At 52.2% G+C, this 115,343-nt stretch carries 98 protein-coding genes and 1 tRNA gene (1 of these 99 only partly in view); 19 read left to right on the top strand and 80 right to left on the bottom strand.

Features of this window, described 5'->3' with window-relative positions; all coding sequences use genetic code 11:
- Positions 1-76 precede the first annotated feature (76 nt).
- On the top strand, positions 77-553 hold the full coding sequence (locus tag DDY07_RS04615; protein WP_171694980.1) for a hypothetical protein: 477 nt from the start codon (positions 77-79) through the stop codon (positions 551-553).
- Positions 554-607: 54 nt separating this feature from the next.
- On the opposite strand, the gene DDY07_RS04610 is transcribed toward DDY07_RS04615, so the two are convergent.
- The 10 genes from DDY07_RS04610 to DDY07_RS04565 all read right to left on the bottom strand — a co-directional run bounded on the left by DDY07_RS04610 (position 608) and on the right by DDY07_RS04565 (position 13,299).
- On the bottom strand, positions 608-973 hold the full coding sequence (locus DDY07_RS04610) for a hypothetical protein (RefSeq protein WP_171694979.1): 366 nt from the start codon (positions 971-973) through the stop codon (positions 608-610).
- A gap of 33 nt (positions 974-1,006) precedes the next feature.
- Positions 1,007-3,514, bottom strand: a complete 2,508-nt coding sequence (locus tag DDY07_RS04605; protein ID WP_171694978.1) for a PEP/pyruvate-binding domain-containing protein — start codon at positions 3,512-3,514, stop codon at positions 1,007-1,009.
- Positions 3,498-4,367, bottom strand: coding sequence for a phosphatase PAP2 family protein (locus tag DDY07_RS04600; RefSeq protein WP_171694977.1), 870 nt, complete (start codon positions 4,365-4,367; stop codon positions 3,498-3,500). Before DDY07_RS04600 ends, DDY07_RS04605 begins: the two co-directional genes overlap by 17 nt.
- Positions 4,360-5,556, bottom strand: a complete 1,197-nt coding sequence (locus DDY07_RS04595; RefSeq protein ID WP_171694976.1) for a 1-acyl-sn-glycerol-3-phosphate acyltransferase — start codon at positions 5,554-5,556, stop codon at positions 4,360-4,362. The genes DDY07_RS04600 and DDY07_RS04595 overlap by 8 nt, the downstream gene beginning before the upstream one ends.
- A gap of 232 nt (positions 5,557-5,788) precedes the next feature.
- Positions 5,789-6,601: a formylglycine-generating enzyme family protein gene (locus DDY07_RS04590; RefSeq protein WP_171694975.1), complete on the bottom strand. Its 813-nt coding sequence runs from the start codon at positions 6,599-6,601 to the stop codon at positions 5,789-5,791.
- Positions 6,602-6,615: 14 nt separating this feature from the next.
- Positions 6,616-9,570, bottom strand: a complete 2,955-nt coding sequence (locus tag DDY07_RS04585; RefSeq protein WP_171694974.1) for a formylglycine-generating enzyme family protein — start codon at positions 9,568-9,570, stop codon at positions 6,616-6,618.
- Entirely contained in the window at positions 9,570-10,556 is a 987-nt protein-coding gene (locus tag DDY07_RS04580) for a MoxR family ATPase (RefSeq protein WP_171694973.1), read from the bottom strand. The genes DDY07_RS04585 and DDY07_RS04580 overlap by 1 nt, the downstream gene beginning before the upstream one ends.
- Entirely contained in the window at positions 10,553-12,004 is a 1,452-nt protein-coding gene (locus tag DDY07_RS04575) for a serine protease (RefSeq protein ID WP_171694972.1), read from the bottom strand. Before DDY07_RS04575 ends, DDY07_RS04580 begins: the two co-directional genes overlap by 4 nt.
- A gap of 25 nt (positions 12,005-12,029) precedes the next feature.
- Complete coding sequence (locus tag DDY07_RS04570) at positions 12,030-12,365, bottom strand: trypco2 family protein (protein WP_171694971.1); 336 nt, start codon at positions 12,363-12,365, stop codon at positions 12,030-12,032.
- Between the two features lie 175 nt (positions 12,366-12,540).
- Positions 12,541-13,299 carry a class I SAM-dependent methyltransferase gene (locus tag DDY07_RS04565; protein ID WP_171694970.1) on the bottom strand — a complete coding sequence of 253 codons (759 nt, stop codon included), beginning with the start codon at positions 13,297-13,299 and terminating at the stop codon, positions 12,541-12,543.
- Positions 13,300-13,896: 597 nt separating this feature from the next.
- Here DDY07_RS04565 and DDY07_RS04560 point away from each other — a divergent pair.
- Positions 13,897-14,718 carry a hypothetical protein gene (locus DDY07_RS04560; RefSeq protein ID WP_171694969.1) on the top strand — a complete coding sequence of 274 codons (822 nt, stop codon included), beginning with the start codon at positions 13,897-13,899 and terminating at the stop codon, positions 14,716-14,718.
- A gap of 7 nt (positions 14,719-14,725) precedes the next feature.
- On the opposite strand, the gene DDY07_RS04555 is transcribed toward DDY07_RS04560, so the two are convergent.
- A complete protein-coding gene (locus DDY07_RS04555; protein ID WP_171694968.1) occupies positions 14,726-14,965 on the bottom strand; it encodes a hypothetical protein in 240 nt (79 codons plus the stop codon).
- Between the two features lie 202 nt (positions 14,966-15,167).
- On the opposite strand from DDY07_RS04555, the gene DDY07_RS04550 reads away from it, so the two are divergent.
- Positions 15,168-16,715: an alpha-isopropylmalate synthase regulatory domain-containing protein gene (locus DDY07_RS04550; RefSeq protein ID WP_171694967.1), complete on the top strand. Its 1,548-nt coding sequence runs from the start codon at positions 15,168-15,170 to the stop codon at positions 16,713-16,715.
- Positions 16,716-16,999: 284 nt separating this feature from the next.
- Here DDY07_RS04550 and DDY07_RS04545 read toward each other — a convergent pair whose 3' ends face one another.
- Complete coding sequence (locus tag DDY07_RS04545) at positions 17,000-17,578, bottom strand: DUF1629 domain-containing protein (RefSeq protein WP_171694966.1); 579 nt, start codon at positions 17,576-17,578, stop codon at positions 17,000-17,002.
- Between the two features lie 388 nt (positions 17,579-17,966).
- On the opposite strand from DDY07_RS04545, the gene leuB reads away from it, so the two are divergent.
- A complete protein-coding gene (gene leuB, locus DDY07_RS04540; RefSeq protein WP_171694965.1) occupies positions 17,967-19,073 on the top strand; it encodes a 3-isopropylmalate dehydrogenase in 1,107 nt (368 codons plus the stop codon).
- A 141-nt stretch (positions 19,074-19,214) separates the two neighbouring features.
- Here leuB and DDY07_RS04535 read toward each other — a convergent pair whose 3' ends face one another.
- Positions 19,215-21,290 carry a carbon starvation CstA family protein gene (locus DDY07_RS04535; protein WP_171694964.1) on the bottom strand — a complete coding sequence of 692 codons (2,076 nt, stop codon included), beginning with the start codon at positions 21,288-21,290 and terminating at the stop codon, positions 19,215-19,217.
- Between the two features lie 241 nt (positions 21,291-21,531).
- Between DDY07_RS04535 and DDY07_RS04530 the strand changes: the two genes are divergently transcribed.
- Positions 21,532-22,023, top strand: a complete 492-nt coding sequence (locus DDY07_RS04530; RefSeq protein WP_171694963.1) for a cytochrome P460 family protein — start codon at positions 21,532-21,534, stop codon at positions 22,021-22,023.
- 8 nt (positions 22,024-22,031) lie between these two features.
- Here DDY07_RS04530 and DDY07_RS04525 read toward each other — a convergent pair whose 3' ends face one another.
- The 5 genes from DDY07_RS04525 to DDY07_RS04505 form a co-directional block, all read right to left on the bottom strand.
- A complete protein-coding gene (locus tag DDY07_RS04525; RefSeq protein ID WP_171694962.1) occupies positions 22,032-23,000 on the bottom strand; it encodes a histone deacetylase family protein in 969 nt (322 codons plus the stop codon).
- Between the two features lie 313 nt (positions 23,001-23,313).
- Positions 23,314-24,888, bottom strand: a complete 1,575-nt coding sequence (locus DDY07_RS04520) for a peptide chain release factor 3 (protein ID WP_171697705.1) — start codon at positions 24,886-24,888, stop codon at positions 23,314-23,316.
- A 351-nt stretch (positions 24,889-25,239) separates the two neighbouring features.
- On the bottom strand, positions 25,240-26,049 hold the full coding sequence (locus DDY07_RS04515; RefSeq protein ID WP_171694961.1) for an ABC transporter permease: 810 nt from the start codon (positions 26,047-26,049) through the stop codon (positions 25,240-25,242).
- Positions 26,046-26,783 (bottom strand): ABC transporter ATP-binding protein, encoded by a 738-nt coding sequence (locus DDY07_RS04510; protein WP_171694960.1) that lies wholly within the window; start codon positions 26,781-26,783, stop codon positions 26,046-26,048. The genes DDY07_RS04515 and DDY07_RS04510 overlap by 4 nt, the downstream gene beginning before the upstream one ends.
- A complete protein-coding gene (locus tag DDY07_RS04505) occupies positions 26,780-27,742 on the bottom strand; it encodes a PQQ-dependent catabolism-associated beta-propeller protein (RefSeq protein ID WP_171694959.1) in 963 nt (320 codons plus the stop codon). The genes DDY07_RS04510 and DDY07_RS04505 overlap by 4 nt, the downstream gene beginning before the upstream one ends.
- Before the next feature lie 430 nt (positions 27,743-28,172).
- Here DDY07_RS04505 and DDY07_RS04500 point away from each other — a divergent pair, with 430 nt between their 5' ends.
- Complete coding sequence (locus DDY07_RS04500) at positions 28,173-28,379, top strand: hypothetical protein (RefSeq protein ID WP_033158060.1); 207 nt, start codon at positions 28,173-28,175, stop codon at positions 28,377-28,379.
- Between the two features lie 249 nt (positions 28,380-28,628).
- Here the strand turns inward: DDY07_RS04500 and DDY07_RS04495 are convergent, their stop codons facing one another.
- The gene (locus tag DDY07_RS04495; protein ID WP_033158061.1) at positions 28,629-30,290 is read right to left on the bottom strand and encodes an ATP-binding protein; all 1,662 of its coding nucleotides are present in this window, start codon (positions 30,288-30,290) and stop codon (positions 28,629-28,631) included.
- A 263-nt stretch (positions 30,291-30,553) separates the two neighbouring features.
- Between DDY07_RS04495 and ald the strand changes: the two genes are divergently transcribed.
- Complete coding sequence (ald, locus tag DDY07_RS04490; protein WP_171694958.1) at positions 30,554-31,669, top strand: alanine dehydrogenase; 1,116 nt, start codon at positions 30,554-30,556, stop codon at positions 31,667-31,669.
- A 300-nt stretch (positions 31,670-31,969) separates the two neighbouring features.
- Here ald and hemN read toward each other — a convergent pair whose 3' ends face one another.
- The 10 genes from hemN to ccmA are packed head-to-tail and all read right to left on the bottom strand — an operon-like array spanning position 31,970 to position 40,129.
- A complete protein-coding gene (hemN, locus tag DDY07_RS04485; RefSeq protein WP_171694957.1) occupies positions 31,970-33,349 on the bottom strand; it encodes an oxygen-independent coproporphyrinogen III oxidase in 1,380 nt (459 codons plus the stop codon).
- Positions 33,349-34,557, bottom strand: coding sequence for a c-type cytochrome biogenesis protein CcmI (gene ccmI, locus DDY07_RS24400; protein ID WP_171694956.1), 1,209 nt, complete (start codon positions 34,555-34,557; stop codon positions 33,349-33,351). Before ccmI ends, hemN begins: the two co-directional genes overlap by 1 nt.
- Positions 34,554-35,009 carry a cytochrome c-type biogenesis protein gene (locus tag DDY07_RS04475; RefSeq protein ID WP_171694955.1) on the bottom strand — a complete coding sequence of 152 codons (456 nt, stop codon included), beginning with the start codon at positions 35,007-35,009 and terminating at the stop codon, positions 34,554-34,556. Before DDY07_RS04475 ends, ccmI begins: the two co-directional genes overlap by 4 nt.
- Positions 35,006-35,536 carry a DsbE family thiol:disulfide interchange protein gene (locus DDY07_RS04470; RefSeq protein WP_171694954.1) on the bottom strand — a complete coding sequence of 177 codons (531 nt, stop codon included), beginning with the start codon at positions 35,534-35,536 and terminating at the stop codon, positions 35,006-35,008. The genes DDY07_RS04475 and DDY07_RS04470 overlap by 4 nt, the downstream gene beginning before the upstream one ends.
- Positions 35,536-37,479, bottom strand: a complete 1,944-nt coding sequence (locus tag DDY07_RS04465) for a heme lyase CcmF/NrfE family subunit (protein WP_171694953.1) — start codon at positions 37,477-37,479, stop codon at positions 35,536-35,538. The genes DDY07_RS04470 and DDY07_RS04465 overlap by 1 nt, the downstream gene beginning before the upstream one ends.
- Positions 37,476-37,910, bottom strand: coding sequence for a cytochrome c maturation protein CcmE (ccmE, locus tag DDY07_RS04460; RefSeq protein ID WP_171694952.1), 435 nt, complete (start codon positions 37,908-37,910; stop codon positions 37,476-37,478). Before ccmE ends, DDY07_RS04465 begins: the two co-directional genes overlap by 4 nt.
- Positions 37,907-38,074, bottom strand: a complete 168-nt coding sequence (gene ccmD, locus DDY07_RS04455) for a heme exporter protein CcmD (protein WP_171694951.1) — start codon at positions 38,072-38,074, stop codon at positions 37,907-37,909. Before ccmD ends, ccmE begins: the two co-directional genes overlap by 4 nt.
- Entirely contained in the window at positions 38,071-38,832 is a 762-nt protein-coding gene (locus tag DDY07_RS04450; protein WP_171694950.1) for a heme ABC transporter permease, read from the bottom strand. Before DDY07_RS04450 ends, ccmD begins: the two co-directional genes overlap by 4 nt.
- Complete coding sequence (ccmB, locus tag DDY07_RS04445; RefSeq protein ID WP_171694949.1) at positions 38,832-39,506, bottom strand: heme exporter protein CcmB; 675 nt, start codon at positions 39,504-39,506, stop codon at positions 38,832-38,834. The genes DDY07_RS04450 and ccmB overlap by 1 nt, the downstream gene beginning before the upstream one ends.
- The gene (gene ccmA, locus DDY07_RS04440; RefSeq protein WP_171694948.1) at positions 39,497-40,129 is read right to left on the bottom strand and encodes a cytochrome c biogenesis heme-transporting ATPase CcmA; all 633 of its coding nucleotides are present in this window, start codon (positions 40,127-40,129) and stop codon (positions 39,497-39,499) included. The genes ccmB and ccmA overlap by 10 nt, the downstream gene beginning before the upstream one ends.
- Positions 40,130-40,274: 145 nt before the next feature.
- Here ccmA and purE point away from each other — a divergent pair, with 145 nt between their 5' ends.
- From purE to ftsH, 3 genes are all read left to right on the top strand, one after another.
- On the top strand, positions 40,275-40,772 hold the full coding sequence (gene purE / locus DDY07_RS04435; protein WP_171694947.1) for a 5-(carboxyamino)imidazole ribonucleotide mutase: 498 nt from the start codon (positions 40,275-40,277) through the stop codon (positions 40,770-40,772).
- A complete protein-coding gene (locus tag DDY07_RS04430) occupies positions 40,769-41,863 on the top strand; it encodes a 5-(carboxyamino)imidazole ribonucleotide synthase (RefSeq protein WP_171694946.1) in 1,095 nt (364 codons plus the stop codon). The genes purE and DDY07_RS04430 overlap by 4 nt, the downstream gene beginning before the upstream one ends.
- 72 nt (positions 41,864-41,935) lie before the next feature.
- A complete protein-coding gene (ftsH, locus tag DDY07_RS04425) occupies positions 41,936-43,780 on the top strand; it encodes an ATP-dependent zinc metalloprotease FtsH (RefSeq protein ID WP_171694945.1) in 1,845 nt (614 codons plus the stop codon).
- A gap of 34 nt (positions 43,781-43,814) precedes the next feature.
- On the opposite strand, the gene DDY07_RS04420 is transcribed toward ftsH, so the two are convergent.
- The 13 genes from DDY07_RS04420 to DDY07_RS04360 form a co-directional block, all read right to left on the bottom strand.
- Positions 43,815-44,543: an esterase family protein gene (locus DDY07_RS04420; RefSeq protein ID WP_171694944.1), complete on the bottom strand. Its 729-nt coding sequence runs from the start codon at positions 44,541-44,543 to the stop codon at positions 43,815-43,817.
- 3 nt (positions 44,544-44,546) lie between these two features.
- Positions 44,547-45,506: an acetylxylan esterase gene (locus tag DDY07_RS04415; RefSeq protein ID WP_171694943.1), complete on the bottom strand. Its 960-nt coding sequence runs from the start codon at positions 45,504-45,506 to the stop codon at positions 44,547-44,549.
- 167 nt (positions 45,507-45,673) lie between these two features.
- On the bottom strand, positions 45,674-45,979 hold the full coding sequence (locus DDY07_RS04410; RefSeq protein WP_084153381.1) for an integration host factor subunit beta: 306 nt from the start codon (positions 45,977-45,979) through the stop codon (positions 45,674-45,676).
- Between the two features lie 66 nt (positions 45,980-46,045).
- Positions 46,046-47,707, bottom strand: a complete 1,662-nt coding sequence (gene rpsA / locus DDY07_RS04405) for a 30S ribosomal protein S1 (RefSeq protein ID WP_033158077.1) — start codon at positions 47,705-47,707, stop codon at positions 46,046-46,048.
- 90 nt (positions 47,708-47,797) lie between these two features.
- Positions 47,798-48,460: a (d)CMP kinase gene (gene cmk / locus DDY07_RS04400; RefSeq protein ID WP_171694942.1), complete on the bottom strand. Its 663-nt coding sequence runs from the start codon at positions 48,458-48,460 to the stop codon at positions 47,798-47,800.
- 1 nt (position 48,461) lies between these two features.
- Entirely contained in the window at positions 48,462-49,778 is a 1,317-nt protein-coding gene (gene aroA / locus DDY07_RS04395; RefSeq protein WP_171694941.1) for a 3-phosphoshikimate 1-carboxyvinyltransferase, read from the bottom strand.
- A 10-nt stretch (positions 49,779-49,788) separates the two neighbouring features.
- Positions 49,789-50,664 (bottom strand): prephenate dehydrogenase/arogenate dehydrogenase family protein, encoded by an 876-nt coding sequence (locus DDY07_RS04390; protein WP_033158080.1) that lies wholly within the window; start codon positions 50,662-50,664, stop codon positions 49,789-49,791.
- Positions 50,657-51,760, bottom strand: a complete 1,104-nt coding sequence (hisC, locus tag DDY07_RS04385; protein ID WP_033158081.1) for a histidinol-phosphate transaminase — start codon at positions 51,758-51,760, stop codon at positions 50,657-50,659. The genes DDY07_RS04390 and hisC overlap by 8 nt, the downstream gene beginning before the upstream one ends.
- Before the next feature lie 11 nt (positions 51,761-51,771).
- Positions 51,772-52,857 (bottom strand): prephenate dehydratase, encoded by a 1,086-nt coding sequence (gene pheA / locus DDY07_RS04380; RefSeq protein WP_033158082.1) that lies wholly within the window; start codon positions 52,855-52,857, stop codon positions 51,772-51,774.
- Between the two features lie 10 nt (positions 52,858-52,867).
- Positions 52,868-53,947 (bottom strand): 3-phosphoserine/phosphohydroxythreonine transaminase, encoded by a 1,080-nt coding sequence (gene serC, locus DDY07_RS04375; RefSeq protein WP_101055519.1) that lies wholly within the window; start codon positions 53,945-53,947, stop codon positions 52,868-52,870.
- Between the two features lie 2 nt (positions 53,948-53,949).
- The gene (gyrA, locus tag DDY07_RS04370; RefSeq protein ID WP_171694940.1) at positions 53,950-56,565 is read right to left on the bottom strand and encodes a DNA gyrase subunit A; all 2,616 of its coding nucleotides are present in this window, start codon (positions 56,563-56,565) and stop codon (positions 53,950-53,952) included.
- A gap of 126 nt (positions 56,566-56,691) precedes the next feature.
- Positions 56,692-57,411 (bottom strand): dienelactone hydrolase family protein, encoded by a 720-nt coding sequence (locus DDY07_RS04365; RefSeq protein ID WP_033158085.1) that lies wholly within the window; start codon positions 57,409-57,411, stop codon positions 56,692-56,694.
- A gap of 22 nt (positions 57,412-57,433) precedes the next feature.
- On the bottom strand, positions 57,434-57,916 hold the full coding sequence (locus DDY07_RS04360; RefSeq protein WP_165786444.1) for a low molecular weight protein-tyrosine-phosphatase: 483 nt from the start codon (positions 57,914-57,916) through the stop codon (positions 57,434-57,436).
- 125 nt (positions 57,917-58,041) lie between these two features.
- Between DDY07_RS04360 and DDY07_RS04355 the strand changes: the two genes are divergently transcribed.
- Together DDY07_RS04355 and DDY07_RS04350 are read left to right on the top strand one after the other, a co-directional pair.
- On the top strand, positions 58,042-59,793 hold the full coding sequence (locus DDY07_RS04355) for a methyl-accepting chemotaxis protein (RefSeq protein ID WP_033158087.1): 1,752 nt from the start codon (positions 58,042-58,044) through the stop codon (positions 59,791-59,793).
- Between the two features lie 145 nt (positions 59,794-59,938).
- The gene (locus DDY07_RS04350) at positions 59,939-60,769 is read left to right on the top strand and encodes an HDOD domain-containing protein (protein WP_101055516.1); all 831 of its coding nucleotides are present in this window, start codon (positions 59,939-59,941) and stop codon (positions 60,767-60,769) included.
- Between the two features lie 115 nt (positions 60,770-60,884).
- On the opposite strand, the gene DDY07_RS04345 is transcribed toward DDY07_RS04350, so the two are convergent.
- The 15 genes from DDY07_RS04345 to DDY07_RS04275 form a co-directional block, all read right to left on the bottom strand.
- The gene (locus DDY07_RS04345; RefSeq protein ID WP_033158089.1) at positions 60,885-61,529 is read right to left on the bottom strand and encodes a response regulator transcription factor; all 645 of its coding nucleotides are present in this window, start codon (positions 61,527-61,529) and stop codon (positions 60,885-60,887) included.
- The gene (locus DDY07_RS04340; RefSeq protein WP_171694939.1) at positions 61,526-62,839 is read right to left on the bottom strand and encodes a histidine kinase; all 1,314 of its coding nucleotides are present in this window, start codon (positions 62,837-62,839) and stop codon (positions 61,526-61,528) included. The genes DDY07_RS04345 and DDY07_RS04340 overlap by 4 nt, the downstream gene beginning before the upstream one ends.
- 184 nt (positions 62,840-63,023) lie before the next feature.
- The gene (gene purL / locus DDY07_RS04335) at positions 63,024-66,917 is read right to left on the bottom strand and encodes a phosphoribosylformylglycinamidine synthase (protein WP_101055514.1); all 3,894 of its coding nucleotides are present in this window, start codon (positions 66,915-66,917) and stop codon (positions 63,024-63,026) included.
- Positions 66,918-67,015: 98 nt separating this feature from the next.
- Positions 67,016-67,762 (bottom strand): outer membrane protein assembly factor BamC, encoded by a 747-nt coding sequence (bamC, locus tag DDY07_RS04330; RefSeq protein WP_101055512.1) that lies wholly within the window; start codon positions 67,760-67,762, stop codon positions 67,016-67,018.
- 2 nt (positions 67,763-67,764) lie between these two features.
- Complete coding sequence (gene dapA, locus DDY07_RS04325; RefSeq protein WP_101055510.1) at positions 67,765-68,640, bottom strand: 4-hydroxy-tetrahydrodipicolinate synthase; 876 nt, start codon at positions 68,638-68,640, stop codon at positions 67,765-67,767.
- Positions 68,641-68,709: 69 nt separating this feature from the next.
- Positions 68,710-69,171, bottom strand: coding sequence for a YaiI/YqxD family protein (locus DDY07_RS04320; protein ID WP_216614707.1), 462 nt, complete (start codon positions 69,169-69,171; stop codon positions 68,710-68,712).
- Complete coding sequence (locus DDY07_RS04315; protein ID WP_171694938.1) at positions 69,168-69,863, bottom strand: phosphatase PAP2 family protein; 696 nt, start codon at positions 69,861-69,863, stop codon at positions 69,168-69,170. Before DDY07_RS04315 ends, DDY07_RS04320 begins: the two co-directional genes overlap by 4 nt.
- Positions 69,844-71,385: a glycosyltransferase family 39 protein gene (locus DDY07_RS04310; protein ID WP_216614706.1), complete on the bottom strand. Its 1,542-nt coding sequence runs from the start codon at positions 71,383-71,385 to the stop codon at positions 69,844-69,846. The genes DDY07_RS04315 and DDY07_RS04310 overlap by 20 nt, the downstream gene beginning before the upstream one ends.
- A gap of 6 nt (positions 71,386-71,391) precedes the next feature.
- Entirely contained in the window at positions 71,392-73,137 is a 1,746-nt protein-coding gene (gene recJ, locus DDY07_RS04305) for a single-stranded-DNA-specific exonuclease RecJ (protein WP_171694937.1), read from the bottom strand.
- A 54-nt stretch (positions 73,138-73,191) separates the two neighbouring features.
- Positions 73,192-74,286, bottom strand: coding sequence for a threonine synthase (gene thrC, locus DDY07_RS04300; protein WP_171694936.1), 1,095 nt, complete (start codon positions 74,284-74,286; stop codon positions 73,192-73,194).
- A gap of 3 nt (positions 74,287-74,289) precedes the next feature.
- Positions 74,290-75,600 carry a homoserine dehydrogenase gene (locus tag DDY07_RS04295; protein ID WP_171694935.1) on the bottom strand — a complete coding sequence of 437 codons (1,311 nt, stop codon included), beginning with the start codon at positions 75,598-75,600 and terminating at the stop codon, positions 74,290-74,292.
- A gap of 37 nt (positions 75,601-75,637) precedes the next feature.
- Entirely contained in the window at positions 75,638-76,822 is a 1,185-nt protein-coding gene (gene alaC, locus DDY07_RS04290; protein WP_171694934.1) for an alanine transaminase, read from the bottom strand.
- A 124-nt stretch (positions 76,823-76,946) separates the two neighbouring features.
- Complete coding sequence (locus DDY07_RS04285) at positions 76,947-77,102, bottom strand: hypothetical protein (protein WP_171694933.1); 156 nt, start codon at positions 77,100-77,102, stop codon at positions 76,947-76,949.
- Positions 77,103-77,177: 75 nt separating this feature from the next.
- A complete protein-coding gene (locus DDY07_RS04280) occupies positions 77,178-78,299 on the bottom strand; it encodes a GNAT family N-acetyltransferase/peptidase C39 family protein (RefSeq protein ID WP_216614705.1) in 1,122 nt (373 codons plus the stop codon).
- Positions 78,296-79,393 carry a DUF2817 domain-containing protein gene (locus DDY07_RS04275; protein ID WP_367650850.1) on the bottom strand — a complete coding sequence of 366 codons (1,098 nt, stop codon included), beginning with the start codon at positions 79,391-79,393 and terminating at the stop codon, positions 78,296-78,298. The genes DDY07_RS04280 and DDY07_RS04275 overlap by 4 nt, the downstream gene beginning before the upstream one ends.
- 162 nt (positions 79,394-79,555) lie before the next feature.
- Here DDY07_RS04275 and DDY07_RS04270 point away from each other — a divergent pair, with 162 nt between their 5' ends.
- The 4 genes from DDY07_RS04270 (at position 79,556) to DDY07_RS04255 (ending at position 86,543) form a co-directional block, all read left to right on the top strand.
- Positions 79,556-81,034: a RimK family protein gene (locus tag DDY07_RS04270; protein ID WP_171694932.1), complete on the top strand. Its 1,479-nt coding sequence runs from the start codon at positions 79,556-79,558 to the stop codon at positions 81,032-81,034.
- Positions 81,031-81,939, top strand: coding sequence for a carbohydrate kinase family protein (locus DDY07_RS04265; RefSeq protein WP_171694931.1), 909 nt, complete (start codon positions 81,031-81,033; stop codon positions 81,937-81,939). Before DDY07_RS04270 ends, DDY07_RS04265 begins: the two co-directional genes overlap by 4 nt.
- 288 nt (positions 81,940-82,227) lie before the next feature.
- Positions 82,228-85,896: an SIR2 family protein gene (locus tag DDY07_RS04260; protein ID WP_171694930.1), complete on the top strand. Its 3,669-nt coding sequence runs from the start codon at positions 82,228-82,230 to the stop codon at positions 85,894-85,896.
- Between the two features lie 362 nt (positions 85,897-86,258).
- Positions 86,259-86,543 carry a hypothetical protein gene (locus DDY07_RS04255; protein WP_171694929.1) on the top strand — a complete coding sequence of 95 codons (285 nt, stop codon included), beginning with the start codon at positions 86,259-86,261 and terminating at the stop codon, positions 86,541-86,543.
- A 265-nt stretch (positions 86,544-86,808) separates the two neighbouring features.
- On the opposite strand, the gene DDY07_RS04250 is transcribed toward DDY07_RS04255, so the two are convergent.
- The gene (locus DDY07_RS04250; RefSeq protein ID WP_171694928.1) at positions 86,809-87,693 is read right to left on the bottom strand and encodes a LysR family transcriptional regulator; all 885 of its coding nucleotides are present in this window, start codon (positions 87,691-87,693) and stop codon (positions 86,809-86,811) included.
- Between the two features lie 155 nt (positions 87,694-87,848).
- Here DDY07_RS04250 and DDY07_RS04245 point away from each other — a divergent pair, with 155 nt between their 5' ends.
- A complete protein-coding gene (locus DDY07_RS04245; protein ID WP_171694927.1) occupies positions 87,849-88,427 on the top strand; it encodes a carbonic anhydrase in 579 nt (192 codons plus the stop codon).
- Between the two features lie 385 nt (positions 88,428-88,812).
- Here the strand turns inward: DDY07_RS04245 and DDY07_RS04240 are convergent, their stop codons facing one another.
- From DDY07_RS04240 to DDY07_RS04210, 7 genes are all read right to left on the bottom strand, one after another.
- Positions 88,813-89,346, bottom strand: coding sequence for a hypothetical protein (locus tag DDY07_RS04240; RefSeq protein WP_171694926.1), 534 nt, complete (start codon positions 89,344-89,346; stop codon positions 88,813-88,815).
- 321 nt (positions 89,347-89,667) lie between these two features.
- Complete coding sequence (locus tag DDY07_RS04235) at positions 89,668-90,675, bottom strand: cytochrome-c peroxidase (RefSeq protein WP_171694925.1); 1,008 nt, start codon at positions 90,673-90,675, stop codon at positions 89,668-89,670.
- Between the two features lie 122 nt (positions 90,676-90,797).
- On the bottom strand, positions 90,798-94,301 hold the full coding sequence (locus DDY07_RS04230) for a response regulator (protein ID WP_171694924.1): 3,504 nt from the start codon (positions 94,299-94,301) through the stop codon (positions 90,798-90,800).
- A gap of 16 nt (positions 94,302-94,317) precedes the next feature.
- Complete coding sequence (locus DDY07_RS04225; protein WP_171694923.1) at positions 94,318-94,827, bottom strand: YfiR family protein; 510 nt, start codon at positions 94,825-94,827, stop codon at positions 94,318-94,320.
- Positions 94,827-97,823 carry a TonB-dependent receptor gene (locus DDY07_RS04220; RefSeq protein ID WP_171694922.1) on the bottom strand — a complete coding sequence of 999 codons (2,997 nt, stop codon included), beginning with the start codon at positions 97,821-97,823 and terminating at the stop codon, positions 94,827-94,829. The genes DDY07_RS04225 and DDY07_RS04220 overlap by 1 nt, the downstream gene beginning before the upstream one ends.
- Positions 97,824-97,903: 80 nt before the next feature.
- Entirely contained in the window at positions 97,904-99,925 is a 2,022-nt protein-coding gene (locus DDY07_RS04215) for an EAL domain-containing protein (protein ID WP_171694921.1), read from the bottom strand.
- Between the two features lie 43 nt (positions 99,926-99,968).
- On the bottom strand, positions 99,969-100,391 hold the full coding sequence (locus tag DDY07_RS04210) for a two-component system response regulator (RefSeq protein ID WP_033158109.1): 423 nt from the start codon (positions 100,389-100,391) through the stop codon (positions 99,969-99,971).
- A gap of 392 nt (positions 100,392-100,783) precedes the next feature.
- Here DDY07_RS04210 and DDY07_RS04205 point away from each other — a divergent pair.
- Positions 100,784-100,871 (top strand) — tRNA-Ser (locus DDY07_RS04205).
- A gap of 315 nt (positions 100,872-101,186) precedes the next feature.
- Here the strand turns inward: DDY07_RS04205 and DDY07_RS04200 are convergent.
- The 5 genes from DDY07_RS04200 to DDY07_RS04180 all read right to left on the bottom strand — a co-directional run bounded on the left by DDY07_RS04200 (position 101,187) and on the right by DDY07_RS04180 (position 107,198).
- Complete coding sequence (locus tag DDY07_RS04200) at positions 101,187-102,500, bottom strand: YihY/virulence factor BrkB family protein (RefSeq protein ID WP_171694920.1); 1,314 nt, start codon at positions 102,498-102,500, stop codon at positions 101,187-101,189.
- 137 nt (positions 102,501-102,637) lie between these two features.
- Positions 102,638-104,437 carry an ABC transporter transmembrane domain-containing protein gene (locus DDY07_RS04195; protein WP_171694919.1) on the bottom strand — a complete coding sequence of 600 codons (1,800 nt, stop codon included), beginning with the start codon at positions 104,435-104,437 and terminating at the stop codon, positions 102,638-102,640.
- A gap of 825 nt (positions 104,438-105,262) precedes the next feature.
- Positions 105,263-105,523 (bottom strand): hypothetical protein, encoded by a 261-nt coding sequence (locus DDY07_RS04190; RefSeq protein ID WP_171694918.1) that lies wholly within the window; start codon positions 105,521-105,523, stop codon positions 105,263-105,265.
- Positions 105,507-106,676, bottom strand: a complete 1,170-nt coding sequence (locus tag DDY07_RS04185; RefSeq protein ID WP_171694917.1) for a tyrosine-type recombinase/integrase — start codon at positions 106,674-106,676, stop codon at positions 105,507-105,509. The genes DDY07_RS04190 and DDY07_RS04185 overlap by 17 nt, the downstream gene beginning before the upstream one ends.
- A 312-nt stretch (positions 106,677-106,988) precedes the next feature.
- Positions 106,989-107,198 (bottom strand): cold-shock protein, encoded by a 210-nt coding sequence (locus DDY07_RS04180; RefSeq protein WP_064010690.1) that lies wholly within the window; start codon positions 107,196-107,198, stop codon positions 106,989-106,991.
- 75 nt (positions 107,199-107,273) lie between these two features.
- Here DDY07_RS04180 and DDY07_RS04175 point away from each other — a divergent pair, with 75 nt between their 5' ends.
- Entirely contained in the window at positions 107,274-107,564 is a 291-nt protein-coding gene (locus DDY07_RS04175; RefSeq protein ID WP_171694916.1) for a helix-turn-helix domain-containing protein, read from the top strand.
- A gap of 44 nt (positions 107,565-107,608) precedes the next feature.
- Here DDY07_RS04175 and DDY07_RS04170 read toward each other — a convergent pair whose 3' ends face one another.
- From DDY07_RS04170 to DDY07_RS04125, 10 genes are all read right to left on the bottom strand, one after another.
- Positions 107,609-107,815, bottom strand: a complete 207-nt coding sequence (locus tag DDY07_RS04170) for a DUF4224 domain-containing protein (protein ID WP_171694915.1) — start codon at positions 107,813-107,815, stop codon at positions 107,609-107,611.
- A gap of 33 nt (positions 107,816-107,848) precedes the next feature.
- Positions 107,849-108,373 carry a DNA repair protein RadC gene (radC, locus tag DDY07_RS04165; RefSeq protein ID WP_253734401.1) on the bottom strand — a complete coding sequence of 175 codons (525 nt, stop codon included), beginning with the start codon at positions 108,371-108,373 and terminating at the stop codon, positions 107,849-107,851.
- Complete coding sequence (locus DDY07_RS04160; protein WP_171694913.1) at positions 108,370-108,594, bottom strand: hypothetical protein; 225 nt, start codon at positions 108,592-108,594, stop codon at positions 108,370-108,372. Before DDY07_RS04160 ends, radC begins: the two co-directional genes overlap by 4 nt.
- A gap of 1,078 nt (positions 108,595-109,672) precedes the next feature.
- Positions 109,673-110,272 (bottom strand): tail assembly protein, encoded by a 600-nt coding sequence (locus DDY07_RS04155; RefSeq protein ID WP_171694912.1) that lies wholly within the window; start codon positions 110,270-110,272, stop codon positions 109,673-109,675.
- Positions 110,273-110,361: 89 nt separating this feature from the next.
- Positions 110,362-112,362: a cell wall-binding protein gene (locus DDY07_RS04150; RefSeq protein WP_171694911.1), complete on the bottom strand. Its 2,001-nt coding sequence runs from the start codon at positions 112,360-112,362 to the stop codon at positions 110,362-110,364.
- Entirely contained in the window at positions 112,352-113,290 is a 939-nt protein-coding gene (locus DDY07_RS04145; RefSeq protein ID WP_171694910.1) for a toprim domain-containing protein, read from the bottom strand. Before DDY07_RS04145 ends, DDY07_RS04150 begins: the two co-directional genes overlap by 11 nt.
- A complete protein-coding gene (locus DDY07_RS04140; protein WP_171694909.1) occupies positions 113,287-113,553 on the bottom strand; it encodes a hypothetical protein in 267 nt (88 codons plus the stop codon). Before DDY07_RS04140 ends, DDY07_RS04145 begins: the two co-directional genes overlap by 4 nt.
- Positions 113,553-113,822, bottom strand: a complete 270-nt coding sequence (locus DDY07_RS04135) for an AlpA family transcriptional regulator (RefSeq protein WP_171694908.1) — start codon at positions 113,820-113,822, stop codon at positions 113,553-113,555. The genes DDY07_RS04140 and DDY07_RS04135 overlap by 1 nt, the downstream gene beginning before the upstream one ends.
- A 158-nt stretch (positions 113,823-113,980) precedes the next feature.
- The gene (locus DDY07_RS04130; RefSeq protein ID WP_171694907.1) at positions 113,981-114,811 is read right to left on the bottom strand and encodes a hypothetical protein; all 831 of its coding nucleotides are present in this window, start codon (positions 114,809-114,811) and stop codon (positions 113,981-113,983) included.
- Positions 114,812-114,903: 92 nt separating this feature from the next.
- Positions 114,904-115,343, bottom strand: the 3' portion of a protein-coding gene (locus DDY07_RS04125) for an integrase arm-type DNA-binding domain-containing protein (RefSeq protein WP_171694906.1). Its footprint extends 814 nt past the window's final position; 440 of the gene's 1,254 nt are visible here — the last part of the coding sequence; its start codon lies off the right edge, out of view; it ends in the stop codon at positions 114,904-114,906.

The following is a 115,343-nucleotide window of genomic DNA, read 5'->3' as shown; positions in this document are numbered from 1 at the left end:
AAAAATAGCCTACGCTTTTCATCTGCGGACCACACCCCATCCTCCGCAGTATCACAAACGCCAAAAGGAGATAAACATGAGTCAACATCTGATTTCTTTAAGCCTTTCCGACAATGATCTGACCGACATAGACGCCGCCCTGAAGACATTGGAAGACCGCTTCGCCGGCTTCCTGGTCTTATCACCCGAAGAGCGCCGTACCATCCTGAAGATGGGCGATAAAACCGAAGCGTTCTGCCGCCAGACGCTGACGGTGGCCACCCAAAACACGCAAGCCATTCCGCCCGGTCTCGATGTCGTCGAAGCGCAAGCGGATCTGCTAACGCTCGATAAACTCCGCCCTCGCCTGCACCGCCTGCGCGATTTAATGAGTAGAGGCGAAGACACCGACATGGCACTGGGCAGTGATATTTATAGTTTTAGCCTGGATGCATACGCCTCATTGAAAATCGCCGGCAAGGGCGCGGGCTTGGAAACGCTGCGGCAGGCCATGTCTGTTCGGTTTAATCGCGGCGCCAAGGCCAAAACCCAGGCCACCCAACCTGCCGGCTAAGCAAGATAAGCATAATGACTGCCCGGCAAGGCATTCCGGCTTACCGCCTAAGCTTTATCCCTTGGCGGAATAGCTGAAAGTATAGCGCGCAAGCCTTTCCGCTAAAGCCGCAAGCTTATTAGAGCCACTCGCCACTTTCAAAGCCTTGCCCGCAAGGTAAATCGCTTCGCGGGCAAGGCAATTTGCAATAAACGCAAACCGAAATGGCTTAAGCGCAAGGCCTTGAGGCCAAACCGCCACCTTATTTGGTTCGCACGCTAGCTTCAATGGTTTGCGCACAAGGAAAAAAGCCTTGCCCGCCAGGCAAATAAGCTTGCGCGAATCCGGAAAAGCCTTGCGCACAGCTCTAATTGGCTTGCGCGCAAAGCTCTGAAACTTGCGCTTATGACAAAAACCGGTGGTGTCCCGAATTTTTGCCAAGTGGACCGACCGACCTGCTTACGAAGATTTGCGTCAATCTAGCCTTACTCGGCCCGCAATACCATCGACTGTCACTTTGTCGCCGTTCGTCAATGCATCCAGCACACCTCTGACGCTCATTACCGCAGGTAAACCCACTTCCCTTGCAGTCACTGCACCATGCGACAAAGGTCCGCCGCTTTCGGTGATCACGGCCGCCGCCTTATAAAATAAAGGCGTCCAGGCCGGGTTGGTGGTACGCGCTACCAGTACCGCGTTGGCGGGAAAATCGGCGAAATCGTCCTGCGACAACACCTTAAAAACCACGCCGCTGGCAACGCCGGGGCTACCGGGTAAACCAACAAAATCCCCGTCTTTAGCGGAATAGGCTTGTGACTTACCCAACTCCCATTCCGGTGAATGCTGCCTATGGTTTTGATAAGCCTGTTTTTCCCTTTCTATGCTATCCGCCAAACAACGCCACGACTCGGCGTCGTTAAGGCGGATTGTTTCCGAGAGCTGTTCGGCTCTGGCAAAGAATACATCCATCGCTTCCGTAACTATGTCTCTGGCCTGCAAGGCTACACCCAAGGCCAGTAAACCCTTGCGGAACGGCAATGTCAGCCGTGTAGTCTGGTAATGTTCGATGTCGTCCAATGCGGTATAAACCCGCGCCAAGCGCAATAGCTCCTGAACAGGAAACCGCAAATCCTCCGGCAACCCGCCGATCAATTGCCGTTCGGTTTCCAACATCCGGATTTTCAGAGTACGTTCTTTTTCGGCAGGGTCTTCCAGGGTCGAGTCCAACATCATTTTCAGATTTTCAATCACCAGCCATGGCGCTTCCAACCAGGTCGGATGATAGGGATCAAACTCCACTTCCCGATGCCCATGATCCTGTAAAAAACGCTGGAAAGCGGCTGCAATATCTGCTTCCTGTATGAATCCGCCGGAAGCCAGAAATTGCTGACCAGTTTGGGTGCGCAACGCCTGCACGAGTTTGGGGCATTCGGCTATCCGCCTTGCCAGCCGGTAAAGTTCCTTGTTGACGAAACCCGTTTTGGTTTCGCAGTACGCCAGCAAGCTATCAAAGGTCGTCGGCGCATCCGCTTCGCCAACCGCCGCCCCAACGATGCTGTACACCAGCTTGTAAAGGGTGCGCTGCGTAATGGAAATGGCAATATTCGGCAGAAAATATTCCGCACCTAGCTGCTTCACCCGCAGTACAAAATTCCACAACTCGGGAATAGAGCGTCCTGTCAGCGGCTCGGCCATTAATTCGCCGAGGCCGAGTAAATAGCGATCCAAATCGCGCGACCACGCCATCGGTAATTCCTGCACCCAGGCATAGCGTTTGCGCAGTGTCGGTAAAGCAGACAGCAGTTCGGCAACTGAACGCACGTTTAAGGAATTTGCGGTGCCTTCGGCATAAACCTCGACGGCATTCTGATTGCCGTATACATAATTATCGAACAAGGCGAACCACTTGCCGTGAAACGGCGGCAAGCCCATCAATTCGAAAGAATGCGACAGCGATTGGTGAAAACCCTCCTCCACCAAGTCCCAAGCCAGCGGCGTAATCACCGAGGGAAATCGCTCGGCGGATTCGTCACGGGTCCAGCGCGGCGGGATGCGGGTAATCGGTCGCGCTTGCAACAGCCACAACTGTTCACCCTCAAAACCCCATTCTATGTCCTGCGGATAACCGTAAAACTTTTCGACACGCCGCATCAAATCGGATAACTCAACCAACTCAGGTTCGCTGAGACAAGGTAAATTAGCTTGATCATCTGACAAGTTCTCGCTGCGCGTACCGGTGCGGTCGGCGACGATGCATGAGGATTTATGGGCTAAAACCGCATCCAACACTCGCCCGGACGACTTATCCAGCAACCAATGATCAACCTGATGTTCACCGCCCACCACCGATTCACCCAAACCATAATTGGCATCGACCGACTGTTGTGCAGGATCGCCGGTAACCGGATTGATGCAAAACCCCACGCCGGCGACCCGATTGAAGGCCATTTTTTGCACCACCACCGCCATCGCAGTGTTCGACAAGCCGATGCCGGCCTGCAAGCGGTAAGCAATGGCGCGGGCACTCCACAGCGATACCCAACAATCCCGGATGCGCGAAACAATGTCGTCGATGCCGATGCAATTCAGATACGTTTCGTGCTGCCCGGCGAATGCGGCGCCGCCCAAGTCCTCGGCAGTGGCGGAGCTACGCACGGAGAATGCCGTGTCGCCCGGAAACTCAGCCAACATCTCCGCAATTGCCTGCTTCAAGCTTTCTGGCACCGGTAGCTGGGTCAACTGCTCGCATATACGTGTGCACGCCTGTTCCAAGGCCAGGGGTTCGTCTATAGGCAAATTCCGAAGCAAATCCGGCAATGCATCGTATTGCTCAATGAACGAGTAATAACCCTCCGGCGGCAACACAAAGCCTGACGGAACGGCAAACCCAGCCTGCGTCAAGCGGGCAAGGTTGGCGCCCTTACCGCCGGATAGGGCCGAATCCAGAGCAGACGGATGATGAAAATCAAACAGCGTTGGCATAGGTATCCTTCTTGTTGGGGTTGATGGCGGGGTGAGCGGCATGACGGCGAGCTTCGTATAAACCAAAGCCTGCCAACGCCAAGCCGCTGAGGACATCGACAAAATAGTGATAACGCAAATAAAAAGTAGCGATCCATAAACCCAATATCGGCAACAACAAAACCCAGAACTCAAGGCGATGATGCCGTCCGGCAAATCCCAAGATATAGAGCGTCACGGCCACGTGCAGACTCGGCCAGACATCCACTTTATTGCTGCCTTGCTCAACCATCGCTTGATTAAATGCCGTGACCGCGCCGCCGTTCAATTTGACGTTGAACAACTCCGGATAGGCCAGCCAAGGCCCGGCAGCCGGCACCAGCAGATAACCGAGGAAGCCCAAGCCGTAAACCGCGAATAGACCGGTGTAAAATTCCCCGAGCAATTCCCGGCGCCGGAAAAAATAACGCAGCAGGCTGACCAGCAATAATGGCATCAATAACAAGTAGCAAGCGCTCATTAGTTCGGTGAGCGGTGGGCTAATCCATCGTTCCAACCATACCGACGGCGTTTCCCCTATCAATAGCCGATCCAATGCCAATAGCTGGGCATCGAAGCGTACGCTCCGGACAGCGGGGATAGCCCCGGCCATGGCTTGATACGACACATTCATACCCACGGCCAAGCTGACGCAAATGGCCGCCAATAGCCCCCAACTGCGTTGCCTGGAATACTTGCGCGCCAATCCGGCCATGCCGGCCAGCATCGGACAAAACAATAGACTCCAAACCGTCAGATGCGCGATTTCCATGGTTGAAACGGCGCCCAGATAGATACTGAAATAGCGTAAGGGCGGGTCGAGAAGTTTATTCATGCGCTTTGCGCTCCGCCAAATTCCGATAGGCTGTTACCAATACCGCCCTCGCCTCAGGATGAAAAACCGCGTTACCGAGTGCTACCGTCAATTTACGGAATCGGTACCACGCCAATAGGCCAACGGTACTGATCGCGCCGTAAAGAACACACCAACTTGGCCCGGCACATAAAAACAAACCCACGCAGACGGTCACGAACCAAAATAATCCTACCGGCACACCGACGACCATGCGCCAAAAGGCAATAACATTCGGCTCGTCCGGCAGAAGTTGACTAGCGATATGCCCAGCGGCCAGTACCGGAAAATTCAATATGCTGAAACAAGCGATGACAGGCGCCAGCAGTAACCACTTGACTAAATCCCGCTGCCACAAGCGGAGCGGCATTAAAGGTAGGCCTTGATGAAGAAAAAGACCTTTATCCTTGGCAACTGTCTCCAACTGCCTTAGCGACTCGGATAAAGCAGGCGCAATCTGGCCCTCAAATATTTTTAAGTTTTCAGCGTAAGAAAGATCGGTACTTAAAATGCGGGCATAAGCCAATTTTTCTGCCGTTTGCTGAGCTTCGGTATCAACAAAATTAGCCCCAACGGCCTCCAGACCATCGGTAATCGACTGGTGTATCGCTATCTCGTCGGCGTTTTGCGGAATTATGGGTTCACCTATTAATACCTCAACACGGCTTTGCCAGTGAGTAGGGTCTTCGTAATGAACAGCCAAAGGCTGGATAATGGGCCTGACTCCAGCAGCCATGGCTTGGGCTACGATACGCGCGGCACCACGATTAAACGGTAAATGTCGGCAACCGAGCGAACTGGTGCCTTCCGGCATGATGAAGAGTTGTCCACCCACTTTCAGTAACTCTATGCATTCTGCCAAGGCTTTGCCGTTATCGGCCTTAATGCCGCGAGCCTTATCCTTGGCACGGGCTACCGCAATACCACGAAACAAAAATCTGCCCAACGGTAAACGCTGCAGCTGCGCCGATACCATCGGCATGACCAAAGGAACGGCAAGCGAATACGGTGCGGCATCGAGTGCGCCATTGCGGTGAGTGGCTACAAACACGACAGGGCCGACTAACGTTAGCCGCTCTTTGCCGATGACTCTTATTCGACTGAATGCCAGATAGCCAATGCAGCGCCATACGCCGTGGTGAAGCAATCCCGCAATATTTAGACTCGTCATACTAACGCCCTTCCTTGTCAGGCAATATTCGTAGCACGAAATATAGCTGGAGAATCCGGTTAAGGTATTTCGCTTATCTGACGCATTGAGTTAAGCCGGGTCATCCTAACCAAACAGCGAGATCCGCCAATCGCTACTGTCGCTTGCTTGCAGTACCGCTTTATTTCCAAGCAAAGCATTGATCTTTGGAATATCTCAGGTAAATCCCTGCCCGGAAACCCCGGAATTGAAGCTAGCCATCAACCAGCAAACGAAATCCAAAGAACTCACTGCGTTGGGATTTATCGAAGTGGTATCGGTAGGCGGAACGGGCGAAGGTCGCATCGGCATCCCAGGAGCCGCCGCGGGCGATTCTTTCATTTGGAGAGTCCCAAGACAATGGCATATCAACTGAGCTTCCAGCACTGAAACCCTCTCGCCAAGCATCCTGACACCACTCCCAAACATTGCCGTGCATCTCGTAAAGCCCCCAGGCATTCGCCGGCAAACTCTTTACCGGCACGGGTTTACCGCGAAATTCACACTTCGGCGCGTTTGCGTAGGGGTAGTTACCGTTGAAATTCACCAGATTGGCATCAATACTGTCGCCGAAACTAAACGCCGTGTCGGTGCCTGCCCGGCATGCGTATTCCCACTCCAGTTCTTTGGGTAATCGAGCATTAAAGCCGGGAACCCTCTGGTTCAACTCGGCAATAAAGGCCTGGGCGTCATCCCAACTGACACCGTGTACCGGGTACACCAAATTATCATGGTGGCGGCTAGGACTCTCGCCGGTACGAATTTCCACCCATAGTGCCTGAGTGACCGCAGTGTCGGCCAACCAATAACCCGATTCAACCTCTTCCGTTCGGCGAACTTCGTAGTCGTAGCGGCCCAATTCACTATCCGGCGAACCCATCATGAAAGTGCTCGGTTCGATCCAGCGAAACACCTGCCGCACGCCGCGGTAGTTTAACGTTTGCCACAAACCCTGAGTATCCTCACCCCATTCAGAGGCCCAGGGACAGGGAAAAACTAGCGGAGACAATAGGTTACTGTAATTCATAAGCTTTCATCTGGTTACTCCGCAACGCCGCTGCCCGGCTTCGATGAATCACCGCCATTGGCAGATTTTACCTCGCCGTTTACCGGCCCTGGCTTTAACTCAGCATGACCTATAGCAAGCCGGAAACCGACGTCTAAGTCACGATCACCGGGTCGACCTCCAGCACGGGCGGCAGAGCGTCCATGGCTATCGGGGTCACACCAAGAGCCGCCGCGCTGCACACGGCGACCGTCTGAATCCTGATTCGACTCTACCAGGGGATCAACCGTATTAACCGAGCCAAGGTCATACTGCCAAACGTCCTCACACCATTCCCATAGATTGCCGTGCATTTCGTAGAGGCCCCAAGGATTTGCAGGTAGGGATTTCACCGGGACGGTTTTGCCTCGATATAGCCCCTCTTCACCCCCAACATACTGGGAGCGTCCATCGTAGTTGACCTGGCTTGGCGTGATGTAGTCGCCAAAAGCAAACTGCGCCGTAGTGCCGGCTCGACAGGCCAGTTCCCATTCCGCTTCGCTGGGCAAACGCGCCCCCAGACTGGGTTGTAAAGCGTTTAGGCTGGCAATAAAACTTTGCGCATCGTCCCAACTCACCTGTTCAACTGGGTTGTTTTGGTTGTCTTGAAAGTAACTGGGATTGGCGCCCCCCATCACCGCAAGCCAAAAGGCTTGCGTAACAGCGGAATCAGCCAACCAAAAACCCTTTGTCAAGGTCACGGCGTGCGCGGCTTCGCTGGCGTAATTTATAGAACCGCGCCCAGAACCCATCATAAAACTGCCCGGCTCTATCCAGCGGAAGCGCTGGGTGACCTGGTTGACGGTGAGGTCGGCGTAGAGACCGTATTGGTCTACCCCAACAGGCCAGGATCTAGGCTTTTCCGGTTCCCATCTCACTTGCGTAAGCAGCATCCTTCTATCTTCCTGATTTAACAGGCTGGTATTGACAAATTGCTCGCCCCATTTTTCCGACAAGGGTTCGGCCTCAGAAAACCGTTGTAACTCGATGTAAGGGTTGAAACCCTCCCCTGCTTGTAACCCAAAGCGATAATCTTTGCCTGCAAAGCGTAAATTAGCCGAGAGTCCTTCTGAATTACGGACGATACTGTCAGCCCAACTGGGCTTTGTAAATGCTGCAAACGTCAGGCTCGCCAATCCGGTATCAAAATCCAGGATCTGCCCATCCAACTGACCGACGATGCACGACTCGCCATGGTCCGGCAAGCGAAGCAATTTCTTATCCACTCGAATCCGGCCATTTTCTACCCAACTTTTGAACAGCATGATACTGTCGTGGATTGCGTCTAATTCGGCCAGTTTCGCGCCACCTATCGCTACGGGCCTGGTGTCGGCATAAGCGATACTCAAGGCTTCACCAACTTGCCAGATGCCATAGCGATTTAATTCAGTGCGTTCACGAGTCAGCTCGTGGACGATGGCGGCATCATATTCCGCAGGCAACGGAGCGCCAGCCCGCAGTTGCTCGCGATACGCTAAACCGTAAAGCGCACTGGTATAGCGGTGATTATTCAAACGAATCGCCTCACCGCTTAACCGGTTTAAATGCCGCCGGGCAAATTGCGTCATGCCGCTGTCGGACTGGGCACCCTGCAGGGTTTTGGCGAAACGTTGCATAAAAGCCTCCGCCTGTTGGACATCGGCCAGTTGTTCGAGCGGGAACGACACCAGCGGCAGGGCGTTGATGATTTCCTCCGCCCAAATCGCCGGAAACTGGCCGATATGCTGGCGTTTGAGCAAACTCAAGACTTGATACTGCAAGCCAGCGTCCAGCTGTTTAAATTCGGCCTGATACTCGGCCCGTTTTTCCGGGCGCATGCTGATGGCGGTATAACCCCATTGCATATCGGCATGCTGATACACCGCCGCTTCGATGCCGCTATCGGCTTGTTCAGCGGGTAAACAGCGCAACAAGGCGCGCAGCAATTCAGGTTCGACGTGTACGGCGACGGATAACAATGCCAAGACTTTGCGGACATGCTCAGCGTGGGCCTTGATATCCGGATCGATCTTTTCCGGTTTGAGCTTGCCGTGTTTGTGCCACAACACTTGGCGGATGGTTTTTAGGCGCTCGGGCTGTTGCTGGACGGCCGATACTGGTGCTAGCACGACCGGTGCGGTGTTTTTACGGCTTAGTTGCCGGAAAAAACTGTCCCACCGCGAGCGTATCGGGCTGTGTTGTTCAGCCAATTGCCCCAGGTCGCTGACGATGAACACCACACTTTGCGCTGTGAGCGCTTGCCACTGCTTAAGCCGTTGCTGTTGATCAAACCAATCCCAATATTCGCCTTGTGGGTCGTCGTCAATCACGCGAATTTCCAGGCCGTTCAACCCATACTGACGGACGATACTTTCACACAAGCGATGGGCGTCCAACCAGAACGGCAGCAAGCGTTTGTTTAGGTCGAGGACGACATAAACCCTCCCGGCCGGCACGACTCGTGGCTTGCGCGGCAGATGATACAAGGTTTGCAGGCGGGCGATACGTTTGACCAACTGCGGTATATCCAGTCGCTGCCCCAAGCTATGGCTTATGGATTGCCGCAAAAAATCGCGCATGCGGGCTTCCGGGACGATGGCTTGGTGCGGCAGCGGTTCTCCGCTGGCAAAGGGCTGCAAATCGGCATCGGAGAGCGGCTCAACGCCTTGAAGCACGGGCGGCAGGCTGTCGCCGAGCTGTTGCGGATCGGCATAATGCTCCTGAGATGCAAGGGCGTAGAACAATGCTTGCGGGCGTTTCAGCGCTAATTTAGCCGGCGTAGGAGCAGGATTTGGATCGATTTTGGGAGGCTCCGGACGGGGCACTTTATAATCAATTTCATGGCCTATCGTGACTGGCGCACACCATTCGTAACCCAATATCGTAGCGCTCAGGCATTTTTCGTCATGGGTTTGACAGCGCTGCAGCCAGCGCAGTAAGTCGCCGCGACTGGTCTGAGTATGAATCGACATTACAACGCTTTGCGCAACACAAAGTGCTGGATCTCAGCCAGCAAACATTGCTGATAGGCATCCCGTTCTTGGCCTTGCAGCGAGGAATCGGTCATTTCATCCAGCGCCGCCAATAAATCCAGATACTCCGCCAAACCGGCCTTGATGGTGCCGTGGCGCTCAGCCTCCTGCCGGTCGGCGATTAGTTGTTGTAGCGCCAGGCGTTTGATGGCTTCGCTGCACTGGTTATCATTGAAATGCACCTTGGCGCGCTCCAAGAACCAGGTTTCAAGGTTTTTATCATCCACCGCCAAATGCAGCACCAGACAGCGCCGAATAAACGCCGCCGGCAATTCACGCTCGTCGTTGCTGGTGATGATCACTAGCGGCGGCGCAGCTTGTTTGTCTGCCGTCTGCAGTGTCTTGCCGATGGTTTCTCCCAACAGCGGTACGTCAAAGCCGCCGTTACCCAGCACTTCTAATAGTGCGTTGGGCAAAGAAGGCTCGGCTTTGTCGATTTCGTCGATTAGCAAAACAATGCCGTTGTCCAGTTCCCCGTCGTCGGAAATCTGCGGACGATAGACTTTATGACGGCACACATCGTTGTAATGCCGGGCCGCACTATCCCAGCCAAAGGCCCACCACAACACACCGGGATTGAGATAATGCTTGGGGTTGAGTTTGTCATCATCTTTGATGCCGGCGTGAGCGTCGTTTAGGCGTGCGACCGGATCGTAACGCCAGAGCAAATCCTGACCTTCGGTGTTGATGTTGACGACTTCGGCGATGAATTTGCGCTTGAGCTTGGCAGCAGCTGCCCGCGCCAGATAGCTCTTGCCCAACCCTGGATCACCTTTTACCAACAGAGGGCGGCGGGTCGCCAAGGCCATTTCCAGGGCATAAGCGCTGGCTTTATCCAAAAAGTAACGGCCTTGCCGCCAGGAACCACAGTCCGCGTAATCGATAACACTATCGGCTTGAAAATGTTTGAGGGTGGTTGCTGTCATGTGCTTGATTGGCTGGTTTCGAGTATGTTGAAGAGCTCTGTGATTTTGGCACTCAGCTTGGCTTCTTTTTCCGCTGCGGCTTCGCCATAGTGCACGATGGGTAAATCAGGGAGGCAGTCTGCAGCATTTAAAGCCTGACAATTGGCTTCATCAAGCAAAGGGTTGTTAGTCAAATTGGCATCCCGCCGATTTAATTCCAGGCGATGCAATTGGTTTAACGAGCGGTTTTGCCGCTGTTTAATCGTGGAATTCAACGCCTCAAGCTCAAAGGCGTCCAGCGGCTCGGGCGGCGGCGCTTTGTGAATAACCTTGTAAATGGTTTCGGTGGCGTCTTTTATGAACTCTGTCTGGCCCCAACCGGTTTCGCGGGTAAACACGTCCGCATTGATCGTATGCCTGCCATGCACTTTGCCGTCATTTCTCACGAACTCGGGATTGGTATCGTAAAGCGCCGCCAGCGACAATTCAGCAGCCATCGCGGTGCGCACCGGCAAGTTAATCAATGCCTGCCTGATTGCTTGGCATTCCGGGGCCATCAAGCCCGCAAACAAACAAAATAGCTGTCTGAGATTCCGGCGTATCGACTCGCCGGAATCTTGTTTGAACGCATCGGCACCGGCGCGCAGCAACAGATCTAAAACCGCTAAATCATCCTGCTTAAAGGCTTCCAGCAATTTGTCTGTTAATTTTTGATTGGTAATATTCGCGACATTCAAATTTAATTGACCGGCAATTTGCTTGAACAGAGCGTCCTGCGTGGTCATTTTTGACAATACCTCGCTAATTTGTCGTTTCTGCTCGGCAACGAATTTTTGATGTTTTTGAATCTGGCCTTGTATACCGGTTATTTCTTGGAATTCTTGGTCATTTCGAATTAACCAGGGTATGGAAATAGCAGTGAAACATTCATCACGCTTTTGGGGCGTCGCAGTGATAATCGCAAATAGTTGCGGCCCGTGAAATACCGGCGCCCCCGATAATCCGCACCAACCGGCTTTCTCCAAAGCATCACTTTTGCAGGAAATGGTGAGTTTAGGCGTGGCGACATTCGGTGGAAAGAACTCCCCCATCACCGGTATTTTTTCGCGCAATCCCGATTCAGCTTCCTTGCCGATAGCCGGATAGCCATAACCACTCCACTGTTCATGGCTTTTTGGATCGCGTGACGCCAATAGGCCTGAGGAAAGCGACATGTTTGGCGGGGTTTGACACCTGAGAATGGCCATGTCGTGTTCATCGCTGACCCAAACAAATTCGGTGACATTCGTATCCGAATGCTTTGAATCCGGCCATTCAATCACAATAGGCACCGCCTTATCACGCTCATCAAAAACAACGACGTGGCGTGCTGTCAATACCAAACCCTCAGCGATGGGATAACCTGTGCCAATAGCGCGCTTGCCATCCTTTTTCGTCGGCAGAATCTTTGCAATCAGCTTGGTATCCACAGTTAATCCCCGCTAAGTGCCTCGGTTATTCATCACCGGACAACAATAGTTTACTCGGCTCACCCGTCTGCGGGTCCGGGTTCTTCACATCCACCGGTTGTAAATTAAATTTGATCTTGTGTGTTGCTGAATTTTTGTAAGTGGCTGACGCCTCGGCGCCAACGTCACCCAGCACCCAGAAATTGAATTTCCCCTTACCCGTTAAACTTCCTGTCTTTTCGACCACCATTTGCAATTCCACTTCTACGCTATTGACGTTAAAGCGAATGGTTTCCGCTTCGCCATGAGCGGAAGCAGTCACCAAACTTTGTCTCAGCTCTTGAATCACTTCCGCCAAATTCAGCTTGTCGTTCTCGTTCATAGCCGCTCCCTTCGTCATTTATTTAAAGTGTTGGGCGTAACCGACTGTGTTTTACCAATTCGTTATCGGGCGCCTTTCTGAGCGCTCTGAATTGTCTTTGAACTCAATCTCCCCAACAGTTATCTTTCCCGTGCTCCAGCGACACGCAGCGCCGGAACGATGACCGATAAAAAAATTAAGCCAATTTCGGCTTTATCGCGGTCATCAACATGTCCACGCCTTCACGATAAGGCGAATGCACATCGCTGAATCCCAGAGATTGCAGGGTGGATATGACGGCTGGCACATGCATGATGTGGTCCGGTGATTCGTCGCTCAACAAATGTACCACCCAGTCTTCCAAAAGATCGTAACGCTGCAGTTCCCCAAAGGTCTTGAACCAATGGCGAATGTCGGCTTGCGTGGAAGCCAAATGCCGCGCGGGATCATCGATAGCGAAGCGGTCGCCGTTTGCGAACAATCCACCCGGTTTAAGCACGCGCCAGATTTCGGCAAAGACTTGATCCCGATAGTCATTCAGAAAATTGTGAATGGCATAATTCGAGGCTACAACCTCAACGCTGGCGTCTGGTTGCTGCTGTAAAAAAGCTAGTGCATCGCTCTCGATGAATTCGACACGACCGTTGTCGACATACTCCGCCAAATTCGCGCGCGCCTGCGTAAGCATTGCCGCTGAGGCATCGAAAGCGCGCAGATGCAGGTCCTCGCGCTGAGTAAGCAAGGACAGCGTGCTCAATCCTGTGCCGCAGCCGATCTCCAGCCCCTGTAGACTATTGCCGGGATGCCATGCGGCGACTGTCTCACCGAGCTTTTGCGTCAGCACCACGACATTGGGACACATCATACCGAGAAAATCGTACTCTTCACCGATACGGCCGGTAAACGGATTCTGTGCGGTTAAAGAAGGCATCACGGCATTTTCATTCAAATTCATAAATAGCGTCCCGGTTTGTTTAATAAATACGCGCTGGTGCTTGATTACAGCGGGCAGAAAGGAGGGTGTGGATTTCGTATTTTTGCTCTGAAATTATAATCAGATAAACGAGCTACGGATACCGAGCCACCCACTTCCCTAAATGCTGGCATCCTTCGCGTTATCTTCTAGCCGTTAACCTCGATAAATCGCAGTCAACACTCCAAGTTTCAGGATACACGCCTTGTTTCGCATAACGATGAAAACGCGAATGGGGCCAATCTTTAAGCGTTCTAACCCAGCCATGCGTGACCGGATTTCGATGAATGTGGCGGACATGCTGCCGCTAATTCGATACAGCGTTATTGTCATATAAACCCGACAATATTTTGTTATGATCTGACCCGTGTAGTCTGCTTTCTGCCTAGAATACTGGCTTGGCCCTTAAATTCCCGGCATTCTTCGTTGCCGCCTGCCGCGGCGCTAATCTACTTGAACCGCTGGACTGACTGCTGCATGAGAGCGACGATATTGACGGGTTGAATTGGTCATCAAACTAAAGGTTTAGACCTCTTGGGAAAATGATTTTCAAGCGCTTTTAAATTGGAGAAATACGTTATGTCTAAATTACGATTTGTTGTTTCCGCATTGGCGTTGGCTTGGCTACCCAATGCTCAGGCGGCCTACAGCGGTAGTCTGTCGTTTGTTCAACCCACGGGCACTGTCGTTGCGACCGATAACATTCCGATTTGGTTGAAACTAAGTTTGGACGCCACATCGGATCCCTTGGTTTTTTCCAGCACAGGTGGCGGTAACCCGCCGTTTGGCATCAATCCGGCCAACTACCCAAGCAGCTTTACTTACTATGATTCAAACACTAGCCAAAGCAGATACATAGACAATGGCGTACTTATCACCGTGGATAGTATTTCTTTGAGTACTTCTATTGGTTGTGCCGGTACATTTCTGGCCGATAGCTGCTCTTCCGGACCTTACGAATTCAATTTCGACTCCAGCCCGAACAGTATCCTAAGTAAGCAGAATATAGCCTTAAACCCTGGTGATAGCGTTGAGTATTTGCTTGGCGAATTTACCCCGAAAAATGGCGCAGCCGCAGTCGGCGAATACGAGTTTTATACGGCGGGATTGAGTCTATATTTTTACGGTACGGTTAGGGCTCCGAAATTAGATGAAAACGGTGCACCGGTTCTGGATGGGAACGGAGATCCGATTTTGGAGGATTTTGTTAACGCCGACGGTAGCCTGGAAATCGCCAGCACCGCATGTGCAGCGCAACCCGATCCAACTTGCTCAGAGAAATTTGCGCGGACAGTCGTCGCAGCTCCCGTGCCTGTGCCCGCCGCATTTTGGTTATTTGGTTCAAGCCTGCTCGGTTTTGTCGGCTACCGCCGGCGCGAAATCTTTACGCGGTCTGTCTGAGTCTTAGTTAAAGCACGTCTGTCTTCGCAAATACTCCAAGCCGCCAGCCCTTAAATATGCTGGCGGTTTTGAGGTTTGCAGCCAAATAGTTCAGGTTGCGCGCCAGCGTTACCTGACTCTTCCGCCAGTCGAAATGATCAAGCAGCACGACAGTGCATGCGTTTAAATCAGCGGAGATTATGCAAGCCAATTTCCTCCCGGTTTCGCTTCTCACGACCCCATAACTTGCCGCAAATTGCCAATTCATTCTGTTTTAGGCGAAAATGGCACGTTACGCATAGCTCAGTCTCTTTCGGAATAAGCAATCAGATTGCTCATAAGCCGCGCGACCAGCTTATGCACAAAGGTCATTTTTTAAAGACGCACGGGGTGTCGCTATCGCTCTACCCTGTCTACGAAGTTAGCTTGGTCAGATACCGCTACAGGACGCATCGAGAACAACAAAAATCATGTCTACCCATTCAAGACACATCCAGTTAATGGATACCACGCTGCGTGACGGCGAACAAACCCAAGGCGTGGCGTTTACGCCGATGGAAAAAGTCAGCATAGCCAAAGCTTTGTTGCAGTTTTTGCGCGTTGACCGCATAGAAGTCGCTTCGGCGCGGGTTTCGGAAGGCGAAAAAGAAGCCGTCAGCCTGATCAATCAATGGGCACGACACGAAGGTTTTGCCGAGCGCGTTGAAGTCTTGGGCTTTGTCGATCATACCCGCAGCGTCGATTGGATCAAATCGACCGGCGGTAGCGTCATCAACCTACTAGCCAAGGGCAGCGAGAAACATTGCCGCGAACAGCTCGGCAAAACCCTGGAGCAACACAGCGCCGATGTGCTGCAAACCATCACCTATGCCCACGAACAAGGTTTGAAGATCAATGTTTATCTGGAAGATTGGTCCAACGGCTACAAAGACAGCCGGGGTTATGTTTACGGCTTGATGGAACGCTTGCAACAAGCCCCGATCAGCCATTTCATGCTGCCCGATACCTTGGGCGTGATGGCGCCTGACGAAGTTTTCGCCAGCTTCAGCGATATGTGCCAGCGCTACCCGACGCTGCAATTCGATTTCCATCCGCACAATGATTACGGTTTGGCGACCGCCAATGTTATGGCGGCGGTGCGGGCCGGCGTCAGCGCGGTGCATTGCACCGTCAACTGTCTGGGCGAACGGGCCGGCAACGCCTCCATCGCCGAAGTAGCGGTGGTACTGCGCGATAAAATGGCGATGGAACTGTCCGTGGACGAGAGCCATTTGGTGCGCATCAGCGAAATGGTGGAAAACTTCTCCGGCAAGCGCGTCGCCGCCAATGCGCCCATCGTCGGTGCCGACGTGTTCACCCAAACTGCGGGTATCCATGCCGATGGCGACCAGAAAGGCGGTTTGTATAAAACCAAGCTCGGCCCTGAACGCTTTTCCCGTATCCGCAGCTACGCCTTGGGCAAAATGAGCGGCAAAGCCTCCTTGAAAAAAAATCTGGAGCAGCTGGAGCTGGATCTATCGGAAGAAGACCAGAAGAAGGTGCTGGCGCGCATCGTCAGTATCGGCGATTCCAAACAAACCATCACCACCGACGACCTACCGTTTATTATCGCCGACGTGTTGGAAAGCAAGAGCTATCAGCACATCAAATTACTGGCTTGCTCGATCAACAGCGGTCTGGATTTGCCGTCTACGGTCAGTATCCGCGTGGATGTCAAAGGCGAGAAACACCAGACCACCGGGGCCGGCAGCGGCGGTTTCGACGCCTTTATCGACGCCATCGGCAAGGTATTGCAACATTACGAATACACCTTGCCGACGCTGGCCGATTTCGAAATCCGCATCCCCAAAGGCGGCCACACCAGCGCTTTGACCGAATGCGTGATTACCTGGGATTGCGGCACCGAACTGCGCAAAACCCGCGGCGTACACGTCAACCAGGTGTTTGCCGGGATTTTAGCGACCATCAAGTTGATCAACATCCAGTTGCATGAAAAGGCCAATACCGCACAGGCTTAGTTCACATTGACTACCTGATCGGAGGGTTGCTGTTCCGGATGAAGAAGGTATTTAGAAGTAACCCCATCCATTCGACCTGCAAATCCGTGGGTTTTTAATGTTAAATCCCTGCCGTTGTTGTTCCCACTCTTCGGCCGGGAACGGTGAAATCGCTATGAGTGACTATTTGGTTACCGGACTTCGAAGCGGGTGATGGTTTCGCCGGGTTCGCCATAGCGGCCGCTGTATTCGTTAAGGCCGGTTAGGCCGGCATCCCGCAAAGTGGTAAGCACTCGCTCGCTCAACTAAACCACAGACTCATTCAAGCGATGCCGCCACAACGGCAATTGCGCCACTTTTTCCATAAGATCGGGGTGGTTCTGCAGGACGGGGAAGTAATCCTTTTCATATGCATCTGCGGAGAACGGTATAAGGCCCGTATTGAGTTTTTCACCCAGTTCCTCGATTCTTAAGTAACGCCTGACACTCAACAAGTAATAGGTTTGTTCATTGATCCTTTGTCGATTTTCGTCCTGGATTTCCGTTTCGATGTATTCGTGCTCGAAATCGTCGCAGGTCTCCAGTACCGCTCGCGCCCGTTCCGACACCAGTAGGCGCTCGCCGGTACCGTAAAAATCCGGTATGGGCGTACCGGGCTTGACTCTGAACATGTTGTATTCCTCCTCGTAACCTGCCGGAAACAGCGGTGCACGCAACATCTTGCAATGCGGCCAGGGCGGGTCTTGAGGGATCTCTTCCATCGCCCGAGTCCAGCCGATTGGCAACATCGTTTTGATCCCGGACGGCCGATAAGCCTCCATCAAACGAAAATCGCCTTGTTCGATGGAATCGAAAACTTGGCAAAAACGATAAAAATGGGTCATGGGATTCTCCTTGGGTTTGTATTTAAAATTTATGTTGTGTCCAATTCTTTCCGGTTAGCAAATAGCCTAGATGCAATTGAGGTTTTGTAGGCCAATAGGGGTCTGTTATTTGACTTTCGCCTGAGGATTGGATTGGCCATCTCGTCGCCCTCGATTCTGCTAAAGCTGCATCGAGGCTACGTGCCGCTTGGTCAATTGCAGAGTGGGAAGGCATTTCCAGTCACTCATCAGACAAGCTCCCACATGACGCCTAGTTGAAGCCTAGGCTATTGGCAAACGAAAGCCGTTTTTCGGCAGAAGCGTGGCGGCCAATCTGCTAAAATCCGCTGTTTATTTTCCGATAGAAATTCCTGATTTAACGCTTTAACCACTCAGCACTCACCATCTCATGAAAAACTACAAAATCGCAGTTCTGGCCGGCGACGGCATCGGCCCTGAAATCACCGCGGAAGCCATCAAGGTTTTGAAAGTCATCGAAGAACGTAACGACGTTAGCTTCGAACTGATGCCGGCTTTGTTCGGCGCCTGCGCTTACTTCGCAACCGGCGATGCTTTCCCGCAAGCCACCATCGACATTTGCGACCAGGCCGACGCCATCCTGAAAGGTACCATAGGCTTGAATCACGAAGAATCGAAGAAAATCCCGGTCGACAAACAACCGGAGCGTGGCGCTCTGTTGCCGCTACGTCGCCGCTATAACACTTACGCCAACTTTCGCCCGGTTTTCCTGCCCAGGTCGTTGGCGCATTTCTCGCCGCTGAAGCCAGAAGTGATCGGCGATGGCATCGATTTGATTATGGTGCGTGAGCTGGTCGGCGGCCTGTATTTCGGCCAAAAAGAAGCGGGAGTCAACGAGCAAGGCCTGCGTTACGTGCGCGAAACCCTGGAATACGACGAGGAACAAATTCGTCGCATCATGCACCAGGCCTTCAAACTGGCGCAAAAACGCCGCAAATTGCTGCACAACATCCATAAAAGCAATGTGCTGAAATCCAGCGTGCTGTGGAACGAAGTGATGGAAGAAGTCGCCAAGGAATACCCCGACGTGCAAGTCGTCAATTATCTCGTCGATTCGGCCGCGACCGCACTATGTCTGAAACCCACCCAGTTCGACGTGATGGTGATGGAAAACATGTTCGGCGACATTCTCAGCGACCAGGGCGGCGGCATTTTGGGCTCGCTGGGCTTGATGCCATCGGCTTGTATCGGCCCTGACAAAGCGTACTACGAACCTTCACACGGTTCGGCGCCGGACATCGCCGGCAAAAACATCGCTAATCCATACTCGATGATCGGTTCGGTAGCGATGATGCTGGAAAACAGTTTTGGCATGGAAGCGGAAGCGAAAAACGTCTGGGCGGCCATGCAGGGCGTATTTGCCGACGGCTACTCTACCGCCGACTTATCCAAACCCGGTAGCGGCGTGACGATGATCAGCACCGTTGAATTTGGCGACAAAGTGGTGGCAAAGCTACGGGAAATGCCTAAAGTCTAATAAGGGCTTGCCATACGATAACGCGGCGTAGGCTGCGTTATCTTTGCTTCTACAAGCCTCGTATCCCAGTTGCTGGTATTAACGTCAAGGACGGGTGATTAAAACAGTATCCGCCGCGACGCCTACTTTTTCGAAAATGCTTTAGTCCCTTACCCACTCTTCAACCAAACGGCTGGGTATATGCGGCGATTCGCTGGATTGCGGGTGGTTTTTGCCGGCGATAACGCAATAGATCACCCGCAGGGTGTCTGCCAATAATAACCAGGTGATCAGCATAAACAAGCTGGTTAAGCCGGCATTCAAATAATCGTTGAAGATCAAATGCGGGGCGTTTTTGACTTGCTCGGCGGGCAGGTTGCCGTTGGCGAGTTTGGCGGATAAATCGGCGGCGTGGGACAGAAATCCGACCCTTAAATCGGTGGCAAACAGTTTTTCCCAAGCGGCGGTGCTGGTGACGATAATCAACCAGGCCAAGGGTGTTGCCGTGACCCACACATATTTCAATTTGTCGGATTTCACCAAAATCGTGGTGGCGACGCACAAGGCAATCGCGGCCAGCATTTGGTTGGCGATGCCGAACAACGGCCACAGGCTGTTGATGCCGCCTAAGGGATCGATAGTGCCCATGTACAGAAAATAACCCCAAGCCCCGACCACCAGAGCGCTGGTCAACAGTATGCTGGGATAGCTGTTGGTTTTAGGCAAACCAACATTGCTCAGAATATCTTGCAACATGAAGCGGGCGACGCGGGTGCCGGCGTCGAGTGTAGTCAGAATAAACAAGGCCTCGAACATGATGGCAAAGTGATACCAGGCCGCCAGCAGATGCTCGCCGAATACTTGCGCAAACAAACTGGCCATGCCCACCGCCAGCGATGGCGCGCCGCCGGTGCGGGCAAACAATGTGGATTCGCCCATGGTTTTGGCCAGGGTTTGCATTTGGTCGACGCTCACCGGAAAGCCCCAACTGCTGATTTTGGCGACCGCGTCCACCGCTTCCTTGCCGACGATACCAGCCGGGCTGTTGATGGCGAAATACACGCCGGGCTCTAAAACTGAGGCGGCGATCATCGCCATAATCGCAACGAAGGATTCCATCATCATCGCCCCGTAGCCGATGAAACGGGCGTCTTGCTCGTTAGCCAGCAGCTTGGGTGTGGTGCCGGAGGAAATCAGGGCGTGAAAGCCGGAAATTGCGCCACAGGCAATCGTGATAAACACGAACGGAAACAGTTTGCCGCCGAAGATAGGCCCGCTGCCGTCGATGAACTGGGTCAGGGCCGGCATTTTCAGTTCCGGGCGCAACACCACAATGGCAATCGCCAGCGCGCTGATGGTGCCCAGCTTCATGAACGTGGATAAATAATCTCTCGGGGCCAGCAATAGCCAGACTGGCAACACGGCAGCGGCAAAGCCGTACAAAATCACCATCAACGCCAGTTGCGGTGCGTCGTAATCGAACCAACCACGGATGGTCGGATTGTCGTCGATCCAGCCGCCGCCGACTACGGCGAAAATCAACAGGGAGACGCCGATCAGCGTGGCTTCCGCAACGCGGCCCGGCCGCAACTGGTTTAAATACAATCCCATCAACATCGCGATCGGAATGGTTGCGGCGACGGTGGAAGTGGCCCACGGGCTGTGTTTCATCGCATTGACCACCACCAAGCCCAACACCGCGATCAGAATTACCATGATCACCATCACGCCCAACATAGCGGCCGTGCCGCCGATATTGCCCAGTTCATCCTTGGCCATTTGTCCCAGTGAGCGGCCGTCGCGGCGCACCGAGAAGAACAACGTGACAAAATCCTGCACACAGCCGCCTAATACGGCGCCGATCAAAATCCACAACGTGCCCGGTAGGTAGCCGAATTGGGCGGCCAAGGTCGGCCCAATTAAGGGGCCAGGGCCGGCGATTGCCGCGAAATGGTGCCCGAATACCACCCATTTATGGGTAGGCATAAAGTCGCGACCATCGTCGAAACGCTCTGCGGGAGTGGCGCGGCTTGGATCCAATACCAATACTTTAGTCGCGACAAATGCGCTATAGAAACGATAGCCCAATGCGTAAATACAAATCGCCGCGACGATTAGCCACATACTATTAATGCTTTCACCGCGTTGCAGAGCAATCCCGCCGACGGCGAAGGCGCCGGTCAGGGCGACGCAAGCCCAGAAAAAAATGGACGGTACTTGTTTGTTAGGGCCAGACATGGCGGGTTCCTTTGGATTGTAATCGGTGTACTGCGTGATAGAGTTCGCAAAATGGTAGCATGCCAGCGTCAATTGCTGTTGGCGGATTCGCTTTGAAACCGGCTGTTTTGCCAGGTTTTACCCGTAATTCGTCATTGCAAACGGCTGGTTTTATTTAGCTGAATTGATCAGGCGTTAGCTACTAACGTGCCGGCGTATAATAACGGCTTGGTATCCACTACAGATAAAGGAGAACGAGAATATGAACAGAACTATTTTCAGCGGCTTATGTTTGGCAGCGGTGGCGTTAATGCCGTTTGGCCTGGCTTTCGCGGAAGCCCAACCGACTGCTAAACCCGAACATGGCGAATACCGCGACTGGCGTTTGTTGGGCGTGTCTTTACGTCACGATAAAAACAGCATACGCGCCATCGTTGGTAACCATGTGGCTATCGCTGCCGCGCGTGCGGGTAAAGTCAAACCTTGGCCGGACGGCAGCATCATCGCCAAAATTAAGTGGGGCGAAAGAAAGCATCCGAATTGGGAACAAGCGTCAGTGCCGGGCGAATTCACCGCCGCCGAAGCCATGGTCAAAGACAGCAAAAAATACGCGGAAACCGGCGGTTGGGGCTTTGGTATCTGGGAAGGCCAGACCTTAAAAATGCTGGATAAGGAACAATCCGCACCCTGTTTTGCATGTCATTTGCCGATGAAAGAGAGTGACTATGTTTACACCTTACCTAATCTGCAATAAATCGCCAGCTAGAGAGACATGCGATGCATTACGCGCTGCCCGGCTGTGTTGCCCATTAAGCTGCTGACGTGGGCGGCGACGCTGTTCGCCAGCGCGCTCAGGTTATAGCCGCCTTCCAGGGCCGAAATAAGTCGGCCCTGGCAATAGGTGTCGGCGATGGTGATCAGTTCATCAGTAATCCAGCGATAATCGTCTTCCAGTAGTCCAAGCGAGGCTAAAGGGTCGTCCTGGTGCGCGTCGAAGCCGGCGGAAATCAAAATCAGCTCCGGATTGAAAGCTTTCACCGCCGGCAATATGGATTGCCGATATTTGTCCCGAAACACATCGCCGCCGCTGCCGGTGGGCAGGGGGACGTTGATAATATTCCCGACGCCGGTTTCCGAGGGATGGCCGCTGCCGGGATAATGCGGCCATTGATGGCTGGATGCATACAGCACTTGCGGCTGTTCGCAAAAAGCAGCTTGGGTGCCGTTACCGTGATGTACGTCAAAATCGACAATGGCAATTCGGGTCAAACCGTAGCGGTTGCGTGCATATTCCGCCGCAATGGCGATATTGTTGAATAGGCAAAATCCCATCGCATAATCCGGCATGGCGTGATGCCCCGGTGGGCGGGTAGCGCAAAAGGCCTTAGTGTTTTGCCCGCTACAAACTCTATCGACCGCATCGCATACGGCTGCCACCGCGCGCAGAGCGGCTTGCTTCGAGCCGGGCGATACCACGGTGTCGGCGTCAAAATTGGCGTAGCCTTGCTCGGGAATGGTCGACAACACTTTGGCAATCATGGTTTTACTGTGTACCAGGCCAATGATGTCTTGAATATCGACCGGAATCTCCGCGGAGATGCGTTGCAACTCGGAGAATTCCGGTGCTGACAATGCTTGTTCAATCACGTGGAGCCGATCAATGCTCTCCGGATGGGTGATGCCGGTGTCATGGCCCCAAAAATCCGGATGACTATAGTAAAGTGTGCGCATAAGCTTACTCCCAAGGATGTTGCTTAAAGTCGTATCTTTATCGGATTGTCGGCCTCAGTGTATATCTCCAGCAGAAAAATTACTATGAATATTAGGTGTTTAGCTGGAAATAATTTACAGCTAACGGCTCGGATAGTGCGGCCGGAGGCGGACAGCAACGTCAGCCTTGTCTGGCTTCAGGTGCCTGGCGACGGCTAGGCGGGGCGGTTATAGAGTGGGTGAATTTCCGCGAGTGACGGGTAGCCGGCGAATTGTCGGGTGCTTCGGAATCCATTCTGCCATGCGCTTCCGAAACCCCGATTTGCACCAGCTGTTACAACTCTCTCGTTTGACTGAACTGGATGTCCGGCCAGCGCTCTTCGGTCAATTGTAAATTCACCCGGCTGCTGGCTAGATAAACCAAATAGCCGCCGCCATCTTCGGCAAGGTTTTCAAAGGCCTTGTTCTTAAACTCCTCCAGTTTGGCCGGATTTTTCGCGCTGACCCAACGCACCGTATTAATCGGCGAAACGTCGTAAGCACATTCCACGTTGTATTCGTTTTTCAGACGATGGGCGGTGACATCAAACTGCAAAATACCCACCGCACCGAGGATTAAGTCATTGTTTTTCAGCGGGCGGAACAACTGGGTAGCGCCTTCTTCTGTCAATTGAATCAAACCTTTTTGCAGCGCTTTTGCACGGAGCGGATCTTTTAATACCACGCGACGAAATAATTCCGGCGCAAAGTAAGGGATGCCGCCAAATTTCAAGACTTCGCCTTGGGTAAAGGTGTCGCCGACCTGAATAGTGCCGTGGTTGTGCAAGCCTATGATGTCGCCGGCATAAGCTTCCTCGACGTTTTTACGGCTGTCCGCTTGAAAAGTAATGGCATTGGCGACCTGGATGTTTTTACCGATGCGCACTTGATTGACCTTCATGCCTTTGTCGAATTTGCCGGAACAGATTCTTAAAAACGCCACGCGGTCGCGGTGCGCCGGGTCCATATTGGCTTGGATTTTAAATACAAAGCCGGTGAATTTTTCTTCATCGGGCATCACTTCGCGTTGCTCGGCCTGGCGTGATCTAGGACCAGGGGCATATTCGGCAAAAGCGTCTAGCAGTTCGATGATGCCGAAGTTATTGATCGCCGAACCGAAAAACACCGGGGTTTGTTGACCCGCCAAATATTTCGCGTGATCGAATTCGTGGCTGGCGCCTTTGACCAATTCGATTTCGTCGCGCAATTCTTCCGCCTGATAGCCTAGCAATTCGTCGAGCTTGGGATTGTTCAAGCCTTTAATGACTTCGGCCTTGGCGATACGACCGCCGTGGTGCGGACTAAACAGCAAAATTTCGTCTTTATATAGCTGATAAACCCCTTTAAAGCGTTTACCCATACCGATTGGCCAAGTCATCGGCGTGCATTGAATTTTCAGCACGCTCTCGACTTCGTCTAGCAGTTCGATCGGTTCACGGCCTTCACGGTCCAACTTGTTGATAAAGGTCAGGATCGGTGTATCCCGTAACCGGCAGACTTCCATCAATTTGATGGTCCTATCCTCTACGCCTTTCGCCACGTCGATCACCATCAACGCAGAGTCTACCGCTGTTAATGTTCGGTAAGTATCTTCGGAAAAGTCTTCGTGGCCTGGGGTGTCCAGCAAATTGATGATGCAATCGTTATGCTCGAACTGCATCACCGAGGTGGTCACGGAAATCCCCCGCTCCTTTTCCATTTCCATCCAGTCGGAGGTGGCATGGCGCGCCGCTTTGCGACCTTTGACCGAACCGGCTAACTGAATAGCACCGCCGAACAGCAGCAATTTTTCAGTGATGGTGGTTTTACCGGCGTCAGGGTGGGAGATGATGGCAAAAGTGCGGCGTCGCTTGTATTCAGGGGATTCCATTGATTGCTTTATTTGAATTTGCATAGTTGTGTACACAATGATGTACACAAAATTAAAAGTACACTCCCGGCAAGGCGATGGGTGTTGCCGGAAAATCTTGGAATTATATCGTAGATTCTTCCCAAGCGATGACGTCGTCCGAATCCTCGAATTGCCTCACGTTAAAAGTAACCAAGGGGTAATTAAAAGCGGGTCGTCAACTTAGATTATCGGTTGGTTTTTGCCATGCGCAGCTTGGTTTATCGCAGGACGAATGGGTAAACAGCCGATGGCTAGCGATGCTCAGCGCACAAGCCTTAACTTGTAGGAAATTGACCGGCCGCATCCAAACGATATTGGGCCAATTCACTATTAATCGCCACCACCACCTTTTTTAACCATCATGCCCTTACTGGGGTTATAGCCCATGATCGCCGCGCCCATAAACAGCAAAAACGCCGCGCCGGTAAAGAGTAAGGCCTGTTGATTAAACTGCTCGTACAAGGCAAAACGGATCAACTCCACCGCTTGCGAGAACGGATTGTATTGCGCCAGGTTTGACAACAATTCGCTGGATTCCTTGATCTTCCACAACGGATACAAAGCGGTGGACATGAAGAACAGCGGGAAAATTACGAAATTCATCACCCCGGCGAAATTCTCCAGTTGTTTGATGAACGACGACAACAGCAAGCCCAATGCCCCCAGCATCATGCCGGACAACACCAAGGCGGGCAAAATCCAGACATAGCCCATCAGCGGCGCTTGAATGTCGTACAACCAGGCGATACCCAAGAAGGCATAGGATTGCAACACACCCACCGCCGTACCGGCGATCAGCTTGCTACACAATAAAAACCAACGTGGTAACGGACACACCATCAACATGCGCATGCTGCCCATTTCCCGGTCGTAAACCATTGAAAGCGAGCTTTGCATGCCGTTAAACAACAGGATCATGCCCAACAATCCAGGGGTGATGTAAACCTCGTAAAGGATATAAGTCTCGTAGGGCGGCGCAATGGCTATGCCCAACGCGGCGCGAAAACCGGCGGCGAAGACGAACAGCCACACCAGCGGCCGCACCAAGGCCGAGACAAAGCGTTCGCGCTGATGTAAAAAACGCAGCAATTCACGGCCGACGATGCCAAGCGTTGCCCGCCAGTAATGTAAAACCCTCATGCTTGCGGCCCCTGAGTCAGTTTTTGGAATACCTGGCCGGGATCGGCCCAACCAGTGGTCTGCAATATCTCCGAGAGTTTGCCGCTGGCTTTGACCTGGCCCTTGTGTAAAACAATCAAGCTATCATCGGCGGCAATTTCGTCAATCAAATGCGTCGCCCACAGTACCGCCAGATTTTGCTGTTTGACCAAATCGTGTACATGGCTGACGATAGCCTGACGGCTGGGCATATCTAGACCAACCGTCGGCTCATCCAGCAGCAGCAAACTGGGTTTGTGCAGCAAGGCGCGGGCGATTTCCACCCGGCGCTTGTGGCCACCGTTTAATTGCCTGACCTTTTCGCCGCGCCGTTCGAACATAGCCAAACGCTCCAGTTCTTCTTGGATACGCTTATCGGCGGCTTTGCGGCCGATGCCGTGTAAGGCGGCGTGATAGCGCAGATTTTGTGTGACCGACAAGTCCGGGTCCAGCGTGGTCTGCTGAAATACCACACCCAAGCGCGCCAAGGCTTGCAGGCTTTGCTTTTTAAGATCAAAACCGCAAAGCTCGATGCGTCCTTCCCTGGCATCGTAAAGCCGGGTGATCAAGGAAAACAGCGTGCTTTTGCCGGCGCCGTTAGGGCCGAGCAAGATGGTGCATTCGCCTGACTGCACGTTAAAACTCACGGCATCCAGCGCTTTTTTTGCACCATAGGCAAAACTCAGGTTTTCGACGGCCAACGCATTCTCGGTCATGGTTTAACCGCCACACCCCAGGGATAACGACCCACCGCCACTGATTTGGTCACTTTATGGTTTTCCAGATCAATGATCGACACATCGTTGCTGACACCATTGGTGGTGTACAGACGTTTTTGATCCGGCGAAAACGCTAGATTCCACACCCGTTGCCCCACCAGCAAAAATTTCTCGACCTTGTAGGTTTGGGCGTTGATCACAGCGACGCGATTGGCAGGCCCCATCGCCACGTAACCGTAGCGGCGCTCCTTATCAATCGCGATGCCCACCGGCTGAATCTGATCACTGCTGACGCCTTGGACGTCCAGCTTGATGTTCTGCACGATCTGTTTGGATGCCGCATCGATAATCGTCAGCGTGCCGGCCATTTCTGACGTCGCCCATAATTGCAGGCTATCGTCGGTAAACGTTACCGCGCGCGGCCGCGGATCGACCAGTGTGTTATCCGCAATTTGCCTAGTGTTGGTATCGATCCAGTGCAGCATATTGGTGGTTTCCGAGGCGCTAATCGTCCATTTGTTGTCGGGGCTGACCGTAATGCCTTCCGGCTCCACACCTACCTTGATCTTACCAACGGCTTTTTTTGCGGCGATGTCGATCACCGTTACTTCCGCATCATCTTCATTGGAAACATACATGAATTTGCCGTCCGGGCTTAAAGCAAAGGTTTCCGGATCTTCGCCGGACGGCAATTTGCCGATTTCCTTCAGTGTTTCCGAGTCGATCATGCGGATGGTGTTATCGTCGCTGGTAGCAACGAACAGCGTCTTGCCATCCTTGCTAATCGCGATGCCGCGTGGCCGCTGGCCAACAGGTACGGTTTTGACTAGTTTGCCTTCGACGGGATCGAGTACCGCAATCGCGTTATCTTTTTCCAGCGTGACGAATACGGTTTCGGCTTGCGCGGCCGTCGCAAATAAGATGGCGGCCATTCCGGCCATTTTTATCGGATGCATAAACTTTTCCTTGGTATGCCTGATGTCATTTTACTGGTCTATTTAGTGTAACGAGAGATAACGCTTCACCAACAAATCGATGTAGTCAGCGGAGAGAGATAGATATAAAACCGCTAACACGGCCTATCACAAGCAATGCCCTCCCCTGCGGTTGAGAAGTTTAACCCGAAGCTCGACGGGATTACATCCCTTCGCGCGTAGGGAAATTATCCTAATTTATCCGACCATTAAATATCGCCACCGCGGGTAAAAAACGCTGCACCCTGTACCCTAGAACAATACCGGATCAGCTACTGTCAAGGCGAAGATATGCACAACACTCGCCATTTGTTATTTGCATCGCAAAAACCGGCAGAGGACGTTGCCAAAAAACTTAATTTGGAAACACAAGATCAATTGCTGTTAAATTCAGGCTGCCAAGGACATAGAAATGAAAATTTACCTAATAACGGAAGACCAACTGGAAAACATTGGAAAAAAGCATGACTCTCTGCTTAAAACCGGAAGCATGTGCGATCTGATGCTGGACATCGCGGCGCAAGCCGATGATGTTCAAACCTTCGATGCCGCACTGGAGTTAGCCAACTGTGAGCTGGATAGATTGGAACTGTTTTTTGATACCTGTGACTTGGTTTGAGTTGATTACTGTCGGTTTCCCGACCAATCACTGTTGCGCATAGATGATCTTATCTGCAAAAGCAACGCCGGCCCGCTACAACACCCAAACTAAGCTCGCAGCATTCGCACTTGCTGTGGCCCGATCCCACAAACGAACAGCATAGACATGACTGACTTACCCCCGGCGAGCTTGGCGATCAATGGTTAACGATCATCTCATAGGGCCTCTTCTTCCTGGCTGGAATAGAAACCACGAGATACCCCCTTTTTAATGCCGATTCTGCGTCCGCCAGTTCGCGACGATACCTTCCACATCCAGGTCATCCGGGCCTTCGCGCCAGCTAGTGTAGTAATCGACATCGTTACTTTTCGGTTCCGGATTGGGCCGGTAGATTTGGACCCGGGTCGGCAGCGGCGCCGCTTCGCCCAGCACTAGCGCTTCCCCCCGGCCGAGCGAACTAAGAATATCCGCCAAATCGCCCTCGGCCTCCGGCACTAGGCCGCGAATATACTGCTGGTCGTCCGGATTGGTGGTGCGCAAACAAATAAACGAGCTGCATTGCGCCAGCATGGTTTCCGACAGTTCGGTGGGCCGTTGGCTAACCACGCCGATAGAGACCCCGTATTTCCGGCCTTCCTTGGCGATCCGCTCCATCATCCGCTTGGTGCCGTCGAATTGGCCGCCTTTTTCGCGCGGGATATAGGCATGCGCTTCTTCGCAGATTAGCGTGATCGGAAATTCGCGGCGGCGCGGGTTCCAGTAGTTGAACTCATACGCCAACCGCCCGACTTGCGCGGACACCGCCGGCCGCACGTCGGTCGGTACGGAACTGAGATCGACCACCGTGATGTTGGCCTTTTTTTGCCCCAGACCGACGAATTGCCTGAGCAAATCCGCCATGCTGGCCGAGTTGTTGCGTTTTTTGGGTTTTAACAAAAAGTCGTAACGCACGTCGTTGAAACGGCTCTGCATCGTCACCAAAAACTCATCGAACTGGCCGAATAAGGCGCCCTTGGTTTTGCCAAAGTCTTTACGCTCCTCGTTGGCGGCCTTGAATTGCATATACATTTCCGCCAGCGAAAAATAAATCGGCGTGTCTATCGATACCACGCCTAGACCAATGGCTTTGGCTTCCTTACGCTTCAATTGTTGCAGCACTTCGCGCATGAAAGACATCTGCATCGAGGCCCCTCTGTCATCGCGATCAATGAACAAGTCCACCAACTCAGCATAGGACATCATCCAGTACGGCATCTCCAAATCCATGGCATCAACGTAATTGACTTGCTCTTCGGGAAATGCCGATTCGATACTGCCATCTGGTCGTTTCCAACAGTATTCGCCGTGCAGATCCAGCATGATCATATGGGTCTTAGGCATGGCTTTCATGGTGTGCTGGATCAAGCTGGTGACGGTCCAGGATTTACCGGAACCGGATTGACCGATAATCGCAAAATGCCGGCCAAACAACGCACGTGGGTCCAGGCTCAGGTGATAATCCTTGTGACTGGCCAGCTGCCCAATAAAAAATTCGTAATCGCGGAATTTGGAAAAAATCGCGTTGATCTCGCTGAGCCCAACCGCATAAACCGCCGCGCCCGGCGTCGGATAATGCCGCACGCCGCGAATGAAGATATTGTTTTCGTTCAACTCGCCGACCGGGATTAAGGCAATAAAACGGTCGGTTGCACGATTGCCGGCAGCGTCGAAACGATCGCGTTCCCACATTTTGAACACCAGCGCCAACACGCCTATATGCGACTGCCTGATCACCACGTACGAACCGATATGGCCGGCCAGGATTTCTTCATCGCCGAGTTTGATGATGGGCGCCGCTGTTGAATGTTCTTCAGTGATACGGGCATCCATACCGTCGCCTCTGACTTCGGTTAAATGGCCGATCAGGATGTTTTGCGTTTGTTGGGTCATGATGTTCTCTCTGGTAAAGCCGCTGGGCTAAGCTTAGACGATTTTTACGGCCCGTCCCGTCCAGAGCAATCTATGCAACCACCTGGGACAGCACAGCGGTTTTGCGCCAAAATGGCAAACAAATCGCTACAAACGCGACAACATGGCGCTAGGCTCGTAAGAGTAAGTCGTTGAACATTTGGCACTTTTGGCTGACAAAGCCATACGGTCTGATTATTGCTGTCATCAAACCGGCATCATTTAATATTGCACAAGAGGTGAATATGAAAATCGGTATACCCAAGGAAATCAAACCCAACGAAAACCGGGTATCGGTGGTACCGTCCGGCGTTGCCGCGTTGGTGAGCGCCGGCCATAGCGTGACGATGGAAAGCGGCGCCGGCGTTGGCGCCGGTTTCGAAGACGCGCTATACCAGGCTGCCGGCGCGCAGTTGATGGACGGTCCGGAGCCGGTTTGGGACTCCGCTGAGATGATTATCAAGGTCAAGGAACCGATAGAACCCGAATGGTCGCGGATTCATCCCGGACAAACCCTGTTTACCTATTTTCACTTTGCCGCCAACCGCCCGTTAACCGAAGCACATCTGGCATCCGGCGCTACCTGTATCGCCTACGAGACCGTGCAGTTGCCGACCGGCGAGTTACCCTTGCTGACGCCAATGTCGGAGGTAGCCGGCCGACTGGCGGTGCAAGAAGGCGCGCATTATCTGGAAAAACTGTACGGCGGCCGCGGCATGTTGCTCGGCGGCGTACCGGGGGTATTACCGGCCAAAGTGTTGATTTTGGGCGGCGGAGTGGTCGGCACGCAGGCGGCAAAAATGGCGGCAGGTTTAGGCGCGCAAGTCACAGTCATGGATTTGTCGCTGGAGCGTCTGCGCCAACTTAGCGACATTTTGCCGGCCAACGTGCAGCTGTTGTTTTCCAGCCGTCATGCCATCCTGGAACAAATTCGCACGGCGGACCTGGTCATCGGCGGCGTATTGGTCACCGGGGCCGCAGCACCCAAGCTGATCCGGGCCGACGATTTAAAATCGATGCAACCCGGCGCGGTCATCGTCGATGTCGCGGTGGACCAAGGCGGCTGCGTGGAAACCACCCACCCCACTACCCACGCCGATCCGATTTATGTCATCGACAATGTCGTGCATTATGCCGTTGCCAACATGCCCGGCGCTGTACCGCGCACTTCGACCCTGGCGTTAACCAACGCCACCCTGCCCTATGCTCTACAACTCGCCAATAAAGGCTGGCAACAAGCATTGCGGGACAATTCGGCGTTACTGAAAGGCTTGAATATCGTGGGCGGTAACGTTACTTGCCAAGGGATTGCCGATGCGTTTGGTTTTAATTATTTGCCGCCGGAGCAGTTTCTGAGCTGAACCCATCGCCCCGACCGGCCAAAATAATTTGTAAACATCCCCCGGCAAAACCGGGGGATTCATATTCCCGCTTAATTCTACGTTGTCAGACGCTGAAAGGTGTGCATGATTTGGTCTGGGATTGCCAAAGTCGCGTCACCACAGATGGGGCCGAGCTTACCATCCACGGCACTGGATACTCGCTTCCGCACCGGGATCAAGACATTTGCTCAAATCCCTTAAAGTAAAGTTAAGCTGTGTTGGGACGACTCAACGCGCTTTATCGGGTTATCAATTCGGAAACCCACTCCGCGCCTTGGCTCAGATCACTTTAGAAAATTGCTGCTGTTTCCGCGCCAGGTATTTGTCAAACACCATGCAGATATTGCGGATCAACAGGCGGCCGGCGGTGGATACTTGAATGCCGTCGGCGTCTAAATCCAGTAAACCGTCGGCTTTCATCAGCTTCAGGTTTTCCAGCTCGGGCGCAAAATACTCGGCAAAATCGATAGCAAACTCGGTTTCGATTTTGCTGAAAGTCAGTTCGAAATGGCAAATCAGTTGGGTGATTACCGCCCGGCGCAATTTGTCGTCTTCATCCAAGTCCACGCCGCGAAATACCGGTAATTTGCCTTGCGAGATGGCCGCGTCGTATTCGTCCAGTTCCTTGTAATTTTGCATGTAGGCGTCGCCGACCCGGCCGATGGAGGTCACGCCCAAGCCCACCAAGTCACAGTCGGAATGGGTAGAGTAGCCCTGGAAGTTGCGGTACAACTTGCCTTCGCGTTGCGCCACGGCCAGTTCGTCATCCGGCTTGGCAAAGTGGTCCATGCCGATGTAAACGTAGCCGGCATCGGTGAGTTTTTGCCCGACCATTTGCAGGATTTCCAGTTTCACCGCCGGCGATGGCAAATCGGCGTCGTTGATTTGCCGCTGGGTTTTGAAGCGACTGGGCATGTGGGCGTAGTTGAAGATCGAAAATCGATCCGGCGCGTAGGTCAGCACTTGCTCCAGCGTGTGGGCAAAGGTTTGTTCGGTTTGCAGCGGCAGACCGTAGATCAAATCGATGTTAGTTGAGCGAAAGCCTTCCTTGCGTGCGGCTTCCAACACCGCAAAGGTTTGTTCCTTGCTTTGCAGGCGGTTGACGGCTTTTTGCACGTCCGGATCGAAATCCTGCAAGCCCAAACTAATGCGGTTAAAGCCCAGTTCGCGTAATTGGGCGATGGTCAGGTCATTGGTTTCGCGCGGATCGACTTCTATCGAATATTCTCCGCTGTCGTCGTCATGCAAATTGAAATGCGCGCGGGTGGTATCCATCAAGCGTTTCATTTGCTCATAATTCAAAAACGTCGGCGTACCGCCGCCCCAATGCAGCTGATTAACCGAGCGGCTCTTGTCGAATAACGCACCTTGCATCGCCACTTCACGGCACAAGTTATCCAGGTAAGGCACGGCGTGGGCGCGATTTTTGGTGACGATTTTGTTGCAGGCGCAATAAAAACACACCGTATCGCAAAACGGGATGTGAAAGTACAGCGACAACGGCCCGCCAGCGGTGTTGGATTTTTGAATATGCTGCAAATACTCGGCTTCGCCGAAGCCCTCGTGCAATTCCAGCGCGGTGGGGTACGAGGTGTAACGCGGCCCGGACTTGTCGTAACGTTTGATCAGGTCCAGGTCGAATTGAATTGATTGGTCCATTACTGCACTTCTTGATTGATGACAATACCGATGCTTGGATTGCCCGACACAGAATCCAGCTGCGCCGTGCCGATCAAATCGCCGGCTTGCGGCATCGCGTTACCGGTTTTGGAAATCCGCGCGACGATGCGCAGCTGCTTGAAATCGGCCAGATGGGTTTGCGGCTGCATCGCCATGCTGTCGTTCAGCACCACGCTGGCCGGCAGGTCAGCGACTTGTTTCCGGACGATGGCCAGTGGCATTTTCGGACCGTTGACGGCCTGAGCATAGATAAACACGGTGTGTTGCGGTTCAGCTTTGGCTTTGACTGCCGCATCCAATTCGACTTTCACAGTAATATCGATAGCCGCCGCCGATGATGCCGGCGCTTGCGGTTTTTGCTGCTCCGCTTCAGCCATTTGTATCATTTTTTGCAATTGCGCCTGGGATTCGTCGTCGGCAGGCAGCAGAGCGGATAATTTCTTCCAATGCGTGATTGCCTGGGCAAAATCCCCGGCTTCAGCTTTGGCCATGCCCGCCAGCCATAACGCAGTGTGGTCTTCCGGCACCAGCTTTAAGGCTCTTTCCACCAGCTCGCTTGGTTCGCCGTCCATTTGGCCGTTACGCGCCATCGACAAGGCGTCGGCATAATGCAGCATCACCGCCGGCTCGTTGGGTTTACGGCGATTCAGCTCGGCAAATACGTTGGCGGCATCCTGATATTGCTGCGCGTAAACATAAGCTCGGCCCAACATCATCCAGCCTTCCAAATCTTCCGGATGCTGTTTTAGACGCTCTATCAGTTTGTTGACCATGCTTTTGACATTGTCGGCCACTTTTTGATTGTTGGCCGCCAATTCGGCTTTGACCAAGGCTTGCGGTTCGCCGAGCAAGCCATATAAAAACAGACTTAACAGCGGTACCGTAATCGCCACGACCGGCACTATCCAACGGCCGGTTTTGGCGCTAGACGCGGCCGGCACATCGTCTTCCAGGTCATCCAGCAGAGTCAGTTGCAATTCGCGATACTGGGCATCGTACTGCTCCTGCGACAATACGCCATTTTGCAATTGCAGTTTAAGCTCGGCCAATTGCTGGCGAGCAATTGCGGTATTGCGTTGCTCGCCGTCGGCGTAGCGTAGCGGTGTTTTTTTGAACAAGGGCGGCAACAGCACCAACAACGCGAGCACGATTAAACCGACTATCACTAGCCAAAACTCAAGATTCACGCGTCGTCACCTTTTTCCAAAATGCTGTTTAGCTTGGCCTGCTGCTCTTTGCTTAGCTGTGCGCTGACGCTCCCGGTTTTACTGCGTAATACCCATACTGTCGCCAAGCCGATGACCAGGAACAGGACCGGGCCCAACCAAAGCAATAGGGTTTTCAATTTCAAGGCCGGTTTGTACATCACGAAGTCGCCGTAACGGTCGGTCATGAAATCGACGATGTCCTGCCGAGATTTGCCTTGCTGCAGCATTTCGTAGACTTGGCGGCGTAAGTCCTTGGCCAGGTCGGCGTTAGAATCAGCGATGGTTTGATTTTGACAGACCAGGCAGCGCAGCTCGGAAATCAGGGTTTGGTAAGCCTGCTCCTGCTCGGGTTGTTTGAAGTCGCGGTATTCGATCTCGGCTTGGGCTTGATAGACAAACAAGCACAAGATCAAGGCGTAGAGAGTTTTCATGCGCTTTCCGCCTCCAATTTTTCAATCAACGGCAGGAAAATGCTTTCCAGTTCGCCGGGTTGCGCCGGTCCGGTATGTTTGTAACGCACCACGCCGCGTTTATCGATCACGAAGGTTTCCGGTACGCCGTAGACGCCGTAATCGATACCCACTCGGCCATCGGCGTCCATCACGCTGACGTTATAAGGGTTACCGTGTTTGCTCAGCCAGGCGTTGGCGGCCTGAGCCTCGTCCTTATAATTCAAACCCACCAGCAACACCTTGTTTTGCTTGGCTAGCTCGATCAACAAAGGATGCTCCTCGCGGCAGGACACACACCAGGATGCCCAGACATTCAACAGCCAGACTTTACCTTTAAAATCAGTTTGGCTCAGGCGCTGTTCCGGCGTTGCCAGAATCGGCAGATTAAACGCCGGCGCGGGTTTGTCTATCAGCGGCGACGGGATTTCCCGGGGATTGAGCTTTAAACCGATCGCCAAAAACACCGATAAGGCGATGAACAACAGCAGCGGTAACAAATATTTCATTAATTTTGCGGGAGAGGCTTGTTAAGCAAACGGTAACGGCGGTCGCTGGCAGCAATCAGGCCACCCAGGGCCATGAACACCCCGCCCATCCAAATCCAGCGGATAAAGGCTTTGTAATAAACGCGCAAACTCCAGGCACCTTGTTGATCTAAAGGCTCACCTAAGGCCACGAAGAGATCGCGGAACACGCCGGCATCGATAGCCGCTTCGGTCATCGGCATGGTTTGCACCCGATACACACGTTTTTGCGGCGATAACTCGGCGACGGTTTCGCCAGCGTGGCTGACAGTCAGATAGCCTTGCTCGGCGCGGTAATTGGGTCCTTCGGTGCTTTTCACGCCATGAAACTGAAACACATAACCGAACAAATCCAGGGTTTCTTCCGGTGCCAAACGTACATCGCGTTCGATGCTATACACCGAGGTAAAGGTAATGCCGATCACAAACACCGCGATGCCGACATGCGCCAAGGTCATGCCGTAAAAGCCGGCCGGAATTTGTATAAAGCGTTCGATTGACCAGCTTTGCAGACGTTGTTTGAACGCCAAAGCAGTAATCGCCAAAGTCCATAACGCCAAGCCTGTACCCAAAGCCGCGCCCCAGGAATAAAACGGCATAAGCAACGGCGTCAGTAATGCCAGCCCCACAGAGGCGGCAATCAACCAGCGCACGCGTAAGCCCAACGCTTTCAAATCGTCGCTTTTCCAGCGCATCAACACGCCCAAGCCAACCACCAATGCCAAAGGCGCCATCAGTGGAATAAATACCGCATTGAAGTAAGGAGGGCCAACCGACAATTTCCCCAGGCCCAAGGCATCAACCACCAAGGGATACAACGTACCCAGCAAGATGCTGGCGGCAGTGACAACCAGCAACACGTTATTCACTAGAAGTACCGATTCTTTGGAAACCAGTTCAAAACGGGCATGGCTTTTAACCTGCGGCGCGCGAATCGCGTACAACAGCAGTGAACCGCCGACTACCACGGCCAAAAAGATCAGGATGAACAAGCCGCGCGCCGGATCGCTGGCGAAGGCATGTACCGAGGTCAACACGCCGGAACGGACGAGGAAGGTGCCGAGCAAACTCAACGAAAACGCGAAAATCGCCAGCAACACGGTCCAGGTCTTGAACACGCCACGTTTCTCGGTAGCGGCCAGGGAGTGAATCAACGCCGTGCCAACCAGCCAGGGCATGAACGAGGCGTTTTCCACAGGGTCCCAGAACCACCAGCCGCCCCAACCCAACTCGTAGTAGGCCCACCAACTGCCCAGCGTGATACCCAGCGTTAAAAACATCCAGGCGATATTGGTCCAGGGCCGCGACCAGCGTGCCCAGGCTGCATCGAGTCTGCCTTCCAGCAACGCGGCTATCGAAAACGCGAAAGCCACCGAGAAGCCTACATAGCCCATGTACAGCATCGGCGGATGAATCGCCAAGCCTGGGTCTTGCAATAAGGGGTTCAAGTCGCGGCCTTCAGATGGGAACGGAAACAAGCGTTCGAAGGGATTGGAGGTCAGCAATAAAAACAGGATAAAGCCGATGCTGACCAAGCCCATTACACCCAACACTCTGGCGCGGGTGGCATCGGGAATATGCGCACTGAATGCCGCGACCAGCGCGGTCCAAATCGACAAAGTCAGTGCCCACAGCAGCAAGGAACCTTCATGCGCACCCCACACCCCGGAAATCAAATAAATTAGCGGCAAGGCGGTATTGGAGTTCTGCGCGACATAAGCCACCGAGAAATCGTGGCTAATGAAACTGGCGGTCAAACAGCCGTAGGCCAGGCCCATGAACAGCAATTGCCCGAACGCGGCGGGTTTGGCGACATGCACCCAACCGGTAATCGATTTGGCTGCGCCGAAGATCGGTAAGACGCCTTGTACGATTGCCATGCACAAGGCCAGGATAAGTGCGAAGTGGCCGATTTCCGGGATCATGGCTGAGCCGCCGGTTTTTTCAGGCTGCCGGCTACTTCCGGCGGCATGTAGTTCTCATCGTGCTTGGCCAGCACTTCCTCGGCGACGAATATGCCTCGGCTGTCCAATTGGCCTTTGGCGACGATGCCCTGCCCTTCCCTAAACAAATCCGGCAAGATGCCTGAATATTCCACCGTCACTTCCTTTTCGAAATCGCTGAGCTTGAAGCGCACCAATAAATCCGCATTCGGCCGCTCCACACTGCCTTTGACGACCATGCCGCCCAAACGAAATACCGCGTTATTTGGGGCTTTGCCAGCCACCACATCACTGCTGGAGAAAAAATACATCAGGTTTTCGTTAAAAGCCTGCAAAGCAAAGGCGGCTGCCAAGCCCAGTCCCGCCAGCATCAGGATGATCAGAAACAAGCGCTGTTTTCGGATTGGTTTCATCGAACTTGCGCCCGTTTTTGTTTGATAGTGAGTTGACGTAACAGCCGTTTACGCTGCAACACCGGCAACACGATATTGACGACCAACACTAATGCCGTCACGCCGTAAGCCGGCCAGACGTAGACGGCGTAACCGCCCATGTATAAAAAGCTTTCCCAGCTCATGCCTGTTTCTCCAGTAGTGCTTTCACCCATTGAGAGGTGGTTTCGCGCTTTAGTAATTCCAATTTGGCTGCCTGCAATACCGCAACCAAGTAGTAAAACTTGAAAGCCACCGCCATCAGCAACAAGGGCACCAACATGCTGACGTGTATCGACGGTTTATCCATCTTGCTGACTGTCGGCCCCTGATGCAGCGTGTTCCACCATTGCACCGAATAATGGATGATGGGGATATTCACCACGCCCACCAGTGCCAAAATAGACACGGCCCGCGCCGCCGCCCGCTTTTCTTCGATGGCGCCGTACAAACTGATCACGCCCAGATACAAAAACAACAGGATCAATTCGGACGTCAACCTTGCATCCCACACCCACCAGGTCCCCCACATCGGCTTGCCCCATAAGGAGCCGGTCACCAGGGCCACAAAGGTAAAGCCGGCGCCAATCGGCGCGCTACTGATCAGCATCACCTCGGCCAGTTTCATACGCCAGATCAGGGCAATCCCGCCCATGACCGCCATCAGCACGTAAATAAACAAGGACATCCAGGCTGCCGGCACGTGTATATAGATAATACGGTAACTATCGCCCTGCTGGTAATCGGTGGGCGCCAAATACAAGCCACCATACAAACCGGCGCCGAGCAGTAACAGAAAAATAACCGTCAACCAGGGAATGAACCGATCCGCCAATGCATAAAAGTGCGGCGGCGACGAGGTGCGGTGAAAAAACCGGCTAACCGGCGCGGGTATCCAAGACATCAATTAACACTCATTTTTAACGCGGCCGCTGTCGGCAGCGGCACCAATACCAGTGCCGACAGCAACATAGCCAATAAAATATTCAGTTGGGCGCCAACCGGCAAGCCGCTGGCCGCCCTGTCGACGGCACCACTGGCGAAGATCAGCACCGGCACATACAAAGGCAAGACCAACAAGGACAACAACATGCCGCCCCGGCGTAAACCGACCGTTAACGCCACGCCGATCGCGCCGATCAGGCTCAATAGCGGCGTAGCTAAGATCAACGTCAGCCATAAAGTTCCCATGGCCTGCTCGGGCAAGCCCAAAAACACCGCCAATAATGGCGCTACCAGCAGCAATGGCAAACCGGTCACCAGCCAGTGGGCGACGATTTTACCCAACACCAAGATCGATAATGCATGCGGGCTGAGCAGCATCTGCTCCAGCGACCCGTCTTCGAAATCACTGCGGAATAGCCCATCCAATGACAACAGGGCCGCCAACAAGGCAGACACCCAAATCACGCCCGGCGCCATAGCTTTCAGCAAATTTGGCTGGGCGCCCACGGCCAAAGGGAACAAAGTCACCACCAGCACGAAAAAAAACAGCGGGTTGGCCATTTCCGCGCGGCGCCGAAACGCCAATAATAAATCTCGGCGAATGATCGCCCAAAAAGCCTGAATTATTGGCATGCTTGCAGGTGAATGCGTTGCAGATTGAGATCGGCCATGCTTAGATCGTGATGGGAAGTCAAAACCGCCATACCGCCTTGGGCAATATGTTCAGCCATCAGCGACTCTATTAATTTAATGCCTTGTCTATCCAGCGAGGTGAAAGGTTCGTCGAGTATCCACAGCAAGTTATGCGTGATCAACAAGCGCGCCAGCGATAGTCGGCGCTTTTGGCCGGCCGACAAGGTATGTACCGGATTATCGTCAAAACCGGCCAATTGCACCTTGTCCAAAGCTTGCTCGATGTCATATTTGCCCGCACTACCTAGTGCCAGCGCAAACTTCAAATTTTCCAGCACCGTCAATTCCTTTTTTGTACCATCGGCATGACCGACATAAGCCATGTCATCGTAATAGCTGCTGTCGGCGATTTTGCTGCCGCACCAATAAATCTCGCCGGCATCGGCTTCCCTGAATCCGCACAGGATGCGCAATAGCGAGGTTTTGCCGCTGCCGTTGGCGCCTTCCAGCAATAACACTTCGCCGGTATTCACGGTAAAACTCAAGTCGGAAAACAACAAGCGCTCGTCGCGAAAACACGATAGTTCACTGGCTTGCAGCGAAGCGTGTTGCGAGTTTTCCATCCATCCATCCTTAGGCTGACACATTACAGGGGGCGCTATCTTATCACTAAGCCCGGCATAGTTAGCAATTTGCCGACAGAGAAAATCTCCCCATTTATGCGATAATCGAGCCGTTTTGATTTATCGCAAATACCGGAGATTTTGCATGACCGCATTGATAGGCATCATCATGGGTTCCACATCCGATTGGGAAACCATGCAACATGCAGCGCAAACCCTAGAACATCTTGATATTCCGCATGAAGTGGAAGTGGTTTCGGCCCATCGCACCCCCGACAAGTTGTTTAAGTATGCGGAAACCGCGGAAAGCAAAGGTTTGGAAGTGATTATCGCCGGCGCCGGCGGTGCCGCGCATTTGCCGGGCATGACTGCCGCTAAAACCGCATTGCCGGTGCTGGGCGTACCTGTGCAATCCAAGGCATTGAACGGTATGGATTCTTTGTTATCCATCGTGCAAATGCCCGCCGGCATTCCGGTAGGCACCTTGGCTATCGGCAAGGCTGGCGCCATCAATGCCGCATTATTGGCCGCCGCGATCATCAGCAATAAACATCCGCAATACCGCCCTGCTCTCGATGCTTATCGGCAACAACAAACCGACAGCGTGATCGCCACCCCTGATCCAAGACAGGTGACAGGATGAAAATTGGCATTTTGGGTGGCGGCCAGCTCGCCAGAATGATCGCATTGGCTGGTTATCCGCTGAGATTGAAATTTATCGTCCTAGATCCCGATCCCAATGCCGGTGCTGCCGGTTTAAGCGAGCATCTGTTAGGCGCTTACGACGATCCGGATTTGTTGGCTCAACTAGCCGAAAAAGCCGACATCGTCACTTACGAATTCGAAAACGTGCCGGCGCATGTCGCCGAATTCCTGTCCAGTCACACCACAGTCTACCCGCCCGCCGGTGCATTGGCTGTCGCTCAGGACCGTCTGCTGGAAAAGAATTTCTTCAAGGATTTAGGCATCCGCACCGCACCGTTCGCGGCCATCAATAGCTTGGCAGACTTGCAACAAGCCATGCCTGAAATCGGCTACCCGGCTATTCTGAAAAGCCGGCGCATGGGCTATGACGGCAAGGGCCAAGTGGTTATAAAATCGGCCGACGAACTAGAATCCGCCTGGCAAAGCATGCAAGGGGCCGCCTCCATCGTCGAAGGTTTCGTGCCGTTTCAACGCGAAGTATCTATTATCGCCGCTCGCAGCCCATCCGGCGAAATCGCTTACTATCCATTGTCTGAAAATCAGCATCGCGGTGGCATTTTGCGCGTTGCCGAATGCTGTGCTAACGACCCCGAACAAGCGATTGCCGAAAATTACGTCAGTCTGTTGCTGGAAAAACTCGATTACGTAGGCGTGATTGCACTGGAATTGTTCGATCTGAACGGCGAACTCCTAGCCAACGAATTCGCACCGCGCGTGCATAACTCCGGACATTGGACCATAGAAGGCGCGGAAACCAGCCAATTCGAAAACCACTTGCGGGCCATTCTGGATTTGCCGCTGGGCTCGACGGAACCGCGCGGTTATGCGGGCATGGTGAACTTCATCGGAGGTCTGGCCGACGACGCGACACTGTTAAACATCCCCAACGCACATTTACATCTGTACGATAAAACGCCGCGCAAGGGCCGAAAAGTTGCGCATGCAACGGTCAGAGCCGACGCGGAATCCGCCTATCGCGAGGCCTTACAGCATTTGGCTAATTTAGCGCTGGCTGTAGACGAATCATGATCTCTTAGCTTGAATCCGGGCGGTTTTGGCACCCAAGCCAAAATCGCTCCGCAGAACATAGAGAACACAACCATGAAAAAAATTTTATTCTTATTGTTGATAATGGTCGGCATCGCCATCGCGGCATTTGTCATTTTTAATCCTGCCCCTGCCACCTACAAATCGCAAGGCGATATTCCTTATTCCAACTTCATCCAGGATGTGCGCGGCAAAATGGTAGCCGAAGTGGTGATCGACGGTAGAGCCATCAACGGTCTGAGGCATGACGGCACACGTTTTACCGCATATAGCCCTGGTGACATCACGGTGATAGACGATCTATTGCAGAACGGTGTGAAGATCATCGTGCAAAGACCGTTAACCCAATCCACATTCATGCAGGTGTTTTACTCCTGGGCGCCAACCTTTTTGCTGATTGGCGTATTGATTTATTTCATGCGCAAACAACTGCTAGGCGCCGGAGCACAAAACAATTTCGGTAAAAGCCGCGCCAAGTTAATGACAGAGAATCAGGTAAAAATCCGTTTCAGCGACGTTGCCGGCGTTGAGGAGGCCAAGCAGGACGTCGCGGAAATGGTCGATTTCCTGAAAGCACCGGGTAAATACGAGGCCCTGGGCGGTAAAATCCCCAGAGGCGTGCTAATGGTCGGCCCTCCCGGCACGGGTAAAACCTTGCTGGCCCGCGCGATTGCCGGCGAAGCCGGTGTACCTTTCTTCTCGATTTCCGGCTCCGACTTCGTGGAAATGTTTGTCGGCGTTGGCGCATCCAGAGTACGCGATCTATTCGTGCAAGCCAAAAAGCAGGCCCCGTGCATCATTTTTATCGACGAAATCGACGCGGTCGGCCGGCAGCGCAGCCCTGGCAATATGGGCGGCACGGAAGAACGCGAACAAACGCTGAATCAATTACTAGTGGAAATGGACGGCTTTAGCGGCAACGAAGGCATCATCGTCATCGCCGCCACCAACCGTATCGACGTATTGGATAAAGCCTTGCTACGCCCCGGACGGTTCGACCGGCAAGTGCAAGTCAGCCTGCCGGACATCAAAGGCCGCGAACAAATCCTCAGAGTACATTCCAGCCGAGTACCCTTAGCCGATGACGTCAATTTGAATGATTTGGCGCGCGGCACACCAGGCTTTTCCGGCGCCGAATTGGCCAACCTGATCAACGAAGGCGCATTGTTCGCTGCCCGCAATAATCAGCGGGAGATCACGATGAACGATCTGGATAAAGCCCGCGACAAAACCATCATGGGCGCGGAAAAGCGCACAATGATAATGAGCCGCGAAGACCTGTTAATGACCGCCTACCATGAAGCCGGTCACGCCATCGTCGGCCGGCTGGTACCTGAGCACGATCCGGTTTACAAAGTCAGCATCATGCCGCGCGGCGGCGCGCTGGGTATTACGATGTTTTTGCCGGAGCGCGATGCATACAGCGCCAGCAAGGACAAATTGGAAGGTCAAATCTCCAGCCTGTTCGGCGGCCGAGCCGCGGAAGCGCTAGTTTACGGTAAGAATAAAGTCACCACCGGCGCGAGTAACGACATCCAACGCGCCACCCAATTGGCCCGTAATATGGTCACCAAATGGGGGCTATCCGACAACCTGGGGCCGCTGGACTACGGCGATAACGAAGGCAGCTACTTGGGACCGCAAGCCAAACCCATGTCGGAACACATGGCGCGCTTGATTGACCGGGAGATCAGGTTAATTGTCGACAATAATTATCTTAGAGCCGAAACCCTGCTGAAGGAAAATATCGATATTCTGCATAATATGGCGCAAGCCCTATTAGACTGGGAAACATTGGATAAATATCAGATAGATGAATTGATGCAAGGTCGAACCATCGCACCGCCGGCGCTTGATGCAAAACAATCCTTCGACGCTGGGAACACACTAGAGCAGTAGCGCGCTTTATTTCACCAAGCAGAAATAGAGTCTGTCAGATATACAGCGGGGCCATTCTGCGCCAGTAGTGGCCCTGATGCGCGCGCCCTTCCCATTCGTATAAGGCATGAGGAATACCCTTGGCAGCCAATATGTGGCTTAACTCGTGATTGTTCTGCAAGAACGGATCTTCCTTACCGATCACCAAAGTAATTTCCATTTCCTGCAAATGCTTTAATTGCGCTTGGCAATTCAGGTTGGGTAAAAAATGCGTTGGCGTGTGGAAATAGACATGATCGTCATAGTAGCCGTCGAACAGGTTTTTGAAACACTCTACTTCCAGCGTCAAATCGAAACGACCGGAGAAGGCTACTAATTTTCTGAACAAATGCGGGTGACGGAAAGCAATATTGGCCGCATGATAACCGCCTAAACTACAGCCGTGCGCGATGACGCAGGGGTGTGGATTTTTCAAGGCCATGAACGGCATGATTTCGTTCAGTATGTAGTCTTCGAAAAACATGTGCCGCTGAATACGGTCTTTCGGCTTGCGCCAAAAGCAGTAAAAAGTTTCATGATCAATGCTGTCAACACAGTACAGTTGTATGTGTCCCGCTTCAATTTTATTGCGTAACCGTTCGACAATGCCGAGGTTCTCGTACTCGTAAAAACGGCCGTCGCGAGTAGGAAAAATCAGTACTTTGGCTCCGGCATGCCCGAAAACCAGAAACTCCATGTCGCGACCCAAGCGCGGGCTGTACCAGTGATGATATTCGCGATTCATAATCTAAAGCGACGATTCCCCGAAAAAACTTTGCAGCTCCGCAATCAGCTGCCGCTCCTGATCATGTTGGCGCGGATAATCAAAATGCCCCGCATCCAATATAAATAACTGTTTATCGCCGGCCCAAGCGTTGTAGATTGCAAATTGTCCGGGTGGCGCTACGACCGGATCGAATCGCGCGACGGCACCATGCAAGGGTTGCAATGCATAACGCGCCGAGACAGCGGCATCATAATAGGCTAATGTGTCAAACACATTATGGTGAGATTGACTGTAGGCTTTCAAAGCCGCGGCACTGCCGCTGGTAGGCAAACTTAAACGCAAGGGTTGGTTGCCAAAGGTGGGCACATTTAAGTGCACTCTCTTGATTCTGGCGTCCCATGGCGCGGCCAATGCTCCGATGCCGCCACCAAAGCTAATGCCCATATAGCCGATCTTATCCACGCTTGCTGGATAACGTTCGGCCAAAACGGTTACAGCCAGCCAGAGATCTTCTACACATCCGCCGATTACATAATGATTAGGATCATCAATGCCTTGTACGACATGTTGATTGGGTTGTTCCGGCAAGCGCTCGCAGCGACTGCGAGATATGCCACGAAAGCAAGGAAAAAGTAAGGCGGCACCTGGTATGTTCAGATGAAAATCGGGTTGCTCTCTGCCGCCGTAACCATGGCCGACCACTATGCTCTGAGTAATGGGGTTCGCATCCGGCTCAAGCAACCAGCCGGCTATCTGAAAATCATCGGTAGACCGATAGCTAATGTCATAAACCCGATAGCCTGCGCGCTGGCATTGGTAATTCAGAGAAAATTGCGGAGAGACCGTTAAGGCTTTTTGATATTTATCCCGCCAAAACCGACAGAAATCGGCAGGCTCTTGCGGTGCGGGAACACTTAACAGATCGTCGAGACTGTAGCCATAGCCAGGATCATAGCTGTAATAATGATCAAATAAGCTCACGGGCTACCGGCCTGATTAAATTCTAGCTAGATCCTGTATTAAGGGTCTATTTAGCAATGGGGCAAAAATTTTAAGCGGCGGACACTGCCGCCACTAGAAAATCATCTAAAGTACAACACCATCCCTAACATGGGAGGGCGTCGCTATTGTTGGTTTACAAGCTATCGTCAATCGACGATTTTGTATTTTTCCCTGGAAGCATCAACCATATCCCGTAACTCCTTTCCCGGTTTAAAATGCGGCACATGCTTTTCTGTTAAGGACACTGAATCGCCGGTCTTGGGGTTACGTCCCAGTCGTGCAGAACGATGGTGTAACGAAAAACTGCCAAAACCTCTAATTTCTATCCTATCGCCACTTGCCAACGTATCGCTCAAGTGATCAACAACGCATCTAACTGCCAATTCAACATCTTTAAGCGCGAGATGAGGCTGTTTTCGTGCCAGCATCTCTATCAATTCTGATTTCGTCACATCCAGCCCTGAATAATCAAAAAAGGGTGGCATGAGCTAGTCATGCCACCCTTGGAGATGGTTTTACTACTTGTCCATTTGTTTAAAGATATCGCCTAATGTGGCTGTGCCAGCATTTTGTGACGAGTAATCTTTAATAGCATTAGACTCTTCTTCGACATCTTTCGCTTTGATAGACAAAGAAATAGATTTAGTCTTTTTGTCAACACCGACAAATTTAGCTTCGATTTCTTCGCCTTCTTTCAACAAAGTACGCGCATCTTCGACGCGGTCACGTTGGATTTCGGAAGCGCGCAAGTAACCTTCGACGTTATCAGCCAAGGTCACCACTGCACCTTTAGCATCGATTTCCTTGATGACGCCTTTAACTAAGCTGCCTTTTTCATGCACGGCAATGTAGTTTTGGAAAGGATCTTGTTCGAGTTGTTTGATACCCAAGGAGATACGTTCGCGCTCGGAATCAACAGCCAAGATAACGGTTTCAACTTCGTCACCTTTTTTGTAATTGCGAATCGCTTCTTCGTCGTTCTCGTTCCAGGAAATATCGGACATGTGAACCAAACCGTCGATACCACCGTCCAGACCGATGAAGATACCGAAATCGGTGATGGATTTGATTTTGCCGGAGATTTTGTCGCCTTTGTTGTGCGTGGCGGCAAATTCATCCCAAGGGTTGGAACGGCATTGTTTCATGCCCAGTGAAATACGACGACGTTCTTCGTCGATTTCCAGAACCATAACTTCAACTTCGTCGCCCAATTGAACAACTTTAGACGGATTAACGTTTTTGTTGGTCCAGTCCATTTCGGAAACGTGTACCAAGCCTTCGACGCCTTCTTCGATTTCCACAAAGCAGCCGTAGTCGGTCAGGTTGTTGACCTTACCGAACACGCGAGTGCCGGCTGGGTAACGACGAGCGATGTTTTGCCATGGATCTTCATCCATTTGTTTCATGCCCAACGAGACGCGGGTTTTGTCTTTGTCGAATTTCAGGACTTTAACTTTAACTTCCTGACCAATTTCTACACACTCGGATGGGTGACGTACACGGCGCCATGCCATATCGGTAATGTGCAGCAAACCATCGACGCCGCCCAGATCGATAAACGCACCGTAATCGGTGAGGTTTTTAACGATACCGGTAACAATCGCGCCGTCTTGCAGCGTTTTAACCAACTCTTCGCGTTCTGCGCTGTATTCGCTTTCGACGACCGCACGACGTGACAACACAACGTTGTTACGTTTTTGGTCGATTTTGATGACTTTAAATTCCAGATCGCGGTTTTCCAGGAAAGCGGTATCGCGGATAGGACGAACGTCTACCAGAGAGCCTGGCAAGAAGGCGCGCAACGCACCGACCGCAACAGTGAAACCGCCACGTACTTTGCCGTTGATACGGCCGACAATGGTTTCTTGCGTTTCAAAGGCTTTTTCCAGTTCTGCCCAAGCTTTACTTTTCTTGGCTTTATCACGGGAAAGAAGAGTGGCGCCCAGGCCATCTTCGAATAAATCGAGAGCTACCTCAATTTCGTCGCCTACATTGACCTCAAGGTCGCCGTCGGCATTCAGAAATTGCCATTTAGGAATGACCCCTTCTGATTTGGCTTGCGTGCTGACGATAACAAATTCGTTTTCGATATCAACAACGGTACCAATTAGCATTGCGCCAGGACGCATTTCCGTCTTGGCATAACTCTCTTCAAACAACTCTGCAAAGCTTTCGCCCATCTCTACTTTCCCAAACTTGCTAAGACTCAAGCAAGCTTTCTCTTCTCTGAAATTAAAATAAAGCCACCGATAACAATTCGGTAACCACCACTAGTCTGAATTGACTAAATTTACCACCTGATCAATCACTTGCTGAATAGTCAAACTGGATGAATCGATGTAATGCGCACCTTCCGGCACGGTGAGCGGAGCCGTAGCTCGCTGCTGATCGCGAAAATCGCGTTCTTCTATTTCCCGAGTGATTTGAGCAAGGTTAGCATCAATTCCCTTTTCAATCAACTGTTTATATCGCCTAAGCGCCCTTTCCTCCGCGCTGGCGGTTAAATAAACCTTGATTTTGGCGTCCTGAAATACGACGCTACCCATGTCTCGACCATCGGCGACCAAGCCTGGAAGTCTTTGAAAATCCTTTTGTTTTTGCAATAACACTGCCCTTACTTCCGGATACGCGGCAATCACGGACGCAGTATTGCCGGTGGTTTCGGTGCCCAATTGACTGGTAATGTCGATGCCATCAAGCTTAACGATCAACTCGTCGCCGCAATCGAATTCTAACGACATGGCTTCAGCGACTCGGCAAATAGCGGTTACGTCCGATAACTCAAGACCCGATTTTAAAACCGCAACAGCTAACGAGCGATAAATCGAGCCGCTATCCAGATAATTCCAACCCAAAAGTTTCGCGACGGCGCGGCTGACCGTGCCTTTACCTGCGCCACTGGGACCATCTATCGTCAATACGGGTACTTGCATCTTAAAAACTCGTTAATGCCAAACCCAGTTTGGTGGCCAAATCGCGGAATTCCGGAAACGATGTATTCACATTCGCACAGTCATTGATCGTGATCTGACCACTCGCCCGCAAGCCGGCAATCGAAAACGACATAGCAATGCGGTGATCGCCATGCGATTCCACTTCGCCAGTACCAATATGCCCGCCGCCGTTAATCACCATGCCGTCCTTGGTGGGCTGCGCATCGACACCGAGAATTTGCAAACCGTCAGCCATCACTTGAATACGGTCGGATTCCTTGACCCTTAATTCTTCGGCGCCAGTCAATACGGTTTGACCTTCCGCACAAGCAGCGGCCACGAACAAGACTGGAAACTCGTCGATGGCCAGCGGCACCAAATGCTCGGGGATGTTGATGCCTTTCAACTGTGCCGAACGCACACGCAAATCGGCTACGGGTTCACCGCCGACTTCTCTCTCGTTCAATACTTCGATATTCGCCCCCATTAAACGCAAAATATCGATGATACCGGTGCGGGTTGGGTTGATCCCTACGTGACGCAAAGTCACATCGGAATCCGGGGCGATACTGGCACCGACCAGAAAGAACGCCGCCGAGGAAATATCGCTGGGTACATCAATGCGCGCGGCAGTCAATTTGCCTTGATTGGTAATACGGGCTGTGCTGCCTTCGCGGATGACTGGATAACCAAATCCGTTCAACATCCGCTCGGTATGGTCGCGGGTCGGCGCTGGTTCGGTGACGCTGGTTTCACCTTCGGCATACATGCCCGCCAACAGCAAACAGGATTTGACCTGAGCGCTGGCGATAGGCATATCGTAATGAATGCCTTGCAATTTTCCGGCCTTGCCTTTGATATGCAGCGGCGCGGTGCCGTTTTCCTGGGTAACAATCTCGGCGCCCATCAGCGCCAACGGCACGGTGACGCGCTTCATCGGCCGCGATTCCAGCGACTTATCGCCAGTCAACACCACATCGAACGGCTGACCTGCCAACAGACCACTCAGCAGTCGCATTGAAGTACCGGAGTTGCCCAAATACAAAGGTTTCTCCGGCGCTTGCAAACCGTGCTTGCCAACGCCGTGTATCGTCACTTCGCCATTGACCGGCCCTTCGATTTTTACACCCATGGCCCGGAAAGCTTCCAAGGTAGAAATGGCATCTTCCGCGTTTAAAAAACCGGTGACGTGGGTGACACCTTCCGCCAGTGAACCCAGCATAATCGAACGGTGCGACATGGACTTATCACCCGGCACACGGATTTCGCCGCGCAAACTGCCGCCCGGCTGTACTTGAAAAGTAATGGTTTGTGACATGTTAATCTTCTTAGTCTTCTTGTTGATCGAGAAAACGCTGCCGGGCATTTCTGGCATACGTAAAGGTTTCGAACAATTGCGCAGACTTATCCTCAACCAGCAATTGTTCTATTTTGCTTAATTCCGCTTGAAACTGGCGAATCAAGGGCACGATTTCCTGCTTATTGGCCAGACAGATGTCCTGCCACATGGTCGGGTCGCTGGAGGCGATGCGACTGAAATCCCTGAAACCGCCGGCGGCATATTTGAATATCTCGCGCTGTTCGTCCTTGCGCCCCAACAAACCAACCAAGGCAAAGGCTAGGATATGCGGCAAGTGGCTAGTGGCAGCCAGCACGGTATCATGGTGTTCTACCGACATCACCGAAACGCTGGAGCCGATCTTTTCCCAAAATGTATGGATTTTCGCCAGCGCCAGCTTATCGGTGCCTTCTAGCGGCGTCAGGATCAGGCGGCGATTGACAAACAAATCGACGGTCGAAGCATCCACACCGCTGCGCTCGGCGCCGGCAATCGGGTGCGCAGGCACAAAATTGCTGGGTACGGTACCGAAAACTTCCGCCAATGCGGAAACCACGCTGCCCTTGGTGCTGCCTGCATCGCTGTAAATAGCATTCGAGTTCCAGTGCGGTTTAATTTGTTCGAAAATAGCCTTCATGCTACCGACCGGCGTGGCGACGATTACGCAATCGGTATTTTGCAATGCCGCAGCTATGTCGGTGTAAAACTGGTCGATGACACCGAGTTGCTTCGCCAATTGCATATTCGGCAGATTTTTCTCGCGGCCGTAGGCAACGACTTCACGACATAAGCCTTGGGCGCGCGCGGCCCTGGCAATAGAACCGCCGATCAAACCGATGCCGATGATGCACAGGCGGTTAAACACCGCTCAGCACCTCGCGCAACGCTTTTATGAATATGGCGTTTTCACGTTCCGTGCCGATACTGACACGCAGGTGGTTAGGCATTTCGTAATTGGCAACCGGCCTTACGATTACGCCCTTGCGCAGCAAGGCCTCGTAAATCGGCAAAGCCGGTTGTTTCACATCCACGGAAACGAAATTGCCGGACGAGGGAATCCAGGGTAAATCCAATTCCTTAAAAACATCAGTCAGTTGCGTCATACCGGCGTTGTTAAGAGCCACGGTCTGATTCAGGTAATCTGTGTCCCCCAGCGCGGCTTCCGCTGCGGCTAATGCCAGCATGCTGCAATTGAAAGGTTGGCGCACTCTGTTCAACAGATCGGCGATGTCAGGGGAGGAAATCCCGTAACCGATACGCAACCCCGCCAAGCCGTAGGCCTTGGAGAACGTGCGGGCAATAATCAGATTCGGATAACGATTCGGCCAAGCCAACGATTCGGTTCGCACGGCAGGATCGACAAACTCGTAATAAGCCTCGTCTAAGACGCACAGCACATGCGCTGGCAAATCAGCGATAAAGCTTTCCAGTTCGTTTTTATTCAGCAAAGTACCGGTTGGATTGTTGGGATTGGCAATAAACACGACTCGGGTTTTTGGACCGACTTGCGCCCGCATTGCCGCCAAATCATGCCCGTAATTTTTAGCCGGCACCACTTTGGCTTTGGCGCCGACGGCTTGCGTCAGAATTGGATATAACGCGAATGCGTGCTGGGAAAACACTACTTCCAGTTCCGGCGTAACGAAAGTCCGCATCACCAATTCCAGAATCTCGCTGGAACCGTTACCCAGGGTAATTTGCTCGGGCGCCACATTTAATTTGGCCGACAATTCGGCTTTCAATGTAAAACCGCTGCCGTCGGGATAACGGGTTAATTCGGGCAAGGTTGCTTGAATAGCCGCCGCGACTTTGGCGCCGGTGCCCAATGGATTTTCGTTGGAAGCCAGCTTGATGACTTCTGCGATACCCAGCTCGCGCTGCAATTCATCCACCGGTTTACCGGGCACATAAGGCACCAGCTGTTGAACGCCGGCAGTAGCAAGTTCTAAAAATTTGTTCATCGAATTAAAGATTAAATGACGGCTTTTGGATAAGAGCCGAGGATTTTCAACATTTTGACGTTGTTTTGCAGGGTTTCCAGAGCTTTGGCGACATCGGGATCGTCGCGATGACCATCGATATCGATAAAAAACACGTATTCCCACAAGCCCTGCCGCGATGGCCTGGACTCGATATGCGCCATGCTGATGCCGTATTCGGCAAACGGCCCCAAAATCTTATGCAAGGCGCCGGCTTGATTGCCGGTGGACACCAAAATGGATGTTTTATCCAGCCCGGTGGATGCCGGCTGCTGTTTGCCGATGACGATAAAGCGTGTGGTATTGTTGGATTCATCCTCGATGTGTTGCTCGATGATGTTCAACTCATACAATTCGGCCGCCATCAGACCGGCTATCGCGGCTTTATTGTGGTCCAAAGACGCCAGCCTGGCGGCTTCGGCATTACTGCTGACCGCCGTGCAGGGCACACCCGGCAAATAGCTATTCAGCCATTGCCGACACTGCGCCAAGGATTGTTGATGCGAATAGACTTCGTTAATCGCCGCCAACGTGTCCATTTTACCGAGTAGGTTTTGATGCACCCGGATTTCGACTTCGCCGCAAATTTGCAAGGACGTGGTCATAAAACGGTCCAGCGTATGCGCAATTACGCCTTCGGTGGAATTTTCCACAGGCACCACGCCGAATTGACAATGACCGGTTTCCACCGCCAAAAAAATCTCCGGTATTGTCGCCACCGGAATGCCCTTCACGGCGTGACCGAAATGTTTGAAGGTTGCTTGCTGGGTAAAGGTGCCAACCGGCCCCAAAAACGCCACTTCCAAGGGTTTTTCCAAAGCCAAACAAGCCGACATCAATTCCCGGAACAAATGCACCGAAGCATCGTCACTCAATGGACCCGGATTCAGCTCCTTGATTTTGCGCAACACCTGAGCTTCGCGATCAGCACGGTAAAAACTACCGGTTTCGCCTTCGGCCATTTTGGTTCTGGCTACTTCAATAGCGCACTCCGCCCGCCGATTGATCAACTGCAATATTTGCTGATCAATCGCGTCGATACGTTCGCGCAGCTCCGATAAAGGAATAATCGCCGTCATTTTGGATTGCTTAGTGAGTACGTTCGAACTCGGCCATGAAATCGATCAAGGCATCGACCCCGGCTTCCGGCATAGCATTGTAAATACTGGCGCGCATGCCACCGACGGAACGGTGGCCTGCGAGCGTGCTAAGGCCGTTTTTCTCGGCCAAGACCAAAAACTCTTTATCCAGCGCCGCATCCGCCAACACGAAGGGCACGTTCATTCGGGAGCGGTAGTCTTTCACCACCGGATTGCTGTAAAGGCTGGATTCATCGATAACTTGGTAAAGCTTGCCGGCTTTACGAATATTATGCTGCTCAATGGCCGCGATACCCCCTTGCTGTTTCAGCCATTGCAACACCAACCCCAACAGATACCAGTTATAGGTGGCAGGCGTATTCAACATGGAGTCGGCTTTTGCCTGTTGCTGGTAGTCGAACACAGCCGGCACGGTTTTTGGTGCCAAGCCGACTAAATCATCGCGAACGATAACCACGGTCACGCCGGAAGGCCCCATATTTTTCTGAGTACCCGCATAAATAATGCCGTAGCGACTGACATCGACCGGACGCGACAAAATGTTCGAAGACATATCGCACACTAAGGGCAAATCCCCTGCGTCGGGAACTTCGGAAAATTCCACGCCGTGAATGGTTTCGTTAGAGGTGTAGTGCAGATAAGCGGCGTCTTTATCGATATTCCAGGTATCGAGCGCTGGAATAGTAGTAAATTTTTCGGCTTCCGAGGTGGCAGCAAGCTGTACTTCGCAATATTTACCGGCTTCTTTGATAGCACTGGTAGACCAGGCTCCAGTGTTCACGTAACTGGCCTTGGTTTTGCCGTTCAGAATGTTTTGCGGGATCATTGCAAATTGCGCGCTGGCACCGCCTTGCAGAAACAGGACCTTGTAGTTGGCCGGAATGGCGAGCAATTCGATCAAATCATTTTTCATCGCTTCGGCGATGGCCATGAAATGCTTACCGCGGTGGCTCATTTCCATCACCGACATGCCGCTATCTTGCCAATTCAACATCTCTTGTTGAGCTTGCACCAGTACCGATTCCGGCAACATGGACGGACCGGCGCTAAAGTTGTAAATCCTTGCCATCGTTACTCCTCTTCTCCGCCTTGTTCGGCGCTGTCTGTTTCCACCACATCAACATCATTTTCGTCGATATCGCCGTCCACATCGTCTTCATCGCCCAGACCATCGATACAATCAACGCCAACGACTCTTTCGCCCTTATCCAGACGAATGACGGTAACACCTTGAGTATTTCTGCCGACGATGGAAATTTCCTTAACCCGTGTCCGCACCAGCGTACCGCCGTCAGTGATCAACATGATCTCGTCAGTATCGTTAACCAATACCGCGCCGACTACCGCACCATTCCTCTCGGAGGTTTGGATCGCGATTAAGCCCTGTCCGCCGCGCCTATGCTGGGTAAACTCTTCCAGCTTAGTGCGTTTGCCGTAACCGTTTTCGGTGATATTCAACACCGTGCCTTCGCTGGCGATGATTAAGGATATGACTTTTTGGCCTTCCTGCAGACGGATACCGCGTACGCCGGTAGCGGTCCTGCCCATGGAGCGCACATCGGTTTCGTTGAAGCACACGGCCTTGCCATCACTGCTGAACAACAACACGTTTTGCTGCCCGTCGGTAATCGCCACGCCCACTAAAGTGTCGTTTTCGTTTAGATCGATAGCGATTTTGCCGTTACTGCGCTGGCGTTCGAACTCGGGCAACGGGGTTTTCTTCACGGTACCCGATGATGTGGCCATGAAAATGTATTTATCCGCACTGTACTCACGGACCGGCAACATCGCATTGATCTTCTCGCCTTCTTCCAACGGCAACAGATTTACAAACGGCTTGCCGCGCGATGCCCGGCTGGCGACCGGCAGATTAAACACCCGTAACCAATAGACTTTACCCGCCGAAGAGAAGCACAGAATCGTATCGTGAGTATTAGCGATGATTAGTTTTTCGACGAAATCGTTTTCCTTCGTTGCAGTCGCCGACTTACCGCGGCCGCCGCGGCGCTGAGCTTTGTAATCGCTGAGCGGCTGCGTTTTCACGTAACCCTCGTGCGACATCGTCACCACCATATCTTCTTCGGTAATCAGGTCTTCAGCGGACAGATTTGAATAATCCTGGACGATTTCGGTGCGGCGGGTATCGCCGTATTGAGTTTTGATCTCTTCCAGCTCTTCGCGAATTACTTCCATCAAGCGCACATCGCTACCCAAAATATGCAGATATTCGTCGATCAGTTCCAGCAGCTGCTTGTATTCGTTGACGATTTTTTCTTGTTCCAAGCCGGTCAAGCGATGCAGACGCAAATCCAAAATAGCCTGCGCCTGATTTTCGGATAAGCGGTAAGAGCCGTCTACCAAGCCAAATTCGATAGACAAATCGTCCGGCCGCGAACGATCCGCATCGGCTCTATCCAGCAAGGACGCAACCAAACCGGCATTCCAGGTCTGCGCTAGCAGGCCGACTTTGGCTTCTTGCGGGCTGGGCGAGGATTTGATCAGATCAATCATCTCGTCGATATTAGCCAATGCAACCGCCAAACCTTCCAGAATATGCGCCCTCTCCCGTGCCTTGCGCAGGTTATAAATGGTTCTGCGGGTAACGATCTCGCGACGGTGATCGACAAACGCCGCCAGAATCTCTTTCAGATTCATCAAATGTGGACGGCCGTCGTACAGCGCCACCATATTGATACCAAATACGGTCTGCATTTGGGTTTGTTTGTACAGATTATTCAGCACCACGTCCGGCACTTCACCACGACGCAGTTCAATCACCATGCGCATGCCGTCCTTATCGGATTCGTCGCGCAGGCCCGATATACCGTCTAACTTACCTTCTTTAACCAGTTCGGCGATTTTTTCCAGCAAGCGGGCTTTGTTAACCTGATAGGGTAGCTCGGTGGTGATGATGGCTTGGCGACCGCTATCGCCAATGTCTTCAAAATGGCTGCGGCCACGCAGGTAAATCCGGCCACGACCGGTGGCATACGCTTCAAAAATACCGGAGGCGCCATTGATGATCCCTGCGGTCGGAAAATCCGGTCCCGGCACAATTTGCATTAATTCAGGAATCGTCAGATCGGGGTTTTCGATCAAGGCCAGGCAGGCGCTGATAATCTCACCCAGATTATGTGGAGGAATATTAGTGGCCATACCGACCGCGATGCCGGCAGAGCCATTGACTAACAGAGTAGGCACCCGAGTCGGCATCACAGTGGGTTCAGATTCCGATTCGTCGTAGTTGGCAACGAAGTCCACGGTTTCCTTATCCAGGTCCGCGAGTAATTCATGGGCGATTTTGGCCATTCGCACTTCGGTATACCGCATCGCCGCCGGCGAATCACCGTCCACCGAACCGAAGTTGCCTTGACCATCGATTAACATGTAGCGCAAGGAAAACGGCTGCGCCATCCGCACCATGGTGTCGTAAACCGCTGTATCACCATGCGGATGGTATTTACCGATCACGTCACCGACGATACGCGCCGACTTTTTATAAGGTTTGTTCCAGTCGTTTCCGAGCTCGTTCATCGCGTAAAGGACGCGACGGTGCACCGGCTTGAGGCCGTCTCTGACATCGGGGAGTGCCCTGCCGACGATGACGCTCATGGCGTAATCGAGGTAGGATTGTTTCATCTCGTCTTCGAGATTGACGGGGATAATTTCTTTAGCGAAGTCTGACATGGGTCCGTGGTTCCAGTGCAGTCGAAAGCTTATCGATCGACGGGTTAGCCTGAAGCATCAATTCCATTTAAGCATGGCTAACAGGTTTATAAAGCAGTCGATTATAGCAAACGCCACCCTCTGCCGTCAGGCAAAAATCTCGCTCAAAAAGTTTTGCATCGCCTGCCAAGACCGGCGATCAGCAACCGGCTGATAAACGGTACCAAAATCAGGATTATTAGCCACCGGGTTGGTAAAGGCGTGCATCGTATGCCCGTAGCTATGCAACTGCCAGTCCGCACCAGCCTTGGTTAATTCGTCTTGTAAGGCAAGCACTTGCTCAGCGGAGGCCATAGGGTCGTCATAGCCATGCAACACCAGTACCTTCGCCTTGATTTGAGGGTTCGGGATATTTTCAGGCGCACCGAGCAATCCATGAAACGACACTACTCCACGCATATCCACACCGGTCCGCGCCAAATCCAGCGCGCATAAACCACCAAAACAAAAGCCTATCGCCGCAATCCTGGCGTTGTCGGCCCAAGGCATCAGCTTGACTGTGGATAGTGCTGCCTGTAAGCGCTGTTGCAATTTCGCCCTATCTTGTATGAAGGGTTGCATCAATTTGGCGTTTTGTTCGGGCGTCTTACCTAGGACGCCTTTGCCGTACATATCGGTAGCGAACGCCAAGTAACCCAATTCCGCCAACTTGAAGGCCTTGTCAGCCACAAACTGGTCTCGCCCACCCCAAGCATGATGGATCAACACCACCGGTCTCTGACCGACAATCGCATCGTCGTAAGCAAAAAAACCTTCCAGCACCGTGTCGCGATCCAGGTAACTGACCGTATTCGAGATTATCGCCATGAGCTTTTTCCTACCCCGTTAATTACAGCTCGCCCGTTTGTTGCAATGCCTGCAAAAATCCCGCCGATGCCTCTTCGACCATATCCAGCACCCGCTCAAAACCATAACTACCACCGTAGTAAGGGTCTGGCACTTCGCGTTGATTCAAGTGCGGTGCATAATCGAGAAAATGGCGAATTTTATGACTCAAATCAATCGGACAGGCTTCTTTTAGTACGGCGTGATTTTCGTCGTCCATGACCAGAATGTGATCGAACGCTTCGAAATCTGCGGACACAACTTTGCGCGCCCGCAGATGTTTCAATTCAATCCCCCTGTCGCGAGCGGCTTTTTGCGCGCGCAGATCGGGCGCATCGCCAACATGGTAGGCATGGGTACCGGCTGAATCTATTTGAAAGCGCTCCGCCAGGTTTCTTGTAGACACTAAATGAGAGAAAACGCCTTCTGCGGTGGGCGATCGACAGATGTTACCCATACACACAAACAAAACCTTGATTTTCCGCATAGTTGTTAAGTTTTTAGAATAGTTGACGCTAAATTGTAAGCTATACTCGGTTGGCATGTCTTCAGGGCGGTACTGGAAAGACAGTTAATACAAGAAATTTAAAGCGTATTTTAGGGGAGTTTCGGATGTTGATGATGAACTGGCATTCTGTAGGGGTAAAGGTGGTTTCTATCACCATGTCGGTGCTAACACTTTTAGGCATAGCCATCTTGGTTGTTTACTCAAGCTTTGAGAAACAAAAGCTGATTGACCGGGAAATCAAAGCCTCGCGGCAACTACTCACTTTGTCCGAATCAATCCGCGACAATGTCGTAAAAAAATGGGAAGCCGGCATCTACACGCCTGAGCAACTCATGCAATTGGTCGAACAAAAAGGTAGCTCTAAAGCCAGAGAACTGGTGATCGCCACCGTACCGACGGCCAATGCCTGGGATGTCATCGAAGCAGAAGCCAAAGAGCACGGCTTTCGTTTTAAAGCACCGTCTCTTAACCCCCGAAACCCCCGGAACGCAGCGGATGACATCGAGCGTCAAGCGCTGGAGTTTTTCAGAAGCAACCCGTCCGCCCAAGACTTCAGCTACGTAGACGAAGAAAAACAGGAAGTCCGCTATTTACGCCCGGTCAAATTAGTCAAACAATGCGAATTGTGCCATGGCGACCCCAAGACATCGCAAAGTCTCTGGAATAACGAAAAGGGCCAAGATTTACTGGGGTATCCGATGGAAAATCGCCACGCCGGCGACTTGCATGGTGCATTTGAGATCGTCACCCCATTTAGCGTGGCGCTAGCCGAGCTGAAGAATAATACCTTCTACGCTATCGGCTTCTTATGCATAACACTGATCATCATTGGTTTTACCGGCTACTTCACGATGAGCAAAATCATCATCGGTCCGCTGACAGCATTGGCTTTGAAACTGCAGGACATCGGTAGTGGCGAAGGCGACCTGCGGGCTCGCCTGGATGCGAGCGGCAAGTCGGAATTTGCCTGGATTGCATCGAGTTTTAATACCTTCGTGCGCAAAATAGCCAAAACCATCGACCAGATCAGCTCCACCAGCGAAAAACTGGCCAGCTCTTCCCATAAGCTTGCGAATATCACCCAATCGACTCAAGCCGGTGTTGAGCGGCAATTGCACGAAACCACGTTGGTGGCTAATGCCATGAAGCAAATGACATCGACGGTGCAAGAAGTCGCAAAAAATGCCGTTAGAGCATCGGAAGCCGCCGAAATCGCCGACCGTGAAGCGTCGTCAGGCAAAAACATCGTGAAAGATGCGGTACATGGCATCAACAGCTTGGCGTCTGAAGTGGAAAACGCCGCCAATGTGATACACGAACTGGAAAACGACAGTAACAGTATTGGCGAGGTATTAGGCGTGATTCAAGGTATTGCCGAGCAAACCAATTTGCTGGCACTGAACGCCGCCATAGAAGCCGCGAGGGCTGGCGAGCAAGGTCGTGGCTTCGCGGTAGTAGCGGATGAAGTGAGAACCTTGGCCAGCCGCACCCAAAACTCCACTTTGGAAATTCAAAAAACCATCGAACGCTTGCAGGACCGCGCGAAACAGGCCGTGGCCGTGATGGAAAACGGTAGAAGCCGCGCCAACTCCAGCGTAGAGCAAGCCGCATCCGCCGGAGGTTCGATAACCACTATCAGTGAACGTATCGATACCATTAACGATATGAATAATCAGATAGCCAGCGCGGCCGAGGAGCAAACCGCTGTAGCCGAGGAAATCAATCGCAACATCAGCAATATCAGCCGGGTATCCGAAGAGACTTCGATTGGCGCGAAAAATACGGCGGATGCCTGCCACGAATTACTTGACCTGGCGAATCAGTTACGCTCCATGGTTGGAAACTTTAAGACCTAGCTAAACCGCTATCCGCTTGGCCCGGCGTAACCTGGATTCAGGCGGCGCCGGGCCCTGAACCGGTTTAAATTTATAAGGTTTGTTCGCCGAGGCTGGCTATAATTCTCTAAAAATAATTACAGTTTCGTAGCTTAAGGATGAAGACATGCCCACAAAAATGAACCAACTGTTCGATGAAATCCACAAAATTCCGCAAGTACCCGAAGTCGTCAGATCCCTCATCAATCAGCTAAACAATCCCAACGCGGATATGCTCGACATAGCCAAAAACGTGGAAAAAGAGCAGGTGATTGTTTTAAAAATCCTGCGTTTGGTCAACTCCGCGCATTTTGGTTTATCCCGTAAAATTGGCTCAATAGATGAAGCCATCACCTTGCTGGGCATGAACCAGCTGAAAACCTTGGTGATCGCATCCGGGATTGTCGGTGTGGTACCGCAATTGGATAATTTCGATGTCAAACAAAGCTGGCGGAATAGTTTTCGCACAGCAGGTTATGCAAGATGGTTCGCGGCCCAAGCGGGCCTGGCAGCCGACATCGCCTATACTGCCGGGCTAATCAGCAATCTGGGCAACCTGCTCATTCACATTGGCAGTCCCCGTGAAGCCAACGAAATTGATCAGCATGTGAAAAACGGCAACGTCAGATTGGAAATTGAAAAAAGGCGCTTGGGCTATACCAGCCCGGCAGTCTGCGCGGAGCTTTGCCGTCGCTGGAAATTTGCTGACGAATTGGTCGAAACCATCGAACAATCGGCGGAACCTTTGGCTGCGGAGACGCCTAACAAGTTAGCTTGCACAGTTTTCCTCGCCCATGCAATCAGCGATTACCAAGATCAGGGTTTGGATGAAAATCAGATTTTAGCCTCGTTACCCAATCAATTAACCGCACTTTTAGGCCTATCGGAGCAACTTCTTAAGGAAAAACTGCCGGATGTTCTAGCGGCTAAATCTGAACTCGACGGCCTTCTGGATTAAGAAACATAATTTTCAATAATCGTTCAGACGAATTTATTTGCCTGAACGATTGCCACACCAGTCTCGCTATTTAAGCCCCCGCCTCATAGAGTCCACCGCACCCTAAAACCCAGTATCAGCGCGCCGTCATCCCCAAATTGACCGCAATATGAGCAAGCTCGGTGGTAGTGTCCACCTGGAGCTTTTTCTTGATTTGCGTGGCGTAGTTCGCCACGGTTTTATGACCCAAACACAGTTGATCGGCGATCTTATGCACCGTCAACCCTTGGGCAAGCAAGCTAAATACATCGAACTCGCGTGCAGAAAAACCGGCGATTATCGCGTGATAACCGGTGTGCTGGCGTTCTTCACCGCCCCCCTTGACCAAACCGCGCTCGACATACTGTTGACCAGCCATAATTGCCGCTATCGCTTCGGCAAGAATACCGGGAGCGCTATTTTTGGTGATATAGCCCTGCGCGCCGGCTGCCAATGCCCGGCTGACATAAACTTGTTCATGATGCACACTAAAAACTAAAATTCTTGCCTCACTATCGCGCTGAATGATCCGCCGAATAGTTTCCAAACCGCCAATCCCCGGCATGGACAAATCCATCACCAACATATCGGGCTGTAATTCTTGATAAAGCTGAATAGCCTGTTCACCACGCTCGGCTTCGCCGATAACTTCGACACTATCCCCGGCAGCCAACAGCATTTTAAAACCAGCCCGCACCACCAGGTGGTCATCCACCAACACGATTTTTATCTTGTTATTCATACGAGTGGGATTCGCGCATTAACCAACATACCTGAACCAGGGCGAGACAACACCTGCAATTCGCCGTCCAGCGACTTGATACGTTCTTTTATACCCAGCAAACCAAAGCCTTGACTGGTAGTCTGCAAATCGCAGCCGCGTCCGTCATCCTGCACTTTAAGTTGCAAACATGCCTGGGGGAGATCCAGCTTATCCAAGTCAATTGTCACGCTATGGGCTTGTGCATGGCGCACCACGTTAGTCAAACACTCCTGAATCACCCGAAACACTTGAATAGTCAGATTTTTATCCAAACCATCCACTGCGTCGCTACAACGAATCGTCAGACGCAGGTCGGCATTGCGTTCCGACCAATGATTAACCATCTCTTCCAAAGTGGCCTTCAATCCTAATTCGGTCAAGACCAGAGGATGCAATTGCTGCATCATCGAACGCACCACAGTCATTAAGTGATCGCAAATTTCCGCGATTGTTGCGGTTATTTTAGCCGCGTCGGCTTTACGATGCGCTGCCGTAACCGCCATCACTTTGATAGCCGTCAGGGATTGGCCAAATTCGTCATGCAATTCCTGAGACAGGCGTTGGCGCTCTTCTTCCTGAATGGCTAGCGAATGCTGTGTCAATGCGCGATTTTCCTGGCGGGTTTTTTCCAATTCAACCGTCATATGATTGATTGCCTTGGCAATATCATCGAATTCCTGCGTGGAAAATGGCGGCAATTGTTGCCGATATTGGCCGGTTTCGATCAGGCGCAAGGCGTCCACGATGACCGCAATCGATTGCAAAGACTTATTAAATACCAGATTGACCGCCAGAAAAGTCAACATAGTCAACAAGGAAATCGACGCAAAAAACGCCACGCTTTCCTGCCAGACTTCAGTGATTTCATCGAGCGGCTGAGCCTGAATAATCAGCGTCAATAACTTGCCGTCCTGCATGTTCAGCTGATGCTCGACTTTGGGATAGTCGCCCTTCACCAAGCGGATAAACCAACTAGGCGGCATTTCTTCGGGATTGGTCGGTTGATTTTCGCCGGCGAAATGGATTAACTGTCCGTCCGGCTTTTGCAATTGAATGCTCAAATGCCGCGTTTGCCGCAAGGCGCTGAAGCGGGATAAATCGTCGCTTTGTTGAAATACCGGGGTATCGGTGATGCCCAAGGTGATCAGCTGCAAGGCCAGATGAATCGAGGCATCCACCTCCTTCTCGACCGCTTGGCGGGCTTGCCAGACCGCAATCGCCCCGCCCAATACCAAAATACAAACCGAAGACAGCAGGATGCGACAGATAATCTGGTAGCGAAGGCTCATAACGTGGAGTGCGTTGAAAACCCTCTATTATCCCGTCTAGCTTCCCACACAGCTATAGGAAAAATTCTTATTTATTTCCTGGCGATGAGAACTGCAAATTGGAGCCCCTGAATCATGGAGAGGCTCGGGATATGGGTTACTCAAGCTCGATCCTATTTAACCAAACGAAAGCCTCGGCGCTGACTCAGCCTACCCAAACCCGAGCATTTCTGAACATTCGCAACCACGCCCCATCTTCCAACCAATCGGCAGGATGCCAGGAGTTCTGTATCGCCCTGAAACAACGTTCCGGATGCGGCATCATGATGGTAAAACGGCCGTCGACGGTGGTTAAACCGGTAATGCCCAGCGGTGATCCGTTCGGGTTGGCCGGAAAGGCTTCGGTTTCATTGCCGTAGTTATCGACATAACTGATCGCAACCTCGGCTTCGGCAGGGTTTTCGGAATCGAACTCGGCGCGCCCTTCCCCATGAGCGACCACGACCGGCAATATAGAACCCGCCATGCCTTGGAAGAAAATCGACGGCGAAGCCTGCACCTTGACCATCGCTACCCGCGCCTCGAATTGTTCCGACAGATTGCGTTTGAACTGCGGCCAGTGTTCCGCACCTGGAATAATATCCTTCAGGCCGGACATCATCTGACACCCGTTACAAACCCCCAAACCAAACGTATCGGGGCGGGCAAAAAACGCGGCAAATTCGTCGCGTGCTTTCGGGTTGAACAAGATGGATTTGGCCCAACCGCCGCCCGCACCAAGCACGTCACCGTAAGAAAAACCGCCGCAAGCCACCAGACCGGTAAAATCGGCCAGCGACACCCGGCCGCTGATGATGTCGGTCATGTGTACATCGATGGCCGCGAAACCGGCTCTATCGAAGGCTGCCGCCATTTCCACGTGGCCGTTGACGCCTTGTTCGCGCAAAATCGCGACTTTAGGTCGATGCGCATCCGCGAATCTTGCAACGATGTTGTCGTTGATGTCGTAAGTCAACTGAGCGGACAAACCTGGATCGTTGTCATCGGCGATTCGCTCGAATTGTTGCCGTGCGCAATCGGGATTGTCGCGCAAGGCTTGCATCCTGAAGCTGACTTCCGACCAGGTTTGTTGCAGTTCAGCGCGTTCCGCGCTGTAAATTTCCTTGCCGTTACGGACGATTCGTAACTTTTGATCTGAACTTAATTTACCGACGATATGGGTAAATTCGTCCAGCCCGGCCTGATCCAACAGTCGCGCGACATGATCCAATTCAGCCGTTTTTACTTGCAGTACCGCGCCCAATTCCTCGTTGAACAAGGTCGCCAGCACGTCGTCGCCCAGTTCGGAAATATCTAGTTCAACGCCTTTACGGCTGGCAAACAGCATTTCGGTTACCGTAGCCAGCAAACCACCGTCGGCCCGATCATGGTAAGCCAGAATCAGCCCTTGGTCGTTCAAGGCTTGAATGGTATCGAAGAAACGCTTGAACAAACTCGCGTCGTCCAGATCCGGAGCCTGGTTGCCGAGCTGATTGTAAACTTGGGCTAGCACCGAACCGCCGAGACGGTTCTTGCCCCGGCCAAGCTCAATCAACAGCAACACGCTATCGGCATTTTTCAACTCAGGAGTGAGTGTAGAACGAACGTCCTGCACCGGCGCGAAGGCAGTGATAATCAGCGACAGCGGCGAGGTCATGGTCTTCTCATGCCAGACGCTTTTCATCGACAGCGAATCCTTACCTACCGGAATCGCAATGCCCAATTGCGGGCACAATTCCATACCGACTGCCTTGACCGTATCGAACAGCGCGGCGTCTTCACCGGGACTGCCGCAGGCGGCCATCCAGTTGGCGGACAGTTTGACATCATTGAGCTTGCCGATACGAGCCGCTGCCAAGTTGGTCAACGCCTCACCTATCGCCATGCGTCCGGAAGCAGGACCGTCGATCAAAGCCAAGGGCGTGCGCTCACCCATTGCCATTGCTTCGCCGGTGTGGGCATAAAAGCCGGAAGCCGTGACCGCAACATCAGCCACCGGCACTTGCCAGGGGCCGACCATCTGGTCGCGAGCGACCAAACCCGTCACTGAGCGGTCGCCGATGTGAATCAAGAAGCTCTTGTCCGCCACGGCCGGAAATGCTAAGACCCGTTTCACGGCTTCGGCCAATTCGACTTGATCCAGTTGCAGGCCGGGTAAATTCTTGTTTAAACGCTGGACATTTCTATGCATTTTCGGCGGCTTGCCGAACAATACCGACATAGGCAGATCAACGGGTTTACCACCCAGCCATTCGTCGCTCAGCGTCAGATGTTCCTCGTCGGTGGCATGACCGATCACCGCGTACAAACAATGCTCGCGTTTGCAGAAAGATTCGAACAATGCCAGCGATTCCGGTTTGATCGCGACGACATAACGTTCCTGAGCTTCGTTGCACCAGATCTGCATCGGCGACATGCCCTTGTCGGCGTTCTGCACCTTGCGCAATTCGAAACGGCCGCCACGATCGCAGTCGTGAATAATTTCCGGTACTGCGTTGGATAAGCCACCGGCGCCGATGTCGTGAATAGAGATGATGGGTGTGTTTTCGCCTAGCGAATTACAGTGATTAATCACTTCCTGGCAACGCCGTTCCATTTCCGGATTCTCGCGTTGCACCGAAGCAAAATCAAGTTCCGCAGCACTTTCGCCGGAAGTTTGCGATGATGCCGCGCCACCGCCTAGACCGATCAGCATCGCTGGGCCGCCCAGGATAATGATCAGCGAACCTGCCGGAATAGGATGTTTATCCACCAGCATCGGCCGGATGTTGCCCATGCCGCCGGCGATCATGATCGGTTTATGGTAACCGCGATATTGATTGGCTTCGCCGGTTTCCGATGGTTGTTCGAAGCTGCGGAAATAGCCGGCGATGTTGGGCCGGCCGAATTCGTTATTAAACGCTGCGCCGCCGATTGGCCCTTCCAGCATGATGTCCAACGCGGAAACGATGCGCTCGGGTTTGCCGTAATCCGCTTCCCAAGGCTGCGGGAAACCAGGAATTTTCAGATGCGAGACGCTGAAACCGGTCAGACCGGCCTTGGTCGCCGACCCCCGGCCAGTGGCGCCTTCGTCGCGAATCTCCCCGCCGGAACCGGTTGCCGCGCCGGGATGCGGTGAGATCGCAGTCGGATGGTTGTGGGTTTCCACCTTCATCAGCAGGTGCGCGTGTTCTTCGACATAGCCATAGGCATAGTTATTCGCCGCATCGCGGATAAATACCTGGGCTGTCGGGCCTTCCAGCACCGACGAGTTGTCGCTGTAGGCTGACAGCACGCCTTGCGGATTCAGCGTGTGGGTGTTGCGGATCATCGCGAACAAGGACTTGGCTTGCTCTTCGCCATCAATGGTCCAACTGGCGTTGAAGATTTTATGCCGGCAATGCTCCGAGTTGGCCTGGGCGAACATCATCAGTTCCACGTCGGTCGGATTACGACCCAAACTGATGAAGCTCTCGGTCAAATAATCGATCTCGTCAGCCGACAAAGCCATGCCTAATTCAGCGTTGGCCTTAACCAAAGCGTCCCTGCCCTGCTCTACGATAGCTACGGTTTGTAAAGGCTGGGGATCGTGCTCGGCAAACAAATCAAGGCCAGCCTGATCGTAAACCACTTGCTGAATCATTCTATCGTGCAGTAAAGACGCCAGTTGGTGTTTAACAGCATCGCTCAAAGGCTCGGAAGAGGTAAAGCGGTATTCGATACCGCGCTCAATGCGTTTTACCGCAGCCAGGCCGCAACGCTCGGCTATTTCCGAGGCCTTGCTAGACCAAGGGGAAATAGTGCCCAAACGCGGCACCACCCACAAGGAGACAAATTGGGGTTCAGGTGATTCACCACCCTCTTCCACCGCCGCATTTTCGCTGTTTTCCTCGCTTTGACCGTAATCGAGCAAGCGTTCCAGCATCGCCGATTGCTCGGCGGATAGCTGACCATCGATTTGCACAAAATGCTGAAACCGGGCACTAACGGCATTAATGCTGCCGGCCACTGCCTGCAGTTCGGTCAGCAGTTTTTCAATACGAAAACGGGAAAGAGCGGAGGTTCCGGATAGGGTCAACATGGGCTGTGTTTGAGTGGTTTTTATAGCTAAAAGAGTAAATACAGAACATTCCGCAGATAAAACACGGCAAGCCCCAAATCGCAAACAAGGCGGCGATTTTATGGCGACGGCGTATCGTCGGCTGCTTTGTCCGACTTGTCAGCGGTACCGCTGGGTATATCCTGATTAATGCCTTCGGTGATCAATCTGAGCAAAGAGGTCGCAGCGACATTTGACAGGGTCTTACCATCACTATCTTGCACCGTCACTTCGGTAAGCAGTTCATCAAGTTGATGCAGGCTTACCCGATATTCCTGTTCCTGGCTGGGATCGTCGCCGAATAAAAAAGTGATTTCGTCCAGAATGGAACCGTCTTCCGGCTTAATCGCGTCAGGATCGTATTTGACGAAGAAATAGCCTTTGTCCATATTCCGCTCGACCACTTCCAATTTTTGGCGGCTCAAGGCTTTGCCGACTATCCACCACGCTTGAGTGGCAGATTGATCGATTTGTAAACTGCTGACGCCACTGCTGCCGGCCGCTTGCACACTTTTCCCGGAACCGGCTGCCGCGACAGTCTCTTTAGCTTCGGTTTTTTCCGGCTTACTAGGCGCCGGCTCTGCGGCTGCCGCGGATCGGACAGGCTCCTGCCGCACCGGCTCTGGTGCAGGTTCCGGCGCATTGCTTACCGGACGGGTCGCCAAGGTCTTGGTTTTTAGATCGTCCGGGACAACTAATTCGGGGATTTCGGTAGTAAATTGATAATCTCTTTCCTTATCCGGAAACCAGCTCTTGATGGTGCTGCACGAGGCATTCAACAGCAACGCCGAAACCAGCGTCAGACGACCGTATAGGCGAGTTTTCATGGTTATAAAACGCCGGCTTGATGCATCGCCGCGCGCACGGTAGCAAAACAGTCTTCAGTCAGCCAAGTCAAAGGCAAACGGATGCCTTGGCCCATCAAACCCATTTCCGCCACCGCCCATTTGACCGGAATGGGATTGGATTGTATGAAGAGACTGCTGTGCAAACCGGTCAACTTGGCGTCTATCGCCTCGGCAGTCGCGCGATCACCCACCATTGCCGCCGCCAACATTTCGTGGACCAGTTTCGGTGCCACGTTGCCGGTCACGGTGATGCTGCCGTTGCCGCCCAATAAACAAAATTCGCAGCTGGTGGCGTCGTCGCCGGTGTACAGCGCAAAATCGTCACCGGTTAAATCCCGGATTTCTTTAACTCTTTCCAGCTTACCGGTGGCTTCTTTCACACCCACGATGTTATCGATTTTCGCCAGTCTACCCACGGTTTCCGGCAACAAGTCGCAAGCGGTACGCCCCGGCACGTTGTACAGAATTTGCGGAATATCGACCGCTTCGGCGATGGCTTTGTAATGCAGGTACAAGCCTTCCTGGGTCGGTTTGTTGTAATAAGGCGTGACCAGCAAACAAGCGTCCGCACCGGCTTGCTTGGCTTTTTGAGTCAGGTGTATCGCTTCGCGGGTGCAATTGGCACCGGTGCCGGCGATAACCGGTATCCGTCCGGCCACGCAATCGACGATAAATTTAATGACTGCGCAATGCTCGTCTTCGTCGAGAGTTGCCGATTCGCCAGTGGTACCAACCGCTACCAATGCGTCAGTCCCTTGCTCTATATGAAATTCGACCAGCCGTTTCAGACTGGTTTCATCCACCGCACCGTCTTCCGTCATCGGGGTTACCAGCGCAACGATACTACCTTGAATCATGCAAATCTCTCGTGTTTAGGTATATAAAACCGGGGCATTATATCAAGCTAACCCTGAAAACTCAGCCTGTTATATTTGCCGGGCGGCCAGAAATCTATCCAGCGCGTTGGCGAAATTTTGGACATCTTTGGCCGTCATGGCCGCCGCACCACCGGATGCCAAACCGTTATCGCGCAAGCCTTCCATGAAATCGCGCATGGCCAGTTTTTCACCGATATTCTCCACCGTATACGCTTCGCCGCGCGGATGAATCACAAACCCCTGCTTGGCTAGGATTTTTGCAGCCAACGGAATATCGCCGGTAATCGCCAGATCGCCGGCCCACAGATGCTCGACGATATAATCATCAGCGACATCGAAACCGCCGCTGACGCGAATGGATTGGATATAACGAGATGGCGGCACGGCGATGCTTTGATTGGCAATCAGCAGCAATTCCAACTGCCTTTTTTGGGCGACGCGGAACAAAACCGTTTTAATCAAATTAGGACAGGCATCCGCATCCACCCAAATCTTGATTGCCCCCGTCATTGCGCGGTCTTCACGTCCGGCTTTATCCGAACATACCAACCGTAGTACAAGGCATAAGCCACCAAAAATACCAGGTAGCCGGACCATAAAATATCCGACGCAAAATGTCCGCCGGAAGTCATCCGGGTAAAGCCCAGAGTCCACGCCAACACTATGGTCAACAGAAAATAGATGGCTTTATGGTTTTGCGACAGAAAATACAATACAAAAAATGTATAGCCTACCGAGCAATGGCCGCAGACGAAGGATTTATCCGGGGTATGGCCAAATTTAGCCGGTGGTACATACTGATGCTCGCCACCGAACTGGCTGACATGCACCGGCCGGGGTCTTCCCCAATGATCTTTGACGATCAGATTAACCACCAAGCCCGGACCTAAAGCAATGACCAGCAGTATGTACAAGGCCTTACGGCGAAAGCGTTGCGTATGAGTATTGAAATGACTGAGGACATAAACCGCTAAAGCTATTAGACCGGCCCACAAGGTGAACGGAAAAGCATAGTCATACAGCAATTTCCAGGGCCACCAATGCTGGGTCGGCCAGACATCGCCGGGATTTTCCGGATGATAAAACAAGGCCGCCAGGCGCAAATCCAGGTCTGTCAGCCCAAACAATAGTGTGGTCAGTGCCGCCAATAGCAACACGAGCATGAGTTCGTTGCGCGCGCGTCTAATTTTCCGATGGGGCATAGCTTTCCTTATCCAATGTTAGCCGGACGGTTTCCGGCCAAAACTTCAGGTTTTCACCTAAATACAGGTAATACGGGGAACTCGGCTTGGCAGGATTGGGGATTTGCGCCAAGAAGCGAAAATTTTGAAACGCCGCTTTCAATTCTGCGGGTAGGTTTTCCTCCGAAGTTTCACCCAGCACAAAGCCGTTTTTGCCGACAAACGCCTGCGGACCAGGCCAAACTTCGTACTGCGACGTCACCACACCACTGGGTTCGTAACGATAAACCTGGGGATGATCGGGTAAATAAAACGCCAACTCGCTCGCCAGATAACGATGGCCCAAGGCTACCACAAAGGTATTATCCAGATTGGGCAGACTGATCATGCGCTCGAAATGCACGTTAATCGCCAACTCCTGCCAGCTGTTGAAACGCTTGGTGGGATCGAACGCCGTGTTTTGTAATTTAAACACTTGCAAGACAATGGGCAGCGAATAGGTCAACAGCACCATCGCTAAACCCAGGGCGACACCGTATTTCAAGGCTTTCTTCCAGGCGCCGGCCAGCCAGTTGCCGGTCAACAAAATCAAGCCGGTAAAATAAAACGGCATAGGCCAATTGCCTTGGGCTTTTTGCAGCAAACTGAGCAGCAAAACGCCGAGTAACAAGGCTGGCCCCATCAATAACAAAAACCGTTTCTCCGCAGCCAGGCGTTTAAAATTAAGCGCCGCTTGCGCGCTGCTAATCAGCACCAGTACAAACAGCACCGGCGAGACCAGTAACAGCTGGTAAAGCAGAAAATCTCGGGCCCATTGTAAATGCTTAAGTACGCTGACCGGTTCATGGTTACCGAAATGACCTCTACTATGCCCGAACATCACCCAATCGTGTTGCTGGTTCCACCATAAAATCGGCACTGCCGCGATCACGATAGGACTTAAATAAACCAGAAACTCTTTTTTCAACTGCCCTCGGCGCTGCTTATCCAAGGCTAAAAAGATCAGCAACATTAACGGCAAAATCAATGCTGATTGCTTGCTGAGTAAGGCGGCGGCGCTGGCCAAACCGGCCCATAACCAGGCACGCGCTTGATTGTCGAACAATGCCCGTCTCAAGTAATACACGGTCATTATCCAGAAACAATACAGCGGCGCATCGATGGTCATCAGGAAGTTGGCCAACACATTGATCGGCGTCGCCAACACCAGCAACAGTGCCAAGGCACCACCGCGCGCACCGTAAAATGCCTTGGCCGTGGCGTGAAAATACCCCAGAAATACCGTACCCAACAACAGCGCCGGCAAACGCACGGTAAACGTATGATCGCCCAATAACCAGGTAAACGCACCGATCAGCCAAGCTATCATCGGCGGCTTGCTGTAATAGCACCAGTCCGGTCGCCGCGACCAATCCCAGTAGTAGCTTTCATCGCCGATCAAATCAAAGCCATTGATCAGCAAAAATCCGCCACGCAACAACATGAGCGCCAGCAGCAAAGCCAGCGTATGTGAATCTATCCAGCGTAACAGTCTCTCAGACATAGGCTTTTATTCCCATTTCTCCAGATAATGTAACAACAGTTGCAGACTGCGTTGCCCGCGAAATTCATTGATATCCAGTTTATAGGCTGCGTTGATTTTCCGGCAACCCAGCCATTTTTCCGGGTGATCGGCAAAAAACGCGATTGCATCCAGCAGTTGGCCGCTAAACGGCAAGCGCAACACAAACTTTAAATGCTGCTGCCCGACGATGCGGCATTGGATCACATCGAATACGCCATTGAATACCGGTTCCGGGAAGGTTTGCCCCCACACCGCCGCCTGCTGCAGCACTTCCGCGAAAGCCAAAGTCATATGTTGCTCATCCAATTCACCGTCGGAATAGACTTTTTGTTCCAGATCCACCAACTCCAGTTTCGCCGCCACTGTCTCGGCAAAAGCCAGGGCAAAATGTGGATAGTCATGCAATTTAATCGTCAACCCTGCTGCCATCGCGTGGCCGCCAAATTTGCTTAATATCTGCGGATGCCTGGCAGCGATTTCACTGAGCACATCGCGGATATGCACACCATTGATGGAACGGGCAGACCCCTTAATGTCGCCATTGTCGGCTGGAGCAAATGCGATCACCGGCCTGTGCAAGCGGTCTTTGATCCGCGATGCCAGGATGCCGATCACCCCTTGATGCCAATTGCCGTCATATAAACACACACCAGCCGGCACATGTTTTTCATCAAGAGCCTTCATTTCCGCCAGCAATACCATCGCCTCGGTCTTCATCTGCCCTTCGACTTCTTTTCGGTCTTGGTTCAAGGCATGCAATTGTTCGGCAATGTCATGTGCCAAGCCGGCATCGTCAGTCAACAAGCACTGAATGCCTAAGGACATATCGTCCATCCGCCCGGCCGCGTTCAAACGCGGCGCAATCGAAAAGCCCAGGTCGCTGGCATGAATCCCGGCCAACTGCTTGCCGGCCACTTCGGCCAACGCTTTGATGCCCGACTGACATTGCCCGGAACGGATGCGCAATAAGCCTTGATGCACCAAGATCCGGTTAACTTGATCCAAAGCCACCACGTCGGCGACGGTGCCCAAGGCCACATAATCCAGCAAACGCGCCAGATTCGGTTCAGGGATTCCGGCCTTTTCAAACCAATGCAATTCGCGCAAGCGAATCCGCAAGGCCATCAGGATATAAAACATCACCCCTACGCCGGCGATGTTTCGGCTTGGAAACTTATCGTCAGGCAAATTGGGATTGACGATGGCATCGGCGTCCGGCAGTTCCAGTCCTGGTAAATGGTGATCCGTAATTAACACCTTGATACCAGCAGCCTTGGCGGCTTTGACACCGTCAATACTGGATATGCCATTGTCCACAGTAAGAATAATGTCTGGACTCTGCCGCTTCACCAACTCCACAATTTCCGGCGTCAAGCCGTAACCGTATTCAAAACGGTTGGGCACCACAAAATCCACGGCTTTCGCCCCGAGCAGCGCGAAGCCTTTTAAAGCTAGGGCGCAGCTGGTGGCGCCGTCGGCATCAAAATCGGCGACCACGGTAATTTTTTGCTGCTGTTTGATCGCCGACACCAAATGCTCGACCATCTCCTTCATACCGGTCAGCAGCCACGGCGAAGGCAAACTCGCCAGACTCCGATCCAGTTCATCGGCACTCTGCACACCGCGGCTGCTAAAAATCCGTTGCAGCACTGGGTCCATCTCACCAAAGTGCGGATTTTTAATCTGCACCGGCCTGGGCAGGATGACTTTTTTAACGCTTTGTAAATACATATCAGGCAATAAAAAAGCCGGCAATTGCCGGCTTGTCGATGCTCCTCGTTAGAATCACATCGAATCCAGAATGGCTTTTTTTACCGCATCCAGCGTCGCGTCTATCGTGATCGGTTGATCGTCCTTGCATTGCGCAATGGCGGTATCGGGATCTTTAATGCCGTTACCGGTTAAGGTACAGACTATCTTGCTACCTTCCGGAATATTGCCATTCGCAATGTCGTGCAAGGCGCCCGCCAGTGAGGTGGCGGAAGCAGGCTCACAGAAGATACCTTCATAGGCGGAGAGCATTTTTTGCGCGGCCAGAATTTGCGGATCGGTGAACGATGCGAACCAACCACCGGATTGCTTCTGCGCGGTCCAGGCTCCATCCCAGGATTGCGGATTACCGATGCGAATGGCTGTAGCGACCGTTTCTGGATTTTCCACTGGGTGCCCCGCCAAAAATGGCGCGGCGCCGGCCGCTTGATAGCCACACATCACCGGACGTTTTTTGGTCACGGCTTTATGGGTGGCAGTATCGGTTGAATATTCTTTATAGCCCTTCCAGTACGCGGTGATATTGCCGGCGTTACCGACAGGCAAGCAGTGGAAATCGGGCGCATCGCCCAGGGCATCAACGATCTCGAAAGCAGCGGTCTTTTGACCTTCCAGACGGAAAGGGTTGATAGAGTTCACGATGGTTACCGGCGCGTGATCCGTGATTTCCTTAACGATAGACATGCCGGCGTCGAAATTACCTTTAATCTGAATGATCTTGGCTCCGTACATCATGGTTTGCGCCAATTTGCCCAACGCAATCTTGCCTTCGGGAATCAATACGAAGGCACGAATGCCGGCCCGCACCGCATACGCTGCGGCGGCAGCCGAGGTGTTGCCGGTGGACGCACAAATAATGGCTTGACTGCCCTCTTCCACCGCTTTGGTCACGGCCATGGTCATACCGCGATCTTTAAACGAACCGGTCGGATTTAGGCCTTCGAATTTCACATAAATATCCACATCCTTGCCAATCAAGCGCGGAATATTTTGTAACTGGATCAGCGGGGTGTTGCCTTCGCAAAGGCTGATCAGCCGGGTATCGGCGGAGACCGGCAAGCGGTCGCGGTAACGTTCGATGATGCCTGTGTAGCGAGTTGGGATGGCCATTATTTATCCTAAAGTTTCCAAGCGAATCCGCGCCACTTTACCGCTGACTGTCGCCAGCGCTTCGATGGCCGCAATCGCGGCGTTCATTTCTTTTTCTAAGGTCAGTTGCGTCAGCATGATGATCGGCACGGAAGTCTCGCCTTGCGGCGGTTCCTTTTGAATCAAAGCTTCAATGCTGATGTTGTGCGCAGCCAAAATCCGGGTCACATCGGCTAACACGCCGGGCTTGTCTTCGGCAGTCAGGCGCAAGTAATAGGCGGTCTTGATGTGCTCGGCAGGCAATACCGGTATATCGGCAATGGCATCGGCCTGGAACGCCAGATGCGGCACCCGGTTCTCCGGATCGCTGGTCATCGCTCGGACTACATCGACCAAATCCGCTACCACGGCTGACGCCGTAGGCTCGGCGCCCGCGCCGGCACCGTAGTATAAGGTGGGGCCGACCGCGTCGCCGCAGACCAACACCGCATTCATCACGCCGTCGACATTGGCGATCAAGCGGCGTTTGGGAATCAGAGTTGGATGCACGCGCAACTCGATGCCGTCCTCGGTCTTGCGGGCGATACCCAGATTCTTGATTCGGTAACCCAGTGCTTCAGCATATTCGACGTCGAGGCGGGTAATCTTGGTGATACCTTCGGTGAAGACTTTCTCGAACTGCAATGGGATGCCGAAAGCGATTGAGGCCAAGATAGTCAATTTATGCCCGGCATCGATACCTTCCACGTCAAAGGTGGGATCGGCTTCTGCGTAACCCAAGGCCTGGGCTTCGGCCAAGACGTCGGCAAAATCGCGACCCTTGTCGCGCATTTCGGTGAGGATGAAATTACCGGTGCCGTTGATGATACCGGCCAACCATTTGATGCGGTTACCGGCCAGGCCTTCGCGGATGGCCTTGATGATGGGTATGCCGCCGGCCACCGCCGCTTCGAACAACACCATCACGCCTTTTTTGCTGGCTTCGGCGAAGATCTCATTGCCGTGCAAGGCAATCAGGGCTTTATTGGCGGTAACCACGTGTTTGCCATTGGCAATTGCGGTTAACACCAATTGTTTCGCCAGATCGTAGCCGCCGATCAATTCGACAACCACATCAATGTCCGGGTCGTTAACGATTTCGAACGGATCGGCCGTTAAGATAATGCCATCGGTAGCGCAAATCCGCGTCCGGTTCAGGTCGCGCGCAGATGCGCGGGTGACCAAGATTTCACGGCCGGCCCGGCGAGCGATTTCCCCGGCATTCCTTTTCAGTACGTTGACGGTACCGCCACCAACGGTACCCAATCCCAAAACCCCAACTGTTACCGGCTTCAAACCTGACTCCTAGCGTTATACCCAAAAATGGCGGCGATTATACTACGTTGTCTTTTTTCAGCATATTGCGGATGCTGCGCAAGGCCTGCCGGGTTCTGTGCTCGTTTTCGATCAAACTAAAGCGAATATGGTCGTCGCCGTGCTGCCCAAAACCAATGCCGGGCGATACCGCGACTTTGGCATCAATGATCAATTTCTTGGCAAACTCGATGGAACCCATTTCACGATAGGCTTCCGGAATTTTGGCCCAAACAAACATGGTCGCCCGCGGTTTTTCGACATGCCAACCCATCGCATTCAAGCCGTCGCACAACACATCGCGGCGCGCCTTATACATGTCGCAGATTTCTTTCACGCAATCTTGCGGGCCTTCCAATGCAGTAATCGCCGCGACCTGAATCGGTGTGAAGGTGCCGTAGTCCATATAGGATTTGATCCGGGTCAACGCAGCCACCAAGGTTGGGTTGCCACACATGAACCCAACCCGCCAGCCCGGCATGTTGTAACTTTTGGACAAGGAGAAAAACTCCACGGCGATGTCTTTCGCCCCTTCCACTTGCAAAATCGAGGGGGCCACATAACCGTCGAACACGATGTCCGCATAAGCGATGTCGTGGACGATCCAGATATTATGTTCCTTGCAAATCGCCACCACTTTCTCAAAAAAATCCAGCTCTACGCATTGGCAGGTCGGATTGCCCGGAAAGTTTAAAATCAACATCTTCGGCTTGGGCCAGCATTCGGCAATGCCTTTTTGCAGCTCTTCAAAGAAATCGACGCCCGGCGTCAAAGGCACATGGCGAATATCGGCACCGGCGATCACCACGCCGTAAGGATGAATCGGGTAAGCCGGATTGGGCACTAACACCACATCGCCGGGGCCCAGCGTGGCTAAGGCCAGATGCGACAAGCCTTCTTTTGATCCTATGGTGACGATGGCTTCGGTATTAAAGTCTAAGTCAACATCAAAACGGCGTTTGTACCAACCACAAATGGCTTTACGCAAACGGGGAATGCCTTTAGAAACAGAGTAACGATGCGTGTCGTCGCGTTGCGCCACCTCCAGCATTTTGTCGAGAATATGCTTGGGCGTGGGTTGGTCCGGATTCCCCATCCCAAAGTCTATGACATCTTCGCCCTCCGCTCGGGCTTTGGCTTTCAGCTCGTTAACGATATTAAAAACATACGGCGGCAGGCGGCTAATGCGATGAAATTCTTCCATTAATGACTCTTGAGATTCTGATTTTGAAGACGGCTTCTAAAAGAAAGCCGGCTAAGGTACTGTTGTTGCAAGACGATGTCAATTTCGGTGCAGCCAGACGGGTCCGAAAAACGCGGCTTGGCGTTTAAGGTTGCGCGCTATCAGCGGCAGCACCAGTTTCGGCTTCCGCTCGCTGCTGGTGCAGGTAAGAGCCGCCGACTAAAAATGTCAGCACCAATAGGTATAGCACTGCGGCGATGTTTTTAACTTTCTTGCTGTCGTCTTGACGCTGGTTGTTCATGAATAAAGTCTCGGGAATATACAGGATGCTAACTCAATTGTACCGTCTGCACCGCTGGCTGAGAACGAAAAGCTCTCATTTGCTGCTCGGCCAAACAATCACCGCCGTCCGCAAGCGAGATTTACCAAAACAGGACATACGATCAAAGTCCTCACGGGCAATCGGAATAAACTGGCAATCCAGCTCATTTTGCCGACCGTCGTCCGGGTCGGAATCGTGCATATACAGACAATCTTTATCAAAACCGCTCATCACTACCCAATGCGGGGCTTTTTTTCTATCCATTGAAAAGGTACTGATCAGGATCAATGGAATCGCCCCGGCCTCGAAGGCGGCGATCAAATCGTTCTGCGTGACGTTGGCATAGTGGATAGACACGCCCTGCTCCGCCGCTTCGCGCTTGAAGCAGGTATCGACCAGCTCGACAATCTGCTTTTTATCCTCGCTACGCACGCTATCGATAAACAAAGAGCCGGTTTGATTGATCCAGACCTCCACGGCAAACTGCCGGCGTTTGGCTGCCAAGGCCAAACCTATCGGATGACAACCGCCGTGACCAGAGGTCATGAAAATCGTCGTCGCTTCACGCCAGAGCTCGATTTCCTGTTCCCGCGACGGCAAATAGCTTTTGTTCAAAGCGTGCATCGCCATCATCAACGCCGCCGGGCCGCAGGTAAACGGCGTGGTTTGCCGTAGCCAATGCACCGAACGATGCTGAGGGGTGTCACGATAACGGCGGATGCGCTTTTGATAGCGCAAGGCATCTTTATGGTCTTGATAATAGTCGCGGTACAAACCAAACTTTTGAAAACCCAGCGACTCGTATAAACCAATGGCCGGCGTGTTATCCACACTGACTTCCAGACGCAGGTACAGGCGGCCGTCGTCGCGCGCGGCTTGCTCGCCGGCTAGCATTAAGGTCTTGGCTATGCCTTTGCCGCGCAGCTGCGGCGCCACGGCCAGCGAATAAATCCGCGCCAAGCGGGTACCGGGATGATAAATGATCAAAATATAGCCGGCCACTAGCCCGGCCCATTCCGCTAATAGCAGGGCGCGGTGCTCGGAACTTAACCAATGCCGAAAACTGCGTCGACTGAGTTTATCGGTCGCAAAGCTGGCATTCTCCAAGGCAACCAAGCCCTCCAGATCGGCACTTTGCGCCGGGCGCACCGCCAACTCGTTGGCTAAAGCTGTCAAGACGACACCCCGCGCAGTGCCTGACTCAGCACTTGCCGCGCCCGAAACAGCACCATTTCCTGCCAGGCATTGTCGTTGGGGCAAAAATGATGGCGCATCGTCAGGCTGTGTGCGAAGCGTTGATCGTGGTTATCCTCCACAGCCCAAAGCTGATGATCACGCAACAAAACCTCAAACAAGTGATCGGTGCTATACGTGCCAAACTCCAGGGTCACATAGCAGCTTTGCGGATTCATGTTGGCGTGCCACAGATAATCCAATAAGCCCAGTTTGGGTACCGAGCTGGACGTCCCTGCCAGCGGCAGCGTCACCGAATCGCCGTACCAACGCTGCGCAACCGCTGCTCCTGCGCTGTCTGGCTGATGATCGCAGATAATTTCCCCGTACCCATAGGGGCCAAGGCCGGTGTGCAAATCCACCACAGCCACACGGCGTTGAGCCAGACTGTGCCGATTGATCAAATCCTCACAGACCAGCCGGCCATGCGCCGGCGCCCGGCCACCATAAAATGGTCCGGACGGGTCGCGGTATTGGCCGCCGCTGATGGCTTTTTCCAACGCGACTCGACCGTATTGCTGACTAAAATCGGCATAGGCTTGTTGTCGTTGCCCGGCATCCGCCACGAACAGCCACTCCCGCAACTTGTCGTAATCCGGGTTCTCCGGCAAGGGCTGCGAAAAATCCACGGCATTGCGATTCAAATCCACTCCGTCGCCGTCGCAGCGCCTCGACCAGGTATAGCCCCAGGGCGTTAAGGCGTGGACCAGCAACAGCGCCGTACCATTGGGAATATCCAGCTGGCGTTTGTTTAAGCCTTGCAGCACATCAAGCTGAATTGCGCTGCCCGCAAAGCCTTCCACGCCGTGCGTCGCGGCAAGGCACACTACCACGTTGTCCGCTTGATCATCGCCTATCCAGGCGGTATCGGTCAGCAAAGATTCGCCGTCCGGCCCCAGTCCGACGCATTGATAAATCTCGTGTCTTAGCGGGTGTGTCACCGCAGAGATTAGCGACAACCAAGCCTGGCGTGCCTTGGCATAACTAGCCGGGAAAACGCGGGTATCGATTTCGGTGCCGTAGGGGGACAAACTCATCTGCATACTCAACTGTTCGGAGACGGTAATAGTACAGTGTGGCAAACCCCCAGGCCGCAAGCAATAGGCAACAGCAGAGGGAATTGCAGAATTCGGCTTGTCTTAATACCCGACTGGTTTCAAAATCCCCGCCCAACACAAACCTTTCGGGCATTTTTTACCATGGCAAGCACGCTGTTGGTCGTCGACGACCTTTCGGATTGGAACCCTTATTACCCCAGCGATCAGGTCGCCAGCTTTGAAGATTATCTGGCCAGCGAACAAACCGATCCCGATCAACGGGTGCGGGTGATCAACCTGTGCAGTAGCTACACCTATTTATCTGACGGCTATTATTGCTCGCTGCTGGCCGAGGCCCGCAATCATCATGTGATTCCGTCGGTTAAAGTCATCAACGACTTGGGCAAAAATGCCTTATACCGCCTGCAATTGGAAGACTTAAACCAGCCGCTGGCGCGCGCCTTCAAACATCAAAACCAGAACGGCGAAGTTATCCTGCACAGCTATTTTGGCACCACGCAGGAACCGGCCTTTCAAGAATTGGCGCGACTATTGTTTGAGCGTTTCGCCTGCCCAATTTTGGAAATCAGCTTGCGCTTTGACCAGCAATGGCAAATCACCGATCTCAAAGCCGTCTCCCCCAGGCAGTTGGACGATGCCATGCAGACCTTATTCGCCGATGCGCTGGATCGCTTTAGTAAAAAGGTCTGGCGGAAAAGCCGAGCCAGAAAGACCGCGCGTTACGATTTGGCGATTCTGATCAACCCCTCCGAGCAACTGCCACCCAGCAATCGCGGCGCGCTGAAAAAATTTATCGATGCCGGCCGGCAACTGGGCATCGATGTGGAACTGATTACCTTGAATCATTACGGCCGCCTGCCGGAGTTCGACGGTTTATTCATCCGCGAGACCACCGCCATCGACCATCACACTTACCGGTTCGCCAAAAAAGCCGAAGCGGAAGGCTTGGTAGTGATTGACGATCCCACCTCAATATTGCGCTGCGCCAATAAAGTCTATCTCGCAGACTTGTTTCGCACCCACAAAGTCCCGTCGCCGAAAACCTGGATTTTGCACAAGGGCAATACCCAACACCTGGATAATCTGGAAGCCAGCGCCGGTTATCCGGTGGTGATCAAAATCCCAGACGGCTCGTTTTCGCGCGGCATCGTCAAAGTGCATAACCGCCAGGAATTGGAAAGCAAAGTCGCCGAGTTGTTCGAGCAATCGGCGCTATTGCTGGCCCAGGAGTTTTTGTACACCGATTTTGACTGGCGCATCGGCATCTTCAACCAAAAAGCCCTGTATGCCTGCCGCTATTTCATGGTGAAAAACCATTGGCAGATATACCGGCACGGCGCCAAACGCACCGACAGTGGTAACTTCGACACCCTGCCGACTTTTGAAGTACCCAAAGGCGTACTGGACGCGGCGTTAAGGGCCACGCAGCCGATAGGCAACGGCTTGTACGGTGTGGACGTAAAAGAAATCAAGGGCAAAGGCTATGTCATTGAAGTCAACGACAACCCCAGCATCGACAGCGGCGTGGAAGACAAATATCTGGGCGATGAATTATACAAAGCCATCATGAGCGAATTCCTGCGGCGCATGGACAACCGCAGCAAAGGAGTCGCGCAATGACCGCCACACCGCTCGACGTACTTTGCATCGGCCATGCCAGTTACGACTTGGTGTTTTCGGTGCCGCATCATCCCGGCGCCGATGAAAAGATCGTCGCCGACGACTTGCTGGGCTGCGGTGGCGGACCTGCCGCCAACGCCGCGGTCACGGTGGCTAAACTAGGCGGTAAGGCCGGCTTTTGCGGCTATTTGGGTGATGATGTATACGGCGACAGTCATTTACGGGAGTTGCAAGATCATGGCGTCGATAGCCACTGGGTAGTGCGCGGCGCATCGCCAACGCCATTATCGACCGTGCTGGTCAAACCGAACGGCCAGCGCGCCTTGATCAATTACAAAGGACAAACCAGCGCCCTGCCCGCAACCGCTATCGACTTTGACGACTTAGCAGCCAAAGTGCTGTTGTTCGATGGTCACGAGCCGCATATTTCTCTGCGCGTATTAAAGCAGTTAACCCGCCCAGTACCGACCGTGTTAGACGCCGGCTCGCTGCACGACGGCACTTTGGCTCTGTTGGATAAAGTCGACTATCTGGTCTGTTCGGAAAAGTTTGCGCTGCAATATGCCGGTGACGAAAACCTGGCCTTAGCCAAACTGGCGCAAATTGCCCCGGTGGTAGTCATTACCCTGGGCGAACGCGGCTTGATCTGGCAACGCGGCCAGGAACAGGGCAGCCTCAGCGCGCCGCCTATTGTCGCCATAGACACCACCGGCGCCGGCGACGCCTTTCACGGCGCCTTTGCCGCCGGCCTCTCCAAAGGCTTTAGCTGGATAGAATTATTGCGTTACGCCAGCGTAGCCGGTGCGTTTTGCTGCACCAAAACGGGCGCCAGGCCGGGTTTACCTAGCTTGAGCGAACATCAGAACTTACTGGCTAGTTGGTCGGTGAACGGTGAATCAAAATAGACACGAGGCTTTTCGTTTATTCTTCTTGCCTACCCAACTATAGAGTGATGCAAATAATGAATATGCGAGTGGAATTGATGCTAGGGCCTCCTGTTTTCCGCGCTCTAGCAAATTACACTCTGAAAAAGTTGTATCCAAATTGAAAACAGCTGACTTTAAGACGGCAATTTGATTGTATGGTTAGTCGCATGTAGCAGCCTTTCGTTGTTCCTAATAGCTATGGCAGCTATATGGTAATTTACATAGCCTATATCCCATTAAATCTTTGCCCATCTGTGAATTCTACAAATGAAATCCATATCAAAAATTAGCGATCTTTCCGATTATCCCGCCATCAAAAAGCTAGCATCTGCTCTGCATAAACTTGATGCCAATAGGCACGGAGCCGCGATTATGATAGGAGCAGGTTTTAGTCGTAGCGCTGCTCATCATGGCGGGGGTGGGAAAAAAATGCCCCTTTGGAATGATTTCAGCAAAAGATTAGTGAAATCACTTAATCCAACTGAAGACTTGAGTTTTTCTGATCCGTTACGTGTGGCGGAGGAATATCGCGCATACTTTGGTCAAGCATCTCTCAACGACCAAATTCGTTTTGAAATTGACGATGAGGCTTGGCGCCCTGGAGCACTATATTCGTCGTTACTTACATTACCTTGGTCTGAAATTATGACCACTAACTGGGACACATTGTTGGAGCGAGCAGCGAAGAATATACATAATCCATACTATAGTCCCGTTACAAAACCCTCTGATCTTGCATGGGCTCAATCTCCACGTATCGTTAAACTACACGGCACAATAGGTGCAACAGATATATTCATAGCAGCTCAAGAGGACTATCGATCTTATCCTGTTAAATTTGCTCCTTTTGTCAATTTTGCGCGGCAAGTATTTATTGAAAATGAACTTTGTTTATTGGGCTTTTCGGGGGATGACCCAAATTTTTTACAATGGGCAGGTTGGGTACGGGATCATTTAGCCGATCATGCACGCAAAATTTATTTGGTTGGCGCACTGAATCTGTCAGCAGCACGACGGAAGTATCTTGAATCTATTAACATTGCTCCGGTTGATTTGTGGGACGCGGTAAAACATATCGACGACCGCGAACTTATGCATCAGACAGCAAACGAATTGTTTTTAGAGGCAATGAGGGACGAGGGAAAATCGAAGGCGGGGCCACATCAGTGGCGGCCAAAAGATTTACATGTTATGGACGTTGCGCAAGAAGATCATTCTCGGATTCGTAAAGAACCAGAATATGCTGCAGGAGTAATAAAACGGCATCTTAAGCACTTGCAAAATGACCGAGAGTCTTATCCCGGCTGGTTAATGTGCCCGCCGTCACTACGCTGGCTTATACGCTCCCAGCTTCATGCAATATTTCTCACTCCTGATAACGTTGCTGCACTTGACTCGGTTGATCGAGCCAATCTGCTTTATGAAATAGCATGGCGGCATAGTGTTACGTTTGAATATATAGACCCTTGGCTGACTGATGAATTTTTTCAGTTTGCTAATCCAAGTCAATCCTGCTCTTTAAGCAAACACCAACAAATGGAACTTGCATTAACCTTGCTTAAAAACAGCCGATGGCTGGAGGCAAGTGATGAAGCAGGAAACCAATTCATTGCAGAGCGCATTCAAGTACTGATTGGCATATTGAAAAATTATGCGTCGTACTTACCAGACTGCAATGCAGAGCTAGCCTATCACCAAGCTCTTGTTAGTCTTGACAAGCTTGACTTTGCAGGCATCGAGTCTGTAATTGTAAATATCACTGGTGAAGATCCTGTTTGGAAACTCAGGCGCGCTGCATTACTAATGGAGTTGGGCCGATTTGAAGATGCTACCCACCTAATTAGGGAGGCCTACCGCGAGCTTCGAGAGCGTTATCGGTATAACCAAAATTCAATTCCAATTTTATCTCGCTTGACATGGTGCCATTGGTTATTAAAAGCGGTATCTCAATTTCAAACCGATAAGCCGTTAGAACCATTACCTGTCACTTTCAAAGATTGGCAGTGTGATCCTTGGGTTTGGATCGAAGATCTTCAAGAGAAAGTTAGGAAACGACAAGACGACTACCTTAAAAATCAGAACCCTGTTGAGCCGTTATTTGACCAAGGCCATTATCGAAATAATTCGAATAACCGTTCAGTTAACTCCGACATCTCAGAGTTCTTGCTTTTGCAGGGGGTGAGCGGATGTGTGGGCATTCCTTTACATACTGGTGGTACTGGCATAAATATCAACTTGTTAGCAGGCGCAGCTGAAAAGTTAATCCTGTCTGGTGGCATCGGAATTGAGCTTTGGGATTACTCTTTGGCGATACGTGCTGCCATCAGCGAAAGTTCATCATCAATAAAAGGCATTTTCACACGTATCGGTTTAGCATGTGCTTCAGAAAAAGTTGTAGCGAAATTGGTTTGTCATCTCCGTTTAGCGATTAATTATTGGAGTAACCTGCGAAGTAAAGGTACAGAAGAGCAACAAGGTCATGCTATATCCATCCTTCGCGTCCTAATGGAGGTTTTTGCACGTCTAGCCGTTCGCGTTTCAGATGAAGAGGCCGCAGACATATTTAAACTGGCTGTCTCATTAGGGCAACAGAAAGATTTTCAACATTTTTGGTTATCTGATGTTATTGATCACCTTTTAACCTATTCACTAAAAAGCGTTCCAAACTCAAAACAGGGATATCTATTGTTAGAAGCATTGGCGTTTCCCTTAAGCAGTGAGTTGGCAAGCAATGATGTTCATCATTGGCCCAATCCGATTATCAATTTTCCGAATGAACGCCAAACATACCCTGGTATCGAAAGAAGGATCGGTGAGTTAATAACGGGGGTGACTCCAAATGGCTCAAAAAGCAGCACTGCAGCCTTGTCGAGAATTTTACCCTTGATAGAAAAAGATTTTCTTAAATCATCAGAACTTGAAAGCTTGGCAACCGCAATTTGGGGGGAAATGCCCAATTATGAACACTTACCCAATATAAAGGATTTATATCCCCACGCCTTTTTACTCTTGCCTGCGCCCGACGAACAGCAAGTGAAGGCTTTGGTGCAACGTCATTTATATGAAACAAGCGACGATATTCTGATAGATACCGAGAAAGAATTACGGAGTTTTCCTTCGAAAGAAATTCAGCGAGCCATTACGGTTTATGCGAGCATGGCGAATGCGGCCATCAATGAGCGAACGAAATTGCTTCCCTCAGCGGGTCAAGCGTGCATACTTTTTGAGCGTTTGATGATATGGCGACCATGGAAAGGTGGTGATGGTCATTTTGATTTTGAAGCTGGTCAACGCGGACGATTAACCGAGTCTATTTGTAACGCACTTTCTTATGCGATTTTGCCAGCTTTATCTAGCGAGGCAAAATCCGTTGAACAATTTAACAAACTACAGGCGTTTTACGCCGAAGTTGATGGGGCTATCGCCGCCCTTCCTGCACTTGTTTATTTCGTATCTATAAACGATGAAATAGCACTTTGCGTTGAGAAACTCATACGTAAGGCATTACAAGGTCGAGATAGCCGTGATGTAGCTTATGCTGCAGTTGCGTTACATAGATGGAGTGAATTATCTGAATCGAAAGATTTACCACAAATTAAAAATTTGGTTTCAAGGCTAGTTGTCATTATCGACTCGGGTCGCGCTGTCGGATTGCAGCAATTACTTTGGGTGGCCGGTGAATTATTCAAAAAGCAACAGCTATCCACTGAGCAAATAGAAACGCTAAGAGAGGCGCTAATAAATGCTTTTGATATATCTGATTACTCCAATATTGACCCCAACAGCCGAGAGGCTATCAATGCGTCAAGTATCAGAGAGGAATCCGTAAAACTGGCAAAAATAATCTGCGAACAGTCGTTAGGAGACTGCGATCTGGAAACTATGATTAACAAATCACGTATGGATGCTCTTCCAGAGGTACGCTTTGCGCTTTAGTCCAGATAGAGCGCTTACTGGTAAGTCATTCTCCGTGTCCATTATGGGGTTTACAGCAGTCATTCACACCACCCTACGGCGGCAGCAATTGGCCGATAACCAGCCTGCCAACAATTCATTGCTCGATTGCATTCAAGTGCAGGGCGATTGCTTAGTGCCCGGCATGATTTTCTTTGGGGGGTTGGGGATTTTCCTCTCATTCGGGCCTTGACGCCTCGCGCTAATCGCATTGAGCTATTCGCGAAAGCCCCGTTCGCTCGGACTCAAACTAAAACACGTTGCCGCCTGGCTTAGTGCGCTGGCGGGTAACACAGAAAGCTTTGCGACGATAGTAAATCACCTTGTGCGCGAGATTAATCCCGTTGCGTGCAAGGCATTCTGCCGGACCGGCAAATCAATTTGCCTTGCCCGCAAGGCTTTTAGGTTTAATGGCCAGGCTCGGCAGGCTTGCGCGCAAGGTAAAAATGATTGCGACGATAGCAAAATACCTCGTGCACGAGCTGAAACGGGTTGCACGCAAGGCTTTTAGGTTTAATCGCCAGGGTTGGCAGCTTGTGTGCAAGGTAAAAAAGTTTGCGACGATAGCAAAAGACCGCGTGCGCGAGCTTAAATGCTTTGAGCGGAGCGTCATCCGCCACGTTGGTTAAGCCTCTCGGGGCATGACGCTATTATGTAGCCTAAAAAGAGCAGTTGGGGGGTGTGGTGGCCGTTCGTGCTGAGCAAAGTCGAAGCATGGACGGCCTACAACATACTCACCCGCCGGGTGATTGAAAAATCCCGCTCGCCCTTCGACAAAACTCAGGACGAACGGGATTTTTCAAGGCTCAATGCTCTGTTCAGGTTAATGCATCAGATGACTGCGGACAATTTTACTGCGGCACTGAACAGTTTGTTGTCTTTGACAAATGCGGACTACCGCTCGAAATACGCCAGCAAAAAATCAATAAACGTCGTCAATTTGGCCGGATAAAAGCGGCGTTGTAGATAAGTGGCGTAAATGGCTAGCGCCGGTCGGCGATATTGCCTGAGGATCTCCACCAATTCACCGCTTTGTAAATACGGCGCTACCGATAGTCTGGGCGCCTGCACGATGCCCATACCCAAGGCCGCCGCCTGACATAGCGCGCGACCGTTATTGGACGCCAGCACCCAGTCGGATTTGATTTTCTTCAATTCGCCGTCCACTTCAAACAACCAAAATTCGCCATGCGGGGTATCGACATAGTGCAGGCATTGATGCTGGGCCAATTCGTCTATGGTTTGCGGATAACCTTTTTCGGCTAGATAAGTCGGCGCGGCGTAGGTACACAGTTCAGTCTCGGCAATTTTGCGCGCCACCACGCCGGGGTCCAGGGTATCGGTAACCAACAGGGAAATATCGAAACTGCCGACTCGCAAATTCGGCGGTTTGTTATCCAACGACATTAAAATCTTCACTTCCGGATATTGCTTTAGATAACGTTCGATAGCCGGCACCATGTACATACCGCCGAAATCGATAGGCGCGCTGATTTTAATGGTGCCTTTCACCCGCTCGCCTGATTGTGCGGTAGACGCTTCCAAATCAGCCAAATCTTCCAGCAATTGCTTGCTGCGGTTATAGTAGGCTTCGCCGGCACTGGTCAGACTTAGACTACGGGTAGTGCGATGCAATAGCACCACCCCCAGAGATGCTTCCAATTGGGCAATGTATTTGCTGATCATCATCGTGGACAGCTTCGATTCTTTTGCAACAGCAGAGAAAGTGCCTAGCTCGACTATTCGGCAAAAAACACGCATGTTGTTAAATTTATCCATCGCGGCACTCAATATAAACTTAAAGTTTATATTTTATAAACCAAATAGCGTCTTTAAACCAGAATGCCGCTTGGCTACAATGCCGCCCGGAGATAGTCGTTACCTCGTCTGGTTTGACATTCAGGCCAGACGTTTTTTCATGCACCGAGGTTTTTATGAGCAAAATTCACAACGAAGTACTGTTAGCCAACCGCGATTATGTATCCAGTTTCACTAAAGGCGATTTGGCTATGCCCCCTGCTCGTCAGTTTGCCATACTGACCTGCATGGACGCCCGGCTGGACCCGGCCAAGTACGCCGGTTTATCCGAAGGCGACGCCCACGTGATCCGCAACGCCGGCGGCCGCGCCAGCGACGACGCCATCCGCTCTTTGGTTATTTCTTACAAATTACTCGGGACCAAGGAATGGTTTGTGATTCATCACACCGACTGCGGTATGGAAACCTTTACCAACGACATCATGAGCGATTTGTTGGCCAGCAGCCTGAAAACCGCCAGCGTCGATGCCACCGGCTGGCATGACAGCGGCGAAGGCCCCGGCTCGACAGATGGCAAATACATCAACTGGCTGACCATTAAAAACCAAGCCGAAAGCGTGTTGGAAGATGTTAAGCGCATCAAGTCCCACCCCCTGGTACCTAGCGACATTCCAGTCTATGGTTATGTTTACGACGTCAAAACCGGCCGTTTGATCGAAGTACCGGAAGCGACTGCCGCCGGCCAAGCCAGCTAAAATTTGCTGCCAGCCTTAGGAATCCGTCAGTTCTGTTGCGAAATAGACAGAGGCATTCCCGTAGAAAGTGAAGTGATAGGACTCAAAATTACGCTACTTTGAGCAATGCGCTCCCGCAAATGCGGGAGCGATTTAATCGCCAATCCTAAAATTGTCAGCTTTTGCTTCCGAATATTGCTTAGCTGAAAATCAAAAGTCTATTGGACTTACCGCCCGAAGACTCAATCGCAAAACGCCGCAGAAATATCAGCGGTTTTGTCGTAGAAGCTTTGCAATATCCAACCACCTGAAATGGCAACGGAAAACAAATCCTTACCGGCGTTCAGAGTCTTTGCTGGTACCGCGGAGACAGCGGAAAGATTGCATCGATTTGTTATACCTAACATCAATAACCTCGACGGCGCGGCATATTTCGGAACATATAAAACAGAAAAAAGCTGAAAACCCACCCAACCGCCGGGATAGGAACAACTGCATTCATGGCGCTAACATTAACTTGGTAGCCACTTGTGCTCTCCAGGGAAATGGCGATACCCAGAATATTTATCGTGTGAGAGCCGGCAGTCAATATACCGTCAAAGGACCAAGCTTCATCGGCAGGTCCGGCACTTTTAGCCAATGGACTTCCATCCAAGTTGACGGCGTATAACAGACTCCCAGTGTTAGTTTCTAGGGAACTTACTGAAACCCTAACTTGACTGCTGTTGTGTAAATTAAAAGTCCAATCGTCAAGCACATTGGTTTCGATACGTAGGCCGGTTACTATGCCGAATAGATCCTGCGGCGAATTTTGACCTGATTGCAAACTTCCGAGAATAGGGCCATAACCGGTAATTGTGCCCCAACTTAAAGTTGACGCATTAACTTGAAATGAAAATGACGCGATGGCCAGGCATATTATCGTTAAGTAATTTTTCATAAAAAGCCCCCAAGCAGATGGTAAAGATACGCTTATACATATCTTTGCCTATCAGGGAAACGGTAATATTTTCCCGCAATGATTATTTTCGGCTTGCCGGTGCTTGTTCGGTAATATGCTTTGGCGATCCTTCAAATAAAATCAGGGTCAACGTATTCTCACCATGCAAAAGTTGGCAAACCGTCCCATGACTTTGCCCTGGAAACGACTTAAAGTACCCAAAACTCTTAATCTACATTGCGTATTGTGCCCCGTGAAGGAAGTATTTTGACAAAAAAAGGGGCCTTGCGGCCCCCTTAATCTTTAACTACCTGATAAAACTCAGTTAAAGCTGGAACCCGGTGTTCCTGGCAATTGCGGCATGGTTTGCGCTGGGAATTCGCCGGTCAGCGCATTCAAAAACGCGACGATGTCAGCCACATCAGCATCGGACAACTCTTGATTTAATTGCAATTTACCCATCAACCAAACGGCTTTATCCAAAGTTTTTACCGAACCGTTGTGCATATAAGGTGCGGTCAAAGCCACGTTACGCAGAGTCGGCACTTTAAACAGGTGCTCGTCGCTTTCTTTTTTGGTGACTTCAGCTAAGCCTTTGTCTTTTTGGAAGTGGTATTGCGCTTCGAAGTAGCCGCTAGGGTTAACAGGGAATTTTTGGAATACCCCTGGGCCGTTAAAGGCCGGACCACTGTGGCAACTGGTGCAACCCAATTCCACGGCTTTTTTCAGACCGCGTTCTTGCTGTTCGGTCAATGCATCTTTATCGCCTTTGACATATTTGTCGTAGGCGCTATTCGGTGTAATCAACGTTCTTTCGTAGGCGGCAATCGCTTTGGTGGCGTTGTCTTTGGTAATAGCTTCGGCGTCGCTACCAAAGGCCACTTCGAAAGCATGGCGATAGCCTTTGATGGTTTTCAAGCGAGCAACCACGTCATCCCAGCTTTTCATACCCATTTCAATTGGGTTGGTGACTGGACCTGCTGCTTGCGCTTCCAGACTGTCGGCGCGGCCGTCCCAGAATTGCACTTTGTTGAATGCGGCATTCCAGACCGTTGGTGCACTGCGGCCGCCGGTTTGGCCGTTGACACCCATGGAGTTGGGCCGGTTATCTTCGCCGCCCAGCATGGTGTTGTGGCAAGACGCGCAAGAAACGGTGCCCGTGGAAGACAGACGCGGATCGTGATACAGCATTTTACCCAGTTCAACTTTTTCGGGGGTTGTGGGGTTGTTGGCAGGCGCTGGCGCCGTGGTGGGCAGCGCATCCGCCGCCATAACAGACATCGAACCAGTCAGCGCTATCGCAGAAACCAGCATACGAAATTTAAACATGAGATCCTCCTAAGTAATTATTTTAGCCATGGGCTACCAAATTGTAAGATATTGACGCTGGGCAGGTAAATTAAATTGCATCGTTATCGACCGCACGCTGCAAAGCCGGGGTTAGGCTGGCGTTAAAGTTTTTGCTGCAACTCGCTCAGTTGCGCCAGTGCCTCGTCAATGGCAAATCGGTCGATTTTTTTGGCGATGTCCTCCAGCAAGGGCAAATACTGATGACCAGCCATACTACGCTGTAATTGCTCCAACATGGCTTCGGCCGCGCCTAGATCGCTTTCCAGCAATCGCGACAATGTCTGTAAATCCGCCGCTATCTCGGCGTCGCTAACCCCTGTCACAAGTGGATCCGTGTCGGGCGCTTGGCTGCTCGCCAGTGCTTGCAAGGCCTCAATTTGCCCGATGACTTGGCGCAAAAATCCTTCCATGTACTGCAAGTGTTCAGCGGGCGGTATTTGATTTTGCTTAAGGACAATATCCACACCGGCGGCGGCTTCGAATAAATCCGTCGCCCCCAGATTGCCGCTAACCCCTTTCAAGGCGTGGCAACGCTCTTCAGCCTGTTTGAGTTCCCCGGCATTGATCAAGCCGCGAATCTCGGCGACCGCATCCGGGTAGTGTTCTTTAAAACGGTATAACTGTTTGCGATAGGCCTCCGGATTACCGCCGATCCGGCGTATGCCTTGCACAATATCCAGGCTGGTCAAGGTTTGTAAATCTTCGGGATAATCGGCAGCTTGATAAATCCGCGCCGCCTCCTGGCTCTGTTCGCCGTCGGCCGTGAGCGGAATCCAGGTTGCCAATGCTTTGAACAACCGGTCGGGATCAATCGGTTTCGTAACGTGATCGTTCATACCTGCCTCCAGGCTTTTCTCGACATCGCGGGCCATGGCATGGGCGGTCATCGCGATGATGGGCATAGTTGCAAAACGTTGATCGTTCTCGGATTCCGCCAAGGCCCGAATTTTGACGGTGGCTTGCAAGCCGTCCAGCACCGGCATCTGGATGTCCATCAAGACCGCATCGTAATGATGCTGCCTAACCATGCTGACCGCTTCTTCGCCGTTCACCGCTTCGTCAACCTCAATCTCGTGGCTGCGCAGCAATTCGCAGGCAAATTCGCGGTTGATTTCGTTATCTTCCACCAGTAACAGCCGGATCCCTTGCAATTGTTTGATACCGGCAATATCGGCCCCACCCAATTGCTTAAATTTATCCACCACCCCAAGCACCCGGCCACGTCCAAGTGCCGACAAAATCGCATCCAGTAATGAGGACGGCGATACCGGTTTGATCAAAAAGCCATCGATACCGGCTCGGCCCGCCAACACCATCACATCTTCGCTGCCGTAAGCGGTGACCATGATAATCTTGGGCTGAGGCATCAGGCTGGTGTCGGCGCGAATCTGCCTGATCGCCTCATCGCCGTTCATACCCGGCATTTTCCAGTCCATCAACACCACATCGAAAGGCTGATCGGCCGGCGCCTCCCGCAACGCTCTCAGCGCCCCGGCCGCACTGGCCGAACAGCTCACCCGTAGCTGAAACGGCCGCAACATATCGCTGATGATTTCCCGGGAAGCCTCATTGTCATCCACCACCAATACCCGCACCTCGGCCAACAACACGCCTATGCTTTGCTCCAGCGCGTCTTGATGCAGCAAAGTATCCTTAGCCACGCCCAAGCGCACGGTAAAACAAAAGGTTGTGCCCTGGCCCAATTGCGACTGCTCGATCCAGATCCGGCCCTGCATCATTTCCACCAGGGTTTTACAGATGGCCAAGCCTAAACCTGTGCCGCCAAAGCGCCGGCTGGTGCCCTGATCGGCTTGGGTAAACTCTTGAAACAGTTTTTTCTGATCGTCTTCCGCCATACCGATGCCGGTATCTCTGACCGATACCCGCAATTCGATAGTGCTATCGGTTTTGGCCAGGCAATAGAATGCCAGTTCCAATTCACCGGCTTCGGTGAATTTCAGCGCGTTGCCGCATAAATTGGTCAACACCTGGCCGAAACGCAAGGGATCGCCCAACAACACCGGCGGAATTTGCGGATCGTGACGAATCAGAAACTCGATACCTTTCAAGCCGGCTTGGTAACCGATCATGTCAGCCAATTGCTCCACCACGCTATCGAAGCGAAATTCGGTTTCTTCCAGCGCCAATTTACCGGCCTCGATTTTGGAAAAATCCAGAATATCGTTAAGAATCCCCAATAAGGTACGTGCGGAACTGTGGGCTTTTGCCAAATAGTTGCGTTGCGACGCGGTCAATTCGGTCTGCAAAGCCAGATGCAACATACCCAGCACGCCGTTCATCGGCGTGCGAATCTCGTGCGACATATTGGCCAGAAACTGGCTTTTAGTCTGGGTGGCTGACTGGGCGGCGTCCCGAGCCTCTTTCAACGCCAGCTCGGCCTGTTTGCGTAAGGTCACATCCTCGTAAGTACTGACGAAACCGCCATCGGCTATCGGCCCGCCGCTAATCTCGATGACCCGGTTGTCCAATCTTTGCCGAGTAAAATTGTGCGGCCGAAAATGTCTTATTTCTTCCAGCAATTGCCGCAGTTCGGTATCGGGATCACGGAAACGCAACTGCGGATCGGTTAAATCAAACTGCACGAAATCGGCATGGTCCCTGCCCACTGCCAACATGCTTTCCGGATAACCGCGCACCTCGCTGAGTTTTTTATTCCAAACCAATAACTTTAAATTGCTATCAAAGGCTATCAAGCCCTGCGACATGCTATCCAGCACCGTCGCCAGCATGACGCTGTTATGCGCCAATTTGGCGTTAATTTCCGCCAACTCCGTGGTGCGGGCAGCCACGCGCTCTTCCAAACCTTCGTTGATGCTGGCCAATAGCTTTTCATTCTCGGCAAGCTGCCTGTTCAAGGCCAACAGTTCGCTATCGCGAGCTTCGATGGTAGCTATCATCGTGTTGAAGGCTTGAATCAGTGCACCCAATTCATCGTTACTCTCTTGTGCGGCGCGCAAGGTGTAGTTCTTTTCACTGTTGATCGTTTCGACGGTTTTCTTCAACCTGACCAGCGGACCGGACACCACTTGCTGCAAACTGGAAGCCAATAGCAAGGCGAACAGACCGGATAACATCACAATGCCCATCGCCGCAGCCAAAAAATCCCGCCATAAGGAATCCAGCTCCGCCAGGCTGGAGGCTATCCAAACCCTTCCCAAGGTGCGGCCGTCCAAGGCTATCGTTTCGCTTATGGTGCAATAGGCATCGTCGAATCGCGGCCGCTCGCTAGCCGAAGGCTCGGGATGTTGCAGCGGACAGGCCAAGCCAGGCTCGTAAAGTGCAAACAGCTGATTGGCACTATCGTAAATACAGGCCGATACCACGCTCTGCTTGACGCTTAAAGCGGCCAAAGTGGCGTTGGCGACGCTGCTGTCATTAAACGACAAGGCCACGGTACTGCGATTGGCAATGATACGAGCCAGAGAACTCAAATCCCGGCCCATGTCCTCTTTTACCCGCATGTGTTCCTGGGCAATAAAACCGGCCCCCGCCAGCAGCAGGGACAAGATGCTGGTTGCCAACATGATCAGCACCAGCTTGGTTTTTATGGTCAGATCGCGTTTAAATTCAGCCTGGTTTGTCATGGGATTCCGGAGTGAATTAACGGACGATACGGGCGATTTCCATCAACAAAGCGTTGACTTTTAATTGCGCTCGGCGCACGGCGTCCGGATTGATTTCCAGTTTGATCTGGCCGTTTTCGCTATAAAAACCGATACAGCCGCCGCGGCCGGCAAACCCCTCGGCATCGCTGACAGTTAATATCTGATTGCCGCGCACCTGCTGTATCAAGGCTGGCAATTCCGGCGCGTCATGGTCGATATACAAAATCTGGCAAATCTGCGGGTCGTCTATGCCCGACCAGATTTGCAATAAATGCCCCTTGGTATCACGGCTGGCCAACTCGCTCAGCAAGTTGACGATAGGTTCGGCGCCGACGATGCAGACATGCAGCGTATCGTTCATCAGCGCCGGCCACTCCACGAACTTGGTGAAATTGAACACATAATTGGCCTTGGTTTTGGCGTTGAGCATGTCGTCGGCAGCGGCGCAGAAACTGCTGAGCAACACCCACAACAATAAACCCGCGCTCACTAACTTGCCCGGCATTAAAACTCCAGGCGGGCGGTCAATTTCACCGTCAAACTCGGTCCGGCCAGCACGGTCAGCGGCGCCCCCAAATTCGGCGAGGCAAAGTCGCTGTTAAATGCCGCATAATTTTTAAAATCGAATAAATTCAATACATCCAGGCGCAGTTTCATCCGGGTGTCGTGCGGCGTATCGAAACTTTTTATCAGCGCAATGTCGACTTGTTTGTATCCCCACCACTGCCCCGGAAAAATAAAATCGCTACCCTGCGGCGTAAAGGTATCGAAACGGCAAGCACCGCTTGCACAGTTGACGCCGGAGCGGGTGTCCGGGGTCGCCAGCGTCAGCTTGGTAGAAAAAATCAAATCCCACGGCAAATCGACACTGGCGGTTGTCACCAGCTTATGTTTTCTGACCCCGGCGGTATCCAGCCAGCCATTGGTGTGGGTATTGGGATGTTCAAACAAATAACTGCTGTTATCGAAGAAAGACTGCGGTTTGTTTTCCTCGGAATCGGTAAAGGTGTAGGCAAACGTCATACCCCAGCCGCTGTCTTTGCTGTACGGTTTTTCGGCTTTGACAAATACCGAATTGGTTTTGGTCTGTACACCGTTATCGAACAAAATCAATTGCCCAAAACCAGGCACGGCCTGAAAGGTACCCCCGAACCCGGACCCGGCTGCGTAAAAGCTGCCATCGGCATTGCGGCCGCCCAGCAAACCGACCAAACCGTTGTAACTGTGTACGTGCGACACGCTGACCTCGGTATGCCAGTCGCCGAAACGATTGCGCATGCCGATATTAAATTGGTCGGCATAGGGCGTGCGCAGATTGTTGCGCATCAAATTGATTTCCCGGCTGCTGCCGGCACTGGCGCCGGTCAGTGCGGACAATTGCGCCGGCGTATAGTTTAAATACCCGGGATTCCAGGCAATGCAGTCGACGCCGGCCACGCAATCATAATTGGGGTCGCCCTGAAAATTGACGCTAAAACTGGGATAACTGCCCTTGGTACGTTCCAGTTGCAACACGTCGTAAATATGGCGGTCGTAGGCTTTAGCGTAACCGCCGAATAACACATGCCGCTGATCTTCGAATAAGTCGTATGCCAAACCTAATCTGGGCGCAATATTATTGCTGTCCGCTGCCCGGTTCGCGCCGTTACTGAGGTAGTTTTCGATGTCGTAACCCGTATTCGCGTTGTGAATGTTACGCCAGTTGCGGAGCGCGCTGCTGACATCGCCGGGCGTGACATGGTTTAGATAGCCGGGGTTGTATTCGTAATCCCAGCGTACGCCCAGGTTCACGCTCAAGTGTCGATTAGGGTTCCAATCGTCTTGCAGATACGCGCCGAATTGCGTCACATCGGATTGGGCGGAACCGTCACCGCCGCCGGCCAAGGGCGTTGCCCAACGCACTTGATACGGGTTGCCGGCAGGATTGTTTAAATTTAAGCCGAACTGCGGGTGGTAAGGGTCGCGCTCCACCGCACCGAGTTCTATCTGTTTAACTTTAGCGCCCAGCTTGACGACATGGGTGCCATGCCAATCCAAACCGCTGAAGGTTAGATCATCTTGAAAACCCGGCCCGTTTTGGCCCTTGTCCTGATAATTGGTCGCGCCGCCGCTATTCAACACACTCCGGCTATTCAGATTCCCCGCGCTCAAACTGCCATCCAGGCGCCGCAGCTGCAAACCCGCGCTTTGCGTGGCCGGCAGTTGCCGCCAATTGGCATCTTCATAAGTAAACCGGGCTTCGTTTACGCAATGTTCCGCGCTGTATTGATATTTAAAATCCAGGCGTTTTTCGCTGTTACCCTTGGTCAGCGCGTAAGACTCTGAGTTTTCACCGCCAATCCCTAAGGTTTCGGTTTCGTCGCGCAGCTTAAAAGACACTTCGATCAAATTACTATCGTTAAGCGCCCAATCCAGTTTCCCGAAGAACAAATCCGCCCTGAACGGCCTGTTCACCCGACCCAGTTGCGCTTGATACGGCTCGGGTAAGCGGGAGCCGTCACCCGCGCTAATATTGGCGTAATCGTCGTTGAGTTTACGTTCGTATGCCATGAAAAAATGCGCGACATCCTTGGCGATGGGACCGCTTAAGGTCACACCGAATTGCACTTGCTCGGTGTCGCGCTTGCCGCCCGCCAGTTGTTCGCTGGGGGTAACGCTGCGCAGATCCTGATTGGTATGATCGTAAAATGTTTCGCCGTGAAAGGTATTGCCGCCGGATTTGGTCTGCACCGAAATTGCCGCGCCGCCGACTTGATCGTACTCGGCCTTATAGTTCTGGCTAATGACTTTATATTCGGCAACCGCCGATTCCGGAAACACATTGCCGCGACTGGAATCCTGGCCGGCTACGCCCCCCCTGACCACATAGTTTTTCTGGCTAACGCCGTCGATAAACAAATTGACGCTATCCGGCCGCTGCCCGCCGCTTTGCAAGCGGGTACTACCATTTTCATCGTTTACCACGTTCACACCGGGCGCCAGATCGGCATAATTCAGAAAATTGCGGTTTACCTGCGGCAAGCGCTGCATTTGCTCGGGCGTTAAATAGGTAGCCAACTCCGCGGAGTTGCCCTCACTCGTCTGTTCGGCAACGCTATTATCATCGCCTAACGCAACGTCTACCAAGGCCACCTGCCCCACTTGCAGCGTCAGCTCTTGACTGTTTTGCTTGCCTTCCAAGCCTAATACCTTGAGCTGGTAACGGCCGGGTTTCAATGCCATCAGTACATAAGAGCCATCAGCTCGGGAAAAGGTCCGCGTGGAAAACCCCCGCTCCAGACTGGTAACGATGATTTGCGCACCTGCCTGAGTGTCAGCCCCTCGCAGCGTGACTTGACCACGAATTGTCGCCGCACTGATGTCGGCCTGCACCGGATGGCTCCAACAGCCTATCGTCAGCAGAACGCTGGCGGCGCTTGATAACCGGCTGACCGTAAAACCGACGAGCCTCTGCCAGGTTATCGTCTTGCGCAGAGGATGTTCATTAAAAACCGGCCGCATCTTAAAACTCCATTCCGGCTTTAGTAGCAGAGTTGCCTGGATCAGACTGTTTCATGTCCTCCCCCGGATGCACGTTGGATTCAATCATGGCGGGGCGTCCCCAGCGTTTGCGGTGCCGGTTTGCCCAGATAAAAACCTTGCGAAAAATCGATACCCAGCTCAACGACCTTGGCTTGGATCTCCGCACTCCCCACAAATTCGGCAACCGTGCGCATACCCAAGCGCCGCGCGGCATCGACTATGACACGGGCAATCACTTCAGAATCCGGATTGTCGATAATATTCATGATGATGGAGCCGTCGATCTTTAAGTAATCGATCTTCAACCGCAACAAATGCACGAAATTGGAATAGCCGCTACCGAAATCGTCAATCGCAAAGTGACAGCCATAGCCTTTCATGCGATTAACAAACTGGCGCACTTCCTCGTAACTTTCGATACCTTCAGATTCGGTAATCTCCAATACAATGCGCGAACCGACGCCGGGCTGAGAGAGTTTTTCGGCAATAAAGCTCACCGTATTGGCATCGATAATATCCTCGACGGTTAAGTTGATACTCATCTCCCCCTCCGACTCGGGCAAGGCTTTCACGACTTGTTCGACGATGGTGCGAGTCAAGGCGGTATATTGCCGGGTGCGTTTTGCCACGCCGAGAAAGCTAGGCGGAATCACATTACCCTCTTCGTCTATCATCCGCATCAGCGCTTCATATTTCACGACTTTCCCGTTGCGATTGTCGATGATGGGTTGATAAAAAGGCACGATGCGGCCGTCGGCCAGGGCACTGCGAATTTTCTGGCTCCAGTGGATGTTATCCTTGTAGTGCGACTTGATCTGCATTTGATCTGTATAAATCAAATAATCCCGACGTTCGATCCTGGCGCGCTCCAACGCCAGCGCCGCATGCGTATAAGGACTGTCGGCCCCCGAACAGATGCCTGCAGTCACGCGGATGTTAATCTTGTCTTCGCCGCAATCGATCGCTTCCGATTCCAAACGCTTGATAATGCTGTCTATCAATTGCTCAAAACGGCCGGGATCGCCACCGTTTTTGGAGAGCAACGCAAATAAATCGCCGCCGATGCGGTAAGCCTGCGCATCCGCGCCGCTCATTTTTTGCAAACGCTCACCAATTTCTAACAAGACTTTATCGCCGTTGCGCAAACCGTAAAAATCATTGATGGCTTTGAATTGATCGATGTTTATCATGCCCAATATCGACGGACCGGCGTCAGCCAAATCCTGCATCAATTTCACCCGGTTGGGCAAGCCGGTTAGCGCATCCGTGGTCTGTTCCCTAATCAACTCTTCCTGTTTGATCAAATGGGTGACATTAACGCTGGTGGATATAAATTCGCGAATCGAGCCGTCGGCGTCAAGGATGGGGACGATGGTATTGTTGATGTAAATCACCTCGCCACTTTTAGTAAGATTGCTGTAGGTCCCGCGCCAGATTGCACCGCCTAGAATCGTGTTCCATAACTCCCGATGCAAACCCGGAGCCGCGTCGGGATCTTTGAGAATCCGGCTGGTTTTGCCTATAACCTCCTCGCGGGTATAACCATAGGTTTGCACAAACGCATCGTTTACAAAAGTGATGACGCCGTGCGGATCGGTGCGGAATACGATATTAGACACATCCGTGGCATGCCGGTATTCGCTCAGACGTTTCACCCGGCCTTCCAGAGCGCGGCGTAAGCGGCTCAGTTCCAAATGCGTTTTGACCCTGGCCCGTACTTCGTCAATATCAAACGGCTTGGTAATGAAATCGGCGGCGCCCATGGAAAAACCGCGAATTTTTTCGATGGACGCTTCGACTATCGTCACGAAGAGAATGGGTATCCCCGCGGTTCTAGGATCGCTCTTGAGCCGCCGGCAAACCTCATAGCCATCCATACCCGGCATTCTGACGTCCAGCAATACCAAATCAGGCGGCGTCGGGCCTTGCGCCAACTCCACCGCACGCATGCCTTCCGTCGCCACCATAATGCCGTAATCGTCCTTGAGTGCTTCGAGTAAGCCGTGAATATTTTCGGGAAGATCGTCTACCACCAAAATAGTCGGCCTGGGATTGAGCGATAGGGATTTGTCTTTGTTCATTATCCAAGGAAATAGTTAGATCAGCGTTGCTTGACCCCAACGATTATAGTCTGCCATAGCGTTTCCGATAGGTGGCTAGCTCCAAATGCAGTCTAACCCGAGCTAGAAGCAACTCAGGCACTACGGGCTTGAGTAAATAGTCGTCGGCGCCCAGCGCCATACCCTTGGCGTCGTCACCGACTTCAGCGGCCGCAGTCACAAAAATGACCGGGATTTCGGCCGTTGCCGGATCATCGCGCAGATATTCCAACACCTGGTATCCATCCATTTCCGGCATTTTTATATCCAGCAAAATCAAATCAGGAGCCGACGCGCGCCGGGCGATTTCCAAGGCTTTTTCACCGGAAGTAGCAGCCATCACCGCATAATCTTGCCGCAAAATATTCAGCAAAGTATGCAAGTTTTCGTGAACATCATCGACGATCAGAATTTTTGGTTTTTCGTTTGAAATACAAATATCGTTCATAGAGCTCCCCCGTTCACTCCGATAGGCCATCGACAAAATGTGAGTTCACTCTCCAGCAAACTCCTGCGCAAACTTAGACCACGATCCACTGAAGAGCAAAATTCAACAATTTATTTATCCGACAGAATATGGTTAACCGAGTACAAGTAAGGGCTGATCGGGCGCTAAACCAATGACTAAACTGGATTGTCTTTTAGGGAAGTAACGCCAATGGGAAATTCAATGCCTAGGCCAATAACCGAGAAAACACTCGTCCGAATTGCAAAATAACCGTGTATCCATTATCCTAGTCGGGATTGGGTGGTCGCTATCACGGCGACAAACGCAGATTAAGTTATGAAGCGATCAATTTCTGAAGCACTAAATCTGCTGATCAGCCCAAAAATGTATTAGGAGAGATGGCCGAGCGGTCGAAGGCGCACGCCTGGAAAGTGTGTATACGGCAACGTATCGAGGGTTCGAATCCCTCTTTCTCCGCCAACTTATAAATTATTGAATAACAATAATTTTTTTGAAAAAAGCCTCTCGTGTAACAGAGTTTGCTAAACAACCCTGTTACACGAGAGGCTTTTTTGTGGGGGCAATTTCCCCTATCTTTTTAAACGACGCAGCAACTACCTCAAAATTAGCAGTCCTGCTCAGCATCAAGAAGCGCTCGCTCAACGCAACTGAAATTGTACGAAGCTTAAAGACTGAAAGTCAGTCATGCAGCGATTCCGCTTGCTTTGCAACTTGCGCTAAATGTTGCATTGGCTTTCAAATTAAAATTCTCAGCACTCAATTCTACCGACTCTTTCAAATGTCTTTTAGCAGCTGATTACGCTCGGATGCTTCTATCAGACTCTTGAAGCTTTCGACCGCGTCGATCAGCAGCGGCTGCTGGTTGCTTTCCGGCAATTGGTTTTGCCCGCATTGCTCCAGTGCGTTGATCACAAAGCTGATGGTCAGGATATGAATGTCTATAGCCGGCAGATAGACCTCGTCGCTACCATCAGGTTCTTTCAGTTCGGCCAGCAGGTGGCTAAGCAGTAATTTCGCCAGCACTTCCTGAATGATCGCTATAGGTATGGCCAGCTTGCCGGCGATGTCGGCTGCGCTTAAGGGAGTCTGCAACTGGCTAAAGTTTTTGACTATCAAATGCATGACTTGCAAGGCCACCAGTTTTTTCAGCGCAAAACTTAAATGGGCAAAGCGATTATTGTTTCGATAGGTTTGGTAGTTTTGGGTAAAAAAAGCCATCTCGCAACCGAACAAAACAATCATCCAGCAGCTTTGCAGCCAAACCACAAACAAGGGTAGCGCCGCAAAACTGCCGTAAATGGCGTTATAACTCGACACGCCGATCTGCAAGCTTAAATACGCCCATTGCAACAAATGATAACTAACGCCCGTCACCACACCGGCGATAATGCCGGCGCGAACGTGTATTTTATGATTAGGCATAAAAATAAACGTAAAGGAAAACAAGGCAATCATCAGCAGCACCGGCGACAAACTCAGCGCTTTGACCACCAGCCAGCTGGCAAACGCCGGCAATTGCATGACGGTAATAAACCAAGTGATTTGCGTACTAACAAAGACGGTGATGCTGCTGGCGGCGATCAGCAACACCGGCGCCAATAGCATCAGCGATAAATAATCGCTAAATTTGCGGCCCAACGACCGGCTCTTGCCGATTTTCCAGATGTAGTTGAAAGACTCTTCGATATTGCCTATCAAGCTGATGACAGTCCAAAACAGCACGACAATCCCTATCCCGGCCACCACTTCACCCTTGGCGCTTTCCAACAGGTTTTTGGCAAAACCGATTAGCTGCACCACTAGCGCATCTCGCTCCGGCATGCGCTGCAACAGTTCTTGCTCGAGCATGCTTTCAAAGCCAAAGCCCTTGGCAATGCCAAACAACATGGCAATGACCGGCACTATCGACAAAATGCTGTACAAGGTTAAAGCGGAGGCGCGTAGCTGACAAAGATCCAAACCGAAACTTTGCCAGGACAAAATAACGATTTTTAAATACTTGATCAGTTTTTCTTGAACATAAGGCAGATCTTGCTCGTGCAACAACCAAATATCGTCTCGGACAAACGTCATTAATTTGTGGTGCATGGCTGAACTTGACGGGTGGCGGTAACTGGGAAGATAGAATCCGTTCTCCGCTGACAGTATAAATTGAAAAAGCCAAGTTGATGGCTATACATCTTCTACCGCAACAGGTTCGCCCCAGGCATTAGGCTTATGCAGACTTATTGCACATCGAACTGTAGATTCGCCAGCCTAGCATAGAGTCCGCTTTGTTTGCGCAAATCCTCGGGCGATCCGGTTTCGACGATGCGTCCTTGATCCAACACCACGATGCGGCTGACCTTATTCACGGTGGCCAAACGGTGCGCAATAATCAGTGTGGTACGACCCTGCATGGCGGCATTTAAACCCCGTTGCACCAACACTTCCGATTCTGCATCCAGCGCGCTGGTCGCCTCGTCCAATAACAACAGCGGTGCGTTTTTCAGAATGGCCCGAGCGATGGCGATGCGCTGTCTTTGCCCACCGGATAAACGTGTACCGCGCTCGCCGAGAAAAGTTTGGTAACCATCCGGCAAGCGATCAATGAACTCCGCTACTTGCGCCAATTGCCCGGCCGCGATAACTTCCTCATCGCTGGCTTCGGGCCGGCCGTAACGAATATTTTCCAGCGCGGTGGTCGAGAAAATCACAGCATCCTGCGGCACAATGGCAATTTTGCCGCGCAGTTCCTGTAAGGATAGGTGACGAATATCCTGACCGTTAAGGCGAATGGTACCGTGCGTTACATCGTAAAAACGCAACAGCAATTGAAACAACGTAGTCTTGCCGGCCCCGGACGGGCCGATAAAAGCGACGCTCTCCCCTGCCGAGATACTTAAATCGATTCTATCCAGTGCGGCGGCTTGCAAGCGCGACGGGTAACTGAAGCTGACTTGCTGAAATTCAATCGCCGCTGTATCGCCATTTACCAAAGGCTGAGGTGTAGCAGCATCAATGATTGCCGGTTGGGCATATAGCAGTTCCAGTAAGCGCCCGGTTGCGCCGGTCGCCCGCATCACGTCCCCCCATACTTCCGCTATGGTGCTGACCCCGCCGGACACCAGCGTGGCATATAGCACGAAAGAAGCCAGTTGCCCGCCGGTCATAACACCCGCGTTGACCTGGTTGGCGCCTATCCACAATACGAAAATAATGGAGCCCATCACGGCTGTGATGACGATAACCGTCAATGCGGAACGAAACCGACTACGGCGAACAGCAGTCATAAAACTGACTTCGGCGCGCTCACTAAAGCGCGCTGCTTCACGGCCTTCCTGGGTATAGGCTTGGACCGTAGGTACCGCATTGAGGATCTCGCCGGCCAGCGCCGAGGCATCGGCGATCTTATCCTGCGACTCCCGCGACAGCTTTTTTACTTTCCGGCCCATTGCCAAAATCGGCAAGGTCAGCAAGATCATTAAGCCCAATATCAATGAGAATAGATGCAGACTGGTCACCGCCAACATAATCATGCCGCCGATAAACTGGAATACGCTGCGTAAGCCCATGGAAATCGAACTGCCCACCACAGTCTGAATCAGCGTGGTATCGCCGGTCAGTCGTGACAAAACTTCCCCGGTTTGCAAGGTTTCGAAAAACTGCGGAGACTGCGCCAAGACCCGTTCGTAAACCGCGCTACGCAAATCCGCGGTCACCCGTTCGCCAACCCAACTGACCGTGTAATAACGTGCCGCTATCGTCACCGCCCACAGGCAGGCTAAGGCAAATAGCGCCAGAAAATGTCCATCCATGCTCAGCGCGCCTAACAACCCACCCTGCTCTGCCTGTCGCTGACCAAAGCCAAAATCAATCAGGTCGCGGAACGCCAACGGTACTAACAGAATCGTCGCCGAGCCCAGGCACAACAGGCAAAAGGCCAACAGCATTCTAGCGCGATAGGGACGGATAAACGGCCATAACGCCTTTAAGGTCGATATTTTTCGGGTGGGATCGGTTTGCTTAGAACGGGAGAAAGGCATATCAATACCTCGTGGAGAACCTTGGTGCGAAAATGCATCGCTTAAAAATAAAAAACCCGCTAAGCCTTACGGCTAGCGGGTTTTTAAATTTCTTTGGACTACTCTGGAAGAGTAGGTGGTACGAGGGTCGGAACCGAAAAATTCATAAGCATTTGTTTTATTTATCATAAAAATTTAAAAGCCTGAGCAAGGACACACACAAGGACACAATCCGAAGTCTTATCCGATATTTTCCTACCTAAACAGCTCAAATCCAAATCTTTCGCCGGTCGTTACTATAGAGATTATTTAGCCTGGATCAGCCTAAATAAACCCAACCTCACAAATACTGAAAAACTGCCGATTTCCGCCATTCGGTTTTTCACCAAATCCAGGTAATTCGCGGCTTTCAGCCAATCGCATCGAACACGGTAAAATTTCGCCAAAAAATTGAATAGACAAAAAATCAATTATTTATCAGTTTGTTACATTAAATTTGGCGATTTTAAGGTGTGCCGTTTAGCGGTCTTAAATGGCAGAATGTGTAAATGATCGGCATTTTGCGAATTCTGCACATCGGGTAAAAGCGGTCCACTTTAGTGCCAGAAAGCCGAGAATTTCCTGGCTTTAACGCTTCTGGTCCGGATTTAAGCGGTTCAAAGCGAACTTCGTGTGCAAATTTTTGTGCAAAAACCGCGCGGGCGAGGAGGAGTGAATTTTGACCGGCGGACGGTCTGAATTAACCAGCTATACCGTTACCAAGTTGCGACCTCGATCAGGCTGCTTTAGCCAATGGATTTAACCGGTCAAAAAGGCAATCCGGAACTATCCAGATTGCCGCTTGCATTAAGCCGCTGTTTCTATCAGGTCTGCTATTTGGCGATAGGCATATCTCGTATCTGGCATCACATAACCGCCTTCACGACTGAATACCAATTGAAAAAGACGTTCACAAACCATAATGCTGACTCTCTCGGCATTTTCTATGCCTTTGTCAGCGATGATCGCTGTAACCAAATCCCTAAATGGTTCGCCGGCTAATTCTATTAGCTTGGCCGCCGATTGCTCGACCATGCCGGCAGAGATTTGCTTAAAGGCGTAATTCATTGATCCGTGTATAGGCGGCACGGACTTGGTCCTTGGGCATGTGGCACAGTTGGCGTTCTATCGCATCCGGCGACCAGCCTTGTTCATTGAGCAATGTCGATGCGGTGGTTCTGAAACCGTGAGCGCTCATTTCTTCACGTTGGTATCCAAGGGTTTTAAGCGCGGTGCGTATTGTGCCATCTGACATAGACCGACCATCGCCACGGCTGGACGGAAAAACATACTGGCCAATACCGGTTAACGGCTTGATGGCTTCCAAAACCTCTATAGCCTGACGCGACAATGGGACGATGTGTTGTGTTTCCGTTTTGGTGACGAAGTAACGCCATTCTTTTGCGGAGAAATCAATATCCTTCCATTCCATCTGCCTGATTTCTCCCGGCCGTTGAAACAGGTATGGCGAGAGTCTTAACGCGCATTGCACGACAAAGGTGCCTTGGTAGTTGGAGATGTCGCGCAGTAATTGGCCAACTTGCTTTGGCTCGGTGACTGCGGCGTTGTGTTTGACTTTTTGCGCCGGAATTTGGGCGCCAACGGCTTGCGCTGGATCGTAGTCGGTATAGCCGTGAGCGATGGCATAGGCAAAAGCCGCGCTAATGTCCGCACGCACGCGGTGGGCGGTTTCCAGTTGCTTTTTGATGATGAGTGGGCGGACAACAGCAAATATGTCGGGCGATTTCACTTCGCCTATGGGCTTTTGACCGATTTCCGGAAACACGTAGAGTTCGAATCGGCGAACTTTCTTTTGGTTGGTTACATCGCGCACTGTATGTGACGTCGAATCCATCCATTGCCTGGCGATGTCTTCGAAACTGTTGACGATGGGTAGTCCGGCGTTTACTCGATTTTGATTTTCGACGGCTTGGGTAATTTCTGCCCGGGCTTGCTTTCTGATTTCGCTGGGATCGATGCCGTTGGCAAGGCTGTTTCTAGCCTCATCAGCTTTGCGCCTGGCGTTTTCCAAGGTGGTATCCGGATACACGCCAAATGAGAGTTTTTTCCGCTTCCCTTCAAACGAGAAAATGAATTTCCATATCTTGGTGCCGTTTTTCCCGACGACGAGATAGAGTCCGCCGCCATCGTTGATAAAGTATTCTTTATCGCGCGCCTTTGCCGCTCTGTAGACCGTGTCTTTATTGAGTTGGAGTGCCATAGTGTGTCCTCAATTGTGTCCTCGGTAACAGACATTATAGGAAAGGACACAATGAAGGACACACTTTTGATTGCATGCCCCTGCATCTTGCTGCATTTCTTTGCACAATAAAAAACCCGCTAAGCCAGTCGGCTTGCGGGTTTGTACTTCTCTTTGCATTTGATTGCACTAATCAATGGTACGAGGGTCGGAACCGATATGAAATACAAGGCATTGTTTTATAAAAAATTATTTATATAACATTGCGCACGTATCACTATTCGTGTCACTCCTTCGAGTTTTGCCTACCAAAATCCAATCACCGCATGACGACTATAAAGGGGTGACGTTTTCCGCTTGAGGGCCTTTCGCTCCGGCGGTCACTTCCATCGTTACGCTCTGGCCTTCTCTCAGGGTTTTGCGGCCGCTACCTTGAATGACGCTAAAGTGAACAAACACATCTTTGCCACCATCTTGTTCAATGAAGCCGAAGCCCTTGTCATCGTTGAACCACTTAACTTTGCCTTGTACTAATGCTGCCATAAATTACTCTTAACTTTTAAAAAACCATTACTGGTATGTTGCCGGTTGTTTTCTATATCAACCGATATACTGATTATGCATCAATTAGGGCAAGTATGTCCCAAAAGAATAGCCGATAGCTCGCGCGGGCGCTATCAGTTCGTTTTAACCAGACGGCACATTCGAACAATATCGATTAAGGAACGCCAACGGGAAGGCATCGAAGCGGCCAAAGCCCAAGGCAAAAAGCTAGGCGCACCGGCCAAGCTGACAGCGGAACAAACCGCCGAAATCAAAGCACGGGTTGAACAGGGCGACGATAAAAGCAAACTGGCGAAGGAATACGGCATTAGCCGGCCAACGCTTTACAAGCTGATTGCCGCCTGAGTTTTCGACCGATCCAGCCAACATAAGCCGCGATCCATGCGGCTTCAAAAAATGTCGTCGCTACTGTCGGCTAAAACCCGTTGAATATGCAATAGCGGCAGATTGACCGATTCCGCAGTAACACAAACACGCCCGTGATTGCCAAGTAGATAAGGAATACCACACTGTCGCAACCAGTTGACCAAGGCTGTGCGGCGCTTAAATCCGCTCCATTCCATCAATTCCTCTTCTTGTATCAAGCTGGTTGTCATTTGATCCGCCTGGGCTATGTTAGATAATTCAAGTTAAATCATCCTATGTTCGGCAAAAGAATAGGGTTCACCGTCGCCAACGATGAAATGATCCAGAACCCGAACATCTATCATCCCTAGCGCCGCTTTCAACTTATCGGTTATTTGCCGATCTGCTTGGCTAGGTTCGTTTGTACCGCTCGGGTGGTTATGGGCGAATATGACCGCCGCTGCATTCAGCTGCAGACAGCGCTTGACTACTTCGCGCGGGTAAACGCTGGCGCCGGCAATCGTGCCCCGGAATAGTTCTTCATATTCAATAACGTGGTGCTGGTTGTCAAGGAACAAACAGACGAACACCTCATGCTCACGTTTACGCAGTTGGGTTTTAAGATAGGCTCGGGTTATATCGGGGCTAGTCAGCTGCGAGCCGCGCTCTACCCGTTGATTCAGCAGCAGGGTAGCCGCCTTGATGATTTGCTCTTCGGTCAATGCTCGGCTAGCGCGATACCTGCCGCGCTGATCCGCGACAAAGTAAGGTAGTTTGATAGGTGTGGTGTTGCTGGTTGTGGCGCTCATGGTTGCACCTTCATCAATTGGCCGCGTAGCGATACCGACAGCGCCAACAGCTCTTCGCAGTCGCATTGCAGGCCGACCACTGCGGAGCCGGTCAGCTCGCCGCGTTCGGCTTCCTTGATGGTCATGCCGTAGCTAAACGCCAGATTAGCAAAGGCCTGGTGTAAGGGTTGGGTAAAGGATTGTTGTTGCTCGATTCGAGCGGGATTTGATGCGCTAGGCATGGTAGCTTCTCCTATTCATAAACGAGTTAACCGCCGCCTTGCTTCCTACGGCATGGGCGACGGGCTTGAGTGGGGTAGGAAATACCGCGAATAGGAGCGGCCAGCCCGTAAAGGCTGCCCAAACAAGCCCGCCATAGCAACAGACACGGCAAGGCCGCGCCGAACAACGGGCATAAAAAAGCCACTGGCTAAGGTGGCGATTGTCGCCTATTCAAACGGGTTTCCTACGCCCGGCCAGTCTGCGGACTGACGACTACATTCTGATCCGGATTCGGCGGTGGTGTCAATGCTTTTCCTCCCCCGTGCCCGCAATGGTGCCGCCATGCGGGTGGCCAGTGCTACGGGTGGCAACAGCTAAGGCTTTCTTCTCCCCCCAGCCCCGATGATTGACGCCATAGGGGTGGCGGCGGTCTTTGGTGGGGTAGCTGGTAGGGGTGTGAGTAAGTCCAAGGCCTTGGCTTGCTTTATCCACATGGGCTTTTTCTATTTATAAAATCCCCCCAGCGAAAATTTAGCTAGGGCGACGCAAAGGGACAGCAAACCCCTAGACTTTTGACCCGCCCCTGGGGGGCATGACTGCGCATAAATTGGGCGGCTTCCGCCCGGCCATGCATCCAACGACGGCGGGCACTAAAAAAATATTCCTTCTATACCCTATACAAAAAATCTGGGGAATCTGGGGAGATAGCCCGCCAAGCCACGCGCGACGCGGCTTTCAAGCTCCCCAACCCCTCTAAAAATCTGGGGAATCTCCCCAGATTTATTTGGGGAGATGGCGCTTATCGGGTGAAATTGACGCGGTTTCCGATCCGGCCATGTCGATTTGTCCAGCTTGCCAGGGTTGGACGCTCCCCAGATTTTTGGGGAATCTCCCCAACCATTTTAAAAATCTGGGGAGCTTGAAAGCCTTATGTATCAAGGCTTACAGACTTATCTCCCCAGATTCCCCAGATTTTTTATACATACCCTTATATTTTTTTCAGCAACGGCACCGGCTAAATAATCAGCCGACCGCAGGCCCGCTACCCTATGGCGCACCAATAATGGGGAGCGGGGAACATATGAAAGGGCGGCTTACTTATACGGGGATATCCTCTACCCAGTAATCAGACGATAGAATCATGCAGCCGCAATCCGGCACTTCTCCAAATAAAATGGGATGTGGATGGCCGGCAGCCGTAAGATTGACCGCGCCATCGGCGATGAATGAAGGCTTGTTTTCCGGGCGCTCTTGCTGAGTTGCTGGCGTGTTTTTCTTTTTGCTGGTAATCAGGCTGGCGATGGAAGACAACGCTATCGATATAGCTATGTTAGCCAACGCAACCGCAATCTCAGCGGCCGCGACGGCCGCCCCAGCAGCTACACCCGCTTCGGTTAATGCCGTCGCGACTCCAGCCCATATCGCAGCATCAAAGCCATATTCACCTCTCGCGGTAGGCATAACCCAAAGCTCCTCGTCTGACCACGGGTCGAACGCATTATCACCCGTCACGAGTCTGGAGCGATCCTGGTCTTTTAGATCAATCAGCACCGCCACATAATGCCCGGCGTCGCACTCAGCTAAAAATCCATCGCGCTGTACACCTATCGCCCGCAACGCTTCAGCCGGGGTTTTAACGTCCAGCGTCCAGACGGGTTTGTATTTTTCCAAATCTCCAACAAGTCTTACTGTCTTCATGTGAATTCTCCTTCACGGTTAATGCCGAAATCATCGGCGAATATCAATTTTAAAATTTGGCTAAACCTTCCACGTTTGGCGGAAGGGGCTTAACCGGATTCAACAAGGCCGGCATCCAGAACCAGCACACGCACCGACCGGCCCGCAATAGTGCGCTTGATGGTTGGGCGTGGCTTACCGCCGCCGTCGTGCTCCATCTTTAACAACAAGCCCCGCTCAGCCATCCGACGCCATAGAGAACCGGCAGAAATCAGAAAGCTGTCGCCTTGATGGCGGGCGAACTCTTGGACGATCTTGAAGGCGGTGTTAGGCTCCATCCATACCTCGGCGGGCTGTGCATCCCTGGGTTCGGCATACCAGCCGCAACAATCGCCCATCGGCTTATACATGTCATCGCCGTTCAAATCCTTGCCGGAACTGCGCCAACCCCAGCTAAATGGCCGGGTAACGGGCGGCCCCTGCTTGATAACGGTGGCAATGTGACCATTGCCTGAGCTGAACGCGGCCCGTAACAATTGCAAGAATCGCTCGACTTCATCTTGTTCGGTTTGGTATGCGCCCTGTTCGCTGAATGCCTGCTTTAAGCAGTTCTCAAGCTCGGCCAACACCACGTTGGCCTGTTCGCTGGTCAGGGTGCCGGCGTCTTCCAGAAACTCCATAAAGGTTTCAGCACCGCCTAGCAGGTTGCTGTAAATCTCCGGTGCTCGCGGGTGACTGCTGGCGAAGCCGTCGCGAATCGCGGCGTTGCGTAGCTGTTCCACCACCTTAGGAAATTCGGCTTTCAATCGATCCATGCGCGGTGCCAGCCATTGCAGATAGGCAGACATCAGCCCTGGAAATCGTCCAGCCTGAGCGGCGTGCTGTAGTTTGCTGAGCGTGGGGTTATCAACGTCGGCGCGGCCTAATTCCAGTATCAACAATCGCCCTAATAACGATTGCCCACGGGGTAAATCCTCGGCGGTTACGATCATCATTGATCGATTGAACGGCGCGGCTTGCGCCTGCATATTGGCCGTGCGGCGACCCCGTCCGGCCCCGTTGCCTGTACCGCGAATAATCCGCTCGGCCATCGCGTGCTGCTTCTCGGCTTCGACACGGTTAACCGAAGGGCGGAAGTCGTCAATACAAAACACGCCGTCTTTGCTCTGATGGCTTTTGGCCTCGGCATCATTCGCACTATCGGACCAGTTCGCCGGAAAGCTGCGGGCGGTGAAATCGCCATAAAAGGCTTGAGCGATGGCGGCCAGGGCGGACTTACGAGAACCAGTCAAACCATGCAACCAGACGGCAAAATCGGTTTGCTGGCACTCGCCCAGCGGCGCCCGCGCCACCGCTGCCAACAAGGCCGCGCCGATATGCGGCCGGCTGGGTGCCACGTCCAACAACAGCATGGCATCGGCAACCGCCTGTTTCAAGTCATCGCCGGCCAACGCTGTCGGCAGCGCATAGCGGCCCATGTTGCCCGGACCTAAATCGACTTGAACGCCATCGATCAGTCCGGCGGCAGTCATAGCCCCTGATCCGGTCAAGTAGTGCCAGGCGCCGTCTATCTTTTTCCAACCGGTGAAGCGATAGACCACCCTGCGCGGTATATCGCCCGACAAGCGGCTGAATTGATGCACGGCGGCGCGGAGGTTGTCGCGTTTGGCCGTGCCGGGATAAACGAACACCCGAGAACCCCAAGCCTCGTTAGGCCAGCAGGCTTGCGATGAAAAGAACGACTTGGCCGGTACATCGACCGCCGGCAGCGGCAAACCATCACCGCGCCGGCCTTCGATTCGCAGAAAGGCCGCATCGTTTAAACCGTCTTCGGCGGTCACTTCCTCCTTGATTGAGCAGACAAAATCGCACAGCGGAAACTCCACAAAGCCGGACCCATCCGGCCCGGCCTTAACGGCGCGGGATTGATGAAACGCGCCATTTTTTATCAGGTACTCGCCGAACTTTTCCGGCGGGGTTGAGCGTCCACCACCACTACCTCCGCCACCGTTGCCGGTTGGCTTTTGGGTGCCGGCTTTCTTGGCGGTTGGCGGCTTCTTCGCACCGTTAACAACTTCCAGAATCGGCGGGGTTTTGGGCTTATCCGACATGGCTGCCACCGTTCAAAAAAATTTGATAGTCGTTGAAATCCGCGTCCGGTATCGGTGGCACGATGACCGAACCGCCCACCGCTGCGGCGGCCTCGTTGGCCTTGCTCAGTCCTGGATTGCCGGCGGTTTCGGTGTCGTTGTCGGCAGCAAACACAATCGTGGCGTTCGGCAACTTCTCACGCACGATTCGCCCAACCGCCAACAGATTGTTTGCCGTGAACGCCAGATAAGTCTTGATACGGGTTTTCTCATACAGCGTGGCCGCAGTGGCAAAGCCTTCGCAAATCAGCACGACGTCGGTTTTCGCCCCGATCCACCAGAACAGCCCAGCCAGACCACCGCCTGGCAAAAAGTCTTTATTGCGCGTGAACAATGGATGCTTATCGGGAAAAATCGCTTGCAGGCTGCGGAGGGCGCCGGTGTGGTCGAATAACGGTATCAGCAAGCTATTCGCAATCGATACCGTTTGCTTAGTGCCGGCGTCGTCGGTAACGGTGCGCTTCCAGGTGCCAACGCGGGCAGCATGGGGCTTGATTTGCTTTTCCAGCAAGTAAGGATGATCTAACGGCGCGGGTTCGGCTGCCGTCCAGGTGGCCAAAGCCCGTTTGGCTGCACGATCCATACGAGCTAATTCCTCGGCTTGGCGGCGCTTGCGCTCGCACTCGATCCGTTGGCGCTCGGCTTCGGATAGTGCGGTGGCTTGACCTTCAGCATTCAAAAAGAATGAACCCTTTTCGCCGGTCTTCCAGTTTTGGACGACACCACCTTTACCGTCAATAAAAATCTTAATCCTGCCCGCACCGTTTCCGGGTCTACCATCTTCGACATCAACCACTTGGAAGGTGTCGCGCTTGAAATACTTAGGCGGTAACAGCCCATAATCGGCCAGCGCAGTGCGGGCGGCGTCTTCGATATGCTGAAAGCTCATTGCGCACCGCCGGTTTCTTCGATTTGATGGCCACAATGCGGACACGCGACGGGCTCCAGCATTTCTATTTCCAACTCCAGAAACAGACAGCCAAGCGCGTCAATTAACTTGCGGCACTGGTTGCGCGATGAGCCGGGAATCTTCGCCGCTTCGGTTGCGATGGCTGACTTAATCCGGGATTCCGTGGCGGTTTCAGCCTCAGCCGCCGCAATGGCGAGGCGCATCTTGATAAGTTCGTCTTGAGGGGCTTTTTTGGCTGGCATTACGCACCCCCAATCTTATCGAGCAATGCCCGAATATCGTCTACCGGCCAGACACGGCAGCGCGGGGAAAGCAACGTTCCCGCCGGATACTTGCCATCTTTTACGCCATTGAGGAAGGTGCTTTTTGACACACCCAGCACTCCCAAGACCGATGGCAATCTAACGAAGCCTTCAGCCGGCAAAGGTGCTGGAGTATAAGTGATTTTATTCCGCTGTCTGCGGCGGTTTGCGGTTGGTGCGCGTTGCGCGTTGTCGGGTTTTGCTACCATTGCCAAGCCTCCTTTGGGCTTTGTTGAACAATGGCGCTATCCTAAGTGCGATATTTTCCCGAATTTCCCTACTGTGAGAAACGGGAAAAACTGTCGGGAAATTTTTTTAATTTCGGGAAACGCTGTCAGGAATTTTTTAACAACATTTCGCTTGACAGCTATTTGCCAGTAAGTTTTTTAAAGCTAGTGACCTTGTTATTTAGTGTTTTCAAAGCCATAAAACCACTAGAAGTTTTAGTTTCCCAAGAAAAGCCCGAGCACTTGGCCTCCGTCCAAACATCAATAATTACACCCCCGACGGCGGCTTGTCGGCGATATTTCTTTAACCTTCCCAAATAACGATTGCCGCCGGGCTTGCCTTCAGAAATCCAAGTTTCATACAGCCACTTGTCAATGTCTCTTCTTAACTTATCTTGAACCGAGGTTTCAATATTATCGTTTTGAATGTAAAGGGGTTTTTCCAATAACCTATCCATATCTGCGGACATAACCACCATTACACATTCGCTAAGCAAAACGGGATTGGGATAAATGTCGTCAACACCCCCCCCGCGTCGCTGATAATCGGCTAATTCTTCATAAGACGGATAATGGTATCCAGGCCTCTCAAGAAAAAAAACCTTATCCCCAACAGACCGACTCCAAATGCCTGTACTTTTATCAAGGCCATAAAAGGCTTTTTCTGTATTGTCAACATCCTCCAGCCCATTTACCGTGATAAGCAACTCTTCAGGCTCAATCAATGGCTCAACATTCAAAACCCCAGCCTCATATTGCAGCAAGCACCTCGGGAGTAGTTTTTTATATATTGAGGAATCTGAAGACTCATAATGGACTTTGCCTTTCCTGATAAAGCTCCGCACACGCCAGTTAGCTAGAAGAATGTAGATCGGAATCCTACTCGTTGCTCCAAAATGAAGAAGATCAGCTTCGCTAAGACCAAAGATATCCACTGAATCTTTTAAAGAATAATATTCGCGCTTAATCACAACGCCTCCTAAAGCGTTTGCCCTGATAGGAACCAAGCCAACCGGCAAGGAGACCGGCTTTCGCCCCGTCGGGCTAGGCTTGGTTATTCGGTTTAAACGACCCTGCGAAACGGGATCACATCCGCCCCCGCTTTCAGTCCGTCCAGATAATCCGCCCAGGCCTGCATCATGCGGCGGCGCTCGTCCAAGTATTGCGCGCGGTTATAGGCCGCCCTCACCTGATCCTTGGGCATGTGGCACAACTGCCGCTCGATTGCATCCGGCGACCAGCCTTGTTCATTGAGCAGCGTAGACGCGGTGGTTCTAAAACCGTGGGCGCTCATTACGTCCTTTTCATAGCCTAGTGTTTTCAACGCCGTGCGAACGGTACCGTCGGACATTGGCCGGCCGTCGCCACGGCTGGATGGGAACACGTACTGACCAACGCCGGTTAACGGTTTGATGGCTTCCAATATTGCCACCGCCTGGCGTGACAGCGGGACAATGTGTTGCACTTCGGTTTTGGTGACGAAGTAGCGCCATTCCATGGCCG

The sequence above is a fragment of the Methylomonas sp. ZR1 genome (assembly GCF_013141865.1).
Taxonomy (GTDB): domain Bacteria; phylum Pseudomonadota; class Gammaproteobacteria; order Methylococcales; family Methylomonadaceae; genus Methylomonas.
This window is presented reverse-complemented; position numbering and strand designations above follow the sequence as displayed.

Coding starts and splice junctions, on each gene's coding strand:
- DDY07_RS04615 (WP_171694980.1), top strand. CDS start 77: ATGAGTCAACATCTGATTTCTTTAAGCCTTTCCGACAATGATCTGACC.
- DDY07_RS04605 (WP_171694978.1), bottom strand. CDS start 3,514: ATGCCAACGCTGTTTGATTTTCATCATCCGTCTGCTCTGGATTCGGCC.
- DDY07_RS04600 (WP_171694977.1), bottom strand. CDS start 4,367: ATGAATAAACTTCTCGACCCGCCCTTACGCTATTTCAGTATCTATCTG.
- DDY07_RS04595 (WP_171694976.1), bottom strand. CDS start 5,556: ATGACGAGTCTAAATATTGCGGGATTGCTTCACCACGGCGTATGGCGC.
- DDY07_RS04590 (WP_171694975.1), bottom strand. CDS start 6,601: ATGAATTACAGTAACCTATTGTCTCCGCTAGTTTTTCCCTGTCCCTGG.
- DDY07_RS04585 (WP_171694974.1), bottom strand. CDS start 9,570: ATGTCGATTCATACTCAGACCAGTCGCGGCGACTTACTGCGCTGGCTG.
- DDY07_RS04580 (WP_171694973.1), bottom strand. CDS start 10,556: ATGACAGCAACCACCCTCAAACATTTTCAAGCCGATAGTGTTATCGAT.
- DDY07_RS04570 (WP_171694971.1), bottom strand. CDS start 12,365: ATGAACGAGAACGACAAGCTGAATTTGGCGGAAGTGATTCAAGAGCTG.
- DDY07_RS04565 (WP_171694970.1), bottom strand. CDS start 13,299: ATGAATTTGAATGAAAATGCCGTGATGCCTTCTTTAACCGCACAGAAT.
- DDY07_RS04560 (WP_171694969.1), top strand. CDS start 13,897: ATGTCTAAATTACGATTTGTTGTTTCCGCATTGGCGTTGGCTTGGCTA.
- DDY07_RS04555 (WP_171694968.1), bottom strand. CDS start 14,965: ATGAATTGGCAATTTGCGGCAAGTTATGGGGTCGTGAGAAGCGAAACC.
- DDY07_RS04550 (WP_171694967.1), top strand. CDS start 15,168: ATGTCTACCCATTCAAGACACATCCAGTTAATGGATACCACGCTGCGT.
- DDY07_RS04545 (WP_171694966.1), bottom strand. CDS start 17,578: ATGACCCATTTTTATCGTTTTTGCCAAGTTTTCGATTCCATCGAACAA.
- leuB (WP_171694965.1), top strand. CDS start 17,967: ATGAAAAACTACAAAATCGCAGTTCTGGCCGGCGACGGCATCGGCCCT.
- DDY07_RS04535 (WP_171694964.1), bottom strand. CDS start 21,290: ATGTCTGGCCCTAACAAACAAGTACCGTCCATTTTTTTCTGGGCTTGC.
- DDY07_RS04530 (WP_171694963.1), top strand. CDS start 21,532: ATGAACAGAACTATTTTCAGCGGCTTATGTTTGGCAGCGGTGGCGTTA.
- DDY07_RS04525 (WP_171694962.1), bottom strand. CDS start 23,000: ATGCGCACACTTTACTATAGTCATCCGGATTTTTGGGGCCATGACACC.
- DDY07_RS04520 (WP_171697705.1), bottom strand. CDS start 24,888: ATGGAATCCCCTGAATACAAGCGACGCCGCACTTTTGCCATCATCTCC.
- DDY07_RS04515 (WP_171694961.1), bottom strand. CDS start 26,049: ATGAGGGTTTTACATTACTGGCGGGCAACGCTTGGCATCGTCGGCCGT.
- DDY07_RS04510 (WP_171694960.1), bottom strand. CDS start 26,783: ATGACCGAGAATGCGTTGGCCGTCGAAAACCTGAGTTTTGCCTATGGT.
- DDY07_RS04505 (WP_171694959.1), bottom strand. CDS start 27,742: ATGCATCCGATAAAAATGGCCGGAATGGCCGCCATCTTATTTGCGACG.
- DDY07_RS04500 (WP_033158060.1), top strand. CDS start 28,173: ATGAAAATTTACCTAATAACGGAAGACCAACTGGAAAACATTGGAAAA.
- DDY07_RS04495 (WP_033158061.1), bottom strand. CDS start 30,290: ATGACCCAACAAACGCAAAACATCCTGATCGGCCATTTAACCGAAGTC.
- ald (WP_171694958.1), top strand. CDS start 30,554: ATGAAAATCGGTATACCCAAGGAAATCAAACCCAACGAAAACCGGGTA.
- hemN (WP_171694957.1), bottom strand. CDS start 33,349: ATGGACCAATCAATTCAATTCGACCTGGACCTGATCAAACGTTACGAC.
- DDY07_RS04475 (WP_171694955.1), bottom strand. CDS start 35,009: ATGAAAACTCTCTACGCCTTGATCTTGTGCTTGTTTGTCTATCAAGCC.
- DDY07_RS04470 (WP_171694954.1), bottom strand. CDS start 35,536: ATGAAATATTTGTTACCGCTGCTGTTGTTCATCGCCTTATCGGTGTTT.
- DDY07_RS04465 (WP_171694953.1), bottom strand. CDS start 37,479: ATGATCCCGGAAATCGGCCACTTCGCACTTATCCTGGCCTTGTGCATG.
- ccmE (WP_171694952.1), bottom strand. CDS start 37,910: ATGAAACCAATCCGAAAACAGCGCTTGTTTCTGATCATCCTGATGCTG.
- ccmD (WP_171694951.1), bottom strand. CDS start 38,074: ATGAGCTGGGAAAGCTTTTTATACATGGGCGGTTACGCCGTCTACGTC.
- DDY07_RS04450 (WP_171694950.1), bottom strand. CDS start 38,832: ATGTCTTGGATACCCGCGCCGGTTAGCCGGTTTTTTCACCGCACCTCG.
- ccmB (WP_171694949.1), bottom strand. CDS start 39,506: ATGCCAATAATTCAGGCTTTTTGGGCGATCATTCGCCGAGATTTATTA.
- ccmA (WP_171694948.1), bottom strand. CDS start 40,129: ATGGAAAACTCGCAACACGCTTCGCTGCAAGCCAGTGAACTATCGTGT.
- purE (WP_171694947.1), top strand. CDS start 40,275: ATGACCGCATTGATAGGCATCATCATGGGTTCCACATCCGATTGGGAA.
- DDY07_RS04430 (WP_171694946.1), top strand. CDS start 40,769: ATGAAAATTGGCATTTTGGGTGGCGGCCAGCTCGCCAGAATGATCGCA.
- ftsH (WP_171694945.1), top strand. CDS start 41,936: ATGAAAAAAATTTTATTCTTATTGTTGATAATGGTCGGCATCGCCATC.
- DDY07_RS04420 (WP_171694944.1), bottom strand. CDS start 44,543: ATGAATCGCGAATATCATCACTGGTACAGCCCGCGCTTGGGTCGCGAC.
- rpsA (WP_033158077.1), bottom strand. CDS start 47,707: ATGGGCGAAAGCTTTGCAGAGTTGTTTGAAGAGAGTTATGCCAAGACG.
- cmk (WP_171694942.1), bottom strand. CDS start 48,460: ATGCAAGTACCCGTATTGACGATAGATGGTCCCAGTGGCGCAGGTAAA.
- aroA (WP_171694941.1), bottom strand. CDS start 49,778: ATGTCACAAACCATTACTTTTCAAGTACAGCCGGGCGGCAGTTTGCGC.
- hisC (WP_033158081.1), bottom strand. CDS start 51,760: ATGAACAAATTTTTAGAACTTGCTACTGCCGGCGTTCAACAGCTGGTG.
- pheA (WP_033158082.1), bottom strand. CDS start 52,857: ATGACGGCGATTATTCCTTTATCGGAGCTGCGCGAACGTATCGACGCG.
- serC (WP_101055519.1), bottom strand. CDS start 53,947: ATGGCAAGGATTTACAACTTTAGCGCCGGTCCGTCCATGTTGCCGGAA.
- gyrA (WP_171694940.1), bottom strand. CDS start 56,565: ATGTCAGACTTCGCTAAAGAAATTATCCCCGTCAATCTCGAAGACGAG.
- DDY07_RS04365 (WP_033158085.1), bottom strand. CDS start 57,411: ATGGCGATAATCTCGAATACGGTCAGTTACCTGGATCGCGACACGGTG.
- DDY07_RS04360 (WP_165786444.1), bottom strand. CDS start 57,916: ATGCGGAAAATCAAGGTTTTGTTTGTGTGTATGGGTAACATCTGTCGA.
- DDY07_RS04355 (WP_033158087.1), top strand. CDS start 58,042: ATGTTGATGATGAACTGGCATTCTGTAGGGGTAAAGGTGGTTTCTATC.
- DDY07_RS04350 (WP_101055516.1), top strand. CDS start 59,939: ATGCCCACAAAAATGAACCAACTGTTCGATGAAATCCACAAAATTCCG.
- DDY07_RS04345 (WP_033158089.1), bottom strand. CDS start 61,529: ATGAATAACAAGATAAAAATCGTGTTGGTGGATGACCACCTGGTGGTG.
- DDY07_RS04340 (WP_171694939.1), bottom strand. CDS start 62,839: ATGAGCCTTCGCTACCAGATTATCTGTCGCATCCTGCTGTCTTCGGTT.
- purL (WP_101055514.1), bottom strand. CDS start 66,917: ATGTTGACCCTATCCGGAACCTCCGCTCTTTCCCGTTTTCGTATTGAA.
- bamC (WP_101055512.1), bottom strand. CDS start 67,762: ATGAAAACTCGCCTATACGGTCGTCTGACGCTGGTTTCGGCGTTGCTG.
- dapA (WP_101055510.1), bottom strand. CDS start 68,640: ATGATTCAAGGTAGTATCGTTGCGCTGGTAACCCCGATGACGGAAGAC.
- DDY07_RS04320 (WP_216614707.1), bottom strand. CDS start 69,171: ATGACGGGGGCAATCAAGATTTGGGTGGATGCGGATGCCTGTCCTAAT.
- DDY07_RS04315 (WP_171694938.1), bottom strand. CDS start 69,863: ATGCCCCATCGGAAAATTAGACGCGCGCGCAACGAACTCATGCTCGTG.
- DDY07_RS04310 (WP_216614706.1), bottom strand. CDS start 71,385: ATGTCTGAGAGACTGTTACGCTGGATAGATTCACATACGCTGGCTTTG.
- recJ (WP_171694937.1), bottom strand. CDS start 73,137: ATGTATTTACAAAGCGTTAAAAAAGTCATCCTGCCCAGGCCGGTGCAG.
- thrC (WP_171694936.1), bottom strand. CDS start 74,286: ATGGCCATCCCAACTCGCTACACAGGCATCATCGAACGTTACCGCGAC.
- alaC (WP_171694934.1), bottom strand. CDS start 76,822: ATGGAAGAATTTCATCGCATTAGCCGCCTGCCGCCGTATGTTTTTAAT.
- DDY07_RS04285 (WP_171694933.1), bottom strand. CDS start 77,102: ATGAACAACCAGCGTCAAGACGACAGCAAGAAAGTTAAAAACATCGCC.
- DDY07_RS04275 (WP_367650850.1), bottom strand. CDS start 79,393: ATGAGTTTGTCCCCCTACGGCACCGAAATCGATACCCGCGTTTTCCCG.
- DDY07_RS04270 (WP_171694932.1), top strand. CDS start 79,556: ATGGCAAGCACGCTGTTGGTCGTCGACGACCTTTCGGATTGGAACCCT.
- DDY07_RS04265 (WP_171694931.1), top strand. CDS start 81,031: ATGACCGCCACACCGCTCGACGTACTTTGCATCGGCCATGCCAGTTAC.
- DDY07_RS04260 (WP_171694930.1), top strand. CDS start 82,228: ATGAAATCCATATCAAAAATTAGCGATCTTTCCGATTATCCCGCCATC.
- DDY07_RS04250 (WP_171694928.1), bottom strand. CDS start 87,693: ATGGATAAATTTAACAACATGCGTGTTTTTTGCCGAATAGTCGAGCTA.
- DDY07_RS04245 (WP_171694927.1), top strand. CDS start 87,849: ATGAGCAAAATTCACAACGAAGTACTGTTAGCCAACCGCGATTATGTA.
- DDY07_RS04240 (WP_171694926.1), bottom strand. CDS start 89,346: ATGAAAAATTACTTAACGATAATATGCCTGGCCATCGCGTCATTTTCA.
- DDY07_RS04235 (WP_171694925.1), bottom strand. CDS start 90,675: ATGTTTAAATTTCGTATGCTGGTTTCTGCGATAGCGCTGACTGGTTCG.
- DDY07_RS04230 (WP_171694924.1), bottom strand. CDS start 94,301: ATGACAAACCAGGCTGAATTTAAACGCGATCTGACCATAAAAACCAAG.
- DDY07_RS04225 (WP_171694923.1), bottom strand. CDS start 94,827: ATGCCGGGCAAGTTAGTGAGCGCGGGTTTATTGTTGTGGGTGTTGCTC.
- DDY07_RS04220 (WP_171694922.1), bottom strand. CDS start 97,823: ATGCGGCCGGTTTTTAATGAACATCCTCTGCGCAAGACGATAACCTGG.
- DDY07_RS04215 (WP_171694921.1), bottom strand. CDS start 99,925: ATGAACAAAGACAAATCCCTATCGCTCAATCCCAGGCCGACTATTTTG.
- DDY07_RS04210 (WP_033158109.1), bottom strand. CDS start 100,391: ATGAACGATATTTGTATTTCAAACGAAAAACCAAAAATTCTGATCGTC.
- DDY07_RS04200 (WP_171694920.1), bottom strand. CDS start 102,500: ATGCACCACAAATTAATGACGTTTGTCCGAGACGATATTTGGTTGTTG.
- DDY07_RS04195 (WP_171694919.1), bottom strand. CDS start 104,437: ATGCCTTTCTCCCGTTCTAAGCAAACCGATCCCACCCGAAAAATATCG.
- DDY07_RS04190 (WP_171694918.1), bottom strand. CDS start 105,523: ATGAATTACGCCTTTAAGCAAATCTCTGCCGGCATGGTCGAGCAATCG.
- DDY07_RS04185 (WP_171694917.1), bottom strand. CDS start 106,676: ATGGCACTCCAACTCAATAAAGACACGGTCTACAGAGCGGCAAAGGCG.
- DDY07_RS04180 (WP_064010690.1), bottom strand. CDS start 107,198: ATGGCAGCATTAGTACAAGGCAAAGTTAAGTGGTTCAACGATGACAAG.
- DDY07_RS04175 (WP_171694916.1), top strand. CDS start 107,274: ATGCATCAATTAGGGCAAGTATGTCCCAAAAGAATAGCCGATAGCTCG.
- DDY07_RS04170 (WP_171694915.1), bottom strand. CDS start 107,815: ATGACAACCAGCTTGATACAAGAAGAGGAATTGATGGAATGGAGCGGA.
- radC (WP_253734401.1), bottom strand. CDS start 108,373: ATGAGCGCCACAACCAGCAACACCACACCTATCAAACTACCTTACTTT.
- DDY07_RS04160 (WP_171694913.1), bottom strand. CDS start 108,594: ATGCCTAGCGCATCAAATCCCGCTCGAATCGAGCAACAACAATCCTTT.
- DDY07_RS04155 (WP_171694912.1), bottom strand. CDS start 110,272: ATGAAGACAGTAAGACTTGTTGGAGATTTGGAAAAATACAAACCCGTC.
- DDY07_RS04150 (WP_171694911.1), bottom strand. CDS start 112,362: ATGTCGGATAAGCCCAAAACCCCGCCGATTCTGGAAGTTGTTAACGGT.
- DDY07_RS04145 (WP_171694910.1), bottom strand. CDS start 113,290: ATGAGCTTTCAGCATATCGAAGACGCCGCCCGCACTGCGCTGGCCGAT.
- DDY07_RS04140 (WP_171694909.1), bottom strand. CDS start 113,553: ATGCCAGCCAAAAAAGCCCCTCAAGACGAACTTATCAAGATGCGCCTC.
- DDY07_RS04135 (WP_171694908.1), bottom strand. CDS start 113,822: ATGGTAGCAAAACCCGACAACGCGCAACGCGCACCAACCGCAAACCGC.